This window comes from Methylobacterium sp. E-016 (assembly GCF_022829745.1).
Classification (GTDB): domain Bacteria; phylum Pseudomonadota; class Alphaproteobacteria; order Rhizobiales; family Beijerinckiaceae; genus Methylobacterium.
Genome location: NZ_JAKSYF010000058.1, coordinates 110,797 through 195,854, shown reverse-complemented (window position 1 = coordinate 195,854; position 85,058 = coordinate 110,797). Strand labels below are relative to the sequence as shown.

At 71.7% G+C, this 85,058-nt stretch carries 85 protein-coding genes and 1 pseudogene (1 of these 86 running past the window's edge); 31 read left to right on the top strand and 55 right to left on the bottom strand.

Annotation, left to right across the window (positions count from 1 at the left end; translation table 11 throughout):
• The 3 genes and pseudogenes from MKK68_RS05485 to MKK68_RS05475 all read right to left on the bottom strand — a co-directional run.
• Nucleotides 1-204, bottom strand: a pseudogene (locus MKK68_RS05485) (sugar transporter); the annotation flags it as partial.
• Nucleotides 205-419: 215 nt separating this feature from the next.
• Nucleotides 420-1,916, bottom strand: a complete 1,497-nt coding sequence (locus MKK68_RS05480; protein WP_244029193.1) for an LTA synthase family protein — start codon at nt 1,914-1,916, stop codon at nt 420-422.
• A gap of 10 nt (nt 1,917-1,926) precedes the next feature.
• Nucleotides 1,927-3,447: a capsular biosynthesis protein gene (locus tag MKK68_RS05475; protein ID WP_244029192.1), complete on the bottom strand. Its 1,521-nt coding sequence runs from the start codon at nt 3,445-3,447 to the stop codon at nt 1,927-1,929.
• A 406-nt stretch (nt 3,448-3,853) separates the two neighbouring features.
• Here MKK68_RS05475 and MKK68_RS05470 point away from each other — a divergent pair, with 406 nt between their 5' ends.
• From MKK68_RS05470 to MKK68_RS05460, 3 genes are read left to right on the top strand one after another with little or no spacing between them, the layout of a single operon-like run.
• On the top strand, nt 3,854-5,161 hold the full coding sequence (locus MKK68_RS05470; protein ID WP_243934761.1) for a capsule biosynthesis protein: 1,308 nt from the start codon (nt 3,854-3,856) through the stop codon (nt 5,159-5,161).
• 33 nt (nt 5,162-5,194) lie between these two features.
• Nucleotides 5,195-5,962: an SDR family NAD(P)-dependent oxidoreductase gene (locus tag MKK68_RS05465; protein WP_244029190.1), complete on the top strand. Its 768-nt coding sequence runs from the start codon at nt 5,195-5,197 to the stop codon at nt 5,960-5,962.
• Entirely contained in the window at nt 5,962-6,822 is an 861-nt protein-coding gene (locus tag MKK68_RS05460) for a formyltransferase family protein (protein WP_243948133.1), read from the top strand. Before MKK68_RS05465 ends, MKK68_RS05460 begins: the two co-directional genes overlap by 1 nt.
• Nucleotides 6,823-6,831: 9 nt before the next feature.
• Here the strand turns inward: MKK68_RS05460 and MKK68_RS05455 are convergent, their stop codons facing one another.
• From MKK68_RS05455 to MKK68_RS05420, 8 genes are all read right to left on the bottom strand, one after another.
• The gene (locus MKK68_RS05455; protein ID WP_147729517.1) at nt 6,832-7,032 is read right to left on the bottom strand and encodes a hypothetical protein; all 201 of its coding nucleotides are present in this window, start codon (nt 7,030-7,032) and stop codon (nt 6,832-6,834) included.
• 57 nt (nt 7,033-7,089) lie between these two features.
• Nucleotides 7,090-7,686 carry a glutathione S-transferase gene (locus tag MKK68_RS05450; protein ID WP_244029187.1) on the bottom strand — a complete coding sequence of 199 codons (597 nt, stop codon included), beginning with the start codon at nt 7,684-7,686 and terminating at the stop codon, nt 7,090-7,092.
• 28 nt (nt 7,687-7,714) lie between these two features.
• Nucleotides 7,715-8,890: an alpha/beta hydrolase gene (locus MKK68_RS05445; RefSeq protein WP_244029185.1), complete on the bottom strand. Its 1,176-nt coding sequence runs from the start codon at nt 8,888-8,890 to the stop codon at nt 7,715-7,717.
• 131 nt (nt 8,891-9,021) lie between these two features.
• A complete protein-coding gene (locus MKK68_RS05440) occupies nt 9,022-9,480 on the bottom strand; it encodes a response regulator (RefSeq protein WP_147729357.1) in 459 nt (152 codons plus the stop codon).
• A 215-nt stretch (nt 9,481-9,695) separates the two neighbouring features.
• On the bottom strand, nt 9,696-10,577 hold the full coding sequence (locus tag MKK68_RS05435) for a dienelactone hydrolase family protein (RefSeq protein WP_244029183.1): 882 nt from the start codon (nt 10,575-10,577) through the stop codon (nt 9,696-9,698).
• A gap of 81 nt (nt 10,578-10,658) precedes the next feature.
• Nucleotides 10,659-11,072, bottom strand: coding sequence for a hypothetical protein (locus tag MKK68_RS05430; RefSeq protein ID WP_147843686.1), 414 nt, complete (start codon nt 11,070-11,072; stop codon nt 10,659-10,661).
• 150 nt (nt 11,073-11,222) lie between these two features.
• Nucleotides 11,223-11,732, bottom strand: a complete 510-nt coding sequence (locus tag MKK68_RS05425; protein ID WP_187274775.1) for a DUF192 domain-containing protein — start codon at nt 11,730-11,732, stop codon at nt 11,223-11,225.
• Complete coding sequence (locus tag MKK68_RS05420) at nt 11,732-12,340, bottom strand: cold-shock protein (RefSeq protein WP_147728637.1); 609 nt, start codon at nt 12,338-12,340, stop codon at nt 11,732-11,734. Before MKK68_RS05420 ends, MKK68_RS05425 begins: the two co-directional genes overlap by 1 nt.
• Nucleotides 12,341-12,719: 379 nt before the next feature.
• Here MKK68_RS05420 and MKK68_RS05415 point away from each other — a divergent pair, with 379 nt between their 5' ends.
• Nucleotides 12,720-13,730, top strand: coding sequence for a DUF1624 domain-containing protein (locus MKK68_RS05415; protein WP_244029182.1), 1,011 nt, complete (start codon nt 12,720-12,722; stop codon nt 13,728-13,730).
• Nucleotides 13,731-13,749: 19 nt separating this feature from the next.
• Here the strand turns inward: MKK68_RS05415 and efp are convergent, their stop codons facing one another.
• Nucleotides 13,750-14,316 (bottom strand): elongation factor P, encoded by a 567-nt coding sequence (efp, locus tag MKK68_RS05410; protein ID WP_147728635.1) that lies wholly within the window; start codon nt 14,314-14,316, stop codon nt 13,750-13,752.
• Between the two features lie 202 nt (nt 14,317-14,518).
• Here efp and epmA point away from each other — a divergent pair, with 202 nt between their 5' ends.
• The 5 genes from epmA (at nt 14,519) to MKK68_RS05385 (ending at nt 18,882) form a co-directional block, all read left to right on the top strand.
• Nucleotides 14,519-15,574 carry an EF-P lysine aminoacylase EpmA gene (epmA, locus tag MKK68_RS05405; RefSeq protein WP_147728634.1) on the top strand — a complete coding sequence of 352 codons (1,056 nt, stop codon included), beginning with the start codon at nt 14,519-14,521 and terminating at the stop codon, nt 15,572-15,574.
• Nucleotides 15,571-16,641, top strand: coding sequence for a lysine-2,3-aminomutase-like protein (locus MKK68_RS05400; RefSeq protein WP_244029179.1), 1,071 nt, complete (start codon nt 15,571-15,573; stop codon nt 16,639-16,641). The genes epmA and MKK68_RS05400 overlap by 4 nt, the downstream gene beginning before the upstream one ends.
• A gap of 4 nt (nt 16,642-16,645) precedes the next feature.
• Entirely contained in the window at nt 16,646-17,266 is a 621-nt protein-coding gene (locus tag MKK68_RS05395; RefSeq protein ID WP_244029177.1) for a glutathione S-transferase family protein, read from the top strand.
• A 119-nt stretch (nt 17,267-17,385) separates the two neighbouring features.
• Complete coding sequence (locus tag MKK68_RS05390) at nt 17,386-18,030, top strand: dimethylmenaquinone methyltransferase (RefSeq protein ID WP_244029175.1); 645 nt, start codon at nt 17,386-17,388, stop codon at nt 18,028-18,030.
• A 27-nt stretch (nt 18,031-18,057) separates the two neighbouring features.
• Nucleotides 18,058-18,882: a YdcF family protein gene (locus MKK68_RS05385; protein ID WP_244029173.1), complete on the top strand. Its 825-nt coding sequence runs from the start codon at nt 18,058-18,060 to the stop codon at nt 18,880-18,882.
• Here MKK68_RS05385 and MKK68_RS05380 read toward each other — a convergent pair.
• From MKK68_RS05380 to MKK68_RS05340, 10 genes are all read right to left on the bottom strand, one after another.
• Entirely contained in the window at nt 18,855-19,085 is a 231-nt protein-coding gene (locus MKK68_RS05380) for a DUF3253 domain-containing protein (RefSeq protein ID WP_147726996.1), read from the bottom strand. The two genes, MKK68_RS05385 and MKK68_RS05380, sit on opposite strands and share 28 nt — an antisense overlap.
• 47 nt (nt 19,086-19,132) lie before the next feature.
• Nucleotides 19,133-19,891, bottom strand: coding sequence for a DUF599 domain-containing protein (locus MKK68_RS05375; RefSeq protein WP_243948114.1), 759 nt, complete (start codon nt 19,889-19,891; stop codon nt 19,133-19,135).
• A gap of 130 nt (nt 19,892-20,021) precedes the next feature.
• Nucleotides 20,022-20,303 carry an acylphosphatase gene (locus MKK68_RS05370; RefSeq protein WP_244029171.1) on the bottom strand — a complete coding sequence of 94 codons (282 nt, stop codon included), beginning with the start codon at nt 20,301-20,303 and terminating at the stop codon, nt 20,022-20,024.
• Between the two features lie 52 nt (nt 20,304-20,355).
• The gene (locus MKK68_RS05365; RefSeq protein WP_243948110.1) at nt 20,356-21,162 is read right to left on the bottom strand and encodes a formate/nitrite transporter family protein; all 807 of its coding nucleotides are present in this window, start codon (nt 21,160-21,162) and stop codon (nt 20,356-20,358) included.
• Between the two features lie 131 nt (nt 21,163-21,293).
• Nucleotides 21,294-21,725, bottom strand: a complete 432-nt coding sequence (locus MKK68_RS05360; protein ID WP_147842465.1) for a gamma-glutamylcyclotransferase family protein — start codon at nt 21,723-21,725, stop codon at nt 21,294-21,296.
• A 24-nt stretch (nt 21,726-21,749) separates the two neighbouring features.
• Nucleotides 21,750-21,875 carry a hypothetical protein gene (locus tag MKK68_RS29395; RefSeq protein WP_279593141.1) on the bottom strand — a complete coding sequence of 42 codons (126 nt, stop codon included), beginning with the start codon at nt 21,873-21,875 and terminating at the stop codon, nt 21,750-21,752.
• Nucleotides 21,872-22,102, bottom strand: a complete 231-nt coding sequence (locus MKK68_RS05355) for a hypothetical protein (protein ID WP_147842464.1) — start codon at nt 22,100-22,102, stop codon at nt 21,872-21,874. The genes MKK68_RS29395 and MKK68_RS05355 overlap by 4 nt, the downstream gene beginning before the upstream one ends.
• A 30-nt stretch (nt 22,103-22,132) precedes the next feature.
• Nucleotides 22,133-24,151: an acetyl/propionyl/methylcrotonyl-CoA carboxylase subunit alpha gene (locus MKK68_RS05350; protein ID WP_243934824.1), complete on the bottom strand. Its 2,019-nt coding sequence runs from the start codon at nt 24,149-24,151 to the stop codon at nt 22,133-22,135.
• 149 nt (nt 24,152-24,300) lie between these two features.
• On the bottom strand, nt 24,301-24,744 hold the full coding sequence (locus tag MKK68_RS05345) for a hypothetical protein (RefSeq protein WP_244029168.1): 444 nt from the start codon (nt 24,742-24,744) through the stop codon (nt 24,301-24,303).
• Nucleotides 24,745-25,136: 392 nt separating this feature from the next.
• Nucleotides 25,137-25,715, bottom strand: coding sequence for a L,D-transpeptidase (locus MKK68_RS05340; protein WP_243934834.1), 579 nt, complete (start codon nt 25,713-25,715; stop codon nt 25,137-25,139).
• Between the two features lie 187 nt (nt 25,716-25,902).
• On the opposite strand from MKK68_RS05340, the gene MKK68_RS05335 reads away from it, so the two are divergent.
• From MKK68_RS05335 to MKK68_RS05325, 3 genes are all read left to right on the top strand, one after another.
• A complete protein-coding gene (locus MKK68_RS05335; RefSeq protein WP_243936065.1) occupies nt 25,903-26,829 on the top strand; it encodes a histone deacetylase family protein in 927 nt (308 codons plus the stop codon).
• Nucleotides 26,830-27,003: 174 nt separating this feature from the next.
• Entirely contained in the window at nt 27,004-28,113 is a 1,110-nt protein-coding gene (locus MKK68_RS05330; RefSeq protein ID WP_409567169.1) for an efflux RND transporter periplasmic adaptor subunit, read from the top strand.
• A gap of 4 nt (nt 28,114-28,117) precedes the next feature.
• Entirely contained in the window at nt 28,118-31,303 is a 3,186-nt protein-coding gene (locus MKK68_RS05325) for an efflux RND transporter permease subunit (RefSeq protein WP_244029166.1), read from the top strand.
• Here MKK68_RS05325 and ribB read toward each other — a convergent pair.
• From ribB to MKK68_RS05305, 4 genes are all read right to left on the bottom strand, one after another.
• Entirely contained in the window at nt 31,243-32,319 is a 1,077-nt protein-coding gene (ribB, locus tag MKK68_RS05320; protein ID WP_147842458.1) for a 3,4-dihydroxy-2-butanone-4-phosphate synthase, read from the bottom strand. The genes MKK68_RS05325 and ribB overlap by 61 nt on opposite strands.
• Nucleotides 32,320-32,376: 57 nt before the next feature.
• On the bottom strand, nt 32,377-33,471 hold the full coding sequence (gene aroC, locus MKK68_RS05315; RefSeq protein ID WP_243988530.1) for a chorismate synthase: 1,095 nt from the start codon (nt 33,469-33,471) through the stop codon (nt 32,377-32,379).
• Nucleotides 33,472-33,611: 140 nt separating this feature from the next.
• Nucleotides 33,612-34,709: a catalase family protein gene (locus MKK68_RS05310; RefSeq protein WP_243988531.1), complete on the bottom strand. Its 1,098-nt coding sequence runs from the start codon at nt 34,707-34,709 to the stop codon at nt 33,612-33,614.
• 55 nt (nt 34,710-34,764) lie between these two features.
• Nucleotides 34,765-35,907, bottom strand: coding sequence for an anhydro-N-acetylmuramic acid kinase (locus MKK68_RS05305; protein WP_244029163.1), 1,143 nt, complete (start codon nt 35,905-35,907; stop codon nt 34,765-34,767).
• Nucleotides 35,908-36,128: 221 nt separating this feature from the next.
• Between MKK68_RS05305 and tyrS the strand changes: the two genes are divergently transcribed.
• The gene (gene tyrS, locus MKK68_RS05300; RefSeq protein ID WP_147726629.1) at nt 36,129-37,403 is read left to right on the top strand and encodes a tyrosine--tRNA ligase; all 1,275 of its coding nucleotides are present in this window, start codon (nt 36,129-36,131) and stop codon (nt 37,401-37,403) included.
• A 61-nt stretch (nt 37,404-37,464) separates the two neighbouring features.
• Here tyrS and MKK68_RS05295 read toward each other — a convergent pair whose 3' ends face one another.
• Nucleotides 37,465-38,211, bottom strand: coding sequence for a glucose 1-dehydrogenase (locus tag MKK68_RS05295; RefSeq protein WP_243934858.1), 747 nt, complete (start codon nt 38,209-38,211; stop codon nt 37,465-37,467).
• Nucleotides 38,212-38,318: 107 nt separating this feature from the next.
• Between MKK68_RS05295 and MKK68_RS05290 the strand changes: the two genes are divergently transcribed.
• Nucleotides 38,319-38,714: a helix-turn-helix transcriptional regulator gene (locus MKK68_RS05290; RefSeq protein WP_147842453.1), complete on the top strand. Its 396-nt coding sequence runs from the start codon at nt 38,319-38,321 to the stop codon at nt 38,712-38,714.
• A 25-nt stretch (nt 38,715-38,739) separates the two neighbouring features.
• On the opposite strand, the gene MKK68_RS05285 is transcribed toward MKK68_RS05290, so the two are convergent.
• Nucleotides 38,740-42,204, bottom strand: a complete 3,465-nt coding sequence (locus MKK68_RS05285) for a DUF3971 domain-containing protein (RefSeq protein ID WP_409567168.1) — start codon at nt 42,202-42,204, stop codon at nt 38,740-38,742.
• Between the two features lie 171 nt (nt 42,205-42,375).
• On the opposite strand from MKK68_RS05285, the gene MKK68_RS05280 reads away from it, so the two are divergent.
• Both MKK68_RS05280 and MKK68_RS05275 read left to right on the top strand, forming a co-directional pair.
• Nucleotides 42,376-42,843: a peroxiredoxin gene (locus MKK68_RS05280; RefSeq protein ID WP_147726636.1), complete on the top strand. Its 468-nt coding sequence runs from the start codon at nt 42,376-42,378 to the stop codon at nt 42,841-42,843.
• A gap of 91 nt (nt 42,844-42,934) precedes the next feature.
• Nucleotides 42,935-44,077, top strand: coding sequence for a M23 family metallopeptidase (locus tag MKK68_RS05275; RefSeq protein WP_244029161.1), 1,143 nt, complete (start codon nt 42,935-42,937; stop codon nt 44,075-44,077).
• 106 nt (nt 44,078-44,183) lie between these two features.
• Here the strand turns inward: MKK68_RS05275 and prfB are convergent.
• Nucleotides 44,184-45,312, bottom strand: a protein-coding gene (gene prfB, locus MKK68_RS05270) for a peptide chain release factor 2 (RefSeq protein WP_244029159.1) whose coding sequence is annotated in 2 segments (ribosomal slippage) — nt 44,184-45,242 and nt 45,244-45,312 — 1,128 coding nt in all. Because the reading frame shifts where the segments join, the coding sequence is not laid out codon by codon here.
• Nucleotides 45,313-45,509: 197 nt separating this feature from the next.
• Here prfB and MKK68_RS05265 point away from each other — a divergent pair.
• Complete coding sequence (locus MKK68_RS05265) at nt 45,510-45,881, top strand: DUF3140 domain-containing protein (protein ID WP_244029157.1); 372 nt, start codon at nt 45,510-45,512, stop codon at nt 45,879-45,881.
• A gap of 48 nt (nt 45,882-45,929) precedes the next feature.
• On the opposite strand, the gene MKK68_RS05260 is transcribed toward MKK68_RS05265, so the two are convergent.
• The 4 genes from MKK68_RS05260 to MKK68_RS05245 all read right to left on the bottom strand — a co-directional run bounded on the left by MKK68_RS05260 (nt 45,930) and on the right by MKK68_RS05245 (nt 48,531).
• Nucleotides 45,930-46,265, bottom strand: coding sequence for a hypothetical protein (locus MKK68_RS05260; RefSeq protein ID WP_243936035.1), 336 nt, complete (start codon nt 46,263-46,265; stop codon nt 45,930-45,932).
• Nucleotides 46,266-46,417: 152 nt separating this feature from the next.
• Nucleotides 46,418-46,630, bottom strand: a complete 213-nt coding sequence (locus MKK68_RS05255) for a hypothetical protein (protein ID WP_147842880.1) — start codon at nt 46,628-46,630, stop codon at nt 46,418-46,420.
• Between the two features lie 128 nt (nt 46,631-46,758).
• A complete protein-coding gene (locus tag MKK68_RS05250; RefSeq protein WP_243936033.1) occupies nt 46,759-47,976 on the bottom strand; it encodes an LL-diaminopimelate aminotransferase in 1,218 nt (405 codons plus the stop codon).
• Between the two features lie 111 nt (nt 47,977-48,087).
• Nucleotides 48,088-48,531 carry a hypothetical protein gene (locus MKK68_RS05245; RefSeq protein ID WP_279605211.1) on the bottom strand — a complete coding sequence of 148 codons (444 nt, stop codon included), beginning with the start codon at nt 48,529-48,531 and terminating at the stop codon, nt 48,088-48,090.
• Nucleotides 48,532-48,712: 181 nt separating this feature from the next.
• Here MKK68_RS05245 and MKK68_RS05240 point away from each other — a divergent pair, with 181 nt between their 5' ends.
• The 4 genes from MKK68_RS05240 to bioB all read left to right on the top strand — a co-directional run bounded on the left by MKK68_RS05240 (nt 48,713) and on the right by bioB (nt 53,582).
• On the top strand, nt 48,713-50,479 hold the full coding sequence (locus tag MKK68_RS05240; RefSeq protein WP_279596223.1) for a class I poly(R)-hydroxyalkanoic acid synthase: 1,767 nt from the start codon (nt 48,713-48,715) through the stop codon (nt 50,477-50,479).
• Nucleotides 50,480-50,548: 69 nt separating this feature from the next.
• Nucleotides 50,549-51,433, top strand: a complete 885-nt coding sequence (locus tag MKK68_RS05235) for a fumarylacetoacetate hydrolase family protein (RefSeq protein WP_244029154.1) — start codon at nt 50,549-50,551, stop codon at nt 51,431-51,433.
• Between the two features lie 110 nt (nt 51,434-51,543).
• Nucleotides 51,544-52,536: a DUF808 domain-containing protein gene (locus MKK68_RS05230; protein WP_244029152.1), complete on the top strand. Its 993-nt coding sequence runs from the start codon at nt 51,544-51,546 to the stop codon at nt 52,534-52,536.
• A gap of 47 nt (nt 52,537-52,583) precedes the next feature.
• Nucleotides 52,584-53,582 (top strand): biotin synthase BioB, encoded by a 999-nt coding sequence (gene bioB, locus MKK68_RS05225; RefSeq protein WP_409567171.1) that lies wholly within the window; start codon nt 52,584-52,586, stop codon nt 53,580-53,582.
• 3 nt (nt 53,583-53,585) lie between these two features.
• Here bioB and MKK68_RS05220 read toward each other — a convergent pair whose 3' ends face one another.
• The 4 genes from MKK68_RS05220 to mnmA form a co-directional block, all read right to left on the bottom strand.
• Nucleotides 53,586-54,998 carry a sensor histidine kinase gene (locus MKK68_RS05220; protein ID WP_244029148.1) on the bottom strand — a complete coding sequence of 471 codons (1,413 nt, stop codon included), beginning with the start codon at nt 54,996-54,998 and terminating at the stop codon, nt 53,586-53,588.
• 282 nt (nt 54,999-55,280) lie between these two features.
• Nucleotides 55,281-56,078 carry a TVP38/TMEM64 family protein gene (locus MKK68_RS05215; RefSeq protein WP_147860349.1) on the bottom strand — a complete coding sequence of 266 codons (798 nt, stop codon included), beginning with the start codon at nt 56,076-56,078 and terminating at the stop codon, nt 55,281-55,283.
• Entirely contained in the window at nt 56,075-56,725 is a 651-nt protein-coding gene (locus MKK68_RS05210) for a class I SAM-dependent methyltransferase (RefSeq protein WP_147729569.1), read from the bottom strand. Before MKK68_RS05210 ends, MKK68_RS05215 begins: the two co-directional genes overlap by 4 nt.
• A gap of 51 nt (nt 56,726-56,776) precedes the next feature.
• On the bottom strand, nt 56,777-57,934 hold the full coding sequence (mnmA, locus tag MKK68_RS05205) for a tRNA 2-thiouridine(34) synthase MnmA (RefSeq protein ID WP_244029146.1): 1,158 nt from the start codon (nt 57,932-57,934) through the stop codon (nt 56,777-56,779).
• Nucleotides 57,935-58,198: 264 nt separating this feature from the next.
• Here mnmA and MKK68_RS05200 point away from each other — a divergent pair, with 264 nt between their 5' ends.
• From MKK68_RS05200 to MKK68_RS05165, 8 genes are all read left to right on the top strand, one after another.
• The gene (locus tag MKK68_RS05200) at nt 58,199-59,554 is read left to right on the top strand and encodes a flagellar hook-length control protein FliK (RefSeq protein WP_244029144.1); all 1,356 of its coding nucleotides are present in this window, start codon (nt 58,199-58,201) and stop codon (nt 59,552-59,554) included.
• Nucleotides 59,555-59,567: 13 nt separating this feature from the next.
• Nucleotides 59,568-60,248, top strand: a complete 681-nt coding sequence (locus MKK68_RS05195) for a flagellar hook assembly protein FlgD (RefSeq protein WP_243935999.1) — start codon at nt 59,568-59,570, stop codon at nt 60,246-60,248.
• A 92-nt stretch (nt 60,249-60,340) separates the two neighbouring features.
• A complete protein-coding gene (locus MKK68_RS05190) occupies nt 60,341-60,616 on the top strand; it encodes a DUF1153 domain-containing protein (RefSeq protein WP_147728884.1) in 276 nt (91 codons plus the stop codon).
• A 220-nt stretch (nt 60,617-60,836) separates the two neighbouring features.
• Nucleotides 60,837-62,453 (top strand): flagellar basal-body MS-ring/collar protein FliF, encoded by a 1,617-nt coding sequence (gene fliF, locus MKK68_RS05185; RefSeq protein ID WP_147728883.1) that lies wholly within the window; start codon nt 60,837-60,839, stop codon nt 62,451-62,453.
• A 50-nt stretch (nt 62,454-62,503) separates the two neighbouring features.
• Nucleotides 62,504-63,556 (top strand): flagellar motor switch protein FliG, encoded by a 1,053-nt coding sequence (locus MKK68_RS05180; RefSeq protein ID WP_147728882.1) that lies wholly within the window; start codon nt 62,504-62,506, stop codon nt 63,554-63,556.
• Entirely contained in the window at nt 63,553-64,164 is a 612-nt protein-coding gene (locus MKK68_RS05175) for a FliH/SctL family protein (RefSeq protein ID WP_147859732.1), read from the top strand. Before MKK68_RS05180 ends, MKK68_RS05175 begins: the two co-directional genes overlap by 4 nt.
• 17 nt (nt 64,165-64,181) lie before the next feature.
• Entirely contained in the window at nt 64,182-64,520 is a 339-nt protein-coding gene (fliN, locus tag MKK68_RS05170) for a flagellar motor switch protein FliN (protein WP_244029142.1), read from the top strand.
• Nucleotides 64,521-64,603: 83 nt separating this feature from the next.
• Nucleotides 64,604-65,968, top strand: a complete 1,365-nt coding sequence (locus MKK68_RS05165; protein ID WP_244029140.1) for a sigma-54-dependent transcriptional regulator — start codon at nt 64,604-64,606, stop codon at nt 65,966-65,968.
• On the opposite strand, the gene MKK68_RS05160 is transcribed toward MKK68_RS05165, so the two are convergent.
• The 11 genes from MKK68_RS05160 to MKK68_RS05110 form a co-directional block, all read right to left on the bottom strand.
• Nucleotides 65,959-67,233, bottom strand: coding sequence for an ATP-binding protein (locus MKK68_RS05160; RefSeq protein ID WP_244029138.1), 1,275 nt, complete (start codon nt 67,231-67,233; stop codon nt 65,959-65,961). The two genes, MKK68_RS05165 and MKK68_RS05160, sit on opposite strands and share 10 nt — an antisense overlap.
• Nucleotides 67,234-67,251: 18 nt before the next feature.
• The gene (locus tag MKK68_RS05155; protein ID WP_147842486.1) at nt 67,252-68,289 is read right to left on the bottom strand and encodes a lysylphosphatidylglycerol synthase domain-containing protein; all 1,038 of its coding nucleotides are present in this window, start codon (nt 68,287-68,289) and stop codon (nt 67,252-67,254) included.
• Nucleotides 68,290-68,434: 145 nt separating this feature from the next.
• Nucleotides 68,435-69,094, bottom strand: coding sequence for a uracil-DNA glycosylase (locus MKK68_RS05150; protein ID WP_244029136.1), 660 nt, complete (start codon nt 69,092-69,094; stop codon nt 68,435-68,437).
• Nucleotides 69,081-69,839, bottom strand: coding sequence for a PIG-L deacetylase family protein (locus MKK68_RS05145; RefSeq protein ID WP_244029134.1), 759 nt, complete (start codon nt 69,837-69,839; stop codon nt 69,081-69,083). Before MKK68_RS05145 ends, MKK68_RS05150 begins: the two co-directional genes overlap by 14 nt.
• Nucleotides 69,840-69,856: 17 nt before the next feature.
• Entirely contained in the window at nt 69,857-71,092 is a 1,236-nt protein-coding gene (locus MKK68_RS05140) for a glycosyltransferase family 4 protein (RefSeq protein WP_244029132.1), read from the bottom strand.
• Nucleotides 71,089-71,955, bottom strand: a complete 867-nt coding sequence (locus MKK68_RS05135) for a sugar phosphate isomerase/epimerase family protein (RefSeq protein ID WP_244029130.1) — start codon at nt 71,953-71,955, stop codon at nt 71,089-71,091. Before MKK68_RS05135 ends, MKK68_RS05140 begins: the two co-directional genes overlap by 4 nt.
• Nucleotides 71,952-73,541, bottom strand: coding sequence for a YcaO-like family protein (locus MKK68_RS05130; protein WP_244029128.1), 1,590 nt, complete (start codon nt 73,539-73,541; stop codon nt 71,952-71,954). Before MKK68_RS05130 ends, MKK68_RS05135 begins: the two co-directional genes overlap by 4 nt.
• Nucleotides 73,538-74,560: a Gfo/Idh/MocA family protein gene (locus MKK68_RS05125; protein ID WP_244029126.1), complete on the bottom strand. Its 1,023-nt coding sequence runs from the start codon at nt 74,558-74,560 to the stop codon at nt 73,538-73,540. The genes MKK68_RS05130 and MKK68_RS05125 overlap by 4 nt, the downstream gene beginning before the upstream one ends.
• Nucleotides 74,560-75,744, bottom strand: coding sequence for a class I SAM-dependent methyltransferase (locus MKK68_RS05120; RefSeq protein WP_244029124.1), 1,185 nt, complete (start codon nt 75,742-75,744; stop codon nt 74,560-74,562). Before MKK68_RS05120 ends, MKK68_RS05125 begins: the two co-directional genes overlap by 1 nt.
• A gap of 95 nt (nt 75,745-75,839) precedes the next feature.
• A complete protein-coding gene (locus tag MKK68_RS05115) occupies nt 75,840-76,772 on the bottom strand; it encodes an HD domain-containing protein (RefSeq protein ID WP_244029122.1) in 933 nt (310 codons plus the stop codon).
• On the bottom strand, nt 76,772-77,965 hold the full coding sequence (locus tag MKK68_RS05110) for an inositol-3-phosphate synthase (RefSeq protein ID WP_147728787.1): 1,194 nt from the start codon (nt 77,963-77,965) through the stop codon (nt 76,772-76,774). The genes MKK68_RS05115 and MKK68_RS05110 overlap by 1 nt, the downstream gene beginning before the upstream one ends.
• Nucleotides 77,966-78,279: 314 nt before the next feature.
• On the opposite strand from MKK68_RS05110, the gene MKK68_RS05105 reads away from it, so the two are divergent.
• Nucleotides 78,280-79,446: a transglycosylase SLT domain-containing protein gene (locus MKK68_RS05105; protein ID WP_244029120.1), complete on the top strand. Its 1,167-nt coding sequence runs from the start codon at nt 78,280-78,282 to the stop codon at nt 79,444-79,446.
• Between the two features lie 4 nt (nt 79,447-79,450).
• Here MKK68_RS05105 and MKK68_RS05100 read toward each other — a convergent pair whose 3' ends face one another.
• The 5 genes from MKK68_RS05100 to MKK68_RS05080 form a co-directional block, all read right to left on the bottom strand.
• On the bottom strand, nt 79,451-79,981 hold the full coding sequence (locus MKK68_RS05100; RefSeq protein WP_147842496.1) for an ankyrin repeat domain-containing protein: 531 nt from the start codon (nt 79,979-79,981) through the stop codon (nt 79,451-79,453).
• A gap of 69 nt (nt 79,982-80,050) precedes the next feature.
• Nucleotides 80,051-80,776 (bottom strand): di-trans,poly-cis-decaprenylcistransferase, encoded by a 726-nt coding sequence (locus MKK68_RS05095; protein ID WP_147859727.1) that lies wholly within the window; start codon nt 80,774-80,776, stop codon nt 80,051-80,053.
• A 48-nt stretch (nt 80,777-80,824) separates the two neighbouring features.
• On the bottom strand, nt 80,825-81,199 hold the full coding sequence (locus MKK68_RS05090) for a transcriptional regulator (RefSeq protein WP_147727150.1): 375 nt from the start codon (nt 81,197-81,199) through the stop codon (nt 80,825-80,827).
• Entirely contained in the window at nt 81,186-81,800 is a 615-nt protein-coding gene (locus MKK68_RS05085) for a hypothetical protein (protein ID WP_244029118.1), read from the bottom strand. The genes MKK68_RS05090 and MKK68_RS05085 overlap by 14 nt, the downstream gene beginning before the upstream one ends.
• A 311-nt stretch (nt 81,801-82,111) precedes the next feature.
• Nucleotides 82,112-82,273 carry a hypothetical protein gene (locus tag MKK68_RS05080; RefSeq protein WP_187274878.1) on the bottom strand — a complete coding sequence of 54 codons (162 nt, stop codon included), beginning with the start codon at nt 82,271-82,273 and terminating at the stop codon, nt 82,112-82,114.
• A 108-nt stretch (nt 82,274-82,381) separates the two neighbouring features.
• Between MKK68_RS05080 and MKK68_RS05075 the strand changes: the two genes are divergently transcribed.
• Nucleotides 82,382-82,585, top strand: coding sequence for a hypothetical protein (locus MKK68_RS05075; protein ID WP_147727153.1), 204 nt, complete (start codon nt 82,382-82,384; stop codon nt 82,583-82,585).
• Between the two features lie 17 nt (nt 82,586-82,602).
• Here MKK68_RS05075 and scpA read toward each other — a convergent pair whose 3' ends face one another.
• Nucleotides 82,603-84,768 (bottom strand): methylmalonyl-CoA mutase, encoded by a 2,166-nt coding sequence (scpA, locus tag MKK68_RS05070; protein WP_243934943.1) that lies wholly within the window; start codon nt 84,766-84,768, stop codon nt 82,603-82,605.
• Nucleotides 84,769-84,928: 160 nt separating this feature from the next.
• Nucleotides 84,929-85,058: the final stretch of an acyl-[ACP]--phospholipid O-acyltransferase gene (locus tag MKK68_RS05065; protein WP_244029116.1), read on the bottom strand. 3,290 nt of this gene lie beyond the right edge of the window; only the last 130 of its 3,420 coding nucleotides appear in the window; its start codon lies off the right edge, out of view — the gene reads right to left on this strand; it ends in the stop codon at nt 84,929-84,931.

The following is an 85,058-nucleotide window of genomic DNA, read 5'->3' as shown; positions in this document are numbered from 1 at the left end:
AAGGCTGTCGAGCGGGCGCCCGCGCAGGGCCTCGATCACCGCCGGGGTCACGTCCACCAGCTCGTAGCGCGCCAGCAGCCCCTCCGGCGTCGACAGCTCCGCCCCCGCCTCCACGGCACGCGCCGTCGGACCCGAAGCCGGGAGAACCGAGCAGCCGCCGACGAGGCAGGCCGTCAGCGCGAACAGCGCCGTGAAACGAACCATCTTCGAACTCCCGGAGCCGTGCCCGTCTCCGTGAGACCGGCACGCAACGCCCGTATGACCCTGTCGTCTTCGTCGCGAGCCCGCGCCACCGAGGTCCGTGCCGAAGTGTCGGCGGACGACGCGCGCATGGCTGGAGCCTCGACGTTGCGCGCCAAAGCCTGCGATCGCTTTAACGACGGCTCGAGCACGCGCGCCGGACATCGCCCGGCATTGCGTCACGACCGTGGCACGGCCACGCTTGGCCCATCCGCCGACGTCGCGGCCCGGCCGATTGCGGCTCGCAGCCGGCGCCCGAGATCGTCGGCGGTGCGGTCGACCCGACGCGGCGCGGCCGGGTCGGCGTGGCCGAACCGGAACAGCGCGTAGTCGGTGGCGGTGTCGCCGAAGCCGGGCCGGCAGGTCGGCAGGGCGGGCGCGTGGTCGCCGTAGATGCAGAGCGTCGCGTTCAGGCCCGCGAGCGCGGCCACGAGGTCCTCGACCATGCGCCCGGCGGCGGCGACGTGGTGGAGGTACTGGGCGACCGGGTCGTCGATCCCCGGCAGGCGTCCCGGCTTCCAGGGGCCGTGGTTCTCCATGGTGACGCCGAACAGGAACAGCGGCCCGCGCCGTGCCGCGACCTCGGCGCGCACGCGCTCGCCGAAGGCCGCATCGCCGACATAGGGTCCAACGCGGGGCGCGTCGCCGAACGCCTCCTCCATCACGAGGGTGTCGAAGCCGAACGCCTCCATGACGCGGGCGCGCTGGAAGAAGTCGCGGTGGAACGGGTGGACGAAGGTGGTCGCGTAGCCGTTCCGCCGGGCCGTCCGGGCGAGGCTGCCCGGCTCGTTCCCGCGCGAGGCGAGATAGGGGTCGAACACGCCGAAGCCGAGATCGCACGCGCCGCGCCCGGTGAGCACGGCGTGCTCGGTCCGCATGGTGTAGGCGCCGTGCGCCGGCACCCGCAGGCGGCCGTGCTCGCTGGCGCGCGCCCGGATCAGGTCCATCAGCGGCAGGTGCGGTCCGCCGAGCCGTTCGGGGTCGAGGAAGGATTCGAGCTGGATCACCACCACGACGTCGTCGCCCGGCGGCTGCGCGATCGCGGGCGCTGCGACGGCCGCGGGGCCGCCGCGCTCGCTCCGCCACCGCAGCGCGTAGGCGATCAGGCAGGCGGGCAGGCCGTAGCGGGCGAGGTCGGCTTCGAGCTCCGGCCGCGGGAACCACCGGGCGACCCGGCCGGCGAGCGGCCCGCGATCGGCGGCGACGAGCAGGGCGGCGAGGCCGAGCGGCAGGCCCAGGACGGCGGCCAGGGCCCCGCCGGCGGAGGCGGGCAGCAGGCTCGGCTCGATCCGGTACCACAGCGCGACGCCGGCCAGCCCGAGCAGGAGCGGCACGGCGATCCGCGGGCTGGCGACCGGCGGCACGTAGTAGAGCTGCGGATGGCGCGGCACCTGCGGCAGCAGCGCGAAGTCGCTGAACACCAGCGGCTCGCCGATCACCGCGCGTTTCAAGTGGCTGACGAGGTGGAGGATCGCGACGGTGAGCACGCAGCTCGACGCGGCGAGCCACGGGCGCCACGAGAACACGAACCAGAACAGCAGGATCAGCCCGTAGGCGCCGAGCCGGATGGTGAGGTCGCCGGGCCTGCGGCTCGCGCGCCCCGGCACGTCGCCGAAGCGGAACTCGATCGCGAGGCAGAGGACGAAGGCGACCACCGTCGCGAGGAGGAAGGACATCGTGCTCGGCTCAACCTTGCCCGGGCTTCCGGGTGACGGGCTTGCCGCCGGACGCGACGCCGCGCCGGGCGCGCAGGGCCCGCACGATCGGGTTCAGCAGGCGGTAGCGCGCCCGCATGCCGAAGCCGGCGAGCCGGCCGAGCGCGAGGGCGCTCGGGGGCGCTGCGGCGCGGGCGGCGCTGAGGCGGTCGAGCAGCTGCTCGGGGCCGCACGGCTTCATCGCCACCGGATCGAGGTAGCGCGGATACAGGATCAGCGCGCCGGCGACGAGCTGGTCGAGGGCGAGCGTCCGGCCGCGGTCGGCGCCGGGCGCGAGATCCTCGGTGAGGCCCCAGCCGGCATAGAACGGCCGCCCGTGCGTCGCGACGCTCAGGCCCCGGATCAGCGCCTCGAAGCCGGCGAGCGAGGTCATCGTCTCGACGTGGTGCACCCGGTCGAGCAGGTCGACGATGCTCAGGCCCGAGACGATCCGGTCGGCGAGCCCCAGGGCCTCGGCTTCGGGGATCGCGCCGGGGCGGAACCCGGCCTCCACGTCGGGATGCGGCTTGTAGAGCAGGAAGGCGTCCCGGTTGCGCGCCCGCGCCGCCTGCAGCAGCGCCCGGTTCGAGCGCACGTTCGGCGAGCCGTAGCGGACCGAGGCGTCGTCCTCGACCTGGCCCGGCACCAGCACGATCCGCCGGTCCGCCGGCCACGCGCCCGCGGCGACCGTGAGGCCGACATTGTACTTGCTCAGGCGCCGCGCGACGATCGTCTCGCGCAAGGACTTCGCCCGGGTGACCAGGGCGTCGGAAAATTCGGCTTCGGCCAGGATCCGCGAGAGACGGCTCTCGCGCCGCGGATCGTAGTAGATGCCGCGATCGTCGACCACGATCGAGGCGCCGGGCTGCAGGCTCGCCCCGAGGCCGACCGAGCGCAGGAAGCCGTCCTCGACCCTCGCCAGCGGCAGGCCGGCCTCCGCGCAGGCCGCCTCCAGGGCCTCCGGCGCGCGCGTCGCCCAGGCGAGCACCTGCCCGTCGTGGCGCTTCGCGGCGGCGACCGCGGCGGCGACGGTCATGGTGTGGATCGGCGTGCCCTTCGGGCCGACGGCGAAGGCGTCGAGCGCCGGCCGCTTCCAGCGCGAGATGCCGACGTAGACGACGCGCCGCGCGTTCTCGGAAAACCGCGCCCGGAGCCAGGCGACACGCTCGGCGCAGGCCGCGCGGTCGATCGGCGCCCGCGTCCAGGGGTCGAAATGGTGAAGGCCCGGCGTCTCGCGCCCTCCGACTGGCTCGCCGGCCAAGGTCAGGATCAGGCTCGAGAACCCGGTCTCGGCGCTGTCGTAGGGGCTGAGCAGTGGCCCGGGCGCCACGACGAGCGGGGGACGGCCGGCGAGCCGCAGCAGCCGGGCGGCCGGCCCGTCGCGCCAGACGACGGCGCGGCCGCGAAGGCCGGGCGCGCCGAAGCGGCTGCCGGTGGCGGCCTCGATCTCGGCGCGCAGCAGCCGGATCGTGCGGCCGACGGGAAACAGCGTGTCGGGAAGGATCGGGCGCATCACCATTTCGGTCGAGGGCTCCGGGCCGGGCGGGTCGCGCGGCGGCGCCCGGCATCGCCTGCCGGGATCCCGCGACCCATCGTGAGGGCCGAGCGACGGGTCGCGCCGGCCTCGACGCGTTCCTGCCCGGACCCGCGGGCTTTAGCCCAATTCATCCGCGGCAGGCGAATGCTTCCTGGGGCGGGCGGATGAGCCGGACATGAAGGGACACCCCCCGGACATATCGCCGCCGCGATTGGCTCCTAGCTCGTTACCCGTTCGGGGCCGGCCGCGACGGCGTTGCGGGACGGCCACGGCCCGGCGGAATCGTGCGGGGCGGAACGGCTCCGGATTGCCGGGCCGCCTCGGCCGTGCGACCCGTGGTGGCTGCCCCGTCCCGTCCGCTGAAGGTACAGAGCGCTCCGGAATGCTTCAGCCTCGCCCAGATTCCGTCGATGCGAGCCCGGCGACGTTCCTCTTCCTCCAGGGCCTCGCCTCGACCTTCTTCTCCGATCTCGGCGGCGCCCTGGCCGCCCGCGGGCATCGGGTGCGGCGGATCAACTTCTGTCCCGGCGACTGGCTGTTCTGGCGCGGCGACGCGGACCATTACCGCGGCACCCGGCCCGGCTGGGAGCGCTGGCTCGACGCCTACGTCGCCACCTACGGCGTGACCGACATCGTCCTGTTCGGCGATTGCCGCCCCTATCACGTCGTCGCGCGCGCCGTCGCGGTCGCCCGCGGCCTGCGCGTCCACGTGTTCGAGGAGGGCTACATCCGCCCGAACTGGATCACCTGCGAGCTCGGCGGCGTGAACGGGTACTCGACCCTTCCGAAGACCGCCGAGGGCGTCCGGGCGCTGGCGCGCCGCCTGCCGCAGCCCGGCCGCGCGATGCCCTCGACCGGCGACATGGCCCTGCGCAGCATCTGGGACGTCGGCTACAACGTCGCCAACGTCTGCTTCCCCTACCTTTACCCGCGCTTCCGCAGCCACCGCCCGACGCATATCGCGATGGAATATGCCGGCTGGATCAAGAAGTTCTCCCGCCGCGGCCGGACCAGGCGCGAGGCCGCCCGCTGCAACGAGATCTACAACGCGGTCGGCTGCGACTACTTCCTGCTGCCGCTCCAGCTCGACAGCGACTACCAGATCCGCGTGCACTCCCCCTTCCTCGGGGTCGAGGGCTTCATGGACCGGGTGATCAAGTCCTTCGCAGAGGCCTCGCAGGCGCCGACCCGCCTGCTGGTGAAGCTCCACCCCCTCGATGCCGGCCTGATCAACTGGCGCAAGTTCGCCCGCGCCTCGGCCCGCCGCCACGGCGTGAGCGAGCGCCTCGACTTCATCGACGGCGGCGAGCTGCCCAGCCTGATCGCCGGCGCCCGCGGCGTGGTGATCGTCAACAGCACCGTCGGCATGCTCTCGCTGGAGATGGGCCGGCCGACGATGGCGCTCGGCACCGCGATCTACAACATGCCCGGCCTCACCCATCAGGGCGACATCGACGGGTTCTGGACCGCACCGACCGCTCCGGATCTCGGCCTGATGTCGGATTTCCGCCGCGTGGTGCTGCACCGGACGCAGGTGAACGGCGGCTACTTCTCCAAGGCCGCCATCGCCCGCGCCGTCGCCGCGACGGTCCCGCGGATGGAGGCGGCGCTCCCCGACGCCCGGGTCGCGGCCGCCCGGACGATCCGCGAGGGCGAGGCCGATGCCGGCCGTCTCGCCGAGGTGTATTGATTCGGCCGACCGGCGCGCGGTAGCACCCGGATCATGCCCCACATCCTGATCACCGGCGCGTCGAGCGGCATCGGCGCGGCGCTCGCCCGCCGCTATGCCCTGCCCGGAAACCGCCTGACCCTCAACGCCCGCGACCGCGGCCGCCTCGAAACGGTGGCCGCCGCGTGCCGCGCCCGCGGCGGCGCAGCGACGGTCGTGCCCCTGGACCTGCGCGACCGCAAGGCGGTCCGCGCCTGGATCAGGACCCTCGACGGGGATGACCCGATCGACCTCGTGATCGCCAATGCCGGCGTCAACGGCGGCCATCCGACCGGCGAGGTCGAGAGCGAGGACGTCGCCTTCGAGACCCTCGACATCAACCTCGTTGGCTGCCTCAACGTCGTGCTGCCCTGCGTCACCGCCATGGCGGCCCGGGGGCGCGGGCAGATTGCCCTGATCTCCTCGCTCGCCGCCTACGCGCCGCTCGCCGACGCCCCATCCTACAGCGGCACCAAGGCGGCGCTGGTCGCGCATGGGCAGGCCCTGCGCGCCAAGCTCGCGCCGAGGGGCGTGCGGGTCAACGTGGTGATGCCGGGCTACGTGAAGACGCCGATGGGCGGCCAGCTCAAGGGCTGGCGGCCGCTCGAGATGAGCGCCGATCAGGCCGCCGAGCGCATCGCCCGCGGGCTGGTGCGCAACCGGGAGATCGTCACCTTCCCGAGCGTGCTCTTCCACCTCGCCCGGGCCGGCCTCGTCGCACCGGAATTCCTGCGCACCGCCGCCATGCGCGCCTTCCGCTTCCAGCTGCGGCCGCGCCGCTGATGCCCAAGCCCAGCATCGCGCTCTTCGCGCTGGAAGCGCTGCCGAACGCGCGTGCGGTGCGCCGGTTCGTGGCCGACCACGCCGCGGAGATCGCCTTCGTCGGCCTGTCGAACGCCGAGCGGCCCTCGACCGGCGGCCTCGTCGGGCAGGTCCGGCGCCATCTCGCCCGCTCCGGGCCGGCCTTTCTGCCCTACCTCGCGGTGAATTTCGGCCTGCCCGACCTGCTCCGCCCGGTCGCGCCGCTGACCCAGCGCATCGCCGGCACCACCGGCTCGCCCGAGGCGACGCCGCTCGCGACCCTGTGCCGGCGGCACGGCATCCCGACGCTGACGGTCGACGACGTCAACGGTGCCGACGTCGCCGATCTCCTGCGGCGGCACGGGCCGGACCTGATCGTCACCTTTCACTTCGACCAGATCCTGGCGGGCGAGACGATCGCGCGGGCGCGGCTCGGTGGCCTCAACGTCCATCCCGGCCTGCTGCCGCGCCATCGCGGGCCGGTGCCGACGATCCATGCGCTGGCCGAGGGGCCGGACGCCTTCGGCGTGACGGTCCACCGGCTCGCCGTGGCGATCGATGCCGGCGCGATCCTCGAGCAGGCGCCGGTCGCGCTGCCCGCGGACGTGACTGCGACCCGCGCCGCCGTGCTGCTGCACGAGCACGGCCGGAACCTGCTCGATGCGGTGCTGGCCGATATCGCCCGCGACGGCGCGGTGCCGGAAGGCCGCACCGTGCCGGTGCTGCCCTATTGCCCGTTCCCGGATGCCGGCTTCCTCAAGGCGATGCGCCGCCGGGGCCGCTATCTCACCGATGTCGGCGACCTGCGCGAAGCCCTGAGCCTGTCGGCGCGCGGCGCTTGATACGGCGGCCTAGGTGATGCGGCGGACCGGAGCGCGCCGGTAGGCGACGCGGGCCAGAACCACGGCGCCTCCGAGCTGCAGGAAGCCGTTCTCGGCGAGGTCGGACGGCGCCAGGTGCCAGTGGACCAGCCCGCGCGTGAGCGCGTTCAGGGCCATGAGGACGAGGCAGAAGGCGGCGGCGGCAAGCAGCGCGGCGACGAAATCGGGCATGGCTCGGCATCCCACTCTCGGACGATGCCGGCCGCCGCAAGAACCGCGCCGGTCGCGTCAGGCCGTCGCCCGCATCGACGCCCGCTCGCCGAAGGTCGAGAACCAGGCGGCCAGTCCCGGTCGGCTCGCGCGCCAGCCGAGCTCGGCGAAGCGCAGGTCGAGGTAGCCGAGGGCGCAGGCGAGCGCGATGGTGCCGATGTCGACGCCCGCGAGCGACGGCGCCTGCGTCTCGAACCAGTCGAGGGCGCTGACGATCTTGGCGGTCTGCCCGTCCATCCACGCCTGCGAGCGCTCGGATTCGGGTCGCGCGGTCAGCTCGTAGCGGATCAGCAGGGCGGCATCGAGCACCGCGTCGGCGGTCGATTGCAGGTTCAGCGCGGCCCAGCGCGCTGCGCCCGGCGCCGGGAACAGGTGGCCGCCAACGAGCGCATCGAGGTACTCGCAGATCACCCGGCTGTCGGCGATCGCCGCGCCGTCGTCGAGGATCAGGGTCGGGACCTGCGCCAGCGGATGCACGCTCAGCACGCGCCCGTCCCGGGTCACCGGGTGGACGGCGCTCGGCAGCGTCTCGATGCGCTCGGCCAAGCCGAGCTCGTGGGCCGCCACCATCACCTTGCGGACGAAGGGCGAGGTCGGGGAATGGAACAGCTTCATCGGGGTCTCGTCGGCGGAGGCGGCGCGATCAGCGCCGGGCGGCGGGTTTGGCCGGGACGGTGCCGGCCGTCGCCGCCGGCGTGACGGCGGCGGGCGGGCTCGCGCGCGGCGTCTCGACGAAGAGGCGCTTCACCGGCCAGCCGTCGGCCCAGCGCTCCATGTCGCCGAAGCGCGGATTGGTCTTCAGGCCGGTGGCGTCCTGACCGGCGAAGGCCGCGGTCGCCGCGAGGTCGAAGGTCTTCCAGAACGCGAGGTAGTCGAGGGTGTCGGCGCGGGCGTTGTTGATCTGCGCCACCAGCGTCTGCTGCTCGCCGGAGAGCGACATGTCGGCCGACCACTTGAACGGCGGCGGCTTGGTGTCCTTCGGGTCGGCCGGCAGCTTGATCGCCGCGCCGTCGAACGCGGCATCGAGCCCGGCCGGCGCCGCGAGCGTCGCGGTGAGCGCCGGGAAGCCGTGGTCGTCGGAAAGCGCGCGCATGAACAGCTTGCGCTCCGTCGGCACGGCGCTCGCCTCGCGCAGCAGCCGGCGGGCGGCCAGGTCGGCCGCGCGGGCGTCGCGATCGCCGATCAGGGCGATCAGCAGCGTCTGCGGCGCGATCTTCGCGAGATCGCCGAGCACGATGCCGCGCGACTTCGGCCCGCTGGCGATGCCGCCCGGCATCACCCCGAACACCAGCTTCGGCACGGGCAGGTCCTGCGCCTTCGCGTCGGCCGCGATGTCCATGGCGAGCGGGACGCCCGCGAGGTGGCCGATCAGCGCGACCTTCCCCAAGTCGGGCTTGCCCTCCGCGTCGGCGGCCAGCGCCTCGAAGGCGGTCTTGAGCGCGCCCTCCGCGTTGGCGACCGCATCGACGGGCCGGGTCCGGTTCACGTCCTGGAAGCGCGGGAACAGGACGAGGCAGCCGTTGCGGGTGAGATGGTCGATCCAGGCGCCGTAGCTCTGCGGGTTGGTGGCGCCCCAGCCGTGCAGGAGCACCGCGACCGGGCGCCCCTCGGCGGGGGCCGCGCCGGCGGCGTGGAACACGTAGGTCGAGGCGCCGGTGCGCCCGACCGCGCGCTTGACGATGGTGAGCTTGCGGTCGCCGACGCCGCCCGGCCCGTCGTTCGGCTGGGCCGGCGGCGCCGCGGCCGCGGCGGGCAGCACCGAGACGAGGAGGCCGAACAGGCCCGCGGCCAACGGGCCGCGATGGTCTTTCAGGAACATGGACGGCTCGATCGCTTCGAGAAGGGGGGCGGACCGCTCGCGGGCCGGCATAGCAGATTCGGCCCCCGGGGCGATGCGCCGGCCGCCTCGCGGCAGGCCCTGCACCGGGGCGGGGTTCGCACGGCGAAGCCTCAGGGTTCGAGGGCGTGCGGGACCAGCTTGCCGCCGGGGCCGATCACCGACGGCCCCGTCGACGATCCGGCCGGGCGCCCGGCCGCCTGCTCGACCCAGGCCAGGATGTCCTCGGCCCGCCACGGCTTCGGGATGAAGGTCGCCGAGACGCGCAGGTCGCTCGGCTGGTCGCCGGCATCGCCCGAGGTGAGGAGCACGCGCACCCGCGGCCACGTGACGCCGATGATCCGCGCCAGCTCGAAACCGCCGATCGGTCCCGGCGTGCGCACGTCCGAGAAGACCACGCTGACCTCGTCGCCGCGATCGTTGAGGATGGCGAGCGCCCGCTCCGCGGTCTCCGCCTCGATCACGGTGAAGCCGGTTTCCTCCAGGAGGGTCGCGGCGAGGAAGCGCTCGTCCGGTTGATCCTCCACCACGAGGATGACGGGCTTCTGTCCGGGCGGGTTCACGTCGGTCATAGCCGGGACACTCTAAGCGGGCCGGATGGTCGGCCCCTCGGATCGGTCGTTCATCGCCATCGTCGATGCGAACGGGGGTCGACCCGTGCGTGCACGCGCCGCCCGGCCCCATCCTGGCATAAACCGGTCGTCCCCGCCGTGTCGGATAGGGCACACAACCCTGAAGGAGCGTGCCCGCCCCGCCGTGACCGCTGGTCGCGGCGCGTCGGCGCGACCTAGCCGACGCCGTTCGCCTTCAGGAATGCGAGGGCGCGGCGCCAGCCGTCCTCGGCCGCCTCCTTGCGGTAGCTCGGCCGGTAATCGGCATGGAAGCCGTGCGGGGCGTCCGGGTAGACGACCAGCTCCACCGGCTTGCCGGCGGCCTTCGCCGCGTCGCGGGCGGCCTCGGCGGTCGCGACCGGGATGCCGGTGTCGGCGCCGCCGTAGAGGCCGAGCAGCGGTGCGTTGAGCTGGCCGGCGACCGATCCGGCGCTGCGCGGCTGCATGTCGGTCGGGTCGCCGCCGAGCGGGCCGTACCACGCGACCGCCGCCTTCAGGTCGCGGCGGTGGGCGTCGTAGAGCCAGGCGGCACGGCCGCCGCGGCACCAGCCCATCACCCCGAGGCGCGCCGGATCGCCCTTGGCGGCGGAGGTCGCCCAGGCGACGGTGGCGTCGAGGTCGCCGATCCACTGCGCGTCCGGCGTCTTCGAGATCACGTCGCGGATGATCAGCTTGGGGTCGGTCATCTGCGACAGGTCGCCCTGCCGGGCGTAGAGCTCCGGCGCAACGGCGCAGTAGCCGGCCTTGGCCAGGCGACGGCAGATGTCCTTGATGTATTCGTGGACGCCGAAGATCTCCTCGATCACCAGCACCAGCGGAAACGGCCCGGCCCCCTCGGGGACCGCGCGATAGCCCGGCATCGGCCCGTCGGCCGCCGGGATCCGCACCTCGCCGGCCTCGATCCCGGTGTCGTCGGTGTGGATGACCTGCGCCTCCACCGGCGTCACCGCGAGGGTGAAGCCGCTGATCAGGCTCGTCATCACGAAGCCCCGCCGCGACAGCGGCGGGACGATCAATCCGTCGAGGCCCTCGCCGCCGCCTTCGTTGTCGTGCGTCATGCCGTGCTCCTCGAACCCTCCGGCCAGCGCACCACGCCGCCGGGCCCGGGTCAACCGTGCGGAGCCGCCCGGGCGGGACGCTCAGGCGCCGGCGGAGACCCGCGCCGGCCGGCGCGCCGGCACCGGGACGGGCCGCGGCGCGGGCTGCGGCCGCAGCAGGTCGGCGAGCGCGACGAACCCGTCGGCCTGCGGCGCCTGCCCGGCGCGGAAGCCGAAGCCGAGAGCGAAGGCCTGGCTCAGGCCGGCGTCGCGCGCGATGCCGAACGCGTCGAGCGCGGTCAGGAACGCCTCGCGGAACAGGCTCGGCCGGCACCAGCTCTTCTCGGCCATCTGCAGCGGCCAGTCCCACAGGCCCTCGGCGCGGCGGGCGGCGAGCACGTCGCGACCGATGAAGTAGCCGGTCGTGCGGTGTTCCAGGCCCTCGCCCGACAGGGTCCAGTCGGCGTTGCGGAACAGGACGGCCTTTGCGCAAGAGGCGATAGTTGCGTCGATCATCGGGATCCTCGCCACCTTCGCGGAAGAGGCGCGACGATCGCGCGCCTGTTCCACGTGGAACATACGAGGAACAGTGATCCGCAACGGAACGGGCGTCAAGCGCGATGTTCTCGATGCGTTCATATTTTCCCGGCGCGACGGCGCTCCGGGTCAGCGTGCCTGGAACAGCGGGTGCTCGACGCGGTCGCCGGCCTTGATCCCGAGCTTGGCGGCGATGCCGGCATTCAGCTCCAGCACCGAGAGCACCGGCTCCGGCGATGCGATGATGGCGGTCGACAGCGGCTCGGTGTCGGCAGCGACCCGGGCGATGGTGCCGTCGGCGCGGATGAACAGCATGTCGAGCGGCAGGTAGGTGTTCTTCATCCACATCGCGACCGGCTCGGACCGCTCGAAGTCGAACAGCATGCCGTGGTTCGGCGCCATCGTGCGGCGGAACATCAGCCCGCGGGTGCGGCCGGCATCGTCGCGCATCACCTCGACGTCGAAACGGTGGGTGCCGTCCTTGGAGCGGATGCTCAGCGGCTCGGTCTGGCTCCTGGCCTGTCGCGCCTCCTGGGCCGAGGCGGGAGCGAGCGCCGACGGCAGGGCGGCCATGCCGAGGAGGCCGAGGGCCAGGCCGCCGGCGAGCAGGTTTCGGACGCGAGACAAGCGCAACACCATCAATGCGAGGACGGAACGGCTCCGTCGGGCAGCCGGACCTCAGCGGCCATCACGCCCTTGGAGCCGTCGCCGTATCGCACGAGCACCGTCTCGCCGGGCTTCAATTCGGCGATACCGTAGCGTCGCAGGGTTTCCATATGCACGAAGATGTCCGGCGTGCCGTCGCCCCGCGTCAGGAAGCCGAAGCCGCGCAGGCGGTTGAACCACTTCACCACGGCGGTCTCGAGCCCGCTCGTCGGCGTCACGCTGACATGGGTGCGCGGCAGCGGCAGCTCGGACGGGTGCGTGGCGGAGGATTGGTCGAGCGACAGGACCCGGAAGGCCTGCCAGCCGCGGGCGCGCTCGGTCGCCTCGACCACGATGCGGGCGCCCTCGCTGGCGTTCTGGTGGCCGTCGCGGCGCAGGCAGGTCACGTGGAGCAGCACGTCGGGCATGCCGTCGTCGGGGACGATGAAGCCGAACCCCTTGGCGACGTCGAACCACTTGATCCGGCCCGACACCTCGACGAGGTCGAGCGGCTCCTCGACGTCGGCCTGCGATGATGCGCCGATGCCCGCGCCGTCCGTTGCCCGTGAGCTCGCCGGCCCTGATCCGAACCCGTCAGACATGTCGATAAGCAACCTACACCGAATCGCGACGTGCGTTTCCCGGCCAGGATTAACGAAGTCTTGAAGCGGCGAAAGCCTCTTTGCCCGGCAGGCCTGGACGGTCCGACGGCAATGGCCGGCCCGATCGGCACGCTTCCGCAGCGATCCGTGCCGGTTCGGCGAGCATCGAGCAGGCCCAAGTCCGTGTCCGGACTCACGCTTTTGCGCCGGCCGACCCCATCGGAACGCTCCCGGCGCAAACAACCGGGTTCGGTCACTTTCTCGTGACTGTTGCTGCGGCGCAGCAGGTGGCGGGAGCACCGTCGACGCGCCGTCCGCCGCACGAATCTTCGGAGCCGCCCATGGCCGCGCGCGGCGAATGGTGCTTAGGGGGCCGGCCATGCCACCCGATCCCACATTCGCCCCGACGAACGCGCCGGAAGCGCCTGCCGTCGCGTCCCGCCGGATCCCGGCGATCGATGCGGGGCGTGCCGCCGCGCTCGCCGCGATGGCCGCTTATCACCTGACCTGGGACCTCGGGTACCTCCGCCTCACGCCCGAGAACGTCGCGCTGTCGCCCGCGGGGCGGGTCGCGGCGCACGTCATCGCCGGAACGTTCCTCGTTTTGGTCGGGGTCGGTCTGGTGCTGATGAACGGCCGCGGCGTTCGGCTGCGGCCGACCGCCCTGCGGCTGCTGCGGGTCGGCGGGGCGGCGGCGCTGATCACCCTGGCGACGTTCTACGCCTTCCCAGACAGCTTCATCTTCTTCGGCATCCTGCACTGCATCGCGGTGTCGAGCGTGCTGGCGCTGCCGTTCCTGTTCGTGCCGGCGGTGGTGACGGCGCTGGCCGGCGCCCTGGTCGTGGCGCTGCCGCACCTCGTGGCGCATCCGCTGCTCGATGCGCCCGCGCTGTTCTTCCTCGGCCTCGGCCGGCTGACGCCGCAGACCAACGACTACGTGCCGCTGTTCCCGTGGTTCGGGATCGTGCTGCTCGGGGTTGCCCTCGGCCGGATCGCCCTGCCCTGGTTCGCGTGCTCGCGGGCGGGTCTCTGGCAGCCGCGGAGCCGAGGCGCACGGGCCGCGACCTTCGCCGGCCGCCACAGCCTGGCGATCTACCTCGTGCACCAGCCGCTCCTGCTCGGGGCGCTGACGGGCCTGGTCGCGCTGACCGGGCCGCATCCGCGCGCCGGACTGGCGAAGTTCCGGGCGGACTACGTCGAGACCTGCACCCGCACCGGGGGCGAGCCGGACTCGTGCCGGATCGCGGCACGCTGCACCGCCGACGCCCTGCGCAGGGAGGGCCTGTGGTCGGTGGAGGGCCGCGGCTTCACCGTGCCGGAGCGCATGCGGGCGCAGGGCCTGTCGCAGCGCTGCTACGAGGCCTCCGAGGGCACGGCGCCGCCGCCGTAGCCCCCCGTTCCGGAATGCCTCAGTCCTTGGCGCGCTCGACGTAGGCGCCGTCGGCGGTCATCACCACGATGCGGGTGCCGGCGGCGATGTGCGGCGGCACGGTGGTGCGGACGCCGTTCGACAGGGTGGCCGGCTTGTAGGAGGACGAGGCGGTCTGCCCCTTCATCGCCGGCTCGGTCTCGGCGACCTCGAGCACGACGCGCTGCGGCAGCTCGATCGTCAGCGCCACGCCGTTGTGCTGCGAGACCATCACCGCCATGCCCTCCTGCAGGTAGGGGGCGGCGTCGCCGACCACGTCGGCCGGCACCTGGATCTGCTCGTAGCTCTCCGGGTTCATGAAGTGGAACCCCTCCGAGTCGCTGTAGAGGAAGGTGTGCTCCTTGTCCTCGACGAAGGCGCGCTCGACCTGCTCGGTGGTGCGGTAGCGCTCCGACACCTTCACCCCGTCGGTGATGCGGCGCATGTCGAGCTGCGTCACGGGGGTGCCCTTGCCGGGATGGATGTTCTCCGCGAACAGGATGACGTAGAGCTTGCCGTCCTTATCGACGACGTTGCCCTTGCGGAGGGTAGAAGCGATCACCTTCACGGGGTCAGGTCCTGCGTTGACAAGGCGGGGTTCGCGCGCCTAGCGCGGTGCCCCGCGGGAGAGGCATATCCCTCGAGAGCGATATCGGGCTCCGGCACTATCCTATCCGCGGCCCGGTTGCCAGCCGCGCCAGTATCGGTCCGCCGGGAGCGCGCGTGTTCGAAGCCGGAAACGTCCGATCCGCCGATCGCAGGGCCGCCCGGTGACGGCGGCCCCCTCCCCGTGGTGGGCGCCGCACCGGCACGCCGACCGGCGCCCGCTGCTGATCCTGCGCAACCGCATCGCCCATGCGCTCCGCGGCCACTTCGCGGCCCGCGACTTCGTCGAGGTCGAGGCCGCCTGCCTTCAGGTCTCGCCTGGCAACGAGGCGCATCTCTCCGCCTTTGCTACCGAGGCGATCGGCGGCGACGGGCTGCGTGCGCCGCTCTACCTCCACACTTCGCCGGAATTCGCCTGCAAGAAGCTGCTGGCGGCCGGCGAATCGCGGCTGTTCAGCCTCGGCCACGTCTTCCGCAACCGCGAGCGCGGGTTGCTGCATCATCCCGAATTCACGATGCTGGAATGGTATCGCGCCGGCGAGCCCTACGCCGTGCTGATGGCCGACTGCGCCGACCTGCTGCGGCTCGCCGCCGAGACGGCGGCGACGGCGCGGCTGCGCCATCGCGATCGGACCTGCGATCCCTTCGCCGATCCGGAGCGGCTGACGCTGGCCGACGCCTTCGACCGACATGCCGGCATCGACCTCCTCGCCACCCTGTCGCGGGACGGCGCCACCGACCGCGACGGGCTCGCCGCCGCGGTCGCGCAGGCGGGCTTGCGGGTGGCCGCCGACGACACCTGGGCCGACCTGTTCAGCCGCGTGCTGGTGGCGCGGATCGAGCCGCATCTCGGGCACGGGCGGCCGACGATCCTGTGCGAGTACCCGGTGAGCGAGGCGGCGCTCGCCCGCCCGAGCGCGGACGACCCGCGGGTGTCGGAGCGGTTCGAGCTCTATGCCTGCGGCGTCGAGCTCGCCAACGCCTTCGGCGAGCTGACCGACGCCGCCGAGCAGGGTCGGCGCTTCGCCTGCGAGATGGCGGAGAAGCATCGCGTCTACGGCGAGACCTATCCGATCGACGACGACTTCCTCGACGCTTTGGCGGTGATGCCGGAGGCGTCGGGCTGCGCGCTCGGCTTCGACCGGCTGGTGATGCTCGCGACCGGCGCGCCGCATATCGAGGACGTGATCTGGACCCCCGTCGCAGGCGGAACGCGATGAACCGCCCGCTGCGCAGCCCGGACGAGCTCGCCGCCGCGGGCCTCGTGGCGCCGGCCGACCTGCCGGCCCTGCGGGCGGTGGCCGCGCGCTACGCCGTGTCGATCACCCCCGACATGGCCGAGCTGATCGACGCCGCCGACCCGCACGACCCGATCGCCCGCCAGTTCGTGCCGCGGGCGGAGGAAGTCGTCACTGCGGCCGAGGAACGCGCCGACCCGATCGGCGACGCCGTCCACGAGAAGATGCCCGGCCTCGTCCACCGCTATCCCGACCGAGTGCTGCTGAAGCCGCTCCACGTCTGCCCGGTCTACTGCCGCTTCTGCTTCCGCCGCGAGGTGGTCGGGCCGGAAGGCGCCGGCACGCTGAGCGAGGCCGAGCTCGATGCGGCGCTGGCCTACATCGCCGCCGACCCGGCGATCTGGGAGGTGGTGCTGACCGGCGGCGACCCGTTCGCGCTCTCGCCGCGCAGGCTGGCCGACATCGCGCGGCGGCTCGAGTGCGTGCCCCACATCAAGGTCCTGCGGGTCCACACCCGCGTGCCGGTGGTGAGCCCCGCCCTGGTGACCGACGCTCTGATCGCCGCGCTGAAAGGCTTCGGCCGGGCGGTGTTCGTGGCCCTGCACGCCAACCACGCCCGCGAGTTCGGCGCCGAGGCGCGGGCCGCCTGCGCGCGGCTGGTCGACGCCGGGATCCCGATGGTGAGCCAGACGGTGCTGCTCGCCGGCGTCAACGACGATGCGGCGGTGATGGAGGCGCTGATGCGGACCTTCGTCGAGAACCGGATCAAGCCGTACTACCTGCATCACGGCGACCTCGCGCCGGGCACGGCGCACCTGCGCACCGGGCTCGATGCCGGGCAGGCGCTGATGCGCACGCTCCGCGGCCGGCTTTCGGGGCTGGCCCAGCCGACCTACGTCCTCGACATCCCCGGTGGCCACGGCAAGGTGCCGGTCGGGCCGGGCTACGTCGCGGCGGATCGCGACGGCACCCGGATCACCGATCCGAACGGCGGCGTGCATGCCTATCCGCCCGAGCCGTATCGGCCCGAGGCGAGCGAGCAGGAATAAGCCGATGCGCAGGCTCTGGGGGCGGGCGAACTCCGTCAACGTGCAGAAGGCCCTCTGGGGGCTCGACGAATCTGGCCTCGCCTACGAGCGGGTCGAGGCCGGCGGCGCGCACGGCGTGGTCGCCGATTCCGCCTACCGGGCGATGAACCCGAACGGCCTGGTGCCGGTGCTGCAGGAGGACGATTTCGCCCTGTGGGAGTCGAACGCGATCCTGCGCTACCTCGCGGACGGGGCGGAGGGCGTGCTCCGCCTGCCCGACGACCGGCGCGAGCGGGCGCAGGTGCAGCAATGGCTCGACTGGCAGGCGACGAGCTTCACCCCGGCGATGCGCGACGCGTTCTGGCAGCTCTACCGCGCCGCGCCGGATGCGCGCGACCACACGCTGATCGCCGCCTCGCTCGAACGGTCCGAGGCCCTCGCCGCGATCCTCGACCGGCACCTCGCCGACCGAACCTTCGTCGTCGGCACGCGCTTCTCGATCGCCGACATCGCGCTCGGCTGCGCCGCCCACCGCTGGCTCGCCCTGCCGGCGGAGCGCGTCGAGCGGCCCGAGATCCGGCGCTGGTACGCGGCGCTGGTGCAGCGGCCCGCCGCCGCCCGGATCTTCGCCGCGCCGATCAGCTGACGCCCGCACGTCCTCGCCGATCGGCCTTGCCCCTGCCCTGCTCAACCGTTGCCCGCCTTGCCCCCGCCCCTGCGCGACCCACTTGGGCGTCAGGCAGCCCGCCCGGAGACCGCACCCCGATGGCCCTCGACCCGACCCTGCGCGACGCCCTCTCCGCGGTCACCGTGGCGAGCCTCGCCCGCGCCCTGGCGCGCCGCGGCGTCCCGGCCTGCGCGCTCTCCGGCATCGCCGGTTCGGGCCGAGCCGTCGGGCCGGCCGTGACGCTGCGGATGATCCCGGCGCGCGGCGAGGTCGCGCGCTCGCTCGCGGAGGCGATCGAGGCGGTGCCCGAGGGCGCCGTCGTCGTGGTCGATACCGGCCGCTCCGGGCTCGCCCTCCCCTTCGGCGCGATCCTGGCCGCGCGGCTCTCCGCCCGCGGCGTCGCCGGCCTCGTCACCGACGGCTGCCTCGCAGCCGAGAGCGGCCTCGCCGTCTGGGACGCCGCGTTCGCGCCGGGCGAGGGTACGCTTCAGCTTGCGAGCTCCGGCGAGCCGATCGCCTGCGCCGGGGCCGCGGTGCATCCCGGCGACGTCGTGGTCGGCGGCCCCGACGGCGTGGTGGTGATCCCGGCCGACATCGCCGAGGCGGTGGCGCTGGAGGCGGTCGAGCAGCAGCGCCTCGATCTCTGGCTCACCCGCGAGGCGGAGAAGGGCGCGAGCCTCGCCACCCTGCTGCCGCCGGACGCCGAAACCCTGGCCCGCTACGAAGCCGAGACGAAGGCCTGAGGTCCGACGCCCGCCGGACCCGCGCCGATGTTCTTCCCGCTCTCGAAGGTGATCTTCTTCCTGATCACCCCGTCGAACGTCTTCGCCCTCGTCGGGCTCGTCGGCGTCGCGCTGACGCTCGCGACCGCGCGGCGGCGCCTCGGCGGAGCTTTGAGCGCGTTCGGCCTCCTCGGCCTGCTCGCAGGCGGCCTGTCGCCGCTCTCGGCCTGGGCGGTGCTGCCGCTGGAGCAGCGCTTCCCGGCCTACGCCGACGATCGCCCGCCCGACGGCATCATCGTGCTCGGCGGCGGGATCGAGGCCGGGTTGTCGTCCGGCCGCGGGCAGGTGATCGTCAACGATGCCGGCGAGCGGCCGATCTACATGGCCGATCTCGCCCGGCGCTACCCGCAGGCGCGGCTGATGTTCTCCGGCGGCAGCGGCAGCCTCGTCGACGGGGCGATCGCCGAGGCCGACATCGTCAGCCGCGACGCCGACACCCTCGGCCTGCCGCGCACCCGGCTGATCCTGGAGAACCGCTCGCGCAACACCCGCGAGAACGCGCTGTTCTCCGCCGCGATGGCCCAGCCGAAGCCGGGCGAGCGCTGGCTGCTGGTGACCTCGGCCTTCCACATGCCGCGGGCGATGGGCTGCTTCCGCGCGGCCGGCTTCGACGTCGTCGCCTTCCCCGTCGACTACCGCACCCGCGGCCCGCGCGACGCGCTGCGCTTCGGCAGCTTCGCCTCGGAGGGGCTGCTGGTGCTCGACCTGGCGGTGAAGGAATGGATCGGACTCGCGGTCTACCGGCTCGCCGGCTACACCGACGCGCTGCTGCCGGGGCCGGCGGATCAGCCCTCGGGGAGCGACAACCGGTAGATCCCGCGAAAATCGTCCGGATCGGCGGGCTTGCCCTTCCGTAGGATGGCGAGGCGGCCGGCCTTGGTCAGGCGCACGGCGATGCGGCGCACCGGCTGCATCAGGGGGCTCCACTGGTCCGGATCCGACCCCGCCAGCGCGCGTGCGACCTCCGACGGGCAGATGGTCTTGCCGGGGCCGCGCTCGGCCACGAGACGCAGCATCGTCTCCTCGATCGCGTCTTCGCTGCGGGTTCCGGTGCGGTCGTCGCTCACGGCGTGGATCCTTCGGCGGGCGGGGCGCCGTCGGCGAGCAGGATCGCGCGGATCTCGGAGACGAACTGGCGCCGCCACATCACGAACACGACCGCCGTCGTCGAGGCGACGAGGAAATAGGGGCTGACGAACCACCCGAGATACGCCAACGCGAAGAAGAACGCACGCTGCCCGCGGGCGAAGTGGAGCCCGGCCGCGGTGTTCATCGCCGCCACGCGCCGTGCGGCGCGCAGCATCGCGGACTCGCTCGCCCCCGAGCCCTTCGGCGGCACGGTCCCCAGCAGGATCGCGCTGTAGTTGAACAGCCGGTAGGCCCAGGCGAACTTGAAGAAGGCATAGACGAACACGACCGCGAGCCCTGCGACCTTGATCTCCCAGGTCGTGCGCGTGGCGATCGTGCCGAAGGGCAGCGTGCCGAACAGGTTGAGCACGTCGTCGCCGGAGCGCGACAGGGTGAGCACGCCGCCGAGCGCGATCAGCGACGTCGAGGCGAAGAAGGCGGTGCCGTTCTGCAGCGAGGCGTTGATCGTGGTGTCGACCACGCGGTTGTCGCGCACGATCAGCTGGCGCGCCCACTCCTCGCGCTGCGCGTTCATGATCTGGCTCAGCGACACCATCCGTCCGCGCAGGCGCCCGACGGAGAGGCCGTAGCCGAGCCAGGCCAGCACGAAGTAGATCAGCGCGCCGAGGTCGATCGGCGAGAACCCGGAGGGCAGGTAGGCGGCGAGCAGCGTGGTGGAAGGGAGGTCGGTCATCGTCCCCGGGGTGCCCATCGGGCCCGCGCGCCGCGCCGGCCGTGGGCGCATCGGGACCGCGGGATGGCTACCTCGGCGCGGCGCGCGCTGTCGAGACGCGCCGGAGCAGGCCGTCCATGCGCGGGACCCCTCACCGCCGGATCGCGAACCCGGAGGCGCCGGCGGACGGCTCGCCGGCCGTCACCTCGACCCGCTCGACGCGGGCGCCGGGCGGCCTGGCCCAGCACGCCTGCACCATCGCCTCGACCGCGTCGGCCGGCCCGGTGAACGCGGCCTCGACCGCCCCGTCCGCGCGGTTGCTCACGTGCCCCGACAGGCCGCGCGCCTCGGCCTCGCGCCGGGTCCAGGCGCGATAGGTGACGCCCTGGACCCGGCCGACGACGACGACGGCAACGCTTCTGATCTCGCTCATGACAGCACAACGCGGCCGGACGCCCGAGGTGTCCGGCCGCGTCGGGTCGTTCTCAGCGGGCGATGGCGGCGCGGCCCTGCGGACGGCCCTCGACGCGGGCCGGATCGACGGTCTTCTGACGGTAGGTCAGGTACCAGGCCACCGAGATGAACAGCACTCCGCCGACGAAGTTGCCTAGCGTGACGGGGATCTGGTTCCAGAGCCACCACTCGCTGAAATGGACCGGCGCGCCGAGCATCATGCCGGCGGGGATGACGAACATGTTCACCACCGCATGCTCGAACCCCTGCGCGAAGAACAGGAAGATCGGCAGCCAGGCGCCGAGGATCTTGCCGAAGGTCGAGGTCGACATCATCGACATTGTCACGCCGAGGCAGACCATCCAGTTGCACAGCATCGCCTTGACGAAGCAGGTCAGCATCCCGGCCGTGCCGAGGTTCTCGTAGGCGATCGTCTTGGCCGAGGCGATCTCGACCAGCTTCTGCGCGACGCCGGCGACGGGCGTGTGCCACGCGTTGGTCAGCGCGATCACCAGGAGCAGCGCGTACAGCACGCTGCCGAGCAGGTTGCCGATGAAGCTCCAGGCGAAGTTGCGCATCATCGGCGCGAACCCGATCCGGTTCTCCATCCAGGACAGCGTCAGGATGCCGAAGTTCCCGGTGCAGAGCTCGAGCCCGAGGCAGACGATCATCACGAAGCCGACGGGAAAGACGATGGCGCCGACGAAGGGCACGCCGGTCTGCACCGCCCCGGTGAGGGCGAGGCTGGTGGCGATGCCGAGCAGCGCGCCCGCCATCATGCCGCGCACGAGCATGTCGCGGATCGACAGCTCGGCGCGCATGACGCCCGAATCGCTCATGGTCGCGGCCATGTCCGTAGGTTTAACGAAGTCCATTGGCGGAAGGCTCCCGGTGTTCGATGTTCTGCGATCCGGGAGCAGGCAAGGTCAGGGCCAAACCGGACGTTGAAGCCGCGGCATCTGCGTCGCACCTAGGTCGGCGCTCCGCGACGCCAGCCGCGCACCTCGCGCAGGTAGGGGGCCGGCAGCTGCGCCGCCTCGCCCGCCGCGAGCACGGCCTCGAGATAGCCGGGCTTCGGCACGCCGCAGGCGGTGGAGCGGCCGAGATAGATCAGCGCGCGCTTGACGCCGCCCGCGGTCGCGACCGGCTGCGAGGCCTTCACGTAGAGGCCGCCGGCAACGCCCTCGTAGCGGTCGAGGGCGGGGACGTCGGCGAGGGCCAGCTCCCACAGCACGCCCCAGACCGTGTGGCGCCCGTCGCGCACCACCGAGGCGTAGCCCTCGCGCATGACGATGAAGCGGTGGCGGTGCAGCCGGCCCTGCCCGATCAGCCGCGAAGCCGGGCAGCGGGAGGCCATGGCGGCGGCATCCATGTTGGCGCCGTAGGCGAAGTAGAGAGGCATGGATTTCGGATCGGCCGGAATCGACTACTCGCCCGGCGGCAGGCGCTCGTCGCGGCGGATCGCCCATTCGTTCGCGCGCATGGCGAGATAGGCGGTCGCCAATGCGATCGCCGGGATGCCGAAGACGACGAAGATCTGGCCGGAATTCACGGCGTGATGCCTCGCAGGATGCGCCTCGCGATTAAATGTATGCCGATCCCGGTGAAAAGCCAGACCAGGGTCAACACCGTGCTTTCCGATCGGAGCGGTCCGACACCGCCGAGATTGAAGCTTGCAGCGGTGATCGGCGTGACGAAGCCGATTACGATGAACGCCACGGCGACATTGTTGATCGCCGTCGCGAGGAGCTTCGTTTGCTCGATGTTCGCCGCACGCACCGGGCGATCGCCTCGATCGGCTGACGCGAGTCAGGCGAATTCCAGGATCACCGCATCGACGGCGAGGCTCTCGCCCTCCTTGGCGTGGACCTTCGCCACCGTGGCGTCGCGCTCGGCGCGGAGCACGTTCTCCATCTTCATCGCCTCGACGATGGCGATGGCCTCGCCGTTCTTCACCTCCTGGCCTTCGGTGACCAGAATCTGCTTCACCAGGCCGGGCATCGGGCAGAGCACCTGCTTGCCGGAGCCGGCATCCTCCTTCACCGGCATCAGCGCGGCGAGCTCGGCCTCGCGGCGAGTGTAGACGCGGGCCTCGGCCGCGGCGCCCGCATGCTGGAGCGCGACGCCGTTGAGCAGCCCGCGCACCTGGATCGCGACGCGCTGCGCGCCGATCGTGCCGGTCCAGACCGGCTCGCCCGGGCGCCAGTCGCTCTCGACGACGTGGGCGGTGCCGTCGGCCTCGGTGACGACGAGGCAGTTCTGCGCCAGCGCATCCTCGTGCGGATCGACGGTGACGGGGAAGGCCTCGCCGGCCAGCATCACCACCCGGTCGCGCTCGAAGTGCAGCAGCGCGGGGTCGCGCATCTGGCCGGAGATGCCGCGCTTGCGCGCGTTGAGCTTGTGGTCGATCGCGGCCGCGGCCGCCATCATCCGCTGCGCCACCGCGCCTTTCGGCTCGGGCGCGGAGAACCCTTCCGGGAACTCCTCGGCGATGAAGCCGGTGGACAGCGCCCCCTCGCGCCAGCGCGGATGCGCCATCAGGGCGGCGAGGAACGGGATGTTGTGGCGGATGCCGTCGATGGCGAAGGCGTCGAGCGCCTCGGCCTGGAGCTCGATCGCCTCGGCGCGGGTCGGCGCCCAGGTGACGAGCTTGGCGATCATCGGATCGTAGTGGATCGCGATCTCGCCGCCCTCCTCCACGCCGGTGTCGTTGCGGACCTTGCCGGTGCCGAACGTGCCCTCCTCCGGCGGCCGGTAGGTGGTGAGCCGGCCGATCGAGGGCAGGAAGTTGCGGGTCGGATCCTCGGCGTAGACGCGGCTCTCCACCGCCCAGCCGTCGAGCGTCACCCGATCCTGCGTGAGCGGCAGCGTCTCGCCGGCCGCCACCCGGATCATCAGCTCGACGAGGTCGACGCCGGTGATCATCTCGGTGACCGGATGCTCGACTTGGAGGCGGGTGTTCATCTCCAGGAAGTAGAACGACTTGTCCTGGCCGGCGACGAACTCGACCGTGCCGGCGGAATCGTAGTCCACGGCCTTCGCCAGGGCGACCGCCTGCTCGCCCATCTTCCGGCGGGTGGCCTCGTCGAGAAGGGGCGAGGGTGCCTCCTCGATGACCTTCTGGTTGCGGCGCTGAATCGAGCACTCGCGCTCGCCGAGGTAGACCACGTTGCCGTGCTTGTCGCCGATCACCTGGATCTCGATGTGGCGCGGATCGGTGATGAACTTCTCGATGAACACCCGGTCGTCGCCGAAGGACGAGGCGGCCTCGGACTTCGCGCGGGCGAAGCCCTCCGCGACCTCGCCCGAGGCGTAGGCGATGCGCATGCCCTTGCCGCCGCCGCCGGCGGACGCCTTGATCATCACCGGGTAGCCGATGCCGTCGGCGATCTCGACGGCGTGCTCGGGGCTCTCGATCACGCCGAGGAAGCCCGGCACCGTCGAGACGTTGGCGGCGGCCGCCGCCTTCTTGGATTCGATCTTGTCGCCCATCGCGGCGATGGCGCCGGCGTTCGGGCCGATGAAGACGATGCCGGCCTCGGCGAGCGCGTTGGCGAAGGCCTCGCGCTCGGACAGGAAGCCGTAGCCCGGATGCACCGCCTGCGCCCCGGTCTGCTTGCAGGCGTCGATGATCTTCTCGATGACGAGGTACGATTGCGCCGCCGCCGCCGGGCCGATGTGGACGGCCTCGTCGGCCATCGCCACGTGGACCGCGTCGCGGTCGGCGTCCGAGTAGACCGCCACGGTCTTGATGCCCATGCGCCGCGCCGTCTTGATGACGCGGCAGGCGATCTCGCCCCGGTTTGCGATCAGGATCTTGTCGAACATCTTTTATCGCGCTCGGGTCTGGTCGTCTTCAGGAAGCGGCTTGGCGTGAGCCGGATAGAGCGTTCCCGATAAAGCAGATCCGCAGGCGACGGAAGCTGTGCCGGCGGCCGATGCCTGGGCGACCGCGGTCAAAAGTTTTTGGTCTCGTTTCAAGCGGCCAGCGCGAAGCGCGGCCGGTAGGTCCTGGCCGGCTCGCGGGTCCAGCGGTTGGCTTCCATCGCGAACACCATCAGCGCCTCGGCGCTCCCCTGCGCCTCCCGGACGATCTCGACGGCGATTCGCGCGCCGGCCGGCGTCGGGCCGGTGAGGCCGGCGAGCGACGCCGAAAGCCAGGCGGCGACCGCGCGGTCGACGTAGCCCGAGGGACGCTCGCCCCAGACCGCGAAGTCGACCACGAGGGCGACCAGCGCGTCGGCGAAGGCCGGATCGGCGTCGGGCACCGCCCGCTCCAGGGCGATCAGCATGTCGGCCTCGTCGCGATGGGCGATGCCGTCCGGCAGCACGTCGCGCAGCAGGGCCTGCACGTCGGCCGACGCGATGCGGCCCTCGGCGACGGCATGGTTGCAGAAGTCTTGAAGAGAAACGTTGATCATGACCGAATTCCTCCGCGACCTTTGTTCGGTCGCCGCCTGTCCTCGTGTGTATTGGACTGTAGGAGACGAGATCGTCTTCAGAGGTTAACGGCCAAATCTGAACCGGCGTTCAGGTTAAAGCGTGCTCACGAATGAGCGTTTCGAGAATCTTGCTTTTTTCGAGCGACATGCCGGCATCTGTCGAGACCGCACGATCGTCGCCCGCTCTCCGGGAACGCAGATGAAACGTCACCCGCTCACCGCTATCCCGTCATTCCGGGGCGCCGCAGGCGAGCCCGGAATCCAGAGCCGCCGGCGGTGGCGGATCCGGCTGGCGTCGGCGGTTCTGAGTTCCGGGCTCTGCTTCGCAGCCCCGGAACGACGAGGGGAAACGGACCACAGGTCGTCCGCCCTCAGCGCACGATCACCGTCGCGCCCACCGGCACGCGGTTGAACAGGTCGACCACGTCGATGTTGCGCATGCGGATGCAGCCGGACGACGCGGCCTGGCCGATCTTCTCCGGCTCGTTGGTGCCGTGGATGCGGTAGAGCGTGTCGCGGCCCTTGTCGGAGAGATAGAGCGCGCGGGCGCCGAGCGGGTTGCCCGGCCCGCCCTGCATCGGGTGGACGTGCGGCCAGCGCTTGACCATCTCGGCCGGCGGGTTCCAGGCCGGCCATTCCGCCTTGCGGTCGACCGTGGCGGTGCCCTTCCAGCCATAGGCCTCGTCGCCCACGGTGACGCCGTAGCGCATCGCCTTGCCGTCGGGCAGCACGAGGTAGAGCTGCCGCTCCATCGTCTCGATCACGATGGTGCCGGGCTGCTCCTTCGTCGGGTCGGTGACCTGGTAGCGGGCGAAGTGCGGGTCGAACTCGGCGTCCGGCACCAGCGCCATGAAGGCGGTGTCCCGTGCCGACAGGGCCGGATCGGGCACCGCCTTGAAGTTGCAGCCCGAGAGCAGCACGGCACACGCGATGATCGGGGCGAAGCGCATGGCGGGCCTCTCTCGAGTGGGCTTCCGCCGTTCGAACCAGGGTTGACGGAAACTGACCGAAGCATAGGCGGACGAGGCACTTCGGCGTAGCGTCCCGCGTTGCCCGCGGGCACAATGCCAAGCGCTGTTGCCGCTTTGCGACAGGTGCGTCCGCAGCGAGGCGGCGCGCACAGCCGGAGGGATGATCGTGACGACCCTGTACGTGAGCCACCCGGCCGCCCTCGACCACGCCGTGCCAGAGGGGCATCCCGAGCGGCCCGACCGCATCCGCGCGATCGAGCGCGTCCTGGAGAACGAGCGCTTCTCCGGCCTCGTCCGCACCATGGCGCCGCAGGCCGAGGCCTCGGTCGCCACGCTCGCCCACCCCGCCGCCTATGTCGAGGCGATCGTCGCGGCCTCGCCCAAGGACGGGATGGTCGCGATCGATTCGGATACGCTGATGTCCCCGGGCAGCCTGGAGGCGACGCTTCGCGCCGTCGGCGGCGGCATCATGGCGGTCGATGCGGTGATGGGGTGCGAATGCAGCAACGCCTTCGTCGCCATGCGCCCGCCCGGCCACCATGCCGAGCGCACCCGGGCGATGGGATTCTGCCTGTTCAACCACGCCGCCATCGCCGCGCGCCACGCCCGCGCCAAGGGCGCGACCCGCGTGGCGCTGGTCGATTGGGACGTGCACCACGGCAACGGCTCGCAGGACATCTTCTGGGACGATGCCGACGTGATGTACGCCTCGACCCACCAGATGCCGCTGTTTCCCGGCACCGGCGCGGCCTCCGAGCGCGGCGCGAAGGACACCATCGTCAACGTGCCCCTGCGCCCGGGCGACGACGGCGCGGTCTTCCGCGAGGCGTTCGAAGCCGGCATCCTCGCCCGGGTCGACGCCTTCGCGCCCGACGTGATCATCCTGTCGGCCGGCTTCGACGCCCACCACCTCGATCCCCTGGCCAACCTGCGCCTGACGGAAGCCGATTTCGGCTGGGCCACGCGCAAGCTGATGGAGGTCGCCGACCGGCACGCCGGCGGCCGCCTCGTCTCGATGCTGGAGGGCGGCTACAGCCTCGACGGCCTCGGCCGCTCGGTGTCGGCGCATGTCGACGCGCTGATGGGGCGATGAAGGAGAGATCGGGTGCCCTTTCCTCCCCCGAGAGGGGGGATCATCGGGAAAGTGTAGCCAACGATCGTCATCGTCGGGTTTCAGGATAATTCGGCAATCGGAACCGGGATTATGTGGTAATGCCACGCCCGGAGTCGGCCGGCATGGCGGCCGCTCGTCGATGGAGTGGATCGGGTGCGGCAGAGGCGTGGCTACGGGCTGGTTTGGGCGACGGCGATCGGGCTGGCCGGTGTGGCGCTCGTCGCGGCTTTCGCCGGCGACGACGTTCGGCAGGTCGCTTCACGCCTGACGAACCTTTTCGTGGCGCGCGATGCGGCCAGGCCCGCCCCTGCCCCCGCCAAGCCCACGCCATTCGCTGCCCCCCAGCGCACCGCGGTCGAGGGCGGACGCGTCGTCGTGGCGCTCACGCCCGAGGAACGCGCCCGGATCGGCCTCGAGACCGCACGGCGGCAGCCCGAATCGCACCCGATCGAGATCCAGGCCTACGGCAGCGTCCTCGACCTCGCGCGGGTGACGGAACTCACGAATTCCTACGCCGCCGCGACGGCGCAGCTGCAGACCGCGCAGGCGCGGGTCGAGGTCTCGCGGGCGGCGTTCCAGCGCGCCAAATCCCTCGGGCCCTACGCGACGCAGGTTCAGAGCGAGACCACCGAGGGCACGTTCCAGACCGACCAGGCGGCGCTCGCCGCCGCGCAGTCGCAGGTGCGGACGCTCAGCGCCACCGCGCAGCAGGAATGGGGGCCGGTGATCGGCCGCGGCATCGTCGAGCGCTCGGTCCTCGTGACCCGGCTGATCGAGCGCGCCGACTTCCTGGTGCAGGTGACGCTGCCGCCCGGGGAGACGCTGAAGGGCCGGCCCGGCGCGGCCTTCGCGGAGGTGCCGCCGCAGAGCGAGCGCGTCGCGCTGCGCTTCGTCTCGGCCGCGACCCGCACCGACCAGCGCATCCAGGGCCTCAGCTCGTTCTACACGGTCTCCGGCGACAGCGGCCTCCTCCCCGGCATGAGCACGCTGGCCTTCATCACCTCGTCGCGGGCCGCCACCGGCGTGCTCGTGCCCGAGGAGGCGGTGGTGCACTGGCAGGGCGGGGCCTGGTTCTACCGCGCGGTCGGCGAGACCGGGTTCGCCCGCCACGCGCTCGGCGCCGACCCCGCGCTCTCGGGCGACGGCTTCGTCGTCGTGGATCTCGCCGGCGAGACCGAGATCGTGATGCGGGGCGCGCAGGCCCTGCTGTCGGAGGAGATGAAGGCCCAGGCGCAGGCCGCCGGCGGCGCGGACGACGACTGAGCCGATGTCGTCCGATCAAAGCCCCGCCGCGCCCGATCCCGTCGGCCCGCAGGCCGCCCTGGTCGCCTTCGCGATCCGCTTCCCCGGCATCGTCGTGGCCTTGGCGCTGGCGTTGCTGGTCTACGGCACCGCCAGCCTCGGCCAGGCGAAGTACGACGTCTTCCCCGAGTTCGCGCCGCCCTCGGTGGTGATCCAGACCGAGGCGCCGGGGCTCAACCCGGAGCAGGTCGAGATCCTGGTGACCCAGACCGTCGAGGTCGCCGTCAACGGGCTTCCCGGCCTCGCCACCCTGCGGTCGAGCTCGATCCAGGGCCTGTCGGTCATCACCGCCACCTTCAACGCCGGCAGCAGCATCTACCGGGTGCGCCAGCTCGTGACCGAGCGGCTGGCGAGCCTCGCCGGGCGCCTGCCGCAGGGCGTGCTGCCGCCGGCGATGACCGCGCTGACCTCCTCGACCAGCACCGTGCTCCTGGTTGGGCTGACCTCGGAGAGCCGCTCCGCCCTCGACCTGCGCACGATCGCCGACTGGCGGGTGCGCCTGCGGCTGCTCGCGGTGCCCGGCATCGCCCAGGTCTCGGTCTACGGCGGCGCGGTGCGCGCCTTTCAGGTCGAGGTGCGGCCGCACGACCTGATCCGCTTCCGCCTCGGCCTGAACGACGTGCTCGTGGCCGCGCGCAAGGCCACCGGGGTGCGCGGCGCCGGCTTCGTCGACACCCCCAACCAGCGCATCGCCCTGCAGACGGAAGGCCAGTCGCTGACGCCGGAGGAGATCGCCCGCACGGTGCTCGTCAACGAGGGCGGCGCGAGCGTGGTGCTCGGCGACGTCGCCACCGTGGTCGCCGCCCCCGAGCCGCCGATCGGCGCGGCGCTCGTCGACGGCCGGCCCGGCATCCTCCTGATGGTCGGTGCGCAGATCGGCGCCAACACCCTGGAGGCGACGCGCCGGGTCGAGGCGGCCCTCGACGAGCTTCGGCCCGGGCTGGCGCGCGACGGCATCGTGCTGCGCGGCGACCTCTTCCGCCCGGCGAACTTCATCGCCCAGGCCAACGGCAACGTGCTGCAGGCGCTGGCGCTCGGCGGCATCCTGGTCGTCGTGGTGCTGTTCGTGTTCCTGTTCGACTGGCGCACGGCCGTCATCAGCGCGGTGGCGATCCCGCTCTCGCTGCTTGCCGCCGTGCTGGTGCTCGGGGCGATGGGCGAGAGCCTCAACACGATGACCCTCGGGGGGCTGGCCATCGCCATCGGCGAGGTGGTGGACGACGCGGTGATCGGCATCGAGAACGCGGTGCGGCGCCTGCGCGAGAACCGCCGCCTCGCCGTGCCGCTTCCGGTTGCGCGGGTGGTGCGCGACGCGATCCTCGAGGTGCGGGGCGCGGTGGCCTACGCCACCTTCGCCGTGCTGCTGGTGTTCCTGCCGGTGCTGGCGCTCACCGGCGTCGCCGGGCGCCTGTTCGGCCCGCTGGCGCTCGCCTACATCCTGGCGGTGGTGGCCTCGCTCGCGGTGGCGCTCACGGTCACCCCGGCGCTCGCGATGGCGCTGGTCGCGCGCAAGGACCTGCCCGCGCGCGATCCCCCGGTGATGCGGATCGCGCGCGCCGCCTACGCGCGGATGCTTGGGGCCGTCGAGCGGCGCTTCGGCTGGGCGGCGACGGCGGCCGTCCTCTTCACCCTCGCCGGCGCGGCCGCCCTGCCCTTCTTCGGCGGCACCTTCCTGCCGGACCTCAAGGAGGGCCACCTGATCCTGCACATGGCGGCGGCGCCGGGCACCTCGCTGCAGGAATCGCTGCGGCTCGGCGCGCGCATGACCGCCGGCCTCAAGGCGGTGCCCGGCGTCCGCGCCGTGGCGCAGCAGGTCGGGCGGGCCGAGGCCGGCCAGGACACGGCCGGCACGCATTACAGCGAGATCCACATCGACCTCGAGCCCGGCCTCGACGGCGCGGCGCAGGGGCGGAGCGAGGCCGGCATCCGCGCGCTGATGGCGGGCACGCCCGGCGCCGCGTTCTCGCTCAAGACCTTCCTCACCGAGCGCATCGAGGAGACGGTCTCGGGCTACACCGCGCCGGTGGTGATCAACGTGTTCGGCGCCGACCTCGACCGGATCGAGGCGGCGGCCCGCGACGTCGCCCGCGAGCTCGCCGAGGTGCGGGGCGCCGCCGACGTGCAGCAGCAATCCCCCGCCGGCCTGCCGCAGATCACCGTGTCCTTACGCCGGAACGACTTGCGCCACTGGGGCCTCGACGCGATCGAGGTGCTGGAGATCGTCCGTACCGCCTACCAGGGTGACGTGGTCGGCCAGGCCTACGAGGGCAACGCCGTCTTCAACGTGATCGTCGTCCTCGACCCGGCGACCCGTGCGCACCTCACCCGCCTCGGCGACCTGCCGCTGCGGACCACGAGCGGCAGCTACATCCGGCTGGCCCAGGTCGCCGACGTCTACGAGACGGCCGGGCGCTACCAGGTCCAGCACGCGGGCGCGCAGCGGGTGCAGGCGGTCACCGCCAACGTGACGGGGCGCGACGTGGCCTCCTTCGTCGAGGCGGCCAAGCGCAAGGTCGCCAAGGAGGTGACCCTGCCGCCCGGCGTCTACGTCGCCTTCGAGGGCGCCGCGGAGACGCAGGCGCGGGCGCGCGCCGACCTGCTGACCTATTCCGCGCTCGCCGGCCTCGGCATCGTGCTGCTGCTCGCGGTGGTGACCGGGTCGGTGCGCAACCTCGTCCTGGTGCTGGTCAACCTGCCCTTCGCCTTCGTCGGCGGCGTGCTCGCCGTGGCGGCGACCGGCGCGGTGGTCTCGCTCGGCTCGATCGTCGGCTTCGTCACCCTGTTCGGGATCAGCTTGCGCAACGCGATCATGCTGATCGCCCATTACGAGCACATGGTCGCCCGCGAGGAGCGCCGCTGGGACGCCGCCACCGCCGCGGAGGGCGCCGGCGACCGGCTGGTGCCGATCCTGATGACCTCCCTCGTTACCGGCCTCGGCCTGCTGCCGCTGGCGCTCGGCGCCGGCGAGCCGGGGCGCGAGATCGAGGGGCCGATGGCGATCGTGATCCTGGGCGGGCTCGTCACCTCGACGGTGCTGAACCTCGCGATCCTGCCGGCCTTGGCGCTGCGCTACGGCCGGTTCGTCGCTGACTATCCCTCCAGCGGCTCGTCGCCGAGCATCTCGATCCCGAAGCCCGACAGGCCGACATAGGCGCGGGCCGAGGTCGAGAGGTTGCGGATCGAGACCACGCCGAGGTCGCGCAGGATCTGCGCGCCCAGGCCCACCTCGCGCCACTGGCGCACGCGCTGCGCCTCGGTGCCCTCGTCCGCGACGCGGTTCAGCGGAACCCCGGCGGTGCCGTCGCGCAGGTACACGAGGATGCCGCGGCCCTCCCGCGCGAACCGGCGCATCACCGTCTCGATCTGGCGGCCGCCCTCGATCACGTCGGCGACGACGTCCGAGCGATGGAGCCGGACCAGCACGTTGCGGCCGTCGCCGATGTCGCCGTGGACGAAGGCGAATTGCTGGATCGCCTCGAACGGCGTGGTGTAGGCGTAGCCCGTCATCGGGCCGAACTCGGTCTCGACCGGGAAGTGGCCGACGCGCTCGACCAGCTTGTCGCGCGCCTGGCGGTAGGCGATCAGGTCGGCCACCGAGACGCGGGCGAGGCTGTGCGTCTCGGCGAAGGCCGCGATCTGCGGCCCCTTCATCACCGTGCCGTCGTCGTTGGCGAGCTCGCAGATCACGCCGACGGGCGGCAGGCCGGCGAGCTTGCACAGGTCGACCGCGGCTTCCGTATGGCCTGAGCGCATCAGCACGCCGCCGTCCCGCGCGATCAGCGGGAAGACGTGCCCGGGGCGGACGAAGTCGTCGGCGCCCATGTTGCCGTTGGCGAGCGCCCGCACGGTGTTGCAGCGCTGCTCGGCCGAGATGCCGGTGGTCAGCCCGTGCTTCACGTCCACCGTGACGGTGAAGGCGGTGCCGAGCGGCGCGTCGTTCGAGGCGACCATCGGCGCGAGGTTGAGGCGGCGCGCCTCCGCGACCGTCACCGGCGCGCAGACGATGCCGCAGGTGTTGCGGACGATGAACGCCATCTTCTCCGGCGTGCAATGGATCGCGGCGACGACGAGGTCGCCCTCGTTCTCGCGATCGTCGTCGTCGGTGACGACGACGATCTCGCCGCGGGCGAAGGCTTCGATGGCGGAGGTGACGGAGGTGTGGGGCACGGTTCGGTACTCGAATGGGCTTTGCGTCCGGGGACGGTCGGGCGTCGGGCGCCGAAGTCAGGTGCCGACCTGCCCCCGATGGCGGAGATGGTGGTCGGCGAGCACGCACGCCATCATCGCCTCGGCGACGGGGACGGCCCGGATGCCGACGCAGGGATCGTGGCGGCCCTTGGTGATCAGGTCGACGTCGCGATTGTCGCCCGTGACCGTGCGCCGGGGCGTGAGGATCGACGAGGTCGGCTTCACGACAAACCGCACCACGATCGGCTGGCCGGTCGAGATGCCGCCGAGCACGCCGCCGGCATGGTTGGCCAGGAACGTCGGGCGCCCGTCGTTGCTCGCGCGCATCTCGTCGGCGTTGTCCTCGCCGCGGAGCGCCGCCGAGGCGAAGCCGTCGCCGATCTCGACGCCCTTGACCGCGTTGATGGACATCATCGCGGCGGCCAGCTCCGCGTCGAGCTTGCCGTAGATCGGCGCGCCGAGGCCGGGTGCCACGCCCTCGGCCACCACCTCGATCACCGCGCCGATCGACGAGCCGTCCTTGCGGATGCCGTCGAGGTAGTCCTCGTAGAATTTCGCGGTCGCCGCGTCGGGGCAGAAGAACGGGTTGGCGCCGACCGCCTCCCAATCCCAGCGCGACCGGTCGATCGCGTGCGGACCCATCTGCACCAAAGCCGCGCGGATCGTGACGCCGGGGATCACTTTGCGCGCGATGGCGCCGGCCGCGACCCGCGCCGCGGTCTCGCGCGCCGACGAGCGCCCGCCCCCGCGATAGTCGCGGATGCCGTACTTGGCGTCGTAGGCGTAGTCGGCATGGCCCGGGCGGTAGCTGTCGCGGATCTCCGAATAGTCCTTCGAGCGCTGATCGGTGTTCTCGATCATCAGCGCGATCGGCGTGCCGGTGGTGAGCTGGCGGCCCCCGGTGCGGTCGTCGGCGAACACGCCCGACAGGATCTTCACCTGGTCCGGCTCGCGCCGCTGGGTGGTGAAGCGCGACTGTCCGGGCTTGCGCCGGTCCAGCTCGGCCTGGATCTCCTCGGCCTCCAGCGCCAGCCCGGGCGGGCACCCGTCGACGACGCAGCCGAGGGCGACCCCGTGGCTCTCGCCGAAGGTGGTGACGCGGAACAGGTGGCCGAACGTGTTGTGGGACATCGTGCGCGTGCTCTAGCGCGCGGGCGGCGGAGGCACAAATCGGGGCCGCGTTGCGTCTGCGTCGGGTGGCCGCCTCCCTCCCCCGAAGGGGAAGGGAGAGCGTTCGGCGCGACGCCGACTGGCGGCGCCCATGCGGGCGATCAGGCCGGCACCTCCTCGATGGCGCGCGGCTCGGTTTCCGGCACGCCGTTGCGGGCATGGCGGAAGCTCGAGAGCGCCTGGTAGGTCTTCAGCCGCGCCCGCATCAGCGAGCCCAGCGGACGGTGCGCCGCGAGGCTGTGGGCGGGACGGAAGGAGAGCACGTCGTCGGCGTAGGCGCGGCGGGTCTCGCTCGTCGCGTCCTGCGCCGGCAGCACGAGGCGGGCGACGGTGCGGTAGGGGCTGGCCTCCTCCGACCATTCCTTCGAGGCGTCCTCGATCGGCATGTCGTTCAGGTCGAGGCAGAGCTGCACGCGGATCTCGAACACCACCTCCTGGCCGCGGAAGAAGGCCGCGACCGCGTGGCGGAAGGTGTCCGGGTCGTCGCCGGGGTGAAGCTCCTCCTTCGCCAGGGCCTCCTGCGCGGGCGCGGCCGGGAACGCGGCGATCTTGGCGATGTGGTCGCCGTAGCGCAGCGCCGCCTGCGAGTAGTACGGCTCGGCCAGGGGATGCAGCGGCTGGTGTCCGAAGAAATCGAGCAGCGGCGCGCTCTTGCCGGTCACCGCCTTCACGACCGAATCGGCCGCCCGCGCCGTCGCCGAGACCGCGACCTTCACCGCCTCCGGCGCCTTGGTGCCGGCTTCGAGCTGCTTCATGCTGCCGAGGAAGCCCTTCGCGTCCGGGTTCGGGAAGACCGGCCCGGTGGCGAGCACGAAGTCCTGGGTGTCGGCCGCGTGACCGGCGAGCTTCTCGCCGGCGACGCCGAGCACCTTGATCGCCATGCCGCGGTGGGTCGAGACGCTGTCCTTCAGGAGCTCGCCCGGCCCCTGCGCGAACCGCACGATCGCCGGATGCGTGCCCGCCGTCGCGAACAGGCCCTGGGCCAGCTCCGCGGGCAGGTTCGGCAGCACCTGGAGCTCGCCGACGACGATGCCGCTGATCTTGGCGTGCGAGGCGCGCACGGCGTGCTTGTAGCGTGCGGCGGTGGTCTCGCTCTCGCGGGTCATCGAGGCGATGATCTCGTCGATGACGTGGTTCTCGTCGGGGGCCGGGGTTTCGACGTTGTCGTGATAGCGGATCGGGGTCGCGCGGTCGGTCATGGGGCTCGCTCTGAAGCTCTTCGAGAATCGCTCCAGGGTGAACCGCGCTTGGCGCTCAGGTATCCCGCGGTCGCGCCAGGACGCCGCCGGTCATCGGCTCGCGCACGCCGGTGGTCGACGGAAACGTGATCGGCAGACCCTTGAGCGAGCGCACGGCCAGGTGCGCGAAGGCCTGCGCCTCGAGGAAGGCCGAGGACCAGCCGATGGCGTCGGCCGTCGTGATCTCGGCGCGCAGGTGGTAGTTCAAGAGCCGCACCAGCTCGCCGTTGCGGGCGCCGCCCCCGGCGACGATCCAGCGGGCCGGGATCTCCGGGGCATGGTCGAGCGCCCGGGCGACCGCGCGGGCCGTGAAGGCGGTGAGCGTCGCCGCGCCGTCCTCGGTCGAGAGCTGGCCCGCGAGCTTGTGCGAGAACCAGTTGCGGTCGAGCGATTTCGGCGGCCGCCGGAAGAAGAACGGGTGCGTCAGCAGCCACGCCAGCAGCGGCTCGTCGGCTCGCCCGCGCGCGGCGGTGCGGCCGCCGTCGTCGAGGTTCTTGCCCTCGCGCTCCTGCATCCACTCGTCGATCAGCGAGTTGCCGGGCCCCGTGTCGAAGGCGATCACGCCGCCCTTCGCGTCGACCAAGGTCGCGTTGGCGACGCCGCCGATGTTGAGGATGCCAAAGGCGCCCTCGAACCCCGAGGCCGCGGCCAACGCCTGGTGAAACACCGGCACCAGGGGCGCCCCCTGGCCGCCCGCCTCGATGTCGGCGCGGCGCAGGTCGGAGACGACCGGAATGCGCAACCGGTCGGCGAGCGCCTGCCCCTCGCCGATCTGGATCGTGATGCGCTGGTCCGGGCGGTGGATCACCGTCTGGCCGTGGAAGCCGATCACGTCGATGTCGGCGGCCGAGAGCCCGTTCTCGGCGAGAAACTGCTCGACCGCCTGGGCATGCGCCTCGGTGACGAAGGCCTCCGCCTCGGGCAGCCGGCCGGGCCGGTCGCCGGGGGCGACGACGCCCTCGGCGTCCTTGGTGGCGGCGCGCAGCAGGACCTTCTCGTCCTCGGAATAGCCGCGGTAGCCGGTCGGCCCCAGGGGCTCGAGGTAGTTGTTGTGGCCCTTGACCACGTGGACGGCCTCGCCGTCGGTCTCGATCAGGGCGACGTCCACGCCGTCGAGCGACGTGCCGCTCATCAGGCCGATCGCGCGCATCATGGTCATGACCTGCCCCCGTGCCTTTCGCCGGTCGTCCTGCTATGGGTGACCCTCGCAAAACCTCCGATCCCTGCGGGCGCCCGAGATGGCGACGACGACGCGACGGAGGTTTTGCGAGTGACACTCAGCCGCCTCATGCCCTTTTGCGAGCGGACGCGCCAGCGCGCAGGACCGGTCCGGTCCCGTGCCGGAGCCGCCCGCTTCGAACCGAGAAGTCCGAGCCTCCCATGACCGCCGCCGAGCCCTTCGCGCCGAAATCCGAGTTCCTGAAAGTCCTGAGCGAGCGCGGCTACGTCCACCAGTGCTCGGACTTCGCCGCGCTGGACGCGGCCGCGGCCGAGGGGCGGCTCACGGCTTACGTCGGCTACGACTGCACCGCGGCCTCGCTCCATATCGGCCACCTCTTGTCGATCATGATGCTGCACTGGCTGCAGAAGACCGGCGGCCGGCCGATCGCGCTGATGGGCGGCGGCACCACCCGCGTCGGCGACCCCTCGGGGCGCGACGAATCGCGAAAGATCCTCAGCCTGGAGCAGATCGAGGCCAACAAGGCCGGCATCCAGAAGACCTTCGCCCGGTTCCTCGCCTTCGACGGCTCGGCGACCGGCGCGATCATGGTCGACAACGCCGAATGGCTGACCAAGCTGAACTACATCGAGATGCTGCGCGACGTCGGTCGCCATTTCTCGGTCAACCGCATGATGTCGATGGACAGCGTGCGGATGCGGCTGGAGCGCGACCAGGAACTCTCGTTCCTGGAATTCAACTACATGATCCTCCAGTCCTACGACTTCGTCGAGCTGAACCGCCGCCACGGCTGCACCATGCAGATGGGCGGGTCGGACCAGTGGGGCAACATCGTCAACGGCATCGATCTCGGCCGCCGCATGGGCGTCCCGGGCCTGCTCGGGCTGACCTGCCCGCTGCTGACCACCGCGTCGGGCGCCAAGATGGGCAAGACCGCCGCCGGCGCGGTCTGGCTCGATGCCGGGATGCTGAAGCCGTACGATTACTGGCAGTTCTGGCGGAACACCGAGGATGCCGACGTCGCGCGCTTCCTCAAGCTGTTCACCTTCCTCCCGCTGCCCGAGATCGCCGACCTCGCCGCGAAGGGCGGGGCCGGGATCAACGAGGCCAAGGTGCGGCTCGCCACCGAGGCGACGGCGCTGATGCACGGCCGCGAGGCGGCGGACGCCGCCGCCGAGACCGCGCGGAAGACCTTCGTCGAGGGGACGCTGGCCGAGGACCTGCCGAGCGTCACCGTCTCGCGCGACCTCGTCGATGCCGGCCTCGGCGTGCTCAGCGCCTTCGGGCCGGAATACGCCAAGCTGGTGCCGTCCACGAGCGAGGCCCGCCGCCAGATCAAGAGCGGGGGCCTGCGCATCGACGACGTGGTCCTCACCGACGAGCGCGCCGTGCTGCGCACCGCCGACTTCGCCAAGACCGGCGTGATCAAGCTCTCGTTCGGCAAGAAGCGCCACGTGCTGCTGCGCGTGGCGTGACCGCTCGCGGCGAAGCGGGGCCCGGACCGGGCTCGGCTTCGTCTTTATGCGGGGCCGTTCGTCAGCGGATGCCGCCGCTCGCGGTGATCACCTCGCCGGTGAGCCAGCGCGCGTCGTCGGAGGCGAGGAAGGCGACCACCCGGGCGATGTCGTCCGGCGCGCCGGCGCGGCCGAGCGGGGTCTGCGCGACGAAGCCGGCTTCCATCTCGGATCCGGCGATGCCGGCCGAATGGGTGCCCTCGGTCACCACGTAGCCCGGGCTGACCGTGTTGACCCGGATCCGGCGCGGCGCCAGCTCGTTGGCGAGCACCCCCGAGATCGCGTTGAGGGCGCCCTTCGTCCCGGCATAGACCGCCGCCGTCGGCGTATGCACGTGGGTGATCGCCGACGAGATGTTGACGATGCTGCCGCCCTCGCCGAGGTGCCTGGCGGCTGCCTGGGTCGCCAGCAGCACGCCGAGCACGTTGACGTCGAACAGCTTGCGGTAATGCGCCTCGGTGATCTCCTCGATCGCCGCGAAGTCGTAGACGCCGGAATTGTTGACCAGCACGTCGAGCCGGCCGAATGCCGTCACCGCCGCCTCGATCACCGCTTGCGCCTGGGCGGCCTGGGAGACGTCGCCCTGGACCGCGATCGCCCGGCCGCCGGCCGCGGTGATCGCGGCGACGACCGCCTCCGCGCCGGTTTTGCTCGATGCGTAGTTCACGACGACCGCCGCGCCGTCCTGTGCCAGCGCCTTGGCGATGCCGGCACCGATGCCCTTCGATGCGCCGGTCACGACGGCGACTTTGCCTGCGAGCTTGGACATGTATGCTAACCCTCGGCATGGGCCGGCACCGGGATGGCCGCCGCATTCCCATAGTTCGGGATTTCGGAACTAATGTCGCGCGGATCAAGCCCCTATATGCCGAAATCATGAGATCTTTGTTCCATCCCGCGATGGAGGACGTGCGCCCGGACGCGATCCTCCACGCCCTGTCCGATCCGAACCGCGCGGCGATCTTCGCACGGATCATGCGCGCGGGCTGCGTCGAGGCGTGCTCGGCCGTCTCCGCCCTCGGAGACCGGGTGATCCCGAAATCGTCGCTGTCGACGCACTTCAAGGTGTTGCGCGAAGCCGGCTTGATCCGCAGTGCGCGCCACGGAGTGGAGATGCGCAACGAGTCGCGCTACGCCGAGGTCGAGGCGCGCTTTCCGGGCCTGCTCGGCGCGATCATCAACGCCTACGCGTCCGGAGCCTGCGATGGGTCGCCCGGTGCCGGCCCGTCGGCGCCCGCGGCACGCGGCAGCGAAGCGTCGCCCGCGGAGTAGGCCGCCCGCCGGCGGATCGGCCGCCTCAACGGTCGCCCTGCACCGCCGGGGGCACGCCGTCGGCGAAGTTCGAGCCGCCGCCCGCGCTGAAGAGTTTTCGCAGGAAGCCCGGCGCGACCGCCGAGAGCGGGTTCACGCTGACGTCCGGCGCGTTGAGCCTGCCCGAGACCCGGAAGTTGACCGCGAACAGGCCCTCGTTGTGGCCGCCGCCGAGGAGCGGTCCGATCAGCGGCACCTGCGAGACGATGTTGTTCAGGCCGTAGAGCGGCACGAAAGTGCCGTTGATGTCGGTGCGCTCGCGGGCGGTGTCGAGGAAACCCGACAGCGTGAAGCCCATCGCCGCGTTCGAGATCGCCGCATCGGAAAAGTCGACGCGCGAGCCCGAGCGGACGAAGTTCGCCCGCATCCGGTCGAACGAGACCGCGCTGCCCTGCCCCGCGACCGTGCGCTTGCGCCCGCGGGCATCGACGGTCTCCACCGTCTCCGGTCCCTGGGCCATGATGCTGGAGAGGGCCGGCTCGTTGCGCAGCGCGAACTCGCGGATCTGCACCACGCCGGCCTGCGGCCCGTCGCTCAGCACGATGCCGAGATTGAGCCGGCCGCCGTACATCCGCCGGTAGACGTCGACGAAGCGCAGCGTCGCGCCGGCATCGCCGGATTCGATCGCCAGCGTCGGCGTGCCGCGCTCGCCCTTGGTCACGCTCGCGACGAAGGGGGCGGAGCGGAACTTGCCGCTCATCGCCGCCGCGCGCACGTCCTTGCCGCGCATGGAAAGCTTCACGCTGGCGTTGGTCAGCGCCTCCTCGTTGAAGCCGGTGAGGATGCCGAGCTGGATGTCGGCGTCGATGTCCTTCGGGTTGGCGTCCCGCTGCGACTTGCCTTCGGGCGCGGTCAGCATCTTCAGGAACGGGCGCGCGTCGGCCACCGCCCCCTTCACCGCGACGCGGTAGCCGTTTCCGTTGCGATCCAGCGTGACGCGCATGTCGTCGCCGGGCGAGAGCTTGAGGTTGGTCAGGTCCGCCCGCTCGAGGCCGCCCTCGCCGGTGATCGAGGCGCTGCCGCGGGCCGTGGTCGAGCCGGCATCGAGGGCGATGTCGCGCAGGTCCATCCCCGGGCCGGTATCGACCAGGGTGAAGGTCAGGCGGCCGGCCTTGCCCGCGGCCTTGCTCAGGCCGGGCAGCAGGCCGTCGATCCCGGCGCGGGCGAGGTCGGCCTCGACCCGGATCGGGGGTTTCGTGGCGCCGGCCTTGACCAGCGGGATGGTGGCCTTGACCGCGATCGGGCCGCTCAGCTGGGGGGCCGTTGGCAGGCCCTTGCGCGCCCGCAGGGCGTCGTCGACGGTCAGGTTCACCAGCACCTCGCCGGTGCCGCCGGTCTTGGCCTGATGCATGTCGATCGAGACCGGCGCGCCCGACAGCTTGGCGTCGCCCTTCAGGGTGAAGCCGCGCGGATCGTAGGTCACGGCGAAGCGGCCGGCTTCGAGCTTGTCCTTGCCGACAACCTTGTCGACGGCGAGGTCGTTCAGCGTGCCCGAGACGCCGACCGGCAGGTCGGGCAGGTCGGGGATGTGCTTGAGGTCGAGCGGGAAGCCGATGCGCAGGTCGGCCTGGCCCTTCACCGTCGACGGGTCGAGATCGACGCCCGACAGCGCCTTGAACATCTTGGTCTGCAGCAGGGCCGCCAGCGCGTCTGCGCCGCCCGACAGGCGAAGGCCGATATCCGCCACGACCTTGTCGGGCGAGATCTCCGGGATGACGAAGGCGCCCTCGGTGATGTTCAGCGCGCGCCCGTCGGCCATGCGGATGTCGGCGGTGACGTTCCTGATCCGGGTCGAGCGCCCGGTGATCGTGCCGGCGACGTTGCCTCGGGTCAGCGGCGGCGCGTCGGGCGAGACCTCGAGCGTCGCGTCCGAGACACGGAAGTCGATATGCACCGCGTTGTCCGGCATCGGGTCGCCCCGCGTCGCCGCGGCGAGCTCGGCGCCCGACATGTCGACGGTGATGTCGACCGCCTCGATGCGGGCGGCGCGCAGCTCGTCGACGAGGTAGTTGCGCGCGCCCGGCGCGATGTTCTCCGGCCAGAGCCGCAGCGCCGTGCGGGCCTCGCTGTCGCTGGCGGTGACGTGGAGCGTGAGGCCGTCGTCGTCGGCGGTGGTGCCGAGGGTGCCGGACATGTTGCCGTGGATGCCGTCGCCGCTCATCGCGAAGCTGTCGATCGCGACGCCGCCAGCACGGCCGGTGAGGTGCCCGTCCATCGCAGCGATGGTGATCGGCTTGTCCTTGGGGGCGGCGCCCCGGAGCGTCGCGTTCCGGCTCGACAGGGTCGCGGTCCAGGCGAAGTCCTCGCCCGGCTTGGCCACGGCCCAGGTGCCGGTGAGGTTCACCGCGTTGCCGGCGCCGAGGTAGTCGAGCCCGTCGAGCGTCATCACCCGGGCGGTCTCGTCCCAGCTCACCGTGGCCTTCAGGCTCTCGACGGTGACCGGGTTGAAGTCCTTCTCCTCGACGAGGAAGGTGCCGTCGCTGGTGCGCAGCGTCGCCTTCATCGCCTCGATGCGGCCGCCGTCGAGGGCGACGTCGGCCCGCGCCGAGAGCTTCAGGTCGGTGGTGATCGGCAGCTTCGACTGGCCGGAGAGCAGCAGCAGGTCGGGGGCCGGCAGGTCGTCGAGGGTGATGATCCCGGTGCGGCGCGGGCCGCCGGCCTCGCGCAGGGTACCGCCGAAGCGCCATTGCCCGTGCGGCCCGTCGATGCGCAGCTCGAACAGGCGCGCGTCCTGGTTCGGGTCCCGGCCGAACAGGCCGTTGACGTGCTCGAACACCGCGCGCTCGCGGGCGTCGTCGTCGATCAGCGTGAGGCGGGCATTGGTGATGCGGGCGCGATCGAGCGCGCCGACGACGCCGGCGGAGTCGAGCACGACGCCGAAGATCGAGGCCGTTGCGGCCGAGAGCGGCGAGACCATGCCGCGCGCCGCGTCCACGCTCGGCGGCGTGTGCGGCGAGGCGTCGCCCGGATGCGCCGGCTCGGCGGCCGCGAAGGCGATCGAGCCGTCGCGGTGGACGAGCGCCGTCATCTGCACGTCGCGGAACTCGATCGAGCGCGGCGTCGGCGCGAGCTTCAGCAGGCTCCAGGGATCGATGCTGACGAGGGCGAGCGGCGCGCGGACCACGAGGGCGCCCTGCGGGTTGCGGATATCGAGCCCGCTGACGCGCAGCGCCAGGGCGTTCTCGGAGTCGAGCTCGAGGGTGCTGTCGCGCAGGCTGATGCGCCAGCCCGGCCCGATCCGGTCGGCGAGCGCCGACGAGACCCGCGCCGACAGGCCGTCGATCTGCAGGGGCCCGTATGCGAGGCGCATGACCCCGCCCCCGAGGCCGAGGCCGAGCACGACGACGAGGGCGGCGGCCGTCCACAGGCAGCGCCGCGTCCAGCACCGAACGGCCTTGCGCGTCTGCCCGCCGCCGGGCGTATCCTCAGGCCGGGCCTCTTCCTCAGGCATGAAGACCTTGCATCGGCGCGTCCGCTGTTTCGCAACGTGCGCTCATTCTAGGACGCAACCTCGTGACGACGCGTTTCCGGAGCGTGTCCGGCTCTCGCGCCCGAAGCGCGGGCATCGGATGGTCCGGCACCGCGCCAAAGCACACCATCAATCGGCCGAAAGGATGGCACGATGCCCCTCGCCCAAGGCGAACGCGCTCCCGACTTCACCCTTCCCGGCTCCGGCGGCAAGACGCTCCAGCTCGGCGAGCACGTCGGTCACAAGATCGTGCTCTACTTCTACCCGAAAGACGACACCAGCGGATGCACTCTGGAGGCGCAGGCCTTCAACGCGAGGCTGGCCGACTTCGACGCGGCCGACGCCGTCGTGATCGGGGTCTCGCCCGACCCGGTGAAGAGCCACGACAAGTTCGCGTCCAAGCACGACCTCGCCTTCCCGCTCGCCTCCGACGAGGGCAAGGCGATGCTCGAGGCCTACGGCGTCTGGGTCGAGAAGAGCATGTACGGGCGCAAGTACATGGGCGTCGAGCGCACCACGATGCTGCTCGACCGAGACGGTCGCATCGCGCGGATCTGGCCGAAGGTGAAGGTGCCGGGCCATGCCGAGGAGGTGCTTGAGGCCGCCCGCGCCCTCCCCTGAGCCGATCCCGCATCCCGCGGGAGGCATGAGGGTTCTCGGTTTCTTAACCCTGTCGGCCTTCGATGGCGCCCTCGGCATCGGGCCCGAATCGATGACCCCTTCCGCCAGCCTTCCGCACCGCAGGAGCCGGCTTCTCGCCGCTGCCCTTCTCGTCACCGGCCTGTGGGCCGCCGGCGCGAGCGGGCTGGTGGTGTTCCACGACGACATCCTCGCCGGGTTCGTCGCGCGGCAGGGCGCGATGCAGACGGCCTACGAGGCGCGCCTCGCCGCGTTGCGGGCCGAGCTCGACCGCGGCGGCTCGGCGCGGGCGGAGGCGCAGGTCGCCGTCGCGGCGCGCCTCGACGGGCTGACGGCGCGCCAGAACGATCTGGAGCGGCGGCAGGCCGTGCTCGCCCGTCTCGCGCGGCCGGACGACGCGTCGTCCGATCCGATCGATCCGCCGACCACCGGTTCGCTGCCCGGCCCATCCTCGGCGGGCGAGAGCGATCTCGGCCTGCGCGGGGTCGAGGCGCGGCCCGGGCGTCGCAGCGCGCGCGAGACCGACCTGCAGGTTGCGGCCCTCGCCGGGCGGCTCGACGGCCTCGCGGCGGCGCAGGTGCTCGGGCTCGACCGCATCACCGAGCGGGCGGCGAGCGATCTCGGACGCCTGCGCCGCGCCCTGGAGCGGACCGGAATCGACCTGCAGCGTGCGGCCGCGGCGGGCCTGGGCGGGCCGCTCGTGCCGATCGATCCGAGCCCGTTCGCCGACGCCCTCGCGGTCGCGTCCCGCACCGTCGGCGATGCCCAGGCGCTGCGCCGGCTCGCCGCCCGCCTGCCGCTCGACCGCCCGCTGCCGCGCGACCGCGGCGTGGCTAGCACCTTCGGGCCGCGGCTCGACCCGTTCACGCGGGGGCTCGCGCTGCATACCGGGCTCGACCTGAAGGCGGAGATGGGCGAGCCCGCGCTGGCCACCGCGCCCGGGCGCGTCGTCACGGCGGAGGCCACCGGCGGCTACGGCAACATGGTGGAGATCGACCACGGCCACGGCGTGGTCACGCGCTTCGCGCACCTGTCGCGCATGGCGGTACGGGCCGGCCAATGGCTCCGCGCCGGTGATCTGGTTGGCCGCGTCGGCTCGACCGGGCGCTCGACCGGCGCGCACCTGCACTACGAGACCCGGATCGACGGCGAGCCGGTCGACCCGCTGGGGTTCCTGGAGGCGGGGCGCGAACTCGCCGAGGGCGGTGGGCCCTGACGTCGCGGCCGGCGCGACGTCGCGTGTCCCGCCATTCCGGGGCGCCCGAGGCGAGCCCGGAATGGCAAGGGTTCGATGGACGAAGGACGGTTCCCGTCCTGCCGCCTCAGTCGATGTCCTCGACCTTCTCCGTCGCCCCGTACAGGCGGTGCGCCAGCGACGCCTCGATGAAGGGGTCGATGTCGCCGTCGAGGACCTCGTCCGGGTCGGTCGACTGCGTGCCGGTGCGCAGGTCCTTCACGAGCTGGTAGGGCTGCAGCACGTAGGAGCGGATCTGGTGGCCCCAGCCGATGTCGGTCTTGGAGGCGGCCTCGGCGTTGGCCTTCTCCTCGCGCTTCTTCAGCTCGGCCTCGTACAGGCGGGCGCGCAACATGTTCCAGGCGGTCGCCCGGTTCTTGTGCTGCGAGCGCTCCTGCTGGCACGCCACCACGATCCCGGTCGGGTTGTGGGTGATGCGCACCGCCGAGTCGGTGGTGTTGACGTGCTGCCCGCCCGCGCCCGACGACCGGTAGGTGTCGATCCGGCAGTCGGATTCCTTGATCTCGATCTCGATCCGGTCGTCGATTACCGGGTAGACCCAGACGGAGGCGAAGCTGGTGTGCCGCCGCGCGCTCGAATCGTAGGGCGAGATGCGCACCAGGCGGTGAACGCCGGACTCGGTCTTGAGCCAGCCGTAGGCGTTGTGGCCCTTAATCAGGAGCGTCGCGCCCTTGATCCCGGCCTCTTCCCCGTCGGACCACTCGACGATGTCGACCTTGTACTTCCGGCGCTCGGCCCAGCGGCCGTACATGCGCTGGAGCATGTTGGCCCAATCCTGACTCTCGGTGCCGCCGGCGCCCGCATGGACCTCGAGATAGGTGTCGAAGCCGTCGGCCTCGCCCGACAGCAGCGTCTCGACCTGACGGCCGGCCGCCTCCTTCTCGACGGTGAGGATCGTGGCCTCGCCCTCGCGGATCGAGGCCTCGTCGCCCTCCGTCTCGCCGAGCTCGATCAGCATCGCCCCGTCGTCGAGGTCCTGCTCGAGCTTGCGGATGGCGGCCACGGCCTCGTCGAGCTGCTGGCGCTCGCGCATCACCTTCTGCGCGGCGTCGGCGTCGTTCCACAGTTCCGGGTTCTCGGACGCCGCATTCAGCTCCGCGAGTCGTTTATCGACGGTATCCCAGTCAAAGATGCCTCCTCAGCAGTCCGATCGACTGCTTGGCGGCATCCGAGGCTTGCTCGATCTCGGCGCGCATTTCGAGGGTGTGTCGCTTGTGTCGGGGGCTCAAAGAGGTCGAGCGGGGTGATACCGGCGGCGGGCGCCCCTGTAAACGGCTCCCATCCCATGGCGCGTGCCGAGCTCATGCGACGCTCCCACCCGCGCCGACCCGTGAAACCACGGCCGCCTCGTGCGTTGACCGGGGATTTTCACCCCAATCGGGAGGGACGCGCGATGACCAAGGCCGAGAACAAGGATTCGCGGGACGACGCCGAGCGCGACCGCGAGCAGACCCGGAAGGAGTTCGACGCGGCGGTGAACATGACGCCCGCCGCCTTGAGGAAGCATCTCGACTCCGACGCCAGCAAGTCGGTCGGGCAGAAGTCCGGCGGCGGCGAGGCCACCGGGCACAAGGAGGGGCGCCGCATCCTCGAGATCAAGGCCAAGAAGAAGGCCGACCTCACGGACGACGATTACGGCCACATGCGCAAGGTCGTCGGCTACGTCCGCCGGCACCTCGCGCAGGGCGGCAAGTCGCGCAACGATCCCGACTCGGCCTGGGCGCTGTCGCTGATGAACTGGGGCCACGACCCGTCGAAGGACTGAGCCGGATCGCGCGGCGCGTTGGAAAAACAGCGCGCCGCGTCGAGCCCGTCAGTGCTGGCCGTAGCCGGCGATCCAGGCCGGTGCCAGCACGTAGCGCCGCTTAACGCGGGGATCGGTGCGGCCCTCCATGAGGCCGCTGTCGTAGTAGTTAAAGCCGGTGATGCCGTAGCCGCCGCCGTTCATCACCTGCGGCACGGCGATCGCCGGCACCGCGAGGTCGGGGCGCGCGGGCGGGACGATCGGGCGGTTGGCGCCGTCGACCTGCAGCACGGTGGGGCCGTCCGGACCCTGGAACACGTAGGCCCCGGACTGGGCCTGGGCGGCACCGACACCGGCGAGCGCGAACAGGCCGGCGGCGAGGCCGTGTCGGAGGAAGGTGTTCATCGCGTGCTCCGTCGCTGAGGGGCGGGTTCGATCGTCGGGGCATCATGCCCGATGCGCGGCCGCGTGTCCGTCGCCGCGACGCGCCGGCCGCGGCATCGCCCCCGGAAAAACCGACCGGAAGCCCCGGTCGGTCGGCTCTCGATCAGCCTCGATCAGCCCTTGGAATGCAGCACGACCGCCGGCTGCCGGGCGATCGGCTTGCAGGTCGTGTCGAAGGCGTTCAGCACCAGCGGGCGCGAATCGCAGGCGAAGGCCGCATCGGGGCCCGGCGCCGGGATCGGGTCGCGGGCGACGATCGGGTTCGGCGCGCAGGCCGAGGCGGCTGCCGCCAGCAGCAGGGCGGCGGGCAGGGACAGGCGACGCATGCAAGCCTCGGGGACGCGAGTGCGGATCATTGCCGCCGACCCTGCGCACGGGGCCGGCGGGTGACAAGCACATGCAGCACACCCATCGCGCTTTGGCCGGGCCTGTCGCCCCGCCGCAACAATCGGGATCAGGCGCTCTTGGCCAGCGGCACGACGTTGTGCAGCGTCTTGTCCGCGGTCTCGAGGAAGCGGCGGACGTTGCGGGCCGCCTGGCGGATGCGCTGCTCGTTCTCGACGAGGGCGATGCGGACGAAGTCGTCGCCGAACTCGCCGAACCCGATGCCGGGCGCCACCGCGACGTCCGACTTCTCGAGGAGGAGCTTCGAGAATTCGAGGCTGCCGAGCGCCTTGAACTTCTCCGGGATCGGCACCCAGGCGAACATCGAGGCGGCGGGCGCCGGGATCTTCCAGCCGGCCTTGCCGAAGGACTCGACCAGCGCGTCGCGGCGCTTCCTGTAGATCGCCCGCATCTCGTGGATGCAATCGTCCGGCCCGTTGAGCGCGGCGGTGGCCGCGACCTGGATCGGCGTGAAGGCGCCGTAATCGAGATAGGACTTCACCCGCGACAGCGCGGCGAGCAGGCGCTCGTTGCCGACGGCGAAGCCCATGCGCCAGCCGGCCATCGAATAGGTCTTCGACAGCGAGGTGAACTCCACCGTCACGTCGATCGCACCCGGCACCTGCAGCACCGAGGGCGGCGGCTCGCCGTCGAAGTACACCTCGGCATAAGCGAGGTCCGAGAGCAGGATGATCTCGTGGCGCTTCGCGAAGGCGACGAGGTCCCGGTAGAAGTCGAGCGTCGCCACGTAGGCCGTCGGGTTCGACGGGTAGCAGACCACCAGGGCCACCGGCTTCGGGATCGAGTGCGCCATGGCGCGCTCCAGCGCCGGGAAGAACGCGGGCGTCGGCTCGGCCGGGACGGAGCGGATCACGCCGCCCGCCATCAGGAAGCCGAAGGCGTGGATCGGGTAGCTCGGGTTCGGCACCAGCACCACGTCGCCCGGCGCGGTGATCGCCTGCGCCATGTTGGCGAAGCCCTCCTTCGAGCCGAGGGTGGCGACCACCTGGGTGTCGGGGTTCAGGCTCACGCCGAAGCGGCGCTGGTAATAGCCCGCCTGGGCGCGGCGCAGGCCGGCGATGCCCTTCGAGGCCGAGTAGCGGTCGGTGCGCGGGCGCCCGGCCGTCTCGCACAGCTTGGCGATGACGTGCTTGGGGGCATCGAGGTCCGGGTTGCCCATCCCGAGGTCGATGATGTCGGCGCCGTTGGCGCGGGCGGCGGCCTTGATCCGATTGACCTGCTCGAACACGTAGGGGGGCAGGCGCTTGATGCGGTGAAAATCGGTCATGGCCATCTGTCCATCGGCGCGGATCCCGTGGGGCGGCACTGGCGGCCCCGACGGGTGGCGGTCGGCCTCTCTAACATCGAAGCGGCCTGCCGCCGACCCCGAATATCGGCCTTATTGTGCCGGCTGGGCCGGCGCGCTCGCCGGCTTCGTCGCCTTGCCGGCGCTCTCCGCGGCCCGGCCCCGCGATTCGTTGCGGCCGCGGGCGCCTTCGAGCTCGGCTTCCAGCGCATTCTGGCTCTCGGCCGACTTCGCCCGCACCGGACGCGCCGGAGCGGAGACGCCGACCGGCATGAACTCGGTCCCGCCCTTCGGCCGCGAGTTCGCCACGAAGTCCGGCGCGGCGACGGTTTTCGGGCCGTAGCCGGCCTCGACCGCCAGCGTCTTGATCGGCGAGAGGTCGGAGGAGCAGGCGCCCGTGGCCGCCGCCGCGCAGAGCGCGAGCGTGCCGAGGAGGCGCCGGAACGCGATGCCCTGCGCTGCGGAGCCGGACGGATTCGACGGCCTGCCCGGAGAAGTCGTGCCGGGATCCGGAACCTTGTCGCAAGTTGAGGTCATGCCGCAGTTATATCGCCGTTCGCGCCTGCCGCGCTGGGCAAATTCGGGGTTGGCGCGTTAATTTGGCGGAAACGAGGCTCGGACCGCCCTCCGGGGCGGGTGCTCGGGTCCGCCCGCGCTGCCGGCGCGGACGAAGCCAGGGAGTGGATCACGCGTGACGACGCAGCCGACGACGCCCGCGATGCTCGATTTCGAGGCCCTCTCGCGCAATGCGGGCCAGTTCATGGAACAGCTCGGACGGGCCGCCGCGCGCTACGTCGCTCCCGAGGACGGCCTGCCGGTCCAGCCCAAGCCGCCGCAGGAGGCGAGCGAGCTCGTGCGCACCCTCGGCACCGTGGCCGAGACGTGGCTTTCCGATCCGAAGCGGACGCTCGAGGCGCAGGCCAAGCTCAGCGAGGCCTTCGTTGCTCTGTGGGGCACGACGTGGATGCGCCTCCAGGGCCAGGAGGCCGAGCCGGTGGCGCAACCCGAGCCGAAGGATGCGCGGTTCGCCGACGCCGAATGGTCGTCGAACCCGTACTTCGACTTCATCAAGCAGGGCTACCTGATCACCACCCGCTGGGCCGAAGGCCTGGTGAACGAGGCCGAGGGCATCGACGAGCACACCCGCCACAAGGCGCAGTTCTACCTGCGCCAGCTCGCCGGCGCGCTCTCGCCCTCGAACTTCGTGATGACCAACCCCGAGCTGATCCGGCACACGCTGCAGGAGAACGGCGCCAACCTCGTCCGCGGCATGAAGATGCTGCAGGAGGACATCGAGGCCGGCGCCGGCGAGCTGCGCGTGCGCCAGACCGACCGGAACGCGTTCGAGTTCGGCGTCGACGTCGCGGTGACGCCCGGCGAGGTGGTGTTCCGCAACGACCTGATGGAGCTGATCCAGTACGCGCCGCGCACCGAGACGGTGCTCAAGCGCCCGTTCCTGATCGTGCCTCCGTGGATCAACAAGTTCTACATCCTCGACCTGAATCCGGCGAAAAGCTTGATCGGCTGGATGGTCGACCAGGGCCTCACCGTCTTCGTGATCTCCTGGGTCAACCCGGACGAGCGCCACCGCGACAAGGACTTCGAGTCCTACATGCGCGAGGGCATCGAGGCGGCGATCGACGCGATCGGCGTCGCCACCGGCGAGACGGAAGTGGCGGCGGCCGGCTACTGCGTCGGCGGCACGCTGCTCGCCGTCACGCTCGCGATGCAGGCCGCCACCGGCAACAAGCGCATCAAGAGCGCGACCTTCCTGACCACGCAGGTCGACTTCACCCATGCCGGCGACCTCAAGGTCTTCGCCGACGAGGGGCAGATCCGGCAGATCGAGACCCAGATGGCCGAGCGCGGCTACCTCGACGGCGCCAAGATGGCCAACGCGTTCAACATGCTGCGGCCGAACGACCTTATCTGGTCCTACGTCGTCAACAACTACGTCAAGGGCAAGCCGCCGAGCGCCTTCGACCTGCTGTACTGGAACGCCGACGCCACCCGCATGCCGGCGGCCAACCACGCCTTCTACCTGCGCAACTGCTACCTCGAGAACAACCTCGCGCAGGGCCGGATGGTGCTCGGCAACATCCGCCTCGACCTGAAGAAAGTGACGGTGCCGGTGTTCAACCTCGCCACCCGCGAGGACCACATCGCGCCGGCGATCTCGGTGTTCGAGGGCTCGTCGAAGTTCGGCGGCCCGGTGGACTACGTGCTGGCCGGCTCCGGCCACATCGCCGGCGTCGTCAATCCGCCCTCCAAGCCGAAATACGGCTACTGGACCGGCGGAAAGGCGGAAGGGCGCCTGGAGGATTGGCTCGGGGCCGCCACCGAGACCAAGGGCTCGTGGTGGCCGTACTGGTTCAAGTGGCTCGAGGCGCAGGCGCCCGAGCGCGTGCCCGCCCGCAAGCCCGGCGGCGACGCGCTGCCCTCGCTGGCGCCCGCCCCCGGCACCTACGTGCGCATGAAGGCCTGAGCGTCGGCTTGACCCGCCTGCCGCGGCGACCACCTTCCGCGTCAGGATCGTTCGAAACGGGGGGCGCACATGAAGCTGGTTCGGCACGGAGCGACGGGAGACGAGAAGCCGGGCCTGATCGACGGGAACGGCGGCCTGCGCGACCTGTCCGCGGTCCTGCGCGACATCGCCGGGCCCGGGCTCTCGCCCGAAGCGCTCGACCGCCTGCGCGTGATCGACCCGGAGACGCTGCCGCTCCTGCCGGCTTCGACCCGGCTCGGCCCCTGCGTCGGCGGCACCCGCAACTTCGTCGCGATCGGCCTGAACTTCGCGGATCACGCCGCCGAGACCGGCTCGCCGATCCCGTCCGAGCCGATCGTCTTCAACAAGGCGCCTTCGTGCATCGTCGGCGCCAACGACACGGTGATCATCCCCAAGGGATCGGCCAAGACCGACTGGGAGGTCGAGCTCGCCGTGGTGATCGGCTCCCGCGCCTCCTACGTCCACGCCAACGAGGCGCTCGACTACGTGGCGGGCGTGTGCATCTGCAACGACGTTTCCGAGCGCGAATGGCAGATGGAGCGCGGCCCGACCTGGACGAAGGGCAAGGGCTGCCCGACCTTCGGGCCGCTCGGCCCGTGGCTCGTGACCCTCGACGAGATCCCCGACCTCGGCAACCTCGCGATGAGCCTCGACGTGAACGGGCAGCGAATGCAGACCGGCTCGACCGCGACGATGATCTTCGACGTGCCCCAGCTCGTCGCCTACGTCTCGCATTTCATGATGCTCGAGCCCGGCGACATCATCACCACCGGCACCCCGCCCGGCGTCGGCCTCGGCATGAAGCCGCCGCGCTATCTCAAGGCCGGCGACGAGATGATCGTGCGCATCGAGGGGCTGGGCGAGCAGCGCCAGCCGGTGATCGCGTTCGACGACTGGACCGCGAAGGTCTCCGCCGGCGAGCCCACGAACTGACGCTTTTCCTCGACGGCTGCGGTCGTGCCGCCGCGACGGACGGCGATCCGCTCTCGACTTCGTGAACGTCCTCTGCACAGAAGGTTCGGTACCTCGGAGGACGCCGTCACGTGAGCATCGGTCTGATCGCCCTTCTCGACGACATCGCCGGGATCGCCAAGGTCGCCGCGGCCTCGCTCGACGACGTCGCCGCCCAGGCGGCCAAGGCCGGCGTGAAGGCGGCCGGCGTGGTGATCGACGATGCGGCGGTGACGCCGCGCTACGTCGTCGGCTTCGCCGCCGAGCGCGAGCTGGCGATCGTCGGCAGGATCGCGCTGGGGTCGCTGCGCAACAAGCTGCTGTTCCTGCTCCCGGCCGCCCTGGCGCTCGGCGCCTTCGCGCCCTGGGCGATCACGCCGCTGCTGATGCTCGGCGGCGCCTACCTCTGCTACGAGGGCGCCGAGAAGGTCTACGAGGCGCTGTTCCCGCATGCCGGCCACGCCGACGACACCCCGGGCGATGCCGCCGGCGACGGCCGGGCGATGGAGGACCGCAAGGTCTCGGGCGCGATCAAGACCGACTTCATCCTCTCGGCCGAGATCATGGCGATCACCCTGGCGGCGCTGCCCGACGGCGGCGTCGCCACGAAGGCCGCCGTGATGGCGCTGGTGGCCGTCGGCATCACCGCCTTCGTCTACGGCGCGGTGGCGCTGATCGTGAAGGCGGACGACGCCGGTCTGGCGATGGCGGCGAGCACCTCCACCTCCGCGTTCGGCGGCGTCACCCGCGCGCTCGGCCGGGGCATCGTCACCGGGATGCCGCCGTTCCTGGCCCTGCTCGCCATCGTCGGCACGGCGGCGATGATCTGGGTCGGCGGCGGCATCCTGGTCCACGGGCTCGAGACCTACGGCCTGCCGCAGGTCGCCCACGCCCTGCATGCGGCCTCCGAAGCGGTCGCCGGCCTGCTGCCGCCCGCCCTGTCCGGCCTTGCCGAATGGCTGGTGACGGCCGCCGGCTCCGGTCTCGTCGGCCTCGTCGTCGGCGGCCTGCTGATTCCGCTGACCAGCTTCGTGATCGCGCCGGCCTGGCATGGCCTGTCGCGCCTGCGCGGTGCGGCGGCCTGAGCCGGACGGCTTGATTTTCGCCCGCGGATTCGCCTCATGGGCGCATGATGCAGCCGACCCCGCTCCCCGCCGCCCCCGCCATCCGCCACGACTGGACGGTCGAGGAGATCCGCGCGATCCACGACCTGCCGCTGCTCGACCTCGTGTTTCGCGCCGCCTCCGTGCACCGGGCCCACAACGATCCGGCCGACATCCAGCGCGCCTCGCTCCTGTCGATCAAGACCGGCGGCTGCCCCGAGGATTGCGCCTACTGCCCGCAATCGGCCCATCACAAGGGCACCGGCATGGCCAAGGAGCGCCTGATGCCGGTCGACGCGGTGCTGCGCGAGGCCGCCGAGGCGAAGGCGGCCGGGGCGCACCGGTTCTGCATGGGCGCCGCCTGGCGCCAGCCGAAGGACGGCCCGGAATTCGACGCGGTGCTGGCCATGGTCCGCGGCGTGCGCGGCCTGGGCATGGAGGCGTGCGTCACCCTCGGCATGCTGACGCCGTCCCAGGCCGGGCGGCTCGCCGAGGCCGGGCTGACCTCCTACAACCACAACCTCGACACCGGCCCGGACTTCTACGAGGACATCATCTCGACCCGGACCTACGCCGACCGGCTCCAGACCCTGGAAAACGTGCGCGAGGCCGGCATCGGCCTGTGCTGCGGCGGCATCGTCGGCATGGGCGAGGGCGTGACCGACCGGGCCGCGATGCTCCAGGTGCTCGCCAACCACGCGCCGCATCCCGAGAGCGTGCCGATCAACGCCCTCGTCGCCGTCGAGGGCACGCCGCTGGAGGACCGCCCGCCGGTCGACCCGCTCGACCTCGTGCGGATGTGCGCGACCGCGCGGATCGTGATGCCGAAGGCGCGGGTGCGCCTCAGCGCCGGGCGCAAGGGGCTGACCCGCGAGGCGCAGATCCTGTGCTTCCTCGCCGGCGCCAACTCGATCTTCTACGGCGAGCGCCTGCTGACCACCGCCAACAACGAGACCGATTCCGACGCCGCCCTGCTGCGCGACATCGGCATCACGGTGGCCGCGCCCATGATGGAAGCCGCCGAGTAGGCCTCAGGCCTCGGCGTCCGGCAGCACGATCCGGAACCGGGTGCCCTCGGCGGCGGGGTCGAGCGACAACGTCCCGCCGTTCAGCCGCACGAGCTCGGAGGCGATGGCGAGGCCGAGCCCGGTGCCGCCCGAGCGCATCGAGCCCTGGAAGGCCTCGAACAGGTGCTCCTTCGCCCGCGCCGGCAGGCCGGGACCGTTGTCGGCCACCAGGATCGTCACCGCACCGGCGCATTCGCGCCCGGCCGCGATCCGCACCTCCGGCGAGGCCACGTTCGCCTCGGTGAAGTCGTGCGCCTGCACGGCGTTGCGCACCAGGTTTCCGATCGCCCGCCCGATCTGCTCGGAATCGGCGAACACCGTCAGCTCGGGGGCGACCTCGGTCACGACCCGGACGCGGCCGTGGGCGGAGAGCGCCGCGAGATCGGCGAGTTCCGCGAGGACCGGGGCCAGCGCGAACGCGCGGCTGCGCGGCGTGCGCTCGGCGGCGCGGCCGTAGGCCAGCGTCGCCTCGCAGAAGCGGATCGCCCGCCCCAGCGTCGCGACGAGGCGCGGCGCCACGCGCTGCACCGTCGGGTCCGAGGTTTCCTCGAGCCGGTCGCCGAGCAGCTGCGCTCCGGTCAGCAGGTTGCGCAGCTCGTGGTTGATCTTGGCGACCGAGAGCCCGAGCTCGGCGAGCCGGCGCTTCTGGCGCAGCTGGTCCGCGAGCGTCCGCTGCATCCGCGCCAGCGCGGTCTCGGCGAGCCCGATCTCGTCGCTGCGCGGCGCGGGCGTGATGATCCGGTCGGCCCCCTCCGGGTCGTCGGCGAAGGCGGTGATGTTGCGCGCGAGCCGGCGCACCGGCCGCACGATCAGGGTCTGCAGCACGAAGAAGACGAGGCCGGCCGCGGCGGTGGCGATGATCAGCGACGACACCGCCAGCCGGATCGCGAAATCGACCACCGCCTGCTTCAGCGGCGCGTCGTCGAGGATTATCTCGACCAGGTCGAAGCCTTCCCAGCCCTGGCCGACGATGCGGATCGGCTCGTCGACCGGTTCGGTCAGCGTCCGCCAGGCGCCGCGGATGGCGCACCAGATCGATCGGTTGCGCAGGTCGACCGTGTCAGAGACCCGGTCCGGCATCGGCTCGATCGACAGGAGCTGGCGGGTATCGCCGTCGCGGACCGCGATCGCGCGGGCGCCGACGCCGGCCAGCAGGCGCCGGGCGAGCTCGTCGGACACCGGGTGCCCTTCGCTGGCATCGAGCACGAGGGCCGCGACCTGCGCGGCGCTGATTCTGTCGGACAGCCAGGACAGGCGGTAATTCGCGACCGCGGGCACGAAGATCAGGATCTCGATCGCCGCGACGAAGGCGACGGTGACGAGGAAGAGGCGTCCGGAAAGGCCGAGGCGCTTGAGCCAGCGGTCGGAACGCGGCACCGCGACGGGCGCGTCGCGCTCTGCCGCCTCCGTCGAGTCCGTGTCAGTCCTTGCGACCACTGCTATCCCGGCCCCGGAAAGCGCGGCGACCCCGTGCCTCTTCGCGAACGTCCCGTCGCCACCCGCATCCCCTGGCCGAGACGGTGGCACGATCATCCCTCGTAGCCCGCGGGCCGAGGAAGCGTCGAGGGGGCATCACCCCCGGGATCGGCGCGCGAACGCGATTTTCAGTACGCAGCGTGGGGATAATCGCGTCCCGCGAAGGTCGAGCGGTCCCGCGGATCAGCCCGCGTTGCGCCGGATGAAGCGCCGCCGCAGGCCGATCGAGAGCAGCGCGAACAGGCCGAGGCCGCCGAGGCCGATCACCATCCGCGGCGTCACCAGCGCGCGGAAGCTCAGCGCGTTGTCGCAATCGCTGCCGCCGGCGGACAGGCATACTGCTTTCGCGTCCGCATGGGCCGCGACCACGTCCTCGATGCCGGCGCCGGTCGCCGCGTAGACGAAGGCGCCGGGCAGCAGGCCGCAGGCGGTGGCGAGCACGAAGGTGCGCAGCGCCACGCCGAACGCGGCCGGCCCGAGATTGGTCATCCAGAACGGGAACAGCGGCAGCAGGCGCAGGAACACGATGTAGCCGAAGGCATCGTTGCGGAACCCCTCGGCGAGCGCGCCGAGCCGCGGGCCGGCCACCCGCCGCAGCAGGTCCGAGGCCGGCCCGCGGCCGATCGCGAAGACGATCGCGGCGCCTGTGGTGGCGGCGCAGACGGCGACGATCGCGCCGGTGACGATGCCGAACAGGAAGCCGCACACCATGGTGAGGATCAGCGTCGCCGGCACCGAGACGACGACGGAGCCGACATAGATCAGGTAGGCCAGCACGAGGGCGCGCGGGCGGTCCGCCTCGACGAAGGCGCGCAGCCATTGCCGCGACTCGAGCAGCCGGTCGAGGCTGAGGAGCTGCGACGCGCCCGAGACCAGCACGGCGATCGACAGCGCGATCAGCAGCGCCAGGGGCAGCCAGCGCAGCGCGCGGCGGCGGGCGGAGCGCGGACGCTCGGGCGGCGTCGCGCCGGCCGCGGTCACGCGGGCTTACGCATCCGCAGGATCTTGAAGAACCCGCCCGGGAAGGTCGGCGCGACGCCGATGAACTCGACGCCGTTGCGCCGCGCCCAGGCCTCGATCCGGGTCGACTTGAAGTCCGACGACCAGCCGATCTTCGTGCAGAGCGGCGCGACGATCTCCTCAACCTTCGCCACCGGTCCCTCGGTCTGCCCGAAATGGTTGGCGAGCACGATGCCGCCGCCGGGGCGGACCACCCGCAGGAACTCGGACAGGGCGGCTTCCGGGTCGGGCACCAGGGTGATCAGGAACTGCGCCACCACCGCGTCGAACGACGCATCGGCGTAGCCGAGGCGGCAGACGTCCATCACCTGCAGGCCCTTCACGTGGGTAAGGCCGCGGCGCTGCACCTTGCGGCGGGCGCGCTTCAGCATGTCCTCGGACAGGTCGACGCCGCAGACGAAGCTGGCGCGCGGGTAGTAGCCGAGCGACAGGCCGGTGCCGACGCCGGCCTCGAGGATGCGCGGGCCGCTCTCGGCGGCGGCGGCCACCGCGGCCCGGGCGGCCGGCTCGGTGAGCTTGTCGTAGACCACGTCGTAGACCGGCGCCCAGCGGGCATAGGCCTTGCGCATCAGGGCGGTGCTCGGCCCGGCCTCCGGCTCGCTCAGCATTCGTGTTCTCTTCCGGTCTCGAGGGGGATGTTCAGAGCGGGCCGCGTCGGATCACGCGGCTCTCGCCGCGCCGGCCGAGGCCGCGTCGATGCGGCGGATCGTGCCGCCGCCGAGCACGCGTCCGCGCGGGGTCTCGTCGGCGTAGATCGCGCAGGCCTGGCCCGGCGAGACCCCGTCCTCGGGCACGGCCAGGACGATCTCGGCGGCGCCGGTCGCGGGGTCGTAGTCGAGCCGGGCAAGGCGCGGCTCGCGCGTCGAGCGCACGCGCACCGCGACCGCCATGTCGGAGACGGGGCCCGGTGCCCCGAGCCAGTTCACGTCGGTGAGCCGGATGCGGTGGGTCGCCAGCGCGGTGCGCGGGCCGACCACCACGCGGGCGGTGTCAGGCTCGAGCCGGACCACGTAGAGCGGCTCGGGCGAGGCCACGCGCAGGCCGCGGCGCTGGCCGACGGTGTAGTGGATGATGCCCTCATGGCGCCCGAGCGCCTGGCCTTCGAGATCCACGATCTCGCCCGGCCGCGCGGCGTCGGGGCGGAGCCGCGCGATCACGTCGGCGTAGCGGCCCTGCGGCACGAAGCAGATGTCCTGGCTGTCGGGCTTCTCCGACACCACCAGCTCCAGCTCGCGCGCCAGGCGCCGGGTCTCGTCCTTGGGCAGCTCGCCGAGCGGGAACCGCAGGAAGTCGAGCTGGTCCTGCGTCGTGGCGTAGAGGAAGTAGCTCTGGTCGCGCGCCGGATCGAGGGCGCGGTAGAGCGCGCGGCGCCCGCCCTCCCCCGGCAGCGCCCGGCTCGCGACGTAATGGCCGGTGGCGAGGCAGTCGGCGTCGAGGTCGCGGGCGGTCGCCAGCAGGTCGCGGAACTTGATCGAGCGGTTGCACTCGACGCACGGGATCGGCGTCTCGCCGGCCAGGTAGCTCTCGGCGAACCGGTCGATCACCGCGTCGCGGAAGCGGTCCTCGTAGTCGAGGACGTAGTGCGGAATGCCGAGGCGCTCGGCGACGCGGCGGGCGTCGTGGATGTCCTGGCCGGCGCAGCAGGCGCCCTTGCGATGGGTCGCGGCGCCGTGGTCGTAGAGCTGCAGGGTGATGCCGACGACGTCGTAGCCCTGGCGCTTCAGCAGCCCGGCCACGACGGAGGAATCGACGCCGCCGGACATGGCGACGACGACGCGCGTCTCGTGCGGGAGCTTGGCAAGATCGAGGGAGTTCATGGCGCCGGGTCTGACGGCGGCACGGGTCTGCGAAGATCCCGCCGCACGGGCCTGTCTATAGTGTGTGTCGTTCGGCGTTTCCAGGGCGCGTCCCGATCGCCGCGGTCGACCGCCCCGGCAAGTCCTGCCGGGCACGCGGCAGCATCGGCCCGCGGCGGCATGATCCCCCAGCCGGTCCTTCGCCGAAAGACGATGTTTCTCAGTATCTTGGCTCGGCGCACGCGCTGGCCTGTCGCTTGCTCCGCCTCCCGCAGGAGAGCGTGCATGGCGGTGGGAACGACGGACTTCGTGGATGCGGCGGCGCAGGCATCCGCCCGCGCGACGACGCGCGACCTGGCGGATGCGGCGGCGGCGCATGCCCGCTTCGGCCGCGATCTCGAAGCCGCCACCGCCAAGGACAACGCCCAGGCCCGCAACGCCGCCGAGCGCCAGCGCAGCGCGGACGCGACCGCCGCCGGCCGGGCCGACCGCGCCAAGGCCGCCGACCTCGCTGCCGCCGACGCCAAAACGGCCCGCGCCGCTGCAATCCGCGACGCATCCGCGAAGGCCGGCCCGGCCGCGCCGGGCGCGGGTGCCGCGCCGTCCGATCCCGCTCCCTCGCGATTTGGCACGGCGGCGACCGCCCGCGATGCCGGTTCGACCCAGCCCGAGGCGGAAGCGCCGGCCCAGGACGATGCGCCGCCGACGGAGGACGCCTCGGCGGCCTCCGCCGGCAAGCCGGCGCCGACGAAGACCGCGGCGGCCGAGACCGAGGACGGCAAGGTCACCGACGCGAAGGCCGCCGACGCGAAGGGTGCCGACCCGAAGGCGGCCGACGTCGCTCTCGCGACCCCGACCCTCGCGCTCGTCCTCGGCGCTGCGCCTCCGACGCGTCTCGGCGCCGCCGCGAAGGCGATGTCGGCCGGCACCGGCGCGACGGCGGCAGCCGGCGTCGGCGTCGCGGGCACGACGGCGGGCGCCGGGCTGGCCGAGATCGCCGGCGGGACGGCATCGCCCGCAGACGCGACGGGCGACGATGCGGTGGCCGGCGCGGATGCCGGGCCGGGCACGGCGGCCAAGGCCGACCTCTTCGCCGCGCTCACCGACGCCGCGTCGGCCGGCCCCGCGACGCCGCACCCCGTCGCCAAGGCCCAGGCCGCGCCGTCCGGCTCCTCGCCGATCGCCGCGGACAAGGCCGCGGCCCAGCCGACAGCGGCGCCGGTGCCGCTCGGCCAGGTGCCGATGACGATCGGGCTGCGGTCGCTCGCCGGATCGAGCGAGTTCCAGATCCGGCTCGATCCGCTCGAGCTGGGCCGCGTCGACGTCACCCTCGACATCGACAAGGACAAGGGCACCGTCACGACGCATCTCGTCGTCGAGCGCGTCGAGACCCTGGCGATGCTCCAGCGCGATGCCGGCAGCCTGCAGCAGGCACTGGCCCAGGCTGGGCTCGACCCATCGCAGGGCGGCATCACGATGTCGCTGCGCAGCGACGGCGGATCCGGCGGGGAGACCGCGCAGCGCGGCGGGCAGCCCGGCCGCGGCAGCGCCCCGCCCGGCACCCCTTCCGAGGCCGCCGTCGCGGAAATCGCGCCGACGCGCGCGCTCCGGGGCCTGAGCGGCCTCGACATCCGAATCTGAGGAGGCTCCCACGATGACCAGCGGCATTTCCAGCCTGACCAGTGCGGCCTCATCGAGCAGCACGGGCAAGACCGCCGACAGCGCGACGCTGGCGAGCAACTTCACGCAGTTCCTGACCCTGCTGACGACGCAGCTGAAGAACCAGAACCCGCTCGACCCGATGGACACCAACCAGTTCACCCAGCAGCTGGTGCAGTTCGCGCAGGTGGAGCAGCAGCTCAAGGGCAACGACCGCCTCGACAGCATCCTGGCGAGCAGCAAGGCGGCGAGCTCGGCCTCGGCCACGAGCTACATCGGCAAGACCATCACCACCGACGGCACCACCGCCGACCTCAAGGACGGCTCCGCGACCTGGAGCCTGACGCCGGCGCGCGCGGCGACCAAGGCGGTGGTGACGATCTCCGATTCCAACGGCAACGTCGTCGGCACCCAGACGACGTCGCTCGCCGCCGGCCCCCAGACCTTCTCCTGGAACGGCAAGAACTCGTCCGGGCTTGCCTCGGCGGCGGGCACCTACTCGATCAAGGTCTCGGCCACCGATGCGACCGGCGCCGCCGTCTCGGTCGCGACCGAGACGACCGGCACCGTGGACGAGGTCGACCTCAGCGGGGCCAACCCGGTCTTGGTCATCGGCACCTCGCGCGTGCCGCTCTCCAGCGTCACCGGGATCGGGTTGTCCACAACCTCGGGATAACGAATCACTTCCGAGTGATCCGCTTCAACATGTTTTAAGCCCACGCAAGTAGGTTGATGGCTCGACAGGTCAGTCGAGTTGTAGAGCGTATCATGACCGAACCGCACCGCCCGAGAGTGAAATACGTGATCGGGCCCGATGGAAGTCCCCTGACGATCGCCGACCTGCCGCCCACGAGCACCCGTCGATGGGTGATCCGCCGGAAGGCCGAAGTGGTGGCCGCCGTCCGCGGCGGTCTCCTTAGCCTGGAAGAGGCTTGCCAGCGCTACACCCTCACCACCGAGGAGTTCCTGAGCTGGCAGTTCTCGATCGACCAGCACGGCCTTGCCGGCCTGCGCACCACGCGCATCCAGCATTACCGCCACTGACTCGACCCCGTGCCCCGGCCGGCGCGGTTCAGCCCGCGCGGTCGCCGCCGGTTTCACGCGAAGCCGCATCCGCCTCCCGCGGATGCGGCTTCGCTGCTTGGAGGGCCTCGGCGATGGAGGGGCGGCGGCCATTCGTTAACCGCCCGCTAACCACGGCCTGGGCAAATTCTGCCGGGCGGGGCCGATCGCGGCGCCCGCCTGGGGTGGGCGCGTAACAGCCGTGAAGCCGGTTCTCGATCTCGTCACCAAGCTCGGACCGGCGCGCCTCGCCGCGATGGCGGCGGTGACGCTGACCCTCATCGGCTTCTTCGCCTTCGTGATCCTGCGGGTCTCGCGCCCCGACATGGGCGTGCTGTTCGCCGACCTGTCGGCCCAGGATGCGGCCGCCGTGGTGCGCGACCTCGATGCCCGCGGCATCCGCTACGAGACCCGGGGCGACACCGGCCAGACCGTGATGGCGCCGCGCGCCGACCTGCCCCGCCTGCGCATGGACCTCGCCGGCAAGGGCCTGCCGAGCCAGGCCGGCGTCGGCTACGAGATCTTCGACAAGGGCGACGCGTTCTCGTCGACCAACTTCGTCCAGAACGTGAACCACCTACGTGCCCTCGAAGGCGAGCTGTCGCGCTCGATCCGGGCGATCGGCCGGGTCCAGGCCGCCCGCGTCCACCTCGTCCTGCCCGAGCGCCGCCTGTTCGAGCGCGACCGCGAGCTCCCGAGCGCCGCCATCGTCCTGAAGCTGATGGGCGACCTCGATGCCGGCCAGGTCCGCGCGATCCGGCACCTGGCCGCCTCCGCGGTCGAGGGCCTGAAGCCCGAGCGCGTCTCGATCGTCGACGAGCGCGGCCGGCTCCTGGCGGACGGCGCCCGCGGCGAGCAGGGCGAGGCCGGCGCCTTCGAGGAGAAGCAGACCGGACTCGAGCGCCGCTTGCGCTCGCAGATCGAGGAGATCGTCGCCGGCATCGTCGGGCCGGGCCGTGCCCGCGTCCAGGTCTCGGCCGAGCTCGACATGAACCGCGTCGAGAGCCGCTCGGAGACCTTCGACCCCGAGAGCCGCGTGGTACGCTCGAGCCAGACCCGCACCGAGGCCTCGCAGACCGCCAACAACGAGGGCTCGGTCAGCGTCGGCAACGAGCTGCCCGGCGCGGCCCAAGACAAGGCGCCCGCGCCGAAGGATTCCTCGAACAAGAACGAGGAGACCACGAACTACGAGATCTCCAAGGTCACGCGGACCGAGGTGGTCGAGGGCGGCCGGGTGAAGCGCCTCTCGGTGGCGGTGTTGGTCGACGGCGCCTACGCGCCCGGCCCCGACGGCAAGGTCGCCTACCAGCCCCGGCCGGCGGCCGAGATCGAGCGGATCGCGGCCCTGGTGCGCAGCACCGTCGGCTTTGACAAGGCGCGCGGCGACCAGATCGAGGTGGTGAACCTGCGCTTCGCCGAGGCGCCGACCCCGGCCGACTTCGTCGAGCCGACGCTGATCCAGTCGCTGCTCAGCCCGACCAAGGAAGACGTGATGCGGTTCGTCGAGCTCGGCGTGCTCGCCTTGCTCACCCTGATCGTGCTGCTCGTCGTCGTGCGTCCGCTGCTGCGCCGCGTGCTCGCCTCCGACCCGGCGGCGACGCCGCTGCTCGGTGCGGCGGGCGCGGCGGGCGGGGTGGACATCGAAGCCGGCGGCACGATCCTGGTGCCGCGGGAGAACCAGACCGCCCGGCTGATGGAATTCGCCAAGATCAACGGGCAGATCCAGGCCGACACCGTGCAGCGGGTGGTCGACATGGTCCGCGCCAGCCCGTCCGAGACGGTCGAGGTCCTGCGCAACTGGATCCAGGAAACGCCGTAGCCGGCACGATGCGAACGACGACCGAGTGGCTTTGAGGAGGGGACGGGACGATGGCGGCGGGTGCGGGACTGGGTGAGAGCTTGCAGGACCTCGGGGGATCGGCGTTCGCGTCGATGCCGGGGCCGCAACGTGCCGCCGCGCTGCTGCTGCTCCTCGGCGAGGCCGAGGGGGCGCCGATCTGGCAGCGCCTGGAGGAGGACGAGATCAAGACGGTCTCGCACGCGATGGTCCAGCTCGGATCGCTGGAAGCCGAGACGGTCGAGAAGCTGATCATCGACTTCGTCTCGCGGCTGTCGACCGGCGGGGGCATCACCTCGAACTTCGAGCGCACGGAGTCGCTGCTGCTGAAGATCTTCCCCACCGAGCAGGTCTCGATGATCATGGCCGAGATCAAGGGCGCCTCGGGCAAGCGGGTCTGGGCCTCGATCGCCCAGGTCGATCCCGAGATCCTCGCCGCCTTCCTGCGCAACGAGTACCCGCAGACCGTCGCCGTGGTGCTGTCGAAGGTGCGCTCCGACTACGCGGCCAAGGTGCTCACCCTGCTGCCGGAGGAATTCGCCATCGACGTGCTCAACCGGATGCTGCGGATGGAGACCGTGCAGAAGGAGGCGCTCCGCCACATCGAGGAGACGTTGCGCGTCGAGTTCGTCGCCACCATCGCGCAATCCGCCCGCCGCGACGCGCACGAGATGATGGCCGACGTCTTCAACGCCTTCGACCGCCAGACCGAGGGCCGGTTCCTGGCCGCCCTCGACCAGGGCAACCGCGGCTCGGCCAAGCGCATCCGCGAGCTGATGTTCACCTTCGAGGACCTACTCAAGCTCGATCCCGGCAGCGTGCAGACGCTGATGCGCTCGGTCGACAACGAGACCTTGTGCCGTGCGCTGAAGGGCGCCGACGAGCGCGTGCGCGGCTTCTTCCTGGCGCAGATGTCGACCCGCGCCGCCAAGAACCTCACCGACGAGATGGGCTCGATTGGCCCGATCCGCCTCAAGGAGGTGGACGAGGCCCAGGCCAAGATGACCGAGCTCGCCAAGGACCTCGCCGACAAGGGCGAGATCATGATCGCCAAGAACAGCGCCGAGGAGGAGCTGGTCTATTGAACGCCAAGCCCGCTCCGGCCAAGACGCCGTTCCTTTTCGAGACCGACTTCCGCCGGCCGCAGCCGAGCCGCGAGAGCGTGCGCGCGGCCGAGGCCGCCGACGAGGCCGCCGCCCACGCCCACGCCCGCGGCGTGCAGGAGGGCCGCGCCCAGGCCGAGGCCCAGGCGCAGGCGCGGCTGTCCGATGCGATGACCCGCCTGTCGCTCGCCGCCGCCGGGCTGATCGCGCAGGCCGACGCCCGCGACGTGGCGCGCGAGGACCAGGCGGTCGAGGTGGCGGTGCTGCTCGCCCGCAAGATCGCGGGCGACGCCCTCGACGCCCGGCCGCTCGCCGCGATCGGCGAGGCGGCGCGTGCCGCCCTCCAGCACCTGCGCGGCGTGCCGCACCTTGTCGTGCGCGTCCATGACGGCCTCGTCGAGGAGGCCGAGGGGCTGATGAAGCGGCTGGCGCGCGAGCGCGGCTACGAGGGCCGCCTCGTCGTGCTGGGCGATCCCGACATGGCGTCGGGCGACGCCCGCATCGAGTGGGCCGACGGCGGGATCGTGCGCGAGCGCGCCCGCATCGAGGCCGCGGTCCTCGATGCCCTCGGCACCACCGTCGAACCCTGAGAGATCGAAAGAGCCCGATGTCCGACGATTTCAGCCTGCCGCAGCTCGGCGAACAGGATCCGGTCTTCGCGGGCGAGGATTCGATCCGCGACGTGCCGACGACGCCCAAGAGCGCCTCCGACCTCGAGCAGCTCTTCGACGTGCCGGTGATGGTGTCGGCGGTGCTCGGTGCCGTGCGGATGCCGATCGGCGACCTGCTCCGCCTCGCCCCCGGGGCGGTGCTGGAGCTCGACCGCAAGGTCGGCGAGGCGGTCGACATCTTCGTCAACAACCGCCTCGTCGCCCGCGGCGAGGTCGTCCTGGTCGAGGATCGCCTCGGGGTGACGATGACCGAGATCGTCAAGGGCGACCGCTGACCTCTTGAGACCCGGGCCCCGCGCTCCGCCGTGCACGACGGGGCGGTCCGCGGCGCCGACACAGTTAGAACGGAGACACTGCGATGCGGCTCTTGATCATCGGACGGCTCAACGGCGAGCTGATCACCGCCTCGAAGATCGCGATGAACCGCGGGGCGGCGGTGACCCAGGCCGACGGCGTCGCGCAGGGGCTGAACGTCCTGCGCGCCAAGGGCGCCGACCTCATCATGATCGATGTCGGGCTCTCGATCCGCGACCTCGTCGCGGCGCTGAGCGAGGAGCGCATCCGCACCCCGGTCGTCGCCTGCGGCGTCACCACCGACGCGAAGGCCGCCGTCGCCGCGATCCAGGCGGGCGCCAAGGAGTACATCCCCCTCCCCCCGGACCCGGACCTGATCGCCGCCGTGCTCGAGGCGGTCTCGGCTGACGGACGCGCCTTCGTTTGGCGCGACGCCTCGATGGATAAGGTGGTGCGCCTGGCCGAGCAGATCGCCCGCTCGGAGGCCTCGGTGCTGATTACCGGCGAGAGCGGCACCGGCAAGGAGGTGCTCGCCCGCCACGTCCACCAGAAGTCGGCACGCGGCAACAAGCCGTTCGTCTCGGTCAACTGCGCCGCGATCCCCGAGGCCCTGCTCGAATCCGAGCTGTTCGGCCACGAGAAGGGCGCCTTCACCGGCGCGGTCGCCCGGCGCATCGGCCGCTTCGAGGAGGCCAACGGCGGCACGCTGCTGCTGGACGAGATTTCGGAGATGGACGTCCGCCTGCAATCCAAGCTGCTGCGGGCGCTGCAGGAGCGGGTGATCGACCGCGTCGGCGGCTCGGCCCCGGTCAAGGTCGACATCCGCGTGCTCGCCACCTCGAACCGCAACCTCGCCGAGGAGGTCCGCAAGGGCACGTTCCGCGAGGACCTGTTCTACCGCCTCAACGTCGTCCACCTGCGCCTGCCGCCCCTGCGCGAGCGCCCGGCCGACATCCTCGAGCTCGCCGCGCACTTCGCCAAGAAGTATGCCGAGGTGAACGGCGTGCCGGTGCGGCCGCTCGGGCGGGCGGCGCAGGAGATGGTGCTGAAGAACCCGTGGCGCGGCAACGTGCGCGAGCTCGAGAACACTCTGCACCGGGCGGTGCTGCTCGCCTCCGGCCCTGAGATCGGCGCCGACGCGATCCTGACGCCGGAGGGCGACTCGATCGCCGCGCCGGTCGGTGCCGCGACGCGCGCGGCCCAGGTGGCGGAAGCCGCGACCCGCGGGCTCGTCGGCCGCACCGTGGCGCAGGTCGAATGCGACCTGATCCTCGACACCCTCGACCATTGCCTCGGCAACCGCACCCATGCGGCCAAGATCCTCGGCATCTCGATCCGGACGCTGCGCAACAAGCTCAACGAGTATGTCGGCTCGGGGCTCGAGGTGGCCGAGCCCGGCTCCGCCCGGGCGATCGCCGCCTACGGCTGATCGGCCTCCGCCGTCGGCTCCGCCGCGGCGCGGGGGCGGTGCTCGGGAAGCGTCACGCGCACCACCGTGCCGGCACCGACCTCGCTCTCGAAGGCGAGGCGGCCCCGGTGGCGGTTGAGGCTGTGCTTGACGATGGCGAGGCCGAGCCCGGTGCCGCCCTTCTGGCGGCTCGACGCCACGTCGATGCGGTAGAAGCGCTCGGTCAGGCGCGGCAGGTGCTCGGGGGCGATGCCCGGCCCGTCGTCGCGCACGCTCAGCACGATGCGGCTGCCGAGCAGCGCGTCGCGCGTCCGCGCCAGGCCGACGACGACGCTGCGGCCGCCGTACTTCACCGCGTTCTCGATCAGGTTCTCGACGACGCGCAGCAGCTCGTCCGGCTCGCCGAGCACCGGATACGCGCCCTCCCCCGCCTCCAGGACGACCGCGACGCCGCGGGCCGCCGCGAGCGCCCCTTGCGCATCGACCATCTGGCGGGCGATCGTGCCGAGGTCGACCACCTGGGTCGGCGCCACGTGCTCGCGCAGCTCGATCCGCGAGAGCGAGAGCAGGTCGTCGATCAGCCGGGTCATCCGCTGCGCCTGGCTGTGCATGATGCCGAGGAAGCGCTCGCGGGCCGGCGCGTCGGCACGGGCCGGGCCCTGCAGCGTCTCGATGAAGCCGAGGAGCGAGGCCAGCGGCGTGCGCAGCTCGTGGCTGGCATTGGCGACGAAATCGACCCGCATCGCCTCGAGGCGCCGCGCGGCGGTGAGGTCGCGCAGGAACAGCACCACGTTCGGCTGGCCGCCCTCCGGCATCGGCAGCGCGCCGATCTGGACCTCGAAGGCGCGCTCGGTCGGCACGCGGACGGCGTAGGTGGTCTTCGCGGGCGCGCCGGTGCGCAGCACCGCCTCCACCGCGTCGAGCACGTCCGGCGCGCGCAGGGCGAAGGAGAGGGGGTGGCGCAGGCGCAAGGCCGGCAGCAGGGCCCGCGCCGCCGGGTTCGCCTCAATCACCACCGCGCGGCGGTCGATGAGGATCACCGGGTCGGGGATGTTGGCGAGCAGCGCCTCGGCGACCGCGTGGCGATCGGTCTGGCGCAGGCTCGGTGACGCGGCGATCGCGTCGCGCCCGCGGGTGGCGAGGAAGCCGCCGACGCAGATCGCCGCGAGCCCCGCCGCGATCATCGGCCCGTCGAGGAGGCCGCGGTGGTACGCGAAGAGACCGACGAGCGAGACCGCCGTCGCCGCGCTGGTCCAGGCCGTCCGGCTCGTGGCGGCCTCAGGCATGCTCGCGGCCGCCGAGGCTCACGGCTCTCCGCGCGCGCGGCCCGCCCGCTTCACGATCTCATAGGCGCCGAGCATCGCCAGCGCGGTGACGAAGGGCACGACGTAGTAGCAGATCCGGAACAGCAGCAGAGAGCCCAGCACCTGCTCCCGCGGCAGGCTCGACAGCGCCAGCAGGATCGTCGCCTCGAACACGCCGAGCCCGCCGGGCGCGTTCGAGGCGATGCCGAGCATCGCCGCGAGGACGTAGATCGCCAGGAAGGTGGTGAAGCCGATGGAGAGGCCCGCCGGCATCAGCACGTACAGCACGGCGGCCGCCGCGCAGACGTCGCCGATGCCGACCACCATCTGCCCCAGGGAGACGGAGGCGCCCGGCAGCTCCAGGCGCCATTGCCGGATGGTGACGTGCCGGCGCTTGGCCGAGACCCAGCCGAGATAGCCGAGCACCAGGGCCAGCGCGAACAGCCCGACGCCCTGGTTGATCCGGATCGACGTGAAGGCGAGGCCCGCGAGCTGGCTCGCCTCGATGATCAGGCTCAAGCCCAGCACCACGCCCATGCCGAGCCAGAAGGTGAAGCCGGCGATGACCGTGAGCGCGGCGATCTTCGCCGCGGTGAGGCCCTGGCGCGCATAGATCCAGTAACGGATCGTGCCGGCGGTCAGCAGCGGGAAGCCGAGCGTGAAGCTCACCGCGTAGCTCGTGAACGAGGCGAGCGCGGTGATCCGGTAGGGCACCTTGATCCGCAGCTGTCGCAGGGCGAGTGCGTCGTAGCCGGTGAGGAAGAGGTAGCTGACGAAGACGAACAGGAAGGCGAGGCCGAGCTGGTCGGAGCTGGCCTCGACGAACGCCTTGCGCAGATCCGCCCAGGTGACGGTCTGGACCAGCTTCCACAGGACGCCGAGCGAGACGGCGAACAGGATGATGCTCGCCGCGGTGCCGAGCCAGGCGTAGCGGCTGCGCCGGCCCTTGCCCGCCGTGCCGTCGGCCGGGATCGGCGCGTCTGGCGCGGCCGTCTCGGCATGATCGCGCGTTCCGCGATGCTGATCGTGGACGTTCATTCCGATCGGCGTCCGCCTCCGCCGGATATCCCGCCCGGCCGGCGAGCGGGCCGCGGGTTCGATGCCGGATGTTTCGGGCCGTTGCCCGTTGCCCCGCATGTAGAACCATCGGCGCTCCAAGGCCAGCGACCGCACCGGCTCGTTCTCAATCGGGCACGGAAAAGCCGGTTCTCGCCGTGCCGCATGTCCGCAGGATGACGCCGGCCTCGCCCAACCCGGCGCGGATGCGCGCGGCCACGTCCGGCGCGGTGCAGACGTAGGTCGGGCTCGGATGCGGGATCGCGACCACCGGAAGACCCGGCCTCAGCACGGCGATGGTCTCACGCGCCATGCCGGCGACGCGGCCGGACAGGACGACGACGGCGAGGTCGGGCAGGAGCGCGAGCAGCGGGGCGAGGCAGGGCGCCGCGGCATGGATCTCGGAGCGGCGCGGCGCCCGGTTCAGGGCGCCCTCGGCATGGATCACGAACGGGATCGCGTTCCAGATCAGCGTGTCGGCCCGCGCGATCCCCGCCTCCGCGAGGAAGCGGAACAGGTTGGCCGCGGTGCCGGTGGGGTTGTCGCGCGAGACGAAGCCGGTGCGGACGATCGCCGGTCCCGGCGTCTCCAGCAGGAGCAGCAGGCGTGCGTGGATGCCGCCGTCGAGGGGATCCGGGTCGGGAACGGGGGCGTCGAACTCTCGGGCGATCCGGGCTGCCATCGCGCGGAGCGGCGCGACGTGGCCGGCATCGCGGATCGCCCGTCGCGCCGCCAGAACCTCCGGGTCGGCCAGGCTCTTCGGCGTGCCGGGCTCAGGCGGCCGCATCGAAACCGGGACAGCCGTCGGGCAGGATGCCCGCGACCGAGACGCGTTCGCGCCCGCCCTCGGCGCCGAGACGGTCCATCAGCGCCGCGCGTCCGCCGAACTGGAAGCCGAGCTGCGTCGCGTAGGCGGCGCAGGCCTCGGCCTTCGCCTCCTGCGCGGCCCGATCGAGGTCGACCTGGCGGACCGGCAGGCCGGCGAAGGAGGCGGCGAGCGGCGCCTTCGGCACGGTATCGCGCACGGTATAGGGGAAATCCCGCCACCACAGCACCGGCTGCCGCGACCCGGTCCTGCGGAAGGCCGCGACCACCTGCAAGTGGTCGACATGGCCGCCGATCGCCTGTGGCGCGAGGATCAGGTCCGGTGCGATGTCCTCGAGCAGCGCCCGGAAGGCGGGGACCAGGTGCTCGACGATGCCGTCGTCGGCACGGGGCTCGGCGAAGAGGTCCGGCGCCGAGCCGTAGCCGCGGTGCGGCGCCTCGCGGAACGGCAGGTGACGCACCTCGACCCCGAGGCAGCGGGCCGCCGCCTCGTCCTCGGCGCGGCGCAGGCGCATGTAGTCCACCGACGCGTCGAGCCCCTTGTCCAGCTGGCAGGCGAGCGCGAACCCGGTCGGGCCGGGGACGCTCTGCGTGAACACCGTCGCCATCACCACGCGCCAGCCCGACGCGGCCAGGGTCGCCAGCGTGCCGCCGCAGGAGAAGGCGGCATCGTCGAGGTGGGGAGACAGGGCGAGCGCGGTGGGCATCGGATCGGGGCTTGCGGCTAGAGCAGGTGCGGCTCGGCGCGGAAGCGGCAGGCCGGATCGTGCGGGAGCGTGTCCGCGAAGTCCGTCGCCGGGCCCGCGTGCACGACCTCGCCGTAGACCGCCATGATCTGACGGCCGACCGCCGTCCAGGAGTACACCCGGCGGCACTCTTCCAGGGCGGCCCCGGCGAGGCGGCGGCGCAAGGTCGCGTCGGTGACGATCCGCGTCAGCGCCTCGGCCAGCGCCGGCACGTCGCCGGGCATCGTCAGGAGGCCGTTCTCCCCGTCGCGCAGGCAGTCCGAGACGCCGACCGCGTGGCAGGACACGACCGCGAGCCCCGCGGCCATCGCCTCCAGGATCGTGTTGGAGAAGCCTTCCGCGTAGGTCGGCGACACGAAGACGTCGGCCTGTCGATAGAGGCTCGGAACGGTGTCGTAATCGGCGTAGCCGGTGAAGCGGATCTCGGCGTCCGAGAACCCGAGTTCCGCGGCCAGCGCGTGCGAGGACTCCACGTCGGGGCCGATGCCCGAGATCGTGGCGGCGAACGGCGTGCCGCGTTCGCGCAGGATCGCCAGGGCCTGGATGAAGTCGAGCACGCCTTTCCGGCGGTCGACGCGGCCGTGATAGAACAGGCGGACCGGTCCGTCATGGGGCGCCGGCAGGCCGTCGCCGCCGCGGGCGAACCGCGCGGTGTCGACGGCACCGGGCACGATGGTGAAGCGGGCCGGGTCGGAGCCGAGCCGGTCGCAGACCTCGTCGACGAAGGAGGCGCCGCCGATCAGTAGGGCGTTGGCGTGGGCCAGCACCTCGCACATCGCGACCCGGTGGGTCTCGCAGCACGACCCGACCCAGTGCCCGTCGCCGCCCTGGATCGAGACCACGTTCGGCACGCCGAGCGCCTTGGACGCCAGCAGCACCGCCCACCCGGTCGGGTATCCGTACTGCGCGTGCAGGACGTCGAAGGGCTTGCGCGCGTGCTCGTCGCGGATGGTCGCGACCATCGTGTCGATGTCGCGCTCGAAGTCGCCGCTCGTCTGCTCGCCGACCTGCTCGAGGCCGATCACCCGCACGCCCGGCACCGCGGGCGGCGGGCCGCCGCCGTAGACGCGGGTGCCGAACGCGTCGCCGCGATACTGCGAGACCATCGTCACGTCGTGGCCGGCCTGGACCAGCTCGCGCAGCAGGTTCTGCGCGTAGACGCTCATGCCGGAAATCGCCGGAAAGTAGCGCCGGCTGACGAAGCAGATCCTCATTGCCGCCGGGTCTCCTGGTCGTCCGGAAGGGGCGGCCCGTCGCGCCGGCAGCTGCGGAGGTATTCGAGCGAGGCCGGGATCATCGCGTCGGCGCGATGGCTCTCGCGCGACAGCTCCACGCAGATCAGCTTGTCGTAGCGGATGGCCTCCAGCGCCTCGAGGATGCCGGGCACGTCCATGTCGCCCTCGCCGAAGGGCAGGTGGATGTGCTCCCCGCGCTTCATGTCCTCGATCGCCACCGTGCCGATGCGTCCGGCGAATTCGTGGACCGCCGCCGCCGGGTCGCGCTCGCCGGTGACGAGGCAATGGCCGGTGTCGAGGGCAAGGCGCAGGCCTCCCACCTCGAGCGCGGCGAAGTCGTCCAGCGTCTCGATCAGCATGCCCGGCTCGGGCTCGAGGCACGGCATCACGCCCTTCTCGGCGGCGTAGGCCACGACCTCGGTCAATCCTTCGACGAGCCAGCCCCGCGCCTCGGCCGGGTCGACGCCCGGTCGCGGCACCCCGGCCCAGAACGAGACCGCCTCGGAATGCAGCATCGCGCCGATGTCGATCGCACGCTTGAGGAAGCCGACGCGGCGCGCGCGGGCCGAGGCGTCTGCGGTGACGAGCGTCGGCTCGTGCTTGGCGCGCGGATCGAGGAGGAAGCGGGCGCCGGTCTCGATCACCGAGCCGAGTTCCAGCTTCTCCAGGCGGCTCGCAACCCGACCGGCCTCCGTCGCCCAGCCCTCCGCGAAGGGGTCGAGGTGGTGGATGTCGAGCGTCAGGGCGACGCCGTCGTAGCCGGCGCCCTTGATCAGGTCGATCGCGTCGTCGAGCCGATGGTTGGCCGCACCGTTCGTGTTGTAGGCGAAGCGAAGCGTCACGCGGCCCTCCCCGTCTGCTCCAGCCGGAACGGGGCATGGTGCGATTCCGGCTCGCGGTAGAGCGGATAGTGGCTGCCGACGATCGACTCCGCCAGCGCGGTGTCGAACAGCGGCTGGCCGCCGAAGCGCTCGATCGCCTCCGGCGTCAGGCGAACCGGCAGCAGGGTCTCGCTCGGGGTGCCGAACGTGATCAGCGGGTGGTCGCGCTCGATCAGCTTGCGGGCGTTGCGCTCGCCGATGCGGTAGTAGCTCATGGTCTCGACCTCGAGCCCCGGCACGATCGCCTTGACAACGCCGACCGCGCCGCCCACCGGCGAGCAGTCGACGTAGAGGATGTCGAACCCGGCCTCGTCGAGCCGGTCGCAGGCGATCTTGCCGCGCGCGTGACCGTCGGCGGCCGGGGTCGTCGGCAGGTCGGTGAACGCCTTGGTCGCCCGCTCGGAATAGACCGTGTCCTTCAGGACGTCGCGCAGGCCCTCGGGGGGCAGCACGATCCATTCGAGCATGGCCTTCAGCGCCCGGCTCTCCTCGAGGTCGAGGCTCGGCAGCGCCTTCTCGATGAACGCGCCGACGTAGCCCGGCGGCGTCACCCGCTCGGCGAAGGCGAGCGGCCCGTGGCCGAAGGCCTTGCGCACGCGGGCGGCCTGGAACTCGAGCAGCGCCTTGCGGAGCGCACGCTCGCGATCCGGGTCGCAGGCCTCGCCGCAGGCCGAGAGCGCGATCGGCACCGGGGCGTCGGCCGGATCCTTGTCGTAGCCGACGACGTAGAGGTTGGTCAGCCCGAACTGGTCGGTGGCGAATTTCGGCAGCGCCCGGATGCCGAGCGCGTCGAGGTGGTCGAGCATCGCCCGCGTCTCGGGTCCGAGGCCCTCCGAGACGTCGAGCATCACGCCCTGGTCGAGCGCACGGAACAGGAGGCCGTTGCCGTCGCGCTGCAGCAGCTCGAGGACGCCGTGGCCGAGCGCGAACGGCACGTCAGGCCCGGCACCGAGGCCGTTGGTGATCAGGTTGGTGAAGGGCTTGTAGCCCTCCGACAGCTCGAAATAATCGGTGGCCGCGATGTCGAGCGGCATCAGCACGATCGCACCGGTCCTGGCGCGCGTCGCCGCGGTCCATTCCAGCACCGTGTCGCGCCCCACCGGGGAGCCGGCCGGCAGGCAGAGGGTCAGCGGGTCGGCGACCGAGCCGGCGCCGTAGACCTTGACGAGGTCGTGGTAGCTCGCGCGCTCCTTCTTGCGCGGCATCACCGCGAGCGACGGCATCAGGTTCTCGGCGATCTCGGCGACCGCGCCGATCAGCGCCTCGTCGTCGGTGGCGCCGTAGCCGATGCCGGACGGCATCGCGCCGACGAAGAACGGATCGTCGAGGAACAGCGAGACGAACCAGACCGGGATGCCGGTGCGGTCGAGCGGCGCCAGGGGGAACCCGACGATCCGGCCCGGCGGAAGGATGTCGAGATAGGCGCGCACCGGCTCCGGCAGGTTCTGCGGCAGCCCCTCGATTCGGCGCGGGCCGCCGAAGCTGTAGGGCCGCGGCGCCTTGATGCGCGGATCGCGGGCGCGGTCGTCCTGGTCGTTCTCGGTCACGTGTTCGGTCCGTCTGCTGGGGCGAGCGCGCCGTAGGCCCGCGCGATCAGCCGCATGGTGTGGAGGTCGCGTGCCGCCGAGTAGGCCTCCCGCTCCGCCGGACGCCGCAGCGCCGAACCGAAGGCCCGGACCTGCTCGGTGAAGGGCGACGCCTCCGCGTCGAAGGCGACGGGCTCGGAGGCGCCGGTCGCACCGTCGGTGAAGGTCACGGTGCCGCCGGCGGTCTGGCCCATCGTGTCGATCGCGGTGAGCAGGCCCTTGGTGCCGACGATCTCGAGGCGGCGGCGCGGCAGCGCGTCGGGGCAGTTGTAGGCGACGTTGAGACTCGCCAGCACCCCGCTCTCGGTCCGCCCGATCAGCAGCGCGCCGTCGTCGACCGCGTAATCCTGGGCCCGCGCCTGCGTGAGGGCCGCGATGTCCATCAGCGATTCGCCGAGGAGGTAGTCGACGAGGTCGAGGCCGTGCGGCGCCAGATCCATCAACGCGCCGCCGCCGGCCTGCGCCGGATCGATGCGCCAGTTGTCCTGGCCGGGGCAGGCCGCCCAGTCGCGCCCGAGCCAGCAGGCGTAGACGATGCGGATCGCCGTCACCGTGCCGAGACGGCCTTCGGCGATCCGGTCGCGCAGGGCGCGATGGCCGGGATGATGACGCTGGTCGAACGCCGTGCCGTAGAACGCCCCCGACCGTGCGACCGCCGCGGCCATCGCCTCGGCGTCGCCGAGGCTCGCCGCCATCGGCTTCTCGCACAGGATCGCCTTGCCCGACGCCGCCAGCGCCTCGACCGCCTGCCGGTGGAGGTGATTGGGCGTCGCGACGTACACCGCCTCGATCTCCGGGTCGGCGACCAGCCGGTCCAGGCTGTCGTAGGCGCGGGCGCCCTCGGCCTCGGCGGCGGCGCGGGAGGCCGCCCCCGGGTCGCACACCGCGACGAGGCGGTGCCCGGCGGCGCGGATGCCCGGCGCCATGTAGTCGCGGGCGACCCAGCCGTAGCCGACGATGCCCCAGCGGACGGCATCCATCACCAGCGCTCCGGGAGATCGATGAATTCCCGGCTGCGCACGCGTCCGATCTCCGCCGCCTCGATGCCGCCGGAAAAGACCAGCCTTTCGGGACCGTCCGATCGCAGCGGGTAGGTGACGTGCGGCGCGTACTCGGCCTCGTAGCGCTCCGAGGGCCACGCGATGGCATACCCGCCCGTCTCGTCGCGGCGATAGAGCGGGTTGAGGACGAGGTCGGCGCCGGCCTTCGGCAGCGTCAGCCCGTCCACGACGGAACGCGGCGCCGGCCGCATCCCCGGCCCGGCGACCACCGAGAACGCCTCGCAGTTCCGCAGCTCCGACGGCGCGCGCGGGCTCGGCGCCCGCGCCGCGACCAGGGCTCGGGTCAGCTCGGCGTCGTCGTAGACGAGGGCGTCGGGAAACAGCTCGGCGATCTCGTCAGCCGAGACGGCGCGGCCGGCCGAGAAGCCGGGGCGGTCGCTGTTGTGGATGTGGCTGAGGGCCAGCCAGCCGTCGTCGCCGGCGTTCTGGCGAAGGTTGTCGAGCAGCGTCGCCTTCTCGTCGAGGAAGTAGAAGGCATCGTTGCAGACGACGAGGTCCACCGGCGCGCCCGGGATCGGCCAATGCGCCGAGCCGGCATCGAAGCAGACGAGCTGCGCACCGGCGCCGACCACCCAGTGCCGGGCGACCCAGAGCTTGGCGAAGACCACGTCGGCGCCCGCGACCTTGCAGCCGCGCTGCTTCAGGGTGCGCAGGTAGTGGCCGATGCCGCAGGCGAACTCGAAGACGCAGACCGGATCGTTCCAGTGCGCTTCGAGCAGGGCGAGGCCGGCGAGATAGGTCGGGTCGCTCCACCGGTGCAGGAAATAATCGCCGACGCGGCCCCAGCCGAGCAGGCGGACGGCATCGCGCAGGGTCGCCGTGGCGCGACCGGCGATCAGCGCGGAGAGGTCGGCCGGCTCGGCCGGCGGGCCGGTCCACCAATCGTCCTGATCGGCGAGCAGGAGCGCGAGCGCCGCGTCGCCCTCGCCGGCGTCGAGATGCGCGAGAACGCGGGCGACGAGGTCGGCCCGGCCGACCCGGAGATAGGGGATGCCGTCGACCACCGGCCAGCGCTCGCCGGCTTCGGCATCGCGCAGGGAATGCGCGGTGTCGGACTTCAGCGCATGGCCGGTCGCGGGCGACCGCAGGTCGAAGGGAATCATCGGAACTCTGATGCCGCGGGCGCGGTCACGGCAGGGACGGCATGGCGGGAATGGCGTCGGATGTCCGGCGCAGAACGAGCGCCGCGACGTCGGTTCTACGGGATGCGCATATCCGCGAGCACGCGATAGTGGAAGCCTTTGACCGGCCCGGCATGGACCAGCTCCATCTCGTCGAGCACCGTGCCCATGGTGAGCGAGGCCGCGCGCAGGTGCTGCGCGATCTGCAGCACGCGGTCGATGCAGTCGGCCGCATGAAACGCCCGGCCTTCCGCCGTCGCGTCGTCCGGCAGCACCGCGCGAGCCCGCTCGACCGATTCCCGCAGCGGGCCGTCGAGCTCGTCGAGCGCCCATTGGGTCGTCCGCGCCATGATCGGGCCGAGATGGTCGCCGAGCAGCATCTCGCCGGTGAAGCCGGCATCGGGCATCGCGGCGTTGTGGAAGTGATGCGCCATCGCGGCGAGGAACACGGTCGCCGGATCGGCCCGGTAGAACGGGCTCAGCACGACACCGTAGACCGCGACCACGAGGCAGTGCTCGGCATGGTTCTCGGGGGGCTCGAGCAGGATGCGGGGACGCCCGGGACAGGTGACACCCGCCCGCGGCTGCTGCGCCAGGGCTGCGACGAAACCCGGCACAGTGCCCTGCTGATGCTCGGCACGATGGCGAAGCCGGTCGCGAAGCGCATCGCGCAGGTGAGGATCGAGTGCCGTCGTGACGCTGTCGAACCCCTCGACGAGGACGCCCGACACGGCCTCGTCCGGCAGGCCCGCAGCGGCCAGGAATGCGGCATCGAGATCGCACAGCCGCGTCGCGGCCAGAGCCGTCGCGGCGACGTCGAGCGCCACATCCTCGGCGGGCGTTCCGCCCGTCAGGGCACTCCAACCCTGCGCGAACAGACGCTCGGCGATGGAGCCGACGCGTCCGGCGGACCGGACGCGCTTGAGATCGTTCATCTCGACGAGCAGGTCGCGCAGCTCGGCGGGCGCCGCAGGCCCGGACACGCCGGTCGCCGGAACGCCGTCCGACATTAGCGGTCGCCGTCCAGCCAATCGAGCAGCATCTTGCCCTGCTTGCCGAAATCGTGCTCGGGACCGTGGCCGTTCTTCACCATCGGCGCCTTGAAGAAGGTCGAGAGCTGCTCCTGCACGCCGCCGTCGCCGCGCTTCTTGGCGAGGTCGAGGACGCGGGCGATCTCAATGACGAGCGGGGCTGCGAGGATCGAGTCCTTGCACAGGAAGTTGACCTTCACCTGCATGCGCTGGCCCATGAAGCCGGTGATGTCGATGTTGTCCCAGGCTTCCTTGTCGTCGCCGCGCGGGCGGTAATAGTGGATGTGGACCAGGTGATCCTCGACCGGGTAGCCGAGGATCGAGTCGAGCACCGTGCCCTTGGTGTTGATCTTCGACTGCAGCGAGGCCGGGTCATTGAGGGCGAGGCCGTCGCGGTTGCCGAGGATGTTGGTCGAGAACCAGCCGTCGACGTGAAGGGCGCGCGCCTTGAAGGCCGGTGCGAGAACCGTCTTCATCATGGTCTGGCCGGTCTTGCCGTCCTTGCCGGCCACCGGAACGTTCATCTCGGTGGCGAGCGACAGCAGCGCCGGCACGTCGGCGGCGATGCTCGGAGTGAAGTTGGCGTAGGGCACGCCGCTCTTGATCGCCGCATAGGCGTAGAGCATCGCCGGCGAGATGTGCTCGTCGCTGGTATCGAGGCCCTTCTCGAAGGCTTCGGTCGAGTTGAGCACGGCGGCGGTGAGGTCGGGCCAGCGCTCGGTAGAGGCGAGGTTCACCACCACGACCTCGTCGAGGTTGCTCTCCTGCTTGAAGCGGCGGAGGTCGGCGGCGATGATCGACACCGCCTCGCGATGGTCGGCGGCGACGATGCGGTTTGCGCCGTCGATGTTCTTGCAGAACTTCGCGCTGCCCACGGCCGGCCAGGGCTGGATGCCCTTCAGCACCTGGGCACCGTTCTCGATGTCCTGCTTGGTGAGCACGCCGTGCCCCTGCGCGGCGGAGGCGAGATCGTCACCGTTCAGATCCCATCCGGCGAAGACGAGATCCTTGTAGTCGGCCATTCCGGCGACTGCGACGCCCGCGAGAGGCAGACCGTCGAGGCGGTTCGATCCGGACTTGATCATCTCGATGCCGGCGATGGCTGTGGTGGCGACGGCGCCACCCATGCCGACGAACGCAACGCCGACGCGACGACCGGTCTGCATGCTCATGGGGAGAAAATTCCTTAAACGCTTCGGACGCAGGGACTTCGAACGGGCCGATGCGGACCGCCCTGCGTGGCCCATGCTAACTGGCTCTCGGGTGCAACGTTCCAAGCCCGAATGCGACATCTTTGTGCCAACCTAGGGCTGAATGGGACCCGAACGGCTGGTTAAGAATGCGTGAAAAGAGAGCGTTAACCGCTCCTTAAGCGTGCCACGCTTGGATCACCGAGCCGTCCCATTGTGGTCACGGCATCCGGCGATAGAGCCGCCGCTTGATCGAAGCCCGGCCGATGAACGCCGCGGCACGAAAAGGACCAGCAATGGGGGTTTTCCCGGAGCCGGCGCTCTGCGCCGACGACGTGAGCCGACTCGTGCCTATCGAGTCGAATTGTGAAGTGGACACCGTGGTTTGGCTGCCGCGGGCCGTGTGCGGGACGCCGCGGAACGAGGCCGGATTTCGCCGCCCGTCCGCCCTGCGCCGCAGGAGCGCCGCGCTGGGGCTGGCCGCCCTGCTCGCCGGGTTCGTCGTGCCGCAGGCCGCCTTCGCGCCGGCGGCCTCGGCCCACGACCGGATCGACGAGCGTCCCCGCGCCGCGATCGACCTGGCTAGCGCCGGACCTTCCCACAACCCCTCCGAGTGGAGCGGCGTTCCCGTCATCGAGCAGGAACCGGCCACCAGCGCGCTGATCGCCGGCGACCTCGCCGCCCTGCCCCAGCCGTCGCCGGAGACCGACGACACCATCCGTTTCGGCAAGGTCGGCGTGCCGCGCCGGATCGTCGACACGATCCTGAAGGCCGCCGCCGCAGCGGGCGTCGACCCGGTCTACCTGATGGCGCTGGCCGACAAGGAATCCAGCTTCGCGACCGACGTGAAGGCGCAGACCTCGTCGGCCGAGGGCCTGTTCCAGTTCGTCACCGCCACCTGGCTCGAGATGATCCGCGACTTCGGCGCCCGCTACGGCCTCGACGCCGAGGCGGCCGCCGTGAAGGGCCGCGGCGCCGCGATCACCGTCGCCGCGCCGATGCGCGACCGGGTGCTGTCGCTGCGCAAGGACCCCTACGTCGCCGCGCTGATGGCGGCGGAGCTGATCAAGCGCGACCGCGGGCGCATCGAGGCGCGCGTCGGCCGGGCGCTGACCACGTCGGAGCTGTACTTCGCGCATTTCCTCGGCACGTCGAGCGCCGGGCGATTCCTGACGATGAGCGCCGACCGCCCGGACGAGGTCGCCGAGCGCGAGTTCCGCAGCGCGGCGCGGGCCAACCGGGCGCTGTTCACGCAGAAGGCCGACAAGGCCGCCGGCAAGGCGCGGCGCCACCTCACGGTGGCCGAGGTCTACGACCGGATCGACGGTATGATCGACCGGCGCCTGTCGCGCTACGAGGGCGTCGCCGCCGTCGCGGCCGCGGTCGAGACGGCCGAGCCCGCGGCGGAGCCGCCGGCCCAGCGCGTCCAGGTCACCGAAGCGCTGCCGCCCGACGGCGAGTGATCGCTCAGGCGCCGGGTCGCTTCGCGTTCGCGAGCTGAGCCGGCGTGTTCTGCGCGCCCATCGCCTGCGCCATGTCGGCGGCCGACTGGCCGGCGGCGTCGCGGCGGTCCGGGTCGGCGCCGTGGGCGAGCAGCAGGTCGACGATCTCGGTGCGGTCGAACATCGCCGCGGTCATCAGCGCGGTGCGGCTGCCGTCGCCGGTGCCGTCAACCGCCGCACCGTGGACGAGGAGCAGCGTCGCGATCGCGACGTCGCCCTTGAAGGCGGCGCCGGCGAGCGGGGTCTGGCCGCGGTCGTTGGGAAGTTCCGGGTCGCCGCCGGCCTCCAGGATGACGCGGGCGGTCTCGGCCTGGCCGTTGTAGGCCGCCAGCATCAGCAGGCTGTCGCCCTTATCGTTGCGGATGTTGGCCGGAAGCCCCTGCCCGAACAACTCCGCCAGCTCGGCGGCATGCCCCATCCGCGCATACTGGAACAGACGACCGGCGAAAGCGACGGTCTCGTCGTCAAGGGCGGGCGGGGACGCGTCAGCGGACATGCAGCGATCTTCGAGCCAGGGGAGCGACACCGCCGATCTGGCGCCGACCCCCCGTCCTGTCCAGTCCGGTCAGGCCGCGGCCGAGACCTTCGGTGCGCTCAAGCCGCCGAAGCGGCGGTCGCGGCGGGTGAATTCGGCCATCGCGGCCGCGAGGTCGGCCTCGCCGAAATCGGGCCACATCCGCTCGGTGAAGTGGAGCTCGGCATAGGCCGCCTCCCACAGCATGAAGTCGGAGAGGCGCTGCTCACCGCCGGTGCGGATCAGCAGGTCGACGTCCACCGGCGAGCCGTGCATCGCGCCGGCGATCTCCGCTCCGAACGCCTCGCGCGAGGCGGGCTGGCCGGCGAGCCGCGCGGCGGCTGCGAGGATCGCGTCGCGGGCGGAATAGTCGACGGCGATGCGCAGGTGGAGCTTGCGCCCGGCGGCGGTCGCGGCCTCGGCCCGCTCGATCGCCTCGGGGAGCCCGGCCGGCAGCCGGTCGCGGCGGCCGACGACGCTGAGGCGGGTGCCGGTGCGGGCGAGCCGCGCCGTCTCGTTGCGCAGGTAGACGCGCAGCAGCCGCATCAGGCCGCCGACCTCGTCGGCCGGGCGCTGCCAGTTGTCGCTGGAGAAGGCGTAGAGGGTCAGCGTGCCGATCCCATGCTCGGGGCAGGCCTCGGCGGTGCGCCGGATCGCCTCGACCCCGGTGCGGTGGCCGGCGGCGCGCGGCAGCCCGCGCCGGGTCGCCCAGCGCCCGTTGCCGTCCATGATGATCGCGGCGTGAAGGCCCGGCCTGGTGTCGGTGGGGCTTTGCATCGTAGAAGGCTCCGGTCGGGGGCGGCGCGGATGGCGGGCGGTCGGCCGTCAGGCCGGGGTGGTGTTGAGGTGGCCGGATTCCGGCAGGCGGGCGGCCTTGGCGGCGTCGCGCACCACCTGTTCCAGGACGCCGAGGTACTCGAGGAAACGGGCCCGCCCCGCCGGCGTCAGCCGGCACAGGGTCTGCGGACGGTTATGAGCGTGGCCTTTCTCCAGGCTGACGAGATCGGCCTCCTGCAGCACCGCGAGGTGGCGGCTGAGGTTGCCGTCGGTGAGCCCGCACAGGCGCTTCAGGTCGGGGAACGCCAGGCCCTTCGGATGGCCGACGAGCGAGGTCAGCACGCTGAGCCGCGCCTTCTCGTGGATCACCCGATCGAGACCGTCGTAGGAGAAGCGGCCGTCGGCCCGATCAGAGATCGCCATCGCCGCCTCCGGTGCCGGACATCACGACGGCGAGCCAGCCCTGCCCGATGGCGAAGGGCAGGCCCATCAGCCAGGGCGAGAGCGCCCGGGTCTCGCCCGCGACCGCCAGCGCGGTCAGGCCGGCGAGAAGGTAGAACGCGCCCGCGCCCTGCACCGCCCGCGGCAGGATCCGCGCCGAGGCGAACAAGCCGAGGCCGACCAGCACCTGCCACAGGCCCGGCAGCATCCAGACCTGATCGGGGGCGAAGCGCGCGATCACCAGGGCGAGGCAGGCGCCCGCCCCGGCGGCGGGCAGGAACCCCTCGATCGCATTCCACACCATCGCGTCCGCCAGGCCCGAATGTAGCTGGCGCGAGCGCCGAACCGTCTCGATGCCGATGAGGCCGCCCGCTGCGCAGGCCGTCGCGATCCACAGGCCGAAGAACAGAAGCGGCCGCGCGTCCGGATCGCCGAGCCAGAGCGCCTGCCCGCACGCGGTCGCCAGGGCGAGCACCCCGGTGGCGGCCAGGGCCGCCGAGCCGAGGCCGCGGAACGCGGTGTCCCGCGCGATCTGCGAGCGGATGGCGACGATGTCGGCCAGCGCCTTGTCGAGGTCGTGCATGGGCTCTCCGGCGTCGAATCGCGCTTTGCATTGCAAAGTAACCCGAGGCCGCATACGCGGCAAGCGAATTATTGCAACCGTTGGTTTCAGTTGTGGCGAAGTTGCTGGCATTCGTGGATCAGGGGGCGGCGCGACCTTGTCATCGTCGACCGCCGTGACGGGCTGCGAGCCGCGAATGCGGCCCGCCCGCCGACCGGGCCCGTCGCGAGGGCCCGGGCATTCCGCCCGGATGTCTTCGCGCGTCTCGCGAATGCGCGAGCCAAGTGTTTTGTAGGGCGCGATTTCGTAAAACCGTGCCATCATCGCCGCGATCACCAGCGGGAGAGCATGATGGCATCCGAGAACAAGCGCGGAAATCGCGAGACGAAGAAACCGAAGAAGGTGGTTTCGAAGACGATTGCTGCGGCACCCTCGACGAAGGACATGGTCAGCGCCGCGATCAAGACCGCCGGCAAGAAGACCAAGTAGCGCAACAGTCGCTTTCGCCCGGCGCCCGGATCGCCCGGGCGATCGGCGCGCCGGGCCGCGGGAAAAGCGCCGGCGTTGTCATCCCGCTAACCGACGGCATGCCACCATTTGGCATGCTCGATCGCATCTGGACGACGGCCAAGGCGGTATTCGGGGTGGGCCTACTCGTGGTCTGCGCGCTGCTGGCTGCGCAGAAGCTCGATCGCGAGCGGGCGGAGCAGTCGGCCCAGGCCATGTTCCGCGCCGGCGGCCCCGAGGCCACCGGCTCGATCACGCCGTCGGCGCCGGCCTCGCAGACGCAGACGCCTTCGGAATAGCGCTCTTTGGGGGCGCGCTACTCGGCCGCCTGCCGGGCGGCGTAGCCGAGCCGGCCGTTCAGCTCCTCGATCAGCTTGACCGCGGCCTCCGCGATCACCGTGCCCGGCGGGAAGATCGCCGAGGCGCCGGCGGCGTAGAGCGCATCGTAGTCGCCGGGCGGGATCACGCCGCCGATCACGATCATCACGTCGCCGCGGCCCTGCTCGCTCAGCGCAGCCTTCAGCTCGGGCACCAGCGTCAGGTGGCCGGCCGCCAGCGACGACACGCCGACGATGTGGACGTCGTTCTCCACCGCCTGCCGCGCGGCCTCCGCCGGCGTCGCGAAGAGCGGCCCGATGTCGACGTCGAAGCCGAGGTCGGCGAAGGCCGAGGCGATGACCTTCTGGCCGCGGTCGTGCCCGTCCTGGCCCATCTTGGCGACGAGGATGCGCGGGCGGCGCCCGTCGTTCTCCTCGAAGGCCTCGACCAGCCCCCGCACCTGCTCGACCGCTGGCGACATGCCACCCACCTCCCGCTTGTACACGCCCGAGATCGACCGGATCTCGGCCCGGTGCCGGCCCCAGGCCTGTTCCAGCGCATCCGAGATCTCGCCCACCGTCGCCTTGGCGCGCGCCGCCTCGACGGCGAGCTCGAGCAGGTTGCCCTCCCCTTCCGCCGCCGCGGTCAGCGCGGCGAGCCGCGCATCGACGTCGGCCTGGTCGCGCTCGGAGCGCAGACGCTTGAGCTTGTCGATCTGCAGCGTGCGCACGTTGCCGTTGTCGACGCGCATCAGCTCGATCTTCATCTCGTCGTCGGGCTTGAACTTGTTGATGCCGACGATGGTCTGGCGGCCGGAATCGATCCGGGCCTGGGCCCGCGCCGCCGCCTCCTCGATCCGGAGCTTGGGGATGCCGGCCTCGATCGCCTTGGCCATGCCGCCGAGCTCCTCGACCTCGCGCAGGTGCTCCCAGGCGCGGGCGACGATGTCGGCGGTGAGCTTCTCGACGTAGTACGAGCCGCCCCACGGGTCGACGATGCGGGTGGTGCCGCTCTCCTGCTGCAGGAACAGCTGGGTGTTGCGGGCGATGCGCGCCGAGAAGTCGGTCGGTAGGGCCAGCGCCTCGTCCAGCGCGTTGGTGTGGAGCGACTGGGTGCCCCCTTGCGTCGCCGCCATCGCCTCGATGCAGGTGCGGGTGACGTTGTTGAACACGTCCTGCGCGGTCAGCGACCAGCCCGAGGTCTGCGAGTGGGTGCGCAGCGGCAGCGACTTCTCGCTCTTCGGCTCGAACTCCTTCACGAGCTTGGCCCAGATCAGGCGCGCGGCCCGCATCTTGGCGATCTCCATGAAGTAGTTCGTCGAGATCGCCCAGAAGAACGACAGCCGCGGGGCGAACTTGTCGATCGTCAGCCCGGCCGCCAGCCCCGCCTTGATGTACTCCACGCCGTCGGCCAGCGTGTAGGCGAGCTCGAGGTCGTTCGTCGCGCCCGCTTCCTGCATGTGGTAGCCGGAGATCGAGATCGAGTTGAACTTCGGCATCTTCTGCGAGGTGTAGGCGAAGATGTCCGAGATGATCCGCATCGAGCCCTTGGGCGGGTAGATGTAGGTGTTGCGGACCATGAACTCCTTGAGGATGTCGTTCTGGATCGTGCCGGCGAGCTTCTCCGGCGGCACGCCCTGCTCCTCGGCGGCGACGATGTAGAGCGCGAGGATCGGCAGCACCGCGCCGTTCATCGTCATCGACACGGTCATCTCGTCGAGCGGGATGCCGGAGAACAGCGTCCGCATGTCGTAGATCGAATCGATCGCCACGCCGGCCATGCCGACGTCGCCCGAGACGCGCGGGTGGTCGGAATCGTAGCCGCGGTGGGTCGCGAGGTCGAAGGCGACCGAGAGGCCCTTCTGCCCGGCGGCGAGGTTGCGCCGGTAGAACGCGTTCGAATCCTCGGCCGTGGAGAAGCCGGCATACTGGCGGATCGTCCAGGGCTGGGTGACGTACATCGTCGGGTACGGCCCGCGCAGGTACGGCGCGACGCCCGGATAGGTGTCGACGAATTCCAGCCCGGCCCGGTCGTCCGGCCCGTAATGGGTCTTCACCGGAATGCCCTCGGGCGTCATCCACGGCTCCCCCGACGGCGGCGGCGGCACGGCGACGGCGTCCGCGCCCCAGGCGATCTCGGCGAAGTTCGGGATGCGGGAGGTCATGGGCGGGCTCTTCGAAGGGGGCCGGACTTTTCGCCATTATAGGCGAGACCCGATCAGACGCGACAGCCCTCTTCGACAAGGCGACACGGCGACAGGATATTCCGGTCGCACCCCTCCCCCGCAGAGGGGGAGGGAAGATGAAGTGTTGGCTCTCAGGCGATCACGCCGCCGTCGCCTCCTGCCCGCCCGCGCGCTCCTTCGCGAGCTTGGTCACCGCTACCTGATCGACCTTGCCGGTGCCGAGCATCGGGATCGCGTCGACCACTACCACCTCGGCCGGGATCGCGAGG

Bases quoted from the DNA above. Each gene is read 5' to 3' on its own strand.
- MKK68_RS05475 (WP_244029192.1), bottom strand. From the start codon at position 3,447: ATGCGCCCGATCCTTCCCGACACGCTGTTTCCCGTCGGCCGCACGATC.
- MKK68_RS05195 (WP_243935999.1), top strand. From the start codon at position 59,568: ATGACCAGCGGCATTTCCAGCCTGACCAGTGCGGCCTCATCGAGCAGC.
- MKK68_RS05120 (WP_244029124.1), bottom strand. From the start codon at position 75,744: ATGATTCCCTTCGACCTGCGGTCGCCCGCGACCGGCCATGCGCTGAAG.
- MKK68_RS05385 (WP_244029173.1), top strand. From the start codon at position 18,058: ATGTTCTTCCCGCTCTCGAAGGTGATCTTCTTCCTGATCACCCCGTCG.
- MKK68_RS05305 (WP_244029163.1), bottom strand. From the start codon at position 35,907: ATGACCATGATGCGCGCGATCGGCCTGATGAGCGGCACGTCGCTCGAC.
- MKK68_RS05395 (WP_244029177.1), top strand. From the start codon at position 16,646: ATGCGCAGGCTCTGGGGGCGGGCGAACTCCGTCAACGTGCAGAAGGCC.
- MKK68_RS05295 (WP_243934858.1), bottom strand. From the start codon at position 38,211: ATGTCCAAGCTCGCAGGCAAAGTCGCCGTCGTGACCGGCGCATCGAAG.
- bioB (WP_409567171.1), top strand. From the start codon at position 52,584: ATGCAGCCGACCCCGCTCCCCGCCGCCCCCGCCATCCGCCACGACTGG.
- MKK68_RS05085 (WP_244029118.1), bottom strand. From the start codon at position 81,800: ATGCACGACCTCGACAAGGCGCTGGCCGACATCGTCGCCATCCGCTCG.
- MKK68_RS05115 (WP_244029122.1), bottom strand. From the start codon at position 76,772: ATGTCGGACGGCGTTCCGGCGACCGGCGTGTCCGGGCCTGCGGCGCCC.
- MKK68_RS05160 (WP_244029138.1), bottom strand. From the start codon at position 67,233: ATGCCTGAGGCCGCCACGAGCCGGACGGCCTGGACCAGCGCGGCGACG.
- MKK68_RS05100 (WP_147842496.1), bottom strand. From the start codon at position 79,981: ATGTCCGCTGACGCGTCCCCGCCCGCCCTTGACGACGAGACCGTCGCT.
- MKK68_RS05465 (WP_244029190.1), top strand. From the start codon at position 5,195: ATGCCCCACATCCTGATCACCGGCGCGTCGAGCGGCATCGGCGCGGCG.
- MKK68_RS05200 (WP_244029144.1), top strand. From the start codon at position 58,199: ATGGCGGTGGGAACGACGGACTTCGTGGATGCGGCGGCGCAGGCATCC.
- tyrS (WP_147726629.1), top strand. From the start codon at position 36,129: ATGACCGCCGCCGAGCCCTTCGCGCCGAAATCCGAGTTCCTGAAAGTC.
- MKK68_RS05255 (WP_147842880.1), bottom strand. From the start codon at position 46,630: ATGCGTCGCCTGTCCCTGCCCGCCGCCCTGCTGCTGGCGGCAGCCGCC.
- MKK68_RS05430 (WP_147843686.1), bottom strand. From the start codon at position 11,072: ATGATCGACGCAACTATCGCCTCTTGCGCAAAGGCCGTCCTGTTCCGC.
- MKK68_RS05280 (WP_147726636.1), top strand. From the start codon at position 42,376: ATGCCCCTCGCCCAAGGCGAACGCGCTCCCGACTTCACCCTTCCCGGC.
- MKK68_RS05210 (WP_147729569.1), bottom strand. From the start codon at position 56,725: ATGCTGAGCGAGCCGGAGGCCGGGCCGAGCACCGCCCTGATGCGCAAG.
- MKK68_RS05095 (WP_147859727.1), bottom strand. From the start codon at position 80,776: ATGCAAAGCCCCACCGACACCAGGCCGGGCCTTCACGCCGCGATCATC.
- MKK68_RS05325 (WP_244029166.1), top strand. From the start codon at position 28,118: ATGTCGTCCGATCAAAGCCCCGCCGCGCCCGATCCCGTCGGCCCGCAG.
- MKK68_RS05445 (WP_244029185.1), bottom strand. From the start codon at position 8,890: ATGTTCCTGAAAGACCATCGCGGCCCGTTGGCCGCGGGCCTGTTCGGC.
- MKK68_RS05075 (WP_147727153.1), top strand. From the start codon at position 82,382: ATGCTCGATCGCATCTGGACGACGGCCAAGGCGGTATTCGGGGTGGGC.
- MKK68_RS05250 (WP_243936033.1), bottom strand. From the start codon at position 47,976: ATGACCGATTTTCACCGCATCAAGCGCCTGCCCCCCTACGTGTTCGAG.
- MKK68_RS05425 (WP_187274775.1), bottom strand. From the start codon at position 11,732: ATGGTGTTGCGCTTGTCTCGCGTCCGAAACCTGCTCGCCGGCGGCCTG.
- MKK68_RS05400 (WP_244029179.1), top strand. From the start codon at position 15,571: ATGAACCGCCCGCTGCGCAGCCCGGACGAGCTCGCCGCCGCGGGCCTC.
- MKK68_RS05415 (WP_244029182.1), top strand. From the start codon at position 12,720: ATGCCACCCGATCCCACATTCGCCCCGACGAACGCGCCGGAAGCGCCT.
- MKK68_RS05145 (WP_244029134.1), bottom strand. From the start codon at position 69,839: ATGCCCACCGCGCTCGCCCTGTCTCCCCACCTCGACGATGCCGCCTTC.
- MKK68_RS05105 (WP_244029120.1), top strand. From the start codon at position 78,280: ATGGGGGTTTTCCCGGAGCCGGCGCTCTGCGCCGACGACGTGAGCCGA.
- MKK68_RS05140 (WP_244029132.1), bottom strand. From the start codon at position 71,092: ATGAGGATCTGCTTCGTCAGCCGGCGCTACTTTCCGGCGATTTCCGGC.
- MKK68_RS05245 (WP_279605211.1), bottom strand. From the start codon at position 48,531: ATGACCTCAACTTGCGACAAGGTTCCGGATCCCGGCACGACTTCTCCG.
- MKK68_RS05365 (WP_243948110.1), bottom strand. From the start codon at position 21,162: ATGAGCGATTCGGGCGTCATGCGCGCCGAGCTGTCGATCCGCGACATG.
- MKK68_RS05390 (WP_244029175.1), top strand. From the start codon at position 17,386: ATGGCCCTCGACCCGACCCTGCGCGACGCCCTCTCCGCGGTCACCGTG.
- MKK68_RS05275 (WP_244029161.1), top strand. From the start codon at position 42,935: ATGACCCCTTCCGCCAGCCTTCCGCACCGCAGGAGCCGGCTTCTCGCC.
- MKK68_RS05180 (WP_147728882.1), top strand. From the start codon at position 62,504: ATGGCGGCGGGTGCGGGACTGGGTGAGAGCTTGCAGGACCTCGGGGGA.
- MKK68_RS05260 (WP_243936035.1), bottom strand. From the start codon at position 46,265: ATGAACACCTTCCTCCGACACGGCCTCGCCGCCGGCCTGTTCGCGCTC.
- MKK68_RS05350 (WP_243934824.1), bottom strand. From the start codon at position 24,151: ATGTTCGACAAGATCCTGATCGCAAACCGGGGCGAGATCGCCTGCCGC.
- MKK68_RS05340 (WP_243934834.1), bottom strand. From the start codon at position 25,715: ATGCGCTTCGCCCCGATCATCGCGTGTGCCGTGCTGCTCTCGGGCTGC.
- MKK68_RS05440 (WP_147729357.1), bottom strand. From the start codon at position 9,480: ATGACCGACGTGAACCCGCCCGGACAGAAGCCCGTCATCCTCGTGGTG.
- MKK68_RS05375 (WP_243948114.1), bottom strand. From the start codon at position 19,891: ATGACCGACCTCCCTTCCACCACGCTGCTCGCCGCCTACCTGCCCTCC.
- MKK68_RS05240 (WP_279596223.1), top strand. From the start codon at position 48,713: ATGCTCGATTTCGAGGCCCTCTCGCGCAATGCGGGCCAGTTCATGGAA.
- MKK68_RS05190 (WP_147728884.1), top strand. From the start codon at position 60,341: ATGACCGAACCGCACCGCCCGAGAGTGAAATACGTGATCGGGCCCGAT.
- MKK68_RS05150 (WP_244029136.1), bottom strand. From the start codon at position 69,094: ATGCGGCCGCCTGAGCCCGGCACGCCGAAGAGCCTGGCCGACCCGGAG.
- MKK68_RS05470 (WP_243934761.1), top strand. From the start codon at position 3,854: ATGCTTCAGCCTCGCCCAGATTCCGTCGATGCGAGCCCGGCGACGTTC.
- MKK68_RS05450 (WP_244029187.1), bottom strand. From the start codon at position 7,686: ATGAAGCTGTTCCATTCCCCGACCTCGCCCTTCGTCCGCAAGGTGATG.
- MKK68_RS05310 (WP_243988531.1), bottom strand. From the start codon at position 34,709: ATGACCGACCGCGCGACCCCGATCCGCTATCACGACAACGTCGAAACC.
- MKK68_RS05285 (WP_409567168.1), bottom strand. From the start codon at position 42,204: ATGCCTGAGGAAGAGGCCCGGCCTGAGGATACGCCCGGCGGCGGGCAG.
- MKK68_RS05480 (WP_244029193.1), bottom strand. From the start codon at position 1,916: ATGTCCTTCCTCCTCGCGACGGTGGTCGCCTTCGTCCTCTGCCTCGCG.
- MKK68_RS05360 (WP_147842465.1), bottom strand. From the start codon at position 21,725: ATGCCTCTCTACTTCGCCTACGGCGCCAACATGGATGCCGCCGCCATG.
- MKK68_RS05125 (WP_244029126.1), bottom strand. From the start codon at position 74,560: ATGGATGCCGTCCGCTGGGGCATCGTCGGCTACGGCTGGGTCGCCCGC.
- mnmA (WP_244029146.1), bottom strand. From the start codon at position 57,934: ATGAACTCCCTCGATCTTGCCAAGCTCCCGCACGAGACGCGCGTCGTC.
- MKK68_RS05155 (WP_147842486.1), bottom strand. From the start codon at position 68,289: ATGAACGTCCACGATCAGCATCGCGGAACGCGCGATCATGCCGAGACG.
- scpA (WP_243934943.1), bottom strand. From the start codon at position 84,768: ATGACCTCCCGCATCCCGAACTTCGCCGAGATCGCCTGGGGCGCGGAC.
- MKK68_RS05290 (WP_147842453.1), top strand. From the start codon at position 38,319: ATGAGATCTTTGTTCCATCCCGCGATGGAGGACGTGCGCCCGGACGCG.
- MKK68_RS05380 (WP_147726996.1), bottom strand. From the start codon at position 19,085: ATGCTGCGTCTCGTGGCCGAGCGCGGCCCCGGCAAGACCATCTGCCCG.
- fliN (WP_244029142.1), top strand. From the start codon at position 64,182: ATGTCCGACGATTTCAGCCTGCCGCAGCTCGGCGAACAGGATCCGGTC.
- MKK68_RS05455 (WP_147729517.1), bottom strand. From the start codon at position 7,032: ATGCCCGATTTCGTCGCCGCGCTGCTTGCCGCCGCCGCCTTCTGCCTC.
- MKK68_RS05345 (WP_244029168.1), bottom strand. From the start codon at position 24,744: ATGATCAACGTTTCTCTTCAAGACTTCTGCAACCATGCCGTCGCCGAG.
- MKK68_RS05165 (WP_244029140.1), top strand. From the start codon at position 64,604: ATGCGGCTCTTGATCATCGGACGGCTCAACGGCGAGCTGATCACCGCC.
- MKK68_RS05090 (WP_147727150.1), bottom strand. From the start codon at position 81,199: ATGGCGATCTCTGATCGGGCCGACGGCCGCTTCTCCTACGACGGTCTC.
- MKK68_RS05265 (WP_244029157.1), top strand. From the start codon at position 45,510: ATGACCAAGGCCGAGAACAAGGATTCGCGGGACGACGCCGAGCGCGAC.
- MKK68_RS05435 (WP_244029183.1), bottom strand. From the start codon at position 10,577: ATGACGCACGACAACGAAGGCGGCGGCGAGGGCCTCGACGGATTGATC.
- aroC (WP_243988530.1), bottom strand. From the start codon at position 33,471: ATGTCCCACAACACGTTCGGCCACCTGTTCCGCGTCACCACCTTCGGC.
- MKK68_RS05235 (WP_244029154.1), top strand. From the start codon at position 50,549: ATGAAGCTGGTTCGGCACGGAGCGACGGGAGACGAGAAGCCGGGCCTG.
- MKK68_RS05420 (WP_147728637.1), bottom strand. From the start codon at position 12,340: ATGTCTGACGGGTTCGGATCAGGGCCGGCGAGCTCACGGGCAACGGAC.
- MKK68_RS05460 (WP_243948133.1), top strand. From the start codon at position 5,962: ATGCCCAAGCCCAGCATCGCGCTCTTCGCGCTGGAAGCGCTGCCGAAC.
- MKK68_RS05370 (WP_244029171.1), bottom strand. From the start codon at position 20,303: ATGAGCGAGATCAGAAGCGTTGCCGTCGTCGTCGTCGGCCGGGTCCAG.
- MKK68_RS05110 (WP_147728787.1), bottom strand. From the start codon at position 77,965: ATGAGCATGCAGACCGGTCGTCGCGTCGGCGTTGCGTTCGTCGGCATG.